Below are 113,537 nucleotides of genomic sequence, written 5' to 3' on the forward strand. Positions count from 1 at the left end.
ACACGACCGAGATGATCATCGAGAAGCACAAGATCTCGGCTGATCAGATCCTCGGTGGCACGCCGGGCCAGGGTTTCTACCAGATGATGGACGGGGTCGAGGTCGGCCGCGTGAACGTGGGCGCGCGTGCGGTGGGCATCGCGAACCGTGCCTTCGAGCTGGGTATCGCCTATGCGCAGCAGCGTGAGACGTTCGGCAAGCCGATCGCTCAGCACCAGGCGATCTTGTTCCGCCTGGCGGAGATGGCCACCAAGGTCGAGGCCGCGCACACGATGGTCGTCCGGGCGGCCCGGTTGAAGGACTCGGGCAAGCGGATGGATGTCGAGGCCGGTATGGCCAAGATGCTCGCCAGTGAGTACTGCAACGAGGTCGTCGAGGCGTCGTTCCGGATCCATGGCGGCTACGGCTACTCCAAGGAGTACGAGATCGAGCGTCTCTACCGTGAGGCCGCGTTCATGCTGATCGGTGAGGGCACGTCCGACATCCAGAAGATGATCATCGGCCGCAACCTGCTCAAGGACTACAAACTCTGACACCACGCGCCCGCGCCGTCGACGGCCCAGCATCCTCGTGATGCTGGGCCGTCGCCCGTGACGGGTCTACGCTGTGGAAATGGCCCAGATCTTCTCGTTGGAGTACCCGCAGTCGCTCGGTGTCTATGACGACTACGCGACCGCCCAGAAGGCGGTCGACCACCTCTCGGACCAGGAGTTCCCGGTCGAGAACGTCCTCATCGTCGGCACCGATCTCAAGCAGCTCGAGCGTGTGACGGGCCGGCTGACGTGGGGCCGTGTGATCCTCAGCGGCGTCGCCGGCGGTGCTTGGTTCGGCCTGCTGATCGGCCTGTTGTTGGGCATCTTCGCGGCCGAGGGACAGTGGCTCCAGGCGGTCCTGACCGGCGTGATCCTCGGCGTCGTGTGGGGCGCCGTCATCGCGATCGTCGGGTACGCGATGAGCCGCGGACAGCGCGACTTCTCGAGTGTCAAGACCATCCTGCCGAGCAAGTACGAGCTGCTGGTCGAGCACAAGTACCTCGCGCGGGGGCAGGAGCTGTTGGCCTCGATGCCCGGCACGACCGCCCTCTCGTGACGGGTGGTGCGGGCGGTACCTTGTAGTGCATGCCCCTCGCCAAGGACGTCGCCCTCAAGGTCCCTGCCGTTCGGCGCCTCAAGGAGGACCGTGACGCGCTGCGGACCGAGGTCACGCAGCTCACCCGCGAGACCGAGAAGCTGCGCCGCCAACTGATCCTGGAACGCGACGAGACGTCGTACGACTACGTCTTCATCGTGACCTACGGGCGCACCGGTTCGACACTCCTGCAGGGCCTGCTGAACTCGATCCCGGGCTACCTCATCCGCGGCGAGAACGACGGCGCGCTGGAGTGGATGTTCGAGAGCCACCGCCGCATGAACAAGCGGATCGGGACGAAGCAGGGCAGCCAGCCGGTCAATCCGTGGTTCGGGCTGGACAACTATTCGCCGCAGGAGGCCGCGGACTCGATCCGCCGCCACCTGCAGCAGGTCTTCATCAAGCCCGAGCCGGACACCCGGGTCACGGGCTTCAAGGAGATCCGGTGGTGGCGCCGTGACCTCGTCGAGACGCTCGAGTTCGCGCGTCAGGTGTTCCCCGGTGCGCGCTTCGTGCTCAACACCCGCAATCCCGAGGACGTGGCGCGCAGCAAGTGGTGGGCCAAGTACGAACGCGACGAGGCGCTGGCCAAGATCGCCGACTACGACGCACGGCTGGAGCGCGCGCATCGCGAGCTGGGCGACCTGACGTACCCGCTGCACTACGACGACTACGTCGCCGACCCGGGGGTCTTCGAGGGCCTGTTCACGTGGCTGGGGGAGTCCTTCGACCGCGAGCAGGTCGACCGGGTCATGGCGACCCGGCACTCCGTCGGCTGAGCCCGGGCCGCGGACGCCCGCGGTGCTGCTGCGATTGGCTGTGCGAGTGATGCAGGAGTAACTACAGTGGAGCAGGTGCGGCTCGGTGGAGTCGCGAGTCTGGAGCTCCCATGCGTCTGCGTCCCGCTGTCCTGGTGATGGCCTCGATCCTGGCCGTCGGTCTGCTCGCGGGACCGGGCGTCACGGCGCCGGCCGGTGCCGCCGGCTCCCGCTGTGCCGCGCACGGTGAGGTCGTCCGCGAGACCTCGGCCGGTGGCCGGCTCGCCGGCCGTACGCCGTTGCTGGTCGCGTCCTACAACATCGCGGGCTACAACGGCTCGGCCCGCACCCAGGCGACGTGGGAGGCACGGGCCGACCGGCTCGTCGGCATGATCATGCGCTGCTCGCCGGACGTCATCGGACTGCAGGAGGCCTCGGAGGCCTGGATGCAGCGCCGGGCCTTCGGCACCCGCAACTACAGCCAGTACGAGCACGTCGTCGACCTGATGAACGCGCGCACGGCCGGTGCGCCGTACCGGGTGACGAACACCCACCGCGAGGTCTGCCCGACAACGGGCCGCAACCCCGCCGTCTGGAACGGGTCGTGGCAGGGCACGAAGGCCCCGTGGAGGACCTGCACGACCTCGCCGGGCCGCAGCTCGTCGGACAACCGCACGATCTACGACTCCCGGGTCATGACGGTGGTCCGGGGCGGGGTCACCCGCCTGTCCAGCGCGACCTCGAACGTGCGCACCGTCGACTGGACCGTCTTCCGGCTGAACGCGAACGGCAAGCTGTTCGTGTTCGCGAACACCCACTTCGACGCGAAGTACCGCGGCAAGCCGATCACCTCCTCCGCGTCGAACGCGTTCCGCCGCAAGCAGGCGGCGCAGGCCGTGGCCGTCGTGCGGAAGGTGCGCGCGTACGCCGGCCGGACGCTCCCCGTCGTCGTCACGGGCGATCTCAACAGCTCGGGCCGGACCATGGCGAAGACCGGAGCGGACGTCATGACGAAGTCCGGCCTCGTCGACCTGCTCGGCACCGACCGGCGCAAGTACCGGTCCAGGAGCACGAAGTGGCGCGGTTCCTGCAAGTCGGTCGGGTCGACCAAGAGCCTGGCGGCCGTCGGCAACCCGCGCGTGCCGCTGCACCTGACCCGGCGTATCACGGCGTACTACAACACCTCCAACGCGATCGCGGGCAAGAAGGCCGGTACCGCCGTCAACCGCTGCATGTTCAAGGACAAGAGGTTCAAGCGGCCGCGTGGCGCCACCGCGAAGTCGTACTACCGCCACCAGGGCGTGCGCATCGACTACATCCTCACGTCGGGCTTCCTGGGCCGCGGCTGGGAGACCGTCGTGGACGCGAACCTGCGACGCGGGAAGTACCGCGTGACCCCGCCGTCGGACCACAACATGGTCGCCGCGACGCTCGCGTTCTGAGCATCCGCCATGATGGTGCCGCACCATCGGCGACTGTGAGGACGACATGAGCAAGACGAACCCGGGCAACTTCTTCGAGGACTTCACTCTCGGCCAGGTGATCGACCACGCGACTCCGCGCACGATCACCGAGGGGGACCGGGCGGTCTACGGCTCGATCTACCCGACCCGCTTCGCGGTGCCGTCCTCGGCCGCGTTCGCCGCGTCCGTCGGCCTGGACCCGCACCCGGTCGAGGACCTCATCGGGTTCCACGTCGCCTTCGGCAAGACGGTCCCGGACGTCTCGCTCAACGCCGTCGCGAACCTCGGGTACGCCGAGTGCCGCTTCCACCGGCCGATCGTGCCGGGCGACACGATCTCGACCTCGTCCGAGGTCATCGGGCTCAAGCAGAACTCCAACGGCAAGACCGGCGTCGTCCACGTGCGCTCGACCGCCACCAACCAGCGCGGCGAGGTCGTCATCGACTGGGCCCGCTGGGTCATGGTGCACAAGCGGAGCGTCGAGGCCCCCGCGCCCGAGACCGTCGTGCCCGAACTGGCACCGTTCGTGGCGCCCGCGGACCTGATCGTGCCCGAGGGTCTGGACTTCACCGACTACGACTTCTCCGCAGCCGGCGAGCCGCACCGCTTCGACGACTACGAGGTCGGCGAGAAGATCGACCACGTCGACGGCGTCACGCTCACCGAGTCCGAGCACCAGCAGGCCACGCGCCTGTGGCAGAACACCGCGAAGGTGCACTTCAACGTCGAGGCCCGTCCCGACGGCAACCGGCTGGTCTACGGCGGCCACGTGATCTCGATGGCCCGCGCGCTGTCGTTCAACGGGCTGGCGAACGCCCAGCTGATCGCCGCGATCAACGCCGGCGCGCACACGTCCCCGGCGTTCGCCGGCGACACCGTCTACGCCTGGAGCGAGGTGCTCGACAAGGCCGAGACCTCGGCGCCCGGCGTCGGCGCGCTGCGGCTGCGCCTGGTCGCCACGAAGGGCCGTGACGAGTCGATGACGCTCAAGGGTGAGGACGGCAAGTACGCGGCCGGAGTGCTGCTGGACCTCGACTACTGGGCCTTCGTGCCACGCTGAGTCCATGGATCAGCAGCCTGCGAGGGAGACCGAGCTGTGGCTCGTGCGTCACGGTGAGACCGAGTGGAGCCGTGCGTGGCGGCACACCTCGTTCACGGACCTGGAGCTGACGGACACAGGGCGCGCCCAGGCGCGCGCCCTGCGTCCGCTGCTCTCGGGGGTCGGGTTCGACCACGTCTGGAGCAGTCCGCGACGACGCGCGCTCGACACCGCGCACCTGGCAGGGTTCGACCCCGAGATCGTCGAGGACGTCGTCGAGTGGGACTACGGCGAGTACGAAGGTGTCACGACCGAGGAGATTCGTGAGACGGTCCCCGGCTGGACGGTCTGGAGCCATCCCTCGCCGGCGGGCGAGTCGGCCGAGCAGGTGGCCGAGCGGCTCGACCGAGTCGTGGCCCGGGCGCGGTCGCTGGGCGGCCGCACTCTCGTGTTCGCGCACGGGCACTCCCTGCGCGTCCTCGCGGCCCGGTGGCTGGGGTTGGACGTGGCGGACGGGCGGGTCTTCCTGCTGGACACCGGTACCTACTCCGTCCTGGGTGACGACCGTGGCCAGCCGGTCGTGATCCGGTGGAACGTCCGCGAAGAGGCCGATGAGGAGAGGCCTTAGTCTTCTGAGGGTGCGCATCGACCTCCACACCCACTCCACCCGGTCCGACGGCACCGACACCCCGGCCGAGCTGGTCCGCAAGGCCAAGCTCGAGGGACTGGACGTCGTCGCGCTGACCGATCACGACGCGACCGAGGGCTGGGCCGAGGCGCAGGAGGCCGCCGACGAGGTGGGCCTGCGGCTCATCCGCGGCATCGAGATCTCGACGCAGTACGAGGGTCTGAGCGTCCACCTGCTGGGGTATGAGTTCGATCCGCAGAACGAGCCGCTGGTCGAGGAGCTGCACCGCGTGCTGGGCGGCCGCAACGACCGGCTGCCGCGGTTGCTGGACAAGCTCGCCGCCCTCGGCATGCCGCTGACCGAGCAGGAGGTGCTCGCCGTCGCCGGCGACGCCGCGGCCTGGGGGCGCCCGCACGTCGCCGACGCGATGATCGCCAAGGGTTACATCAAGGACCGCGACGAGGCCTTCCGCGACTGGCTCGTCCCGGGCAAGCCGGCGTACGTCGGCCGGTACTCGGCCGATCTGTTCGAGGCCGTGCGCCTGCTGCGTGAGGCCGGCGGCAAGCCCGTCATCGCGCACGCCTGGGCCCGCGACAGCGGCACCAAGATCACGCCTGAGCTCCTGGCGAAGCTCGCCGAGACGGGTCTGGCCGGCGTCGAGGTCGACCACCCCGACCACGATGCGCGGGCGCGGGCGGGACTCGCCGCCATCGCCGACGACCTCGGCCTGGCCAAGACCGGGTCCAGCGACTACCACGGCACCGGCAAGGGCCCGGCGTTCCACCTCGGGGCCAACCTCACCGATCCGGCGGAGCTGGAGCGCCTGCTGGGCTGATCCCCGACTTTCCGTGACGGCTTGCCATTCTGGAAAGTCACGAGGTAGACTTTCCGTGTTGGCAAGTCGAGCTCAGGAGAGATCATGGACGAACGGGACCAGGCGCGCGAGGCGCTCGAGCAGATCGCGGCCACCCGCCGCACCACGGCGCACCGGGTCGCGAGCCCGAAGGGTTACTACGCCGTCGCCGGTTCCGGCGCCGCGCTCGTGATCGTGGGGCTCGGCCTGGACGGCTGGGTGCGCTGGGCCCTCTATGCGGTGGGTCTGCTGACGGTGTTCGGCGCGATGCAGTGGTACACGCGACACACCGGCGCGGTGGCGTGGGCGACGCTGCGTGAGCCCGGCGCCTGGCGCGCGTGGCTCATGGCGGGGATCTCCTTCGTCGCGATGGTTGCCGCCTTCTTCGGGCCGGTGCCGGCAGTGATCGGCGCCGTCGTGACCGCCGCCTCGTGGGCGGTCCTGGGTCCGGCGTGGGACGCCGACTGGGTGCGCAGCATCGAGGAGCAGCCGTGAGTGCGGGCGCCTTCGATCCGTTGATCCACGCACCGCACCGGCTCCAGATCTGCGCGATGTTGGACACCGTCGACAAGGTCGAGTTCGCGCTCCTGCGCGACGGGCTCGGCGTCAGCGAGTCGGTGCTCAGCAAGCAGGTCAAGGCGCTGGAGGACGCCGGATACGTCAAGGTGTCGAAGGGCGCGCGTGAGGGGCGCGTGCGCTCCTGGGCCGCGTTCACCAAGGCCGGGAAGAAGGCCTATCGCGATCACGTCGCAGCGCTGCGCGCCATCGTCGGGTAGTGCTATCTTCGTTCTTGAGCGTGTGCTCAAGAACGAAGGGCAGGCGATGACGCGAGACCAGATCACCCTCTGCGGCTTGGGGGCCGCCACGATCTCCGGGGGCGTGAGCGCCCTCGGGTGCCTCGTGATCGCCTATGCGCTTGAGGTGGCGGGAGGGTCCCCGTTCGAGTGGCACGTCCTGGGCGCGCTGGTCGTCGTCTGGGCCGTGTTCGGGCTGTGGCTCGGTGTCTTCGTGGGGATCTTCGCGGGGGTCCTGCCCACCATCCTGAGCGTGGTGCTCTGGCCCCGGCTCGTGGCCCGTGGGGGGATCCGGCGGGCGCTCGACATGGTCGTGGCACTGGTCACCGCCGTCGCGTGGGTCGAGGCGCTCGTCCTGGTGGGCCTCTTCGATGCCCGGCCTGTCGAGGCGTTCTGGTGGGCCTCGGGCGCGGCGATGGTGTCGGGGGCGAGCATGTGGATCGTCCTGCGCCTCTCGTGCCGGGCGCACCTGCGCCGCACCGCGCTGCACGCAGCGACATACTGAACCCCGTGCCGCCGAAGTCAGCCGAGGAGTCCAAGCGCCGCCTCGTCGAGGCGACGATCGAGGTCATGACCTCCGACGGGATCACCGCTGTCTCGGCCCGGTCGGTGTCGCAGCGAGCCGGACTGGCGCAGGGCCTGGTCTTCTACCACTTCGGCTCGGTCACCGACCTGGTCGCGCAGGCCTGCGTCACCGCCACGCGGGAGCGCGTCGAGCTGCACCGTGAGCGCTTCGAGCAGGCACGGTCCTACGGCGATCTCGTGCAGCTGGCCCGCGACGTCCAGGAGGCGGAGCGCGGAGCCGGGCACGTCTCGGTGCTCGGCCAGGCGCTGGTGATGGCCCAGTCCGATCCCGGCATCGGCCGCGCCGCCCGGGACGCGCTGCTGCTGTGGCGCGAGCCGCTCAGTGGAGTCGCGTCGCGGCTGCTCGTCAAGGGCTCGCCCTTCGAGGGCGTGATCGACCCCGAGGCGTTCACCGACCTGCTGATGGCCGCGTTCATCGGGTTCGAGCTGACCGATCCGGTGCGCACCGAGGCCGACTCCGACCGCTCGTTCGACGCTGTCGCCGCGATGGCGCGAGCGCTCGACGGCCTGGGGCCGGTGGCGCGCCGCGCCGTCTCCGGCACGCTGCGCCGGACCCGCACGCGCTGAGTCGCGTCAGCGCCTCAGTGGGCCAGCAGGAAGCCGCGCCAGTCGTCGACGAGCTCCTCGGGAGCCTCGACGCCGGGGGAGTGGGCCGCCGACGGCAGGATCACGATCTCGGTGCCGAGCCGGCGGGCCATCTCGGCCTGGACGTCGTGCGGCCATGCGTCGTCGGTCTCGCCCCGGGCGACCCAGCACGGGACCCCGGTGGCCGCGACCTCGTCCACGCGGTCCTCGGCGTCCAGCAGGTGCTGGGTCATCGCCTTGAGCGAGGCGGGGGCGTTGGCCGTGAAGCGCTTCGCCAGGAAGGCCGTGATCTGGGCGGGGCGCTTGATGCCCTGCTCGCGCAGCTCGTGGATCTGCAGCAGCGGCACCTTGCCGATCGCGGTGACCAGGCGCTGGAGGGGCCGGGTCGGGGTGTCGCCGAGCGCTCCGGGGCCGGTGCACAGGAGGCTGAGCGTCCGGATGCGATCGGGATGCCCGATGGTGAGCGTCTGCGCCACGAGGCCGCCGAACGAGTGGCCGAGCAGGTGGAAACGCTCGTCCTGGATCGTGACGTCGGCCAGGGCCAGCGCGTCCTCGGCCAGGCCCTCGAGCGAGTAGTCGTCCTCCACGTCGCCGGGGGACTCGTACTGGCCGCGCTGGTCGAACGTCACGACGTCGAAGCCCAGGTCGGCCAGCAACGGCAGGACGGGGGTGAAGTCCTCCTTGCTGCCGGTCCAGCCGGGTACGAGCAGGATCGAGCCCACGCGCTCGCCGGCCGCGCTGATCCGATGCACGGCGTGTTCGCTGCGGGCCGTGAGGACGCGGGTGACCTCCACGCCCTCCGGGATCTCGAGGGTCCTGGGAACGCTCACTCCTGCCTCACCGACCACGCTTCGCGACGTTCGCCACGACGCTGGTCGGGGCATGGCGGGCGATCGAGGTGAGGACCTTGTACCGCAGCGAGGGGACCGAGACGGCCTTGCCGCGCTCGAGGTCGCGCAGCGAGCCCTTGACGACCGCGTCGGCCTTGAGCCACATCCAGCGGGGGACGCTGTCGATCTCGGCGCCCATGCGCTGGTGGAACTCGGTGCGCGTGAACCCGGGGCACAGGGCCTGCACGGTGATGCCGACGTCGGCGTAGTGCCAGTTGGCCCACTGCGAGATGTTCACCAGCCACGCCTTGTGCGCCGAGTACGCGCCACGCGGCGTGAACGCCGCGACGCTGGCGACGTTGATGATCCCGCCGCGTCCGCGTCCGGACATCGACTTGATGGCGGCGTCCATGAGGTGCATCGGCGCGCGCACCAGCAGGTCGAGCTGACGGTCCTCGTCGGCGATGGCCGTGGTGCCGAACCAGCCCGCGAGGGAGGCGCCGGCGTTGTTGACCAGCAGGTCGATGGGGCGCCCGGACTCCGAGAGTCGATCGGCGACGCGGTCCATGCCCTCGGACGTCGCGAGGTCCGCGGTGACGACCTCGACGTCGACCCCGTGGGTCGTCGACAGGTCGGAGGCCAACTGTTCGAGACGCTGGGTGTCGCGGGCGACGATGACGAGGTTCGTTCCCCGTCGCGCCAGCTGCCGGGCGAACGCGTTGCCGATGCCGGCGGTGGCGCCGGTGATCAGGGCCGTGCGGGTCATGGGGCCAGCATGCCAGTTCCATGACGGCCCGCCGCTCGGGAGGCTCCCCTCGCGCGGGAGCGTGGCGGTGATCTCACCGGAGCCGCTCGTCGAGGCCTGCTGCCGCGCCCCGGTCGGTGGCACAATGTCGGCGTGACCACCACCCTCGCCCTGGCCAACCAGAAGGGCGGCGTCGCCAAGACCACCAGCGTCGCGTCGATCGGGGCCGCACTGGCCCAGGCGGGGCAGCGGGTGCTGCTGGTCGACCTGGACCCCCAGGGCAGTCTGACGTTCTCGCTCGGGATCGACCCTGAGGAGCTCGAGGTCACCGTTGCCGAGGTGCTGCTGGGCAAGGCCGTCGTGCGCGACGCGCTCGTGACCTCCGAGGAGGGGCTCGACCTGCTGCCGGCGAACGTCGCGCTGGCCGAGGCAGAGGAGAACCTGATCAGCCGCACGGGCCGTGAGCAGCGGCTGCGGGTGGCCCTGGCCAAGATCGCCGACGAGTACGACTGGATCGTGCTGGACTGCCCGCCCGCGCTCGGCGTGCTGACCGTCGGCGCGCTGTCGGCCGCCGACGAGGTGCTCATTCCGCTGCAGGCCGAGACCCTGTCGCACCGTGGCGTCGGCCAGTTGCTCGACACGATCCACGACGTGCGCCGGTTCACCAACCCCGACCTCGTCATCCGCGGGGTCCTGGCCACGATGTACGACGGCCGCACCGCCCATGCGCGCAACGTGCTGGCCGCGATCAGCGAGACCTACGACCTCGAGGTCATCGATCCGCCGATCCCGAAGACGATCCGCTTCGCCGAGGCGCCGGCGATCGGCCGCACGATCCTCAGCACGGCGCGCTCGCACAAGGGCGCCGAGGCCTATCGCGACGTCGCCCGCGTGCTGATGGCGGGACGATGACGGCTCAGGGACCGAGCGACGGTGGGTCCGCCACGCGCACGCCCCGCGAAGTCGGCCATCGCCGCCGGGTGGCGCCTACCGTGGAGGACATGGCTTCCCCGCCCCCGACCCGCCTGCGACTCGGCCGGGTGACCGCACTGGCCGGTGCGCTCGTGCTGACCGCCAGCGTCGCCGTCGTCTCGCTCGTCCTGCCCGAGACCGACGCCGCCGCGACCCAGACCCGGACGGGCGCCGCCGTCGCCGAGGCCGTGCTGCCCACGGTCGCCGCGGCCACGACGGCGCCGACCACGCCGACACCGGCGCCCCCGAAGAAGGCTGCCGCCGCGAAGGCCGATCCCGCCCCGCCGGCGAACTCCGGCACGGGCCGCCGCATCGTGTTCGACCAGTCGGACCAGCGGGTGTGGCTGATCGAGGCGGACGGGACCGTCGACCGGACGTACCTGGTCTCGGGCAGCCGGTTCGACAACCTCAAGACCGGCACGTACGCGGTGCAGTCGCGTCAGCGGCACGCCACGAGCTTCGACTACACCGGCTCGATGGAGTACTTCGTGCGCTTCGCGACGGGATTCAGCGAGCCCATCGGGTTCCACTCGATCCCGGTCTACAACAACGGCAAGCCCGAGCAGACCGTCGAGCAGCTCGGCCAGCCCTTGTCGGCCGGGTGCGTCCGGCAGAAGAAGTCCGACGCCAAGTACCTGTGGCACTGGGCCCCGGACGGCACGACCGTCGTCGTCACGGCGTGAGACGACGGTCGGCCTGAGGGTCGATCAGTCGGTCGCGGCCTGCGGAGCGCCCTCGGCGGGCTTGCCGCCACGGGTGCGACGACGGCGCCGGCGACGGGCCTGGCCCTCGCCCGAGGCCTGCTCGTCGGACGACGCCTGGGGGCGACGCTCGGTCTGCTTCTCGGTCGAGCCGGCAGCGGGGCGCGAGCCGCCGTCGCGGCTGCGGCTGCGGTCGCGGTCGCGGTCGCGGCCACCGCTGCGGCCGTCGCGCTTCTGGCCGTCGCGGCCAGCCTCGGTGCGGGGCTCCTTCGGTGCCGCGGGCTTGAGCCGTCCCTTGGCGTTGCGGTCGATGCCCATGTCTTGGAACAGGTGGTCCGAGGTCGAGTAGGTCTCGATCGGCTCGTCGTAGGGCAGGTCGAGCGCCTTGTTGATGAGCTTCCAGCGCTGCAGGTCGGCCCAGTCGACGAACGTGACGGCGATGCCCGATGCGCCGGCGCGGCCGGTGCGGCCGATCCGGTGCACGTAGGTCTTGTCGTCCTCGGGGCACGTGTAGTTGATGACGTGGCTGATGTTGGCGACGTCGATGCCGCGAGCGGCGACGTCGGTGGCGACCAGGATGCTGACCTTGCCCTCGCGGAAGCCGTCGAGCGCCTTCTCGCGGGCCTTCTGGGCCATGTCGCCGTGCAGCGGCGAGGCCGGGAAGCCGCGGTCGGCCAGGTCGTCGGCCACGCGCTGGGCCTGGCGCTTGGTGCGCGTGAAGATGACGACGCGCTCGACGTCGTCGGCCTGCAGGATGCGGGCGACGACCTCGGGCTTGTCCATGTCGTGCGCCTGCCAGACGAACTGGCTCGTGGCCGGCACCATCTGGCCGGACTCGGCCGACTCGGCACGGATGTTCATCGGGTGGTGCATGTGCTTGCGCGCCAGCGTGACGATCGAGGACGGCATCGTGGCGCTGAACAGCATCGTCTGGCGGGTCTCGGGCGTGCGGGCCAGGATCGACTCGACGTCGGGCAGGAAGCCCAGGTCGAGCATCTCGTCGGCCTCGTCCAGCACGAGCGACTTGACGTGGCTGATGTCCAGCGCGCCGCGGTTGACCAGGTCGAGGATGCGGCCGGGCGTGCCGACGACGATGTCGACGCCGGACTCGAGCGCCTCGAGCTGCGGCTCGTAGGGGACGCCGCCGTAGATCGTGAGGTTGCGCGTGCCGCGGTTCTTGGACGCGGTGGCGACGTCGCCGGCGACCTGGATGGCCAGCTCGCGGGTCGGGGCCACGATGAGTGCCTGCGGCTTGCCGGGGGCGGCCAGCTGGTCGAAGTCGGGGTCGTGCGGGGCGACGGTGCGCTGGATGACCGGGATGGCGAAGGCCAGGGTCTTGCCGGTGCCCGTGCGGGCCTGGCCGATGAGGTCGGTGCCCATCAGGGCGACCGAGAGGGTCATCTCCTGGATGGGGAAGGCCTCGATGATGCCCTTGTCGGTGAGGGCGTCGACGATCTCGGGCATGACGCCCAGTTCGGTGAAGGTAGTCAGGGGTCTGCTCTGGTTTCTGTGTGCGATCTACTGTCAGCGGATCTCGGAAATGGCTGGGATCCTGCGAGGCAGGATCGGCGAATACCCCGTCAGTCTATCGCTCCGGGCCAGGCCGCGGGGGATCGCCGCGCTACAGTCCCGGTCATGACCTCCGACCCGACGACCGGCGGCCCCCTGGACGATCCCGACTACCGAGCCGGCGTGGTCGAGCTGCTGGCCCTGCTGAGCTACGGCGAGCTCAGCGCGGTCGAGCAGCTCAACCAGGACTCCCAGGACGCGCCCGACCTGTCCACCAAGGTCTCGTTGCTGACGATGGCTGCCGCCGAGTGGAGCCACTTCGTCCAGCTGCGCGACCGCCTCATCGGGCTGGGGGAGGACCCCTACGAGGTGATGGAGTCGTTCCGCGCGACCTTCGCCCGCTTCCATGACCGGACCGAGCCGTCCGACTGGCTCGAGGGCCTGCTGAAGGCCTACGTCGGCGACGGGCTCGCCGCCGACTTCTACCGCGAGATCGCGGCCTTCCTCGACGCCGACACCCGCCAGCTCGTGCTGGAGACGATGAGCCAGACCGGCAACAGCGAGTTCGTCGTCGACCAGGTGCGCGAGGCCATCGCGGCCGATCCGCGCGTCGGCGGACGGCTCGCGCTGTGGGGCCGCCGGCTGATGGGCGAGGCGCTCAGCCAGGCCCAGATGGTCGTCGCGGAGCGCGACGTCCTGACGGCCGTCGTCGTGGGTGCCGCCGACCGCCCCGGCGGGTTCGACCTCGCCTCCATCGGGCGCATGTTCGCCCGCATCACCGACGCGCACACCGAACGCATGGCGCGCCTCGGCCTCGACGCCTGAGGCCAGCAGAGACGAGAAATGCTCCTGATCTCACCTCTGCGCACCGCGCGAAGGTGAGATCAGGAGCAGATCTCGGACGGGGCTCGGGTCAGGCGCTGGTCAGACCGAAGCCGACCTTGCGGCCGCTGTCGGCGTTGAAGTACAGGTAGGCGACCTTGTCGGCCGGGACGGCCACGGTGTGGCCCTTGCTGTCGGTGACGGTGAACAGCGAGTCGTCCTTCAGTGCCTGGTTCAGCGTCGCGAGCACGGTGTCCGGCTCGGCGTTGGTCTCGACGGACAGTTCACGGGCGGCGTTCTGGACGCCGATCTTGACCTCCACGGTCACTCATCTCCTTCGTTGGTGGGCTTGGGGAACCCGCCGATCCCACGCCAGGCGAGTGTCGAGGCGAGGGTGACGGCGTCGTCACGGGTGAGGCCGGAGGCACCGGACAGCCAGGCGCGGGCGCCCACGTGGCCCATGCCGACGAGGCCGGCGGCCAGCAGTTCGGCGGCGCCGCGCGACAGGCCGGTGTCCTCGACGATGACCTCGGCGATGGCGGCGGCGGACTCGGAGGTGACTCGGTCGACCAGGCCGCTGACCTCGGGGTCGCTGGTCAGGTCCGACTCGAAGACGAGGCGGAACGCCTTCTCCTGGTTGGCGACGCAGTCGTACCACAGGCGCATGGTGGCCTGGACGCGCTCGGAGTTGTCCTGCGTCGACGCGAGCGCCGATCGCACACCCTCGATCACCGTGTCGACCGCGCTGGAGACCAGGGCGGTGTACAGGTCGAGCTTGCCGGGGAAGTGCTGGTAGAGCACGGGCTTGGAGACTCCGGCGCGCTCGGCGATCTCGTCCATCGAGGCGGAGTGGTAGCCCTGCTCGACGAAGACGTCGAGCGCGACGTCCAGCAACTGGGCCCGACGCGCGGTACGGGGAAGACGTCCCGCGCGGGGCCGGGCCTCTGGGGTCTGGGTCACGCCCCAACCCTAGCGGGGGGTTACCCACGGGTCGCTCCCAACGCCGTGCTCCGGAGGCCGTCGGCGGGTGCGGGTCGGGCTGTCCACCCTGCGGACGGAGTGCCACATGCTGGGATGGTCGAGGAACAATGGAGGCCTGCCCCCGGTTGTGCACCGGTGAGCAAGCAACCGAAGGAGAAGCCCGTGGTCGCGCCCCTGGTCGAGCCCGCCGATGAACTGACTGTCGACGAGGTCCGTCGCTACAGCCGCCACCTGATCATCCCCGACGTGGGCATGACGGGTCAGAAGCGTCTGAAGAACGCGAAGGTCCTGGTCATCGGTGCCGGTGGCCTGGGCAGCCCTGCGCTGCTCTACCTGGCCGCGGCCGGTGTCGGCACGCTGGGCATCATCGACGACGACGTCGTCGACGAGTCGAACCTGCAGCGCCAGGTCATCCACGGCCAGTCCGACATCGACAAGCCGAAGGTCATCAGCGCCGCGGAGTCGGTCGCCGAGACCAACCCGTACGTCAACGTCATCACGCACAACGTGCGCCTCGACAACGACAACGTGCTGGAGATCTTCAGCCAGTACGACCTGATCCTCGACGGCACCGACAACTTCGCGACGCGCTACCTCGTCAACGACGCGGCCGTCATCTTGAACAAGCCGTACGTGTGGGGCTCGATCTACCGCTTCGAGGGCCAGGTGTCGGTCTTCTGGGCGCAGGAGGGCCCGCAGTACCGCGACCTCTACCCCGAGCCGCCGCCGCCGGGCATGGTCCCGTCGTGCGCCGAGGGCGGTGTGCTGGGCGTCCTGTGCGCGTCGATCGGCTCGATCATGGTCACCGAGGCGATCAAGCTGATCACCGGCATCGGCGACCCGCTCATCGGCCGTCTCATGGTCTACGACGCGCTCGAGATGCGGTACACGACGCTCAAGGTCCGTCGTGACCCCAACGGCGTGCTGCCCACCGAGCTGATGGGCGACTACGAGGCGTTCTGCGGCGCGATCAGCGACGAGGCTGCGGACGCGGCCGCCGACGCCACGATCTCGGTGTCGACGCTCGAGACCTGGCTCAAGGAGCGCGAGGAGGGCCAGCGCGACTTCGTGTTGGTCGACGTGCGCGAGCCGAACGAGTACGAGATCAACCAGATCCCCGGCTCGGTCCTGATCCCCAAGGGCGAGGTCCTGGCCGGCAAGGCGTTCGACCGGCTGCCGCAGGACAAGCAGGTCGTCCTGCACTGCAAGTCGGGCGTGCGGTCGGCCGAGGCGCTGGCGGTGCTCAAGGGCGCCGGCTACTCCGACGCGGTGCACGTCGGTGGCGGCGTCGTGGCGTGGGTCAACCAGATCGACCCCAGCCAGCCCAGCTACTGAGCGGTCCTCCTGCGCGAGGATGACCTCATGGACGAGTCGTTCACCGAGGCGGTGCTGGAGGTCGTCGAGCAGATCCCCTCGGGGTCCGTCGCGACCTTCGGCCTGATCGCCGAGCGGCTCGGCCGTGGGGGCGCCCGCCAGGTGGGGCGCGTCATGTCCCTGGAGGGGCACGGCGTCCCGTGGTGGCGGGTCGTCCGTGCCGACGGCACGTTGCCGCCGCACCTCGTCGTCGACGCCCAGGAGCACTGGCGCGACGAGGGGACGCCGGTGCGCAACGGCCGCGTCGTGGTCGTCGAGGCCCTCGCGCCGGACTTCTGACACGTCCGCCCGAAGGTGTCGGTGCTGTCTGGTTCCATGGGCACGTGCCCGTCGATTTCGTCCTGAAGCGCCCTGAAGGCGTGCGCGCCGACGCGCCCCGGCTCGACGAGGCGCAGCAGTCGGTCGTCGACCACCGCGGGGGTCCTCTGCTCGTGCTGGCCGGCCCCGGCACGGGCAAGACCACGACCCTCGTCGAGGTCGTCGTCGACCGGATCGAGTCCGGCGAGCTGACCCCCGACCAGATCCTCGTGCTGACCTTCAGCCGCAAGGCCGCCGGAGAGCTGCGCGACCGGATCGGCCGCCGGCTGCCCGGCACCTCGGGCACCGTCGCCGCGATGACCTTCCACGCGTTCTGCTACGCCCTGGTCCGCGAGTTCAGCGACCCCGAGGCGTTCGCCGCCCCGCCCGAGTTGATGACCGCACCGGCCCGCGACGCGGTGGTGGCCGACCTGCTCGGCGGGCACGACGCGTCCACGTGGCCGCAGTCGTTGCGCGAGGCGCTGGGCACCCGCGGGCTGGCGGCCGAGCTGCAGTCCTTCATGTCGGCGGCGGTCACGCGCGGCCTCGATCCCGACGACCTGCGCGCTCTCGCGGCCACGCGCGAGCGCCCCGAGTGGGAGCGGGTCGCCGATGCGATCGAGGAGTACCACCAGGTCATCGACCTGCAGAACCGCACCGACTACACCGATCTGGTCACCCGGGCAGCCGCCATCGCGAGCGACCGCGACCACCAGCGGGTGCTGCGCGACCGGTTCCGGTTGGTCGTGGTCGACGAGTATCAGGACACCGATCCGCTGCAGGTCCGGCTGCTGCACGACCTCGCCGGCGACGGCCGCGACCTCGTGGTCGTCGGCGACCACGACCAGGCGATCTACGGCTTCCGCGGCGCCGATCCCGGTGCGATCACCCGCTTCCCCGGGCAGTTCGCCACCGCCGGGAGGCCGGCGCCCACGGTGGCCCTGACCACCACCCGGCGATTCGGTCCTCGCATCCTCGAGGCGGCTCGCGTGGCCCTGGGCCACCCGCCGATCCCGCCGGGTCTCGACGCCCGTGCGGCCGAGCGACACCGCAACCTGCAGTCGGTCGCTCCCGAGCCGGGCCGGGTCGAGGTGGCCACCTACGCGTCGGCCACCGCCGAGGCCGAGCACATCGCCGCGACCCTGCGCCGGGCCCACCTCGACGACGGGCTCGCGTGGTCCGACATGGCGGTCCTGGTGCGCACGGGGGCCGACCTGACCCGGCTCCAGCGTGTCCTGGCGCCGGCCGGCGTCCCGGTCGAGGTGGCGGGCGACGAGGTGCCGCTGGTGGCCGAGCCGGCCGTCCGCACCCTGTTGCTCGCGCTCGAGGCGGCCGATCGCATCGCCCGCGAGGAGACGCTCGACCCCGAGATGGCCGAGGCCCTGCTGACCGGTCCGCTGGCCGGCCTCGACGGGCCGGCGATGCGCCGGCTCGGTCGGGCGCTGCGCCGCCGCGACCCCGAGACCCCGTCCAGCGACCTCGTCGCGGCATCGCTGCACGACCCGGCCGCGCTCGGGCTGTCCACCAGCGACCGCTCCACCGCCGACGCGGTCGAGGCGGCGCGCAGCCTGGCGGCCCTGCTCGGCCGTGCCGCCGCGATCCTGCGTCGCGGCGAGCCGCCGGAGCAGGCGCTGTGGCTGCTGTGGGACGGCACGCGGTGGCCCACCCGGCTGCGCGAGCAGTGGGGCACGGTCGAGGGCCGGGCGCACGCCGACCGTGATCTCGACGCCGTCTGCGCCCTGTTCCGTCACGCGGCCCGGGCCGAGGAGGGCGGCCGGCGCCGCGACACCGTCAACTTCGTCGCCGAGCTGCGGGCCCAGCAGATCCCGGCCGACCAGCTCGAGTCCAGTGCCGCCCGGCCCGATGCCGTGCGCCTCATGACCGCCCACCGCTCCAAGGGCCTGGAGTGGCCGCTCGTGGTCGTGGCGGGGGTCCAGGCCCAGCGGTGGCCCGACCTGCGCAGTCGCGGCAGCCTGTTGCGCTCCGAGCACCTCGACGGGCCGGTCGGTCCGGGCGCGCGCGGCGAGCAGCTGCGCGAGGAGCGTCGGCTGTTCTACGTCGCCTGCACGCGCGCCACCGGGCGCCTCATGATCACGGCCGTGCAGACGCCCACCGACGACGGCGACCAGCCCTCGCGGTTCGTGGCCGAACTGCTGGCCGCGGGCTTCGGCGAACCCGAGGCCCTGCCGCTCGGCCGCCCGGTCCGCCCGGTGTCGCTGCGCGGTGTCGTGGCCGAGCTGCGCCGCATCGGCGAGCAGACCGACGATCCCGTCGTGCGCGACGAGACCGCGTCGATGCTGGCCGAGATCGTCCGCGCCGACCTGGCACTCACCCGTCCGGCCGACCCCGACCGGTGGTGGGGCCTGGCCGAGACCACGCGGTCGGACACGCCGTGGCGACCCGAGGACCAGCCGCTGGCCCTGTCGGGCTCCGCGGTCGAGGGGATCACCGCCTGCTCCCTGCGCTGGTTCCTGGGCCGCGAGGCCCACGGCGAGTCGGCCTCCACCTCCGCGCAGGGTTTCGGCTCGATCGTGCACGCCCTGGCTGCCGACGTCGTCCAGCGCGGCGTCGAGCCGGACGAGGTGGCGATGGCCGCCCGCCTCGACGAGGTCTGGCACCGCCTCGACCACCAGGCGGCCTGGCTGGGCGAGCGCGAGCGGCAGGCCGCCCACGAGACGTTGGTGCGCTTCGCTCGCTGGCACCGTGCCAATCCGCGCACGGTGCTCGCGGCCGAGCACGCGTTCACCGCCACGGTCGTCGTCGGCGGCGAGGAGGTCCTCCTGCGCGGGTCGATGGACCGCGTCGAGATCGACGCCGAGGGTCGTGTCCACGTGATCGACTTCAAGACCAGCCGCAACGCCCCGGCGCCCCGCAAGATCGCCGAGCACGCGCAGTTGGGCATCTACCAGGTGGCCGTCGAGCACGGCGCCGTCGAGTCGCTGGGGGTGGCGGACGCCCGGTCCGGCGGGGCCGAGCTCGTCCAGCTGCGTACGCCCGCCGGTGCGAAGGACCCTGACTCACCCAAGGTGCAGCCCCAGGCCGCGCCGGGCGAGTCCGGCGACCAGCCCTTCTTCGCCCTGGACCTGCTGACCGAGTCGGCCCGTGCGGTGCGTGACGAGCAGCTGGTCGCCCGCCCGAACGACCACTGCGGCTTCTGCGACTTCCAGCCGTTGTGTCCCGTCATCACCGGACCCACCATCGGAGGCCCGCAGTGACGCCGCTCGTGCGCGACACCGACCACCTCAAGACCATCCTGGGCATCCCGTTCAGCGCCGAGCAGCTGGGTGCGATCACGGCCGACCCCGCCCTGCCACAGGCGATCATCGCCGGCGCCGGGGCGGGCAAGACTGCGGTCATGGCGGCTCGGGTGGTCTGGCTCGTCGGCCACCTCGGGTACGCGCCCGACCGTCTGCTGGGCCTGACGTTCACCTCCAAGGCGGCTGCCGAGTTGGCCGGCCGCGTCCGCGACTCGTTGGACAAGGTGGGCGACTTCTCCGAGTTCGGCGAGCCGACCGTGTCGACGTACCACGCGTTCGCCGGCACGCTGATCGCCGAGCACGGCCTGCGGATGGGCATCGAGCCCGATCTGCGGGTGCTGGCCGACGCCACGCGATTCCAGATCGCCGCCCGGGTCGCCCGCGGTCACGACGGGCCGCTGCGGCACGTGTCGGCGTGGTTGCCCACGGTGATCGGCGACCTGCTCGACCTCGACGGACAGTTGTCCGAGCACCTCGTCACCACCGAGGAGCTGCGCCGGTTCGACCAGGCCACGGTCGAGCGGGCGCAGGCGGTCGAGAAGCCGCTCAAGTGGCACGACGAGATCGTCGCCGCATGCCTCAAGCGCGACGAGCTGGCCGACCTGGTCGACGAGTACCGCGCCGCCAAGGCCGACGCGGGCGTCATGGACTTCTCCGACCAGATGGCCTGGGGCGCCCAGCTGGCCACGCTGCCCGAGGTCCAGCAGGTGCTGCGCGAGCGGTACGACGTCGTGCTCCTCGACGAGTACCAGGACACCTCGGTCGCCCAGCGCGACCTACTGCAGTCGTTGTTCGCGGGGCGGCCGATCAGCGCCGTGGGTGATCCCGCCCAGGGGATCTACGGCTGGCGCGGTGCCGCCTCGGGCAACCTCACCGCCTTCCTCGACGACTTCCCCGGCGCCGACGGCGAGAAGGGGCGACTGTTCAGCCTCGACGTCACGCGCCGCTGCGCGCCCGAGATCATCGATCTGGCCGGCTACGTGGCGCGCGAGTACTACGGCTCTCCGGGCATCTCCGACATCGTCACGCCGCTGCGGGCCGCCCCCGAGAACCCGCAGGGCGAGGTGTCGGTCGCCCTGCACACCGGCGTCGCCGAGGAGATCGAGGCGCTCGTCGAGCTGGTCGTCGACGCGGTCGAGCGGGGGGTGCCGCGGCGCGAGATCGCCGTCCTGGTCCGCACGACCAACGAGAACCCCGAGATCGTGCGCGCGCTGCGGTCGCGCGGACTGCCGGTCGAGATCGTGGGTCTCACCGGTCTGCTCCAGCAGCCCGAGGTCGTCGACGTGCTGTCGGTCCTGGCGATCCTGGACGACGTCACCGCCAACCCGGCGCTGCTGCGCCTGCTGACCGGGGTGCGTTGGCGCATCGGCGAGCGCGACCTCGCCCTGCTGGGCCAGCGGGCCGCCGAACTGGGCCGGATGTGGCGCGACGGCGACCAGGTCGACTCCAGCGACCCCGACGCCGTGCTGCAGGCCGCCCTCGACGAGGCCACCACCGGCGTCGACCCCACCGAGATCGTCTCGCTCGCCGAGGCCGTCGAGGACCCGGGCGACCGGCCGTACTCCGAGGCGGCACGGCGCCGGTTCGCCGACCTCGCCTCGATGCTGCGGCGGCTGCGCCGTCACGCCCATGAGCCGCTGCTCGACCTCGCCCGCCGGGTCGTGACCGAGCTCGATCTCGACGTCGAGCTGCCGGTCGCGGGGGTGCCCACCGACAACCTCGCGCTGCTGATGGACGCCATCGGCGACTACGCCCAGCACGACCGCTACGCCTCGCTGCCGGGCCTGCTGGCCCACCTCGACGCCGAGCGCGAGTACAACGAGGGGATGGAGCTCAGCGCTCCGTCCGACGCCGACTCGATCAAGCTGCTGACGATCCACCGTGCGAAGGGCCTGGAGTTCGAGGAGGTCTTCGTGCCGTTCGTCTCCGGCACCGTCTTCCCGTCGGGTCGCGGGCGCTCGCGATGGCCCACCGTCGCGAAGGCGCTGCCGGCCCCGTTGCGCGGCGACGTCGACTTCGTGCCGCAGATCGCCGAGTTCACCAGCCCGGCCAAGAAGGCCTTCGAGGAGGACACCCGGCGCGATGCGCTGATGGAGGAGATCCGGCTGGCCTACGTGGCGTTCACTCGGGCCAAGCGCCGCCTGCACGTCAGCGGGCACCGCTGGGGCCGCACCCAGCTGCGCCCCCGCGCCGAGTCGGCCTTCCTCGTCGATGTCCGTGACTGGCTGGCCCACGGTGGCGTCGCGCCGATCACGTGGGCCGAGCCCCCTGCCGACGACGACCAGAACCCGCACCTGGTCGACCAGACCGTGCCGTGGCCCGTCGCTCTGACCTCCTTCGACCGGCGCCGCGCACTCGCCGACGCCGTCCGTCAGCACCTCTCCGGCGAGGAGGCGCTGCCGGTCGAGGCCGACCCGCGCCTGACCGAGCTGCGCACCGACCTCGACCTGCTGCTCGAGGAGGCCCGGGCCCGGGCCGAGCACCGGGTCGTGGTCGACCTGCCCGCCTCGCTCTCGGCCACCGACGTGTTGGCGCTGGCGCAGGACGAGGAGGCGTTCGTGGCCTCGCTGGCGCGGCCGATGCCGCGGCGACCCTCGGCGGCCGCCCGCTTCGGCACGCGGTTCCATGCCTGGATCGAGGCCCGGTACGGCCAACAGACGCTGCTGGACCCCGACGAGCTGCCCGGTCGCGGCGACGCCGAGGTGGCCGACGAGTCCGACCTCGACGCCTTGAAGGAGGCGTTCGAGTCCGGGCCGTTCGCCGGGCGTGAGCCGGTCGCGGTCGAGACTCCCTTCACGCTTCGCCTCGGCGGTCAGCAGATCATCGGCCGGATCGACGCGGTGTTCGCGGTCCGCCTCGAGGACGGCAGTGAGGGCTTCGAGGTCGTCGACTGGAAGACCAATCGGGTCGCCGACGCCGACGAGCTGCAGCTCGCGCTCTACCGCCTCGCGTGGGCGGAATTGCAGGGCATCGAGCCCGAACGTGTGGTCGGCACCTTCCACTACGTCCGGCTGGGGGAGTCGCACACGTTCGCCGACCTGCCCGACCGAGAGGCCCTCGAGACCCGTCTCGGGTTACGGTGAAGCGTGGATTTCGCGTTCGACCGGGCCCGGCACGACCGGGCGGGAAACCTGCGGAGACGCGATGAGCTGTGGAGGACACCGGACCTGCGCGTCCTGGTCCTCGGCGGCGAGCACGTCGCGACCGTCGACGGCCCTGCGCTGCGCTGGGTCACGATCGACGAGGCACCCGACGGCGAGTGGATCCTGCTCGGCGACCAGAACGGCCGGCGCCACGCCGCCGTGGCGGTCCCGCGGGTCCCGGCCGAGCTGGCCCCGGTCAGCATCCGCACGCTCGCACCGCTGCTCGACCCCGACGAGCTCTCGTTGGCGATCCACGCCGTGGGCCTGGCCCGGTGGCTGCAGGCGCACACGTACTGCTCGCGCTGCGGCGAGTACCTCTACACCGACCAGGCGGGCCACCTGCGGGTCTGCCCGTCGTGCGGCACCGAGCACTACCCGCGCACCGACCCCGCCGTCATCATGCTCGTCACCGACCTCGACGATCGCGTGCTCCTGGCGCGCAACCCCCGGTGGCCCGAGGGCCGCTTCTCGACCCTGGCCGGATTCGTCGAGCCGGGTGAGACCCTCGAGGACGCCGTGCGACGTGAGGTGGCCGAGGAGGTCGGACTGGTCGTCGACGAGGCCACCTACCTCGCCAGCCAGCCGTGGCCGTTCCCGCAGAGCCTGATGCTGGGCTTCAACGCCCGGGCCACCACGACCGACCTGGTGCTCGACCCCACCGAGATCGCCGAGGCGCGCTGGTTCACCCGCGCCGAGCTGCTCGAGGCGATCGAGGCCGAGCAGCTCGTGCTGCCGCCGCCGAAGGTCTCGATCTCGCGCTGGCTGATCGAGCAGTGGTACGGCGGCGACCTGCCCGGCGCCTGGTAGGCCGGGGACGGTTGCCACGGCCCACCGTTGCGAGGAGCATGCCGTCATGAGTGCGTTCCCGCAGCTGCGCCAGACGGTCATCGACGCCACGGACGTGCGACGCACTGCCGAGTTCTACCGCGAGCTCCTTGGGCTGCAGTACCGGCCCGGGGACGAGCCCGGCGCTGACCAGGACGACCCCGACTGGCTGGTCTTGCGCCATCCGGACGGCTCGGGAGCGCTCGCGTTCCAACAGGTCGATCGTCTCGACCAGACCACCTGGCCCGACCCGGACGTGCCGATGCAGCTGCACCTGGACTGCACCGTGCCGGACCTGACCGAGCTGCGGCGCCAGCGGGCCCGCGCCGAGGCCCTCGGCGCGTCGCTGCTGATGGACCAGTCAGACGACGCCGAGGAGCCGCTGTTCGTGATGGCCGACCCGGAGGGCCACCCGTTCTGCCTGTTCGTGGGCGCCTGAGGCGCTCAGAGTCCGAGCTGCGCCTTGACCTGGGCGACGGACGGGTTCGTCAGGGCCGTGCCGTCGGCGAAGACCAGGGTGGGCACGGTCTGGTTGCCGCCGTTGGCCTGCTCCACGATCTGGGCGGCCTCGGGCTGCTGCTCGATGTCGACCTCGTCGAACTCGATGCCCTCGCGCTTGAGCTGGGACTTCAGGCGGTGGCAGTACCCGCACCACGGGGTGCTGTACATCGTGAAGGTCCCGCTGGCTGACTCGGTCATGGACTGTCGCTCCCTCGCACTACGCTGTCGTGGGGCCCTCGATCGTGCGAATCGCCGATCGTGCCGCTCCCACCCTCAACCTCCAGCCTGCCACTCGCATTCCACGAACGGAGACCATGGGCCTGCCTGACCGCCTCGACGCCGATGACCTGCTGAGCGGACTCGACCCCGAACAACGCGAGGTCGCCACGACCCTGCGCGGGCCCGTGTGCGTCATCGCCGGTGCCGGAACGGGCAAGACCCGGGCCATCACGCACCGGATCGCCTACGGGACGGCCACGGGCGTCTACAAGCCCACCGAGGTGCTGGCGGTGACGTTCACGGTCAAGGCCGCCGGCGAGATGCGCGAGCGGCTGCGCACCCTGGGGGCGCACGGCGTCCAGGCCCGCACGTTCCACTCCGCGGCGCTGCGCCAGGCGCGGTACTTCTGGCCGCGGGTCTACGGCACCGAGTTCCCCCAGATCCTGGAGTCGAAGTTCGCGTTCGTGGCCGAGGCCGCGCGCCAAGTGGGAGTCCGCACCGACCAGGCCACGCTGCGCGACCTCGCGGCCGAGGTCGAGTGGGCCAAGGTCTCGAACGTGCGGCCCGACGACTACGGCGCCGTGGCGGTCCGCCGCCAGCGCACGGTCGGCGACATCGACCCGGGCGAGGTGGGCGCGATCCTGCGTTCCTACGAGCAGGTCAAGCGCGACCGCGGCCGGATCGACATGGAGGACATCCTGCTGATCACCGCCGCGATCCTGGCCGACGAGCCGGCGATCGCCGCCGAGGTGCGCCGCCAGTACAAGTGGTTCGTCGTCGATGAGTTCCAGGACGTCAACCCGCTGCAGTCCACACTGCTCGACCTGTGGCTGGGCGGTCGCGACGAGGTCTGCGTCGTCGGCGACCCGCGCCAGACGATCTACACGTTCGCCGGCGCCTCGGCCACGATCCTGGGCGACTTCGCCAAGCGCCGCTTCCCGGACGCGCCCCAGATCGAGCTGGTGCGCAACTACCGGTCCACGCCCCAGATCGTCGCGGCGGCCAACGAGGTCTTCGCCGGGCGCGGCCCGTCGGTCACCCTGGGCGTGCGCCTGCAGTCGCAGAACTCGCCCGGCCCCGCCGTGGACTACCGACCCTTCGCCGACGAGCCGGCCGAGGCCGACGCCATCGCCGACCGGATCGTGGCCCTGCACCGCCAAGGCGTGTCGTACCGCGAGATGGCGGTGCTCTACCGCATCAACGCCCAGTCCGAGGTCTACGAGGAGGCGCTGGGCCGGCTGCAGATCCCGTACTCGATGCGCGGCGGCACCGGCTTCTTCCAGCGTCCCGAGGTGCGCCAGGCCGTGACGCTGCTGCGTGGTTCGGCGCGCGCGGGCGAGGGGTCGGGGTCGCTGGCCGACGACGTGCGCGCCGTGCTGGCCGCGATGGACTTCTCCGACACGCCGCCCGAGGGACGCGGCGCGGTCCGCGACCGCTGGGAGTCCCTCCAGGCGATCCACACCATGGCGATCGACCTGGCGCAGGCCGAGCCGCAGGCGGACCTGGCCGCCCTCGTGGCCGACCTCGATCGCCGGGCCGAGCAGGCGCACGCGCCCTCGACCGACGGCGTGACGCTCTCGACGTTCCACGCGGCCAAGGGCCTGGAGTGGGACGCGGTCTTCGTCGCCGGCGCGCAGGAGGGCACGCTGCCCTACGTCGCCACGATGGACGACCCCGCAGCGGTCGAGGAGGAGCGCCGACTGTTCTACGTCGGCATCACGCGCGCCCGACGGCACCTCATGGTGTCGTGGTCCGCGGCGCGCAAGGCCGGGGGACAGGCGCGGCGCAAGCCCAGCCGGTTCCTCGACCGGCTCCTGCCCGAGCAGGTGCAGGTGTCCCGCGCCGCCAAGCGCAAGGTGCGCCTGCCCGAGCCCGACCTCGTCTACGACGAGGCCCTGTTCGAGCGCCTGCGCGCGTGGCGCAAGGAGATCTCCCAGGAGGAGTCCAAGCCGGCGTTCACCGTGTTCAACGACGCCACGCTCAAGGCGATCGCGGCGCTGCGACCCAGCAGCGCCGAGCAGCTGCTCCAGGTCTCGGGCGTCGGTCAGTCCAAGCTCGAGAAGTACGGCGACGGCGTCCTCGCGATCATCGCCGACTCCTGAGCCCTGCCCCAGCCCCGAGATTTGCTCTGAAACTCACCTTTGAGAGCTCCTCAAAGGTGGAAATGGGAGCAAATCTCGGGAGGCGCGGGGAGTGGGTCAGGCGGGGTCGAAGCCCGGCAGGGAGTCGGCGACGATCGCGCGGAAGTGCGCCGTCGAGCCGAGCTGGCACAGCACCCCGATGCCGCCGGCCCAGACGCGGTGGATCAACAGGTAGCCGGGCGGGACGTTGAGCTTGAGCGCGGTGCCCATGCCCTCCTGGCCGGTGCTGGCCAGGCGCTGGGTCTGGCGGCGCAGCCAGTCGCGGTCGAACGTGAACGTCTCGGTCACGATCGGCTCGACGAGCGGGCCCAGATAGCCCTCCAACACGTCCGGCTCGATCTTCTGACCGTCGCGCAGGAAACCCTCCTGGCGCAGGCCGTCCGCCACCGTCGCGTAGTCGCCGTCGGCGGCCGCACGCAGCAGCGGTCCCATGGGCGCGGGCAGTCCATCGGGCAACCGGGCGACGGCGCCGTAGTCGACGACACCCAGCCGGCCGTCGGGCAGGACGCGGAAGTTCCCCGGGTGCGGATCGGCATGCAGCAGCCCGGCCCGGATGGGGCCCTCGAACAGGAACCGCACGTAGGTCTCGCCGTACAGGTCCCGTTCCTCCTGGGTGCCGTTGGCGATCACGTCGGCCAGCGACCGGTCGCCGGGCAGCCAGGCGGTCACCAGCGCCCGCTCGGTGTGGGCGAGCGGCCGTGGCACGACGATCATCGGATCGTCCTCGAACGCATCGGCGAAGGTGGACTGGGCGTCGGCCTCGAGGCCGTAGTCGAGCTCTTCGGCGACCCGCTCCTGCAACTCGCGCACGAGGGCCTTCACGTCGAGGTTGGGCATCATCGTGCCCAGCATCCGGGCCAGCCGGCCGATCTGGCGCAGGTCGGACGTGAGCGCCTCGGCGGCGCCGGGGTACTGGATCTTGACGGCCACCTCGACGGGCTCGTCGTCGGGCTCGGGCAGGAACCAGCTGTGGTGGACCTGGCCGATCGAGGCGGCGGCCGCGGGAGTCGGCTCGAAGTCGGGGAAGCGCTCGGCCCAGTCGGCGCCGAACTCGCGCTCCATGACGCGCGCGACGGTCCCCGGCCCCATGGGCGGAGCGGCGTCCTGCAGCTTGGTGAGCGCCTCACGGTAGGGGCCGATGACCTCCTCGGGCAGTGCGGCCTCGAAGACGCTCAGGGCCTGGCCGAACTTCATCGCGCCGCCCTTGAGCTGGCCCAGCACGCTGAAGATCTGGTCGGCCGTCCGACGCTGGACGTCGTTCATCACCGCCGACGCCGGAGCTCCGACCAGACGACGGCCGATGCCCCACGTCGTGCGGGCCGCGAACCCGGCCGGCAGTCCGGCGAGGCGGGCGCCACGGCGCAGGGCGCTGCCGGTGAGGGGCTTCTCCTGCGGGTCGTCCACATCGTCGTCGGCCACGTCGTCAGGATAGTGGCGGCCGCCGCATCCGCCCGGTCATGCGGCCAGCAGGCGGCACACGCACGCTGCGGCGAACGGGACGGCGCGCACCTCGACCTCGGACGGGTCCGTTCCGACCGAGAGGACGTGACCGACGGCCGGGGGTCGCTGCCCGTGACGCAGGCAGTCGACCTGGCGCATCACCTCGGCAGCCGCGCGATGGAGCAGCCACAGCGGCAGGGCCTGGGGCAGCAGCCGGACCCGCTCGAACTGCGGCAGCAGGGCGGCCCACGCGGGATCGGCGGCGATCAGATGGGCGTCGAGGCAGCCCAGGCACGGAGTGTCCCCCGGCGCGACCAGCGGGCCGATGCGCACCCGCCGCTCGTCGAGCACCACCGGGAGGTGGACGACCCCCGCGGTCACCAGATCCTCGAACGCCGACCGCGCGGGTTCGCCCCCGCTGACCAGGATCTCCAGATCCGGGTCGGCACCGGGCGGACCGAACCCGTCGAGCAGGAGACCGGCGAACGCGGACGTCGATCGGTCGTGGCGCACGGCGACCGTGGGGGAGAGCAGCGCCGGCTCCGGCGCGATGACCGCGCCCGAGGCGATCAACCGGTCGAGCGTCGCGCCCAGGTCGTCGGTGAACTCCGGGACGCTCCGCGCGACGACGGCACGGAGCCGTTCGAGGCTGAGCGACCCGTCGAGCAGCCGCAGCAGCCGGGCCATGCCGGGCCGGTCGCGGATGAGCACGCCGGGGCTGGTGCCGACCTGCAGGGTGCGGGCGTCGCGGCGCAGCAGGAGCGCCCCCGGCAGGAGTCGGGGTCCGCACGAGCCGGCGCGGTCGAAGGAGGAGGGCGGCATCGGTCCATCGTGACCGAGCCCAGATGCGGTCGGGCCGGTGATCCACAGCCCGCCGGGGGGCGATGGGGGCGGACGAACCGCCCCCATCGCCAAGTCTCAGGCCTTGCCGAGAATGCGGTTGAGCTTCGTCCCGCACTCGGGGCAGACGCCCTTGGCCATGCGGGTGCCCTTCTCGCTGACCTGGACTTCACCGCTCGTCTCGCGCTTGTCCTTGCACTTCACGCAGTAGAACTCGCCCGTCCATGTCTCCGCCATAACGGCCTCCTTGCCGATGCCGCGCCGCCGATTGTGGCGCAGGTCACGCTCAGCCTAGGCGCAAAACGGCTCCGAGCAAGGCTGAAGCCCCACCCGGCGCGCCTTCCCCTTGCGCGTCGGAGCAGGGCTTCAACACGGCTCAAGGTAGGCCTGATCCGGGCCGAGGTCAATGCTTTCCGGACAGGTCTGTCCACTGCCTGTGGACAACCTTGGGGACAACGTTGTGGGCCACGCCGGGGAAGGTGTGGGGACAGCTGTGGACAGCCCGGTGAATCGCGGCCTCCGGAGCCTGCTGACACCGCGTTGACCTGCACGGATGTGCCACGGCCCTGTGGATGAACGACGGGCAGTGACGGTCGTGCCGGCGCTCGGCCACGCCGCTGCCCGACGGGCGATCTACCGTGGTGCCATGGCCGAGATCGAGGTGCGTCGCAGCGCACGCAGGACCCGCACCGTCTCGGCCCGACGCGAGGGTGGCCGCACGATCGTCATGATCCCGGCGTCGATGAACGAACGCGAGGAGCGCCGGGCGGTCGCCGAGATGGTCGCCCGTCTCGACGCGCGCGACCAGCGTCGCTCGGTGGCGCGCTCCGACACGGCGCTCGAGGAGCGGGCCGCGCGCCTGGCCGCCCTGTACGTCCCCGAGGCGCCGGCGCCCGCGTCGGTGCGGTGGGTCACCAACCAGAACACCCGCTGGGGCTCGTGCACCCCGGTCGATCGCACCATCCGGCTCTCGCACCGCCTGCACGACATGCCCGATCACGTCGTCGACGCGGTCCTCGTGCACGAGCTGGCGCACCTGGTCGTCTCGGGCCACGGGCGTGACTTCGAGGCGATCGTCAGGCGCTTCCACCGGATGGACGAGGCGATGGGCTTCCTCGAAGGCGTGACCTGGCAGCAGCGACGAGACTCCTGACGGACGCGTCCGTAGGCTCGGGCAGGTGGTCCACGCGGAACCAGCGCACGTCGTCGGACTCCTCGGAGCACTGCGGCTCGGCGCCCTCAGGGGCGACGGCCACGAACTGCACGTCGAGGTGGTGGCCGCCCTCGTGGCACCGCACCGGGTGGCGCGAGAGCAGCAGGGGATCGGGATCGATGGTCAGCCCGGCGATCCCCGTCTCCTCCGTCGCCTCACGCAGGGCCGCTGCCGCGAGGGAGGGATCGGCCGACTCGCAGTGGCCGCCGGTCTGCAGCCACCGACCGAACTTCGGATGCAGGACCAACGCCACGGCGCTGTGGTCGGCCGAGATCACCAGGGCGCTGGCGGTCACGTGATCGGGCGCGCAGGCGCGTGCCCCCGGCTCGTCGTGCGCGGTGGCGTACGACGAGAACAGCTCACGCAGTGCCTGCTGCTCGGCGTCGGGCGGCGTCCAGGCCGCCAGCACGTGACGGATGTCGTCGGTCAGACTCACCGGGCGTCGTCGGTGCCGGGCTCATCGCCCGACTCGCCGTCACGGGGCTCGTCCGAGGACAGCAGCTGCTGCAGAGCGGCGTCGAAGTCGGCGTCGCTCAACGCGCCGGTCTGCTTGTCGCAGAAGCCGAGCGGGTCGTCGAGGTCAGCGGACGTCGGCAACAGGTCCGGGTGACTCCACACGGTGTCGCGCGCCTCGGCGCCGCGTCGATCGCGCAGCGCGGACCAGAGGTTGGCGGCATCGCGCAGGCGACGGGGGCGCAGCTCCAGGCCGACCAGCGTCGCGAACGTCTCCTCGGCCGGACCGCCGGAGGCGCGGCGGCGCCGGAACGCCTCGGCCAGCGCGCCGGCCGCGGGCATGACGTCGGCGGTGGCCTGGGCGACGACCTCGTCGACCCAGCCCTCGACGAGCGCCAGCAGCAGCTCGAGGCGCTCCTTGGCGCGCTCCTGCTCCGGCGTGGGCCGCGGGTCGAAGAGACCGCCCGAGAGCGCCTCCTGCATCGCCTGGGGGTTGCTGGGGTCGACCGATCGCATCTGCTCCTCGATCGCGGCCACGTCGATGCGGATGCCACGGGCGAAGTCCTCGATGGCGCCCAGGACTGCGGCGCGCAGCCACGTCGCGCGGGCGTAGAGGCGGTGGTGGGCGCTCTCGCGCAGCATCACGTAGAGCAGGACGTCGGCCTGCGTGGCCTCGAGGCCCTCGGCGAGCGCCGTGATGTTGTGCGGCAGCAGCGCCGCGGTGTGCTCGGGGCCGAGCGGGAGTCCGACCTCGGTCGAGGAGAGCACCTCGGTGGCCAGGGCGCCGATCGCCGAGCCGACCTGCTGTCCGAACATGGCGCCGCCGGCCTGGTTGAGCATCCCGACCAGGGGACCGGCCATGGCCTTGGCCTCGGGCGGGATCGCGTCCTCCATCGAGGCGACGACGTGCTGGGCCACGGGCTCGACCATGACCCGCCACGTGTCCATCGTGTGCTCGACCCACTCCGCGCGGCTCCAGGCCGCGGCCGAGGTCGCGCCCGCGGGCAGGTCGGTGACGCGGTCGAGCCACATCTCGGCCAGGCGCTGGGCGTCGGCGACGGCTCCGGTCTGACCGGTGTGCGGGCTGGGGTCCTCCCCGGCGGCCGCGACGGCGTGGCGGGCCACGTCGGCGGCGAGTCGGTAGTTCACGGTGCCCTCGTGCGGCTCGAACATCCGCTGCATCTGGGACATCATCTGGCCGAGGTCGAACTGACCCCCGCCCATCTGTCCGAACAGGCCCTCCAGGGGCGTGCCCTTGAAGGGGTTCTGCGGGTCCTCGCGAGGTTCCTCGGCCATGGACTCAGCCTAGGCGCTCGCGCCTGACGACATGTCCCGTGGCTCCCGCCCGCGGCATCGGCCCGGGCGACGGTTTCCACACGGCCTTAGGGTGACGGTGTGTCATCCCCGATGCGCCTCAGCCGGCGCACGCTCACCCTCTCCGTCGGTCTCGCGCTCCTGACGGTGCTGACCTGTCTCGTGGCGTTCCTCCCGGTTCCGTACGTGACCATGCGCCCCGGGCCGGTGTTCAACACCCTCGGCGACCTGGACGGCAGGCCCATGCTCACGTTCGGCAAGGGCGTCCGTACCTACCCGACGGACGGCCGCCTGGACTTCACGACGGTGTCGGTGACGCGAGCGGAGTCCCGGATGTCGCTGAGCGGCGCGATCGAGGGCTGGCTCGACCCGGACGTGGCGGTCGTCCCCCACGACTTCGTCTATCCCGACCGTCAGACGAACGAGGAGTCCCGGGCCGAGGGAGCCGCCGAGCTGGCCAGCTCGCAGGACGCCTCCCGCGCCGCGGCGCTGAAGGCCGCCGGCCTCACCGTCGTCGAGTTGCCCAAGGTCGCCCAGGTCGTCGAGGGGGGCCCCGCCGAGGGCAAGCTGCAGGCCGGCGACCTCATCTTGACCGTCGACGGCCGCAAGGTCGCCGACCAGGAGGCGGTGGGGAAGGCGATCAGCGCTCGCAAGCCCGGCGCCGAGGTCACGATCGGCTACCGCCGTGACGGCAAGGACGGCACCGCGACCATCACCACGACCGAGATGCCCGACGACCCCAAGAAGGCTCGGGTCGGCATCTCCGTCGGCACCGGGTTCGAGTTCCCGATCGAGATCGAGAACCACATCGGCGACCGCGTGGGCGGCCCGAGCGCCGGCGCGATGTTCGCCCTGGCGATCTACGACGAGTTGACCCCCGGGGCACTCACCGGCGGGCAGAACGTCGCGGGAACCGGCACGATCGATCCGGACGGCAAAGTCGGGGCGATCGGCGGGGTCCGCCAGAAGATGGCCGGCGCCGCGAAGGCGGGTGCCGACATCTTCCTGGTGCCCGCGCAGAACTGTCAGGAGGCCACGGCCGGTGGTGACTTCGACATGACGCTGGTCAAGGTCGAGAAGTTGCAGGACGCGATCGACGCGGTGAGCGCGCTCGCGAAGAACCCGAAGGCGAAGGTGTCGAGCTGTGAATGAACCCCGGTTGACCGTCAGCGGCGAGGGCATGGGCGAGGACTCGCCCGTGCGTCAGGCCGCCCTCGAGGTCGAGTCCCACGTGGACGGCGGTGGGTGGGACCAGCCGCCGCGCCTGTTCGCCCTGGTGCTGACCGCCGACCTGCTGGCCGCCCAGCCCGAGCTGGCCGACGATCTCGGCGACCCCGAGTCGTACACGCCGATCGAGCAGGAGCTCCCGCCCGGCCGCGAGGTCGAGGAGCTGTTGCCCGAGATCGGCTGGCCCGCCGAGGTGGGCGGGTGCGCCGTCGTCATGGAGCGGCTCACCCTGCCGGCCGACGCCCAGGACCAGGTTCCCGACGACCCGGCCGCAGCGATCGAGTTCGCCGCCGCGCACCCGGACCGTCAGGAGATGCGGATCGTCGCGGCGGTCCTGCGCGACGGCTCGGCCCACGTCGCGGTGCGCCCCCGGGATCCGGCCGACGCCCCGCTCATCGAGGGCCCCGGCGTTGTCCCGGGACTGGTCGAGATGCTGGCCGAGACGCTCGTCGAGGACGCCTGAGCCGTCGAGGCGATCACGCGCGCGACCCGGGTTCGTCCGCACCACGTAGGCTGGCGCCAGACCCACACTGCCGTGAGCCAGGAGAACCGTGAGCGACATCTTCGGATCGACACCCCCTCGACGCGACCCCGAATCGCGTTCTGATCGTGGACGTCGTGTCCTGATCCCGACGATCGTCACCCTGGCGGTGCTGCTCGTCGCCGGGTCGCTGTTCGTCAGTCTGTGGACCGAGCGCCTCTGGTACCGCTCGGTGGACTTCCAGGGCGTCTTCACGACCGTTCTGCTCACCCGCTCCGCCCTGTTCGTGGCGTTCGCGGTGTTCGGCGCCCTCGTGATCGGCGTGAACGTCTGGCTCGCGCACCGCAACCGCCCCAACCCGCTGGGGCTGCGCCGTGACGACCCGGCCGCCCGGTACCGCATGGCCATCACGCCGATCGCCCGCTGGGCGCTGCTCGCGGTCGCGCTCTTCGTGGGCCTGTTCTCGGGCATCATCGGCAGCAGCCGCTGGGAGACCTTCCAGCTCTGGCTCAACGGCGAGTCGTTCGGTCGCAAGGACCCGCACTTCGGCAAGGACGTGGGCTTCTACGTCTTCGACATGCCGTGGCTGCAGTTCATCGTGTCCTACCTGTTCGCGCTGCTGCTCATCACGGCCATCGCGGTGGCGTTCGTCCACTACGTGTTCGGTGGGATCCGCCTGGCGAACAAGGGCCCGAAGTTCAGCCGTGCCGCCCAGATCCAGGTGGCCGTGCTGATCGGCCTGGCGATGCTCGTGCGCGCGGCCAACTACTGGCTCGACCGCTACGCGATGGCCTACGACAACTCGGGCCTGTTCGACGGCATCACGTACACCGCGGCCAACGCCGAGATCCCGGCCAAGAACATCCTCATGGTCGTCGCGATCCTGTGCGCCCTGATGTTCTTCTCGACGATCTTCCTGGGCTCGTGGACGCTGCCCGCGCTGGGCCTGGGCCTGTGGTTCCTGACCTCGCTGCTGATCGGCGCCGCCTGGCCCGCGATCATGCAGCAGTTCCAGGTCAACCCCTCCGAGCCGGACCGCGAGGGCCCGTACCTGGAGGAGAACATCAAGGGCACCCGCGAGGCCTTCGGGGTCGCGGACGTCGGGACCAACGACTACTCCGCCAAGACCGAGCTGACCCCCAAGGAGCTGAGCGCCTCGGCCGAGTCGCGCGTCAGCACCCGTCTGCTCGACCCGACGCTGATCTCGCCGGCGTTCCAGCAGCTGCAGCAGGTGCGCGGCTACTACACGGTCCCCAAGACGCTCGACGTCGACCGCTACGCCCTGGGCGACAACCCGCAGCCGCAGGACGTCATCATCGCGGCGCGCGAGGTCGACCTCGAGGGCCTGCAGGCCACGCAGCGCACCTGGTCGAACGACCACACGGTCTACACGCACGGCTACGGCGTGATCGCCGCGTACGGCAACAAGCGCGGCTCGCAGGGCGAGCCGGTGTGGGTCGCCAAGGACATCCCGCCCACCGGCGACCTGAAGTTCGACGGCCCGCCGCGGATCTACTTCGGCGAGAGCTCGCCCTCGTACTCGATCGTGGGTCGCCCGGACGACGCGGCACCGATCGAGGTCGACACGCCGCGTGGCGGCGCCTCCGACGACGAGGAGGCCGGTGACTCCACGGCCAACACGTACGACGGCAAGGGCGGCGTCGAGATGGGCTCGCTGTTCCGTCAGGTGCTGTACGCGTTCAAGTTCGCCGAGCCGAAGATCGTGCTGTCGGACCGCGTCAACGAGAACTCCAAGATCCTCTACGACCGTCACCCCCGCGAGCGCGTCCGCAAGGTCGCCCCGTGGCTGACGCTCGACGGCGACACCTACCCGGCCGTCGTCGACGGCAAGGTCGTGTGGATCGTCGACGGCTACACGACCAGCAACACCTACCCGTACTCGGAGTCGCGCTCGCTGGCCACGGCGACCAGTGACACGCTGACCGAGGGCGCCAGCCAGATCGCGCTGCCGACCGACCAGGTCAACTACATGCGCAACTCGGTCAAGGCCGTGGTCGACGCGTACGACGGCACCGTCACGCTCTACGAGTGGGACACCGAGGACCCGATCCTGAAGACGTGGTCCAAGGTCTTCCCCGACGCGGTCGAGCCGAAGTCCAAGATCACGCCCGCGCTGCTGCAGCACCTGCGCTACCCGGTCGACATGTTCAAGGTTCAGCGCGACGTGCTCAGCCGCTACCACGTGACGAACGCCCAGACGTTCTACGAGGACGGCGAGCGCTGGAAGATCCCCGAGGACCCGTCCGCGGCCGGCAGCACCAAACAGCCGCCGTACTACCTGTCGACGAGCGGGCCCGGCGACGCGTCGCCGAAGTTCAGCCTGACCTCGGTGTACCTGCCGAACAACCGCCAGAACCTGGCCGCGTTCATGAGCGTGAACTCCGAGGCGTCCGACGTCGAGAACTACGGCAAGCTCGAGATCCTCGAGTTGCCCAGTGACACGCGCGTCGGTGGTCCCAACCAGATCGCGGCGCAGTTCGAGTCCGACGCGGGCGTTCGCGCGGCGCTGCTGCAGTACGAGCAGTCGCAGAACACGCGGATCCTCCGAGGCAACCTGCTGACGCTGCCGGTCAGCGGCGCGATGCTCTACGTCCAGCCGATCTACATCCAGCGTGTCGGCGAGGGCTCCTACCCGGTGCTCCAGCTGATCACCGCGACGTTCGGTGACGGCGTGGGTGTCGGTCAGACCCTCGACGAGGCGCTGCGCGTGGCACTGGGCCTGGAGGAGGGCACCACGCCCGAGGCCGAGCCCGCGCCGGAGGGCGGTGGCGAGGCCGGCGGTGCCCCGGCACCGGCCAAGACGGCCGAGCAGTACCTCTCGGACGCGTCGCGCTTCTACGACCAGGCCCAGGCCGCGCTCGAGGACGGCGACCTGGCCACGTACCAGGCGCGCATCGACGACATGGCCGAGGCGCTGGCCGCGGCGCAGCGCGAGCTGGAGAAGTAGGACCCGGTCCCGCCGCTAGTCGGTGGGGGAGTCGGTGACATCGGCGACGGTGGCGCCCAGGACGTCGATCACGTCCTGGGCCCGCACCGTCACCGAGACGCCGTGGGCCCCGCCGCCGAGCGAGATCGTGCCGGTCACGTGCTGGTCCGCGATCACGGGCCAGGCGTGGGTCGACCCGAACGGCGTGATCGTGCCTCGCTCGTAGCCCGTCGCCGCGAACGCGTCCTCGGGTGAGGGCATCGACAACCGCGAGACGCCCAGGACGCGGCGCAGTTTCGGCCAGTCGATCTGGCGGTCGCCGGGGACGAGCACGAACAGGTGATCGTCGTCCCCGCGCCGCACGACGAGCGTCTTGACGATCCGGTCGGGCTCGACGCCCCGCGCGGCGGCCGCCTCGGCGAGGGAGCCGACCTGCCCGTGGCGGGTCACGGTGTAGTCGATTCCCGCCGCGTCCAGGGCGGCGGTCACGCGGTCCTCGGTCATCGTCCGATCAGAACACCTGACGCAGGTTCGCGCGAGCCAGGTCGAGGATCTCGTCACCGCGCCCGGACATCACGGTGCGCATGGCGTAGAGCGAGAAGCCCTTGATCTGCGCGGCGTTCACCGAGGGCGGGATCGTGACCTCCTGGCGCTCGGTGACGACGTTCACCAGCGCGGGCCCGTGGTGGGCGAACGCCTCGGCCAGTGCCGGCGCGAGGTCCTGGGAGCGGTCGACGCGCAGGGCGCGCAGCCCGATGGCCTCGGCCACCCGGGCCAGGTCGGGGTTCTGCAGGCCCGTGCCCCAGTTGACGAAGCCGGCCGCCTTCATCTCCAGCTCGACGAAGTTCAGGGAGCTGTTGTCGAAGACCACGATCTTCACCGGAAGGTTCAGCTGCACCAGCGTGATGAGCTCGCCGAGCATCATCGTCAGGCCCCCGTCGCCGGCCATGGCGACGACCTGGCGGCCGGGGTGGGCGGCCTGGATGCCGATCGCCTGGGACACGGCATTGGCCATCGAGCCGTGGCTGAACGACCCGATCAGCCGTCGCCTGCCGTTCATCCGCACGTAGCGGGCGGCCCACATGACCGGCGATCCGACGTCCGGCACGAACACCGCGTCGTCGTTCGCGATCTCGTCGATCATGCGCGCCACGTACTGCGGGTGCTGGTCGCGGCCCTCCTTGACGGGTCCGGCCAGCTCGTCGAGCTTCTCGCGGGTCTTCTCGTAGTGCGCGACGGAGTCGTCGACGTGGGTGCGGTCGTCCTGGTGGTCGAGCAGCTCCTGCAGGGCCGGTGCCGTGTCGCGGACACTGCCGACCAGGCCGAGGTCCAGCGGCACCCGCCGGCCGAGTTGCTCGCCGCGCACGTCGATCTGGATGATCGTCTTCTCCCGCGGGAGGAAGTCGGGGTACGGGAAGTCGGTGCCCAGCATCAGCAGCGCGTCGCACGCCTCGATGGCACGGTACCCGGACGCGAAGCCCAGCAGGCCCGTCATGCCGACGTCGAAGGGGTTGTCGTACTCGAGGTACTCCTTGCCGCGCATCGCGTGGACGATGGGCGCACCCAGGTGGTCGGCCAGGGCGACGACCTCGTCATGGGCACCGGCGCAGCCGGCCCCGGCCAGGATGGTCACCCGACCGGCCCGGTCGAGCAGGTCGGCGGCACGCTGCAGGTCCGCGGGTGAAGGGGTCACGACGGGGTCGGTCGGGCGCAGGATCGTGACGGTCTCGTCGGTGGCCTCGGTGAGCGCGACGTCGCCGGGGATCACCAGGACGGCCACGCCCTGCTTCTCGATCGCCGTCTGCATGGCGATCCGCAGCAGTCGCGGCATCTGCGAAGGGCTGGAGACGTTCTCGACGAACACGCTGCACTCGCGGAACAGCTCCGTCGGATGGTTCTCCTGGAAGTAGTTGGTCCCGATCTCCGAGGTCGGGATGTGCGCGGCGATCGCCAGCACGGGCACGCGCGAGCGATGGGCGTCGTAGAGGCCGTTGATCAGGTGCGTGTTGCCCGGTCCGCAGCTGCCCGCGCACACCGCGATCCGGCCGGTGGTCGCCGCCTCGGCACCGGCGGCGAAGGCCGCGGCCTCCTCGTGGCGGACGTGCATCCACCTGATTCCCGAGTTGCGCAGGGCGTTCGTGAAGCCGTTGAGTGAGTCGCCGGGGATCCCGTAGACCCGCTCCACGCCGTTGGCCTCGAGCGTGTCGACGATGTTCCTCGCGATGGTGACCATGTCTCACGGTAGGCCGGGGCCACCCCTGACACATCTTGGAAAGTGGCCGGGGTCACAGGGGTTCCTCGGGGGCCCGATGCCTCCTCGGGACCCTGCGCGGCGCTCCTCCATACTGTGGGCATGTCCGTCCTGCAGGATCTCGCCGACGAGCTGACGATCCGGCTCGCCGCGCCCGTCGGGATCTCGGACCTCACGCTGGCCCATCTGGCCGCCGGCCCGCACCCCCTCAACGTCGACTGGATGCGGCGCGAGTCGCTGTTGAGCCGGGCCGCTCCGCGCAAGTCGCAGGAGTACTACGCGGCCCTGGGCGTCCGGCCCTCGATGACCGGGCCGTTGCACACGCCCGAGGACGTCGAGAACGGCGTCTCGGCACGCTGGGTCGTCCCGGCGCGGTGGAGCGGGCGGACGTACGGCTACATCTGGATCATCGACGAGAACGGCACGTCCGTCCCGCAGGCGGACATCGAGGACCTGACGGACTACGCCGAGCGGATCGCGGAGACGATCCACCGGCGTACGTCCCGGTTGCGCGATCGCGCGAGCAGCGTGCGCGACCTGCTGCTGAGCAACCGTCGTGGTCACCTGGACACCGCGGGCTGGCTCTACGACGTCGCGGGATACCCCCAAGGACCGGTCGCCGTGCTGGTCATGAGCCTGACCGGCGACGTCGACACGGCCAACCTGCCGATCAGCGTCCTGGACGGTCCGCTGCCGCGAGCGGTGCCGGGCGAGGTGTGGCGGTTCGTGGACCAGCGCCGCGCGGTGATGCTGCTGCCGCCCGAGACGGTCACGCGCCGGGGCGCCACCGAGCGGGTGGCCGAGCACGCGAAGCAGGTCACCGAGACCGAGCTCGATGCGCCGGGCTCGGTGGTCATCGGGATCGGCGACCCTGTCGCGAACCTCTACGAGGCCTCGACCAGCTTCCGCCAGGCGCGGCTGGCCGTGCGGGCGCTCACGGCCTTCGACACCCTGCCGCGGATCCAGTCCTGGAGCGACCTGGGGGCCCTGCGCGCGGTCGTCTCGATCCCCGATGAGCTCCTCGACGACGCGATCCCGCCGGGGGTCGCGATGCTGCAGGAGGAGTCGCCGTTCCTGGCCGAGACACTCGATGCGTACTTCGCCACCGGCTGCAGCGTGCCCGACACCTGTCGGCTGCTGTCGATCAGCCGCGGCACCGTGTACTACCGGCTGCAGCGCGCCGAGACGATCTCGGGCCTGTCCCTCAAGGACGGCGCCGACCGCATGACGCTGCAGGTCGGGCTGGCCGTCATGCGCCTGCGCGACTCAGGTCAGCAGACCCACGTCAGCTCCGAGCGAGTCGTCTCCGAGGTCGTGGGAGCCCGGGGCCTTCACCAGATACCCCGCATCGATCGGTAGCGACGCGCCGGTCACGTAGCGCGAGCGGTCGGACATCAGCCACAGGACCGCGTCGGCCACGTCCTGGGCCTCGATCCACCCGGTCGGCAGCGCGTGCGCCGAACGGTAGAGGGCCTGTTGCGCCTCGCCGCCCATGCGGGCGGTGTGTGCGGGGTTGTTGATCATCGGGGTGTCCACCGAGGTCGGCAGGACGCAGTTGACGCGAATTCGCTCGGGCCCGAGTTCCTGCGCCAGCGAACCGGCGAGTCCGACGACGCCGAACTTGCTGGCGCTGTAGGCCGACCACCCGGCAGCCGCGCGCTCGCCGTTGACCGAGCTGTTGATCACGATGGAGCCGCCCTCGCCCCCGGCACGGATGGCGGGGGCGACGGCGCGCACGGTGTTCCAGACACCCGTCAGGTTGACGGCGATGGTCTCGTGCCAGTGCTGGTCGTCGCCCGTCACGGTCTCACCCGGGTAGAGGACGCCGGCGTTCGCGAACAGGCCGTCGATCCGGCCGTAGCGCAGCATCGCGGCGTCGACGGCCCGTGCCACCGAGGCGGTGTCGGTGACGTCCGCCTCCGCCGTCCAGATCTCGCCGTCGCCGACGGGCATGACGTGACCGGGTCCGGGAGCCTCGGCCACCCGGCGGGCCAGCGCCACCACGGCGGCTCCCGCCTGCGCCAGGGTCAGGCACGTGGTCCATCCGATCCCGCCGGCGGCCCCCGTGACGACCGCGATCCGCCCGGACAGGTCCAGTCCGGTGTTGCCCACGTCGTTCGTCATTGCAGCGACGCTAGTTCGCCGTGCGGCGCCGGGGTCAGGGGCAGGTGTTCAACTATGCGACCCCTCCGACTGCACATCTGTTCAGGAGCGGGGGGTCTTTGAACGGCTGTGTCAACGGCGCGGCACCGATTCTGCACGTCTGCATGATGAGACACCCGTCTCATCATCCGTACGTTGAGCGCACTGTCCGCGACCAACGGGAGCACGACGCGTGAACGATCGACGAGCAAGCCTCGCCAGGAACACCCCGGGAGCGACCCCGCTGGTGAGTATCGAGGGCCTGACCAAGTCCTACGGCGACCACGTCGTCCTCGATGACATCGCCCTGGACGTCTACCCCGGCGAGGTCGTCGCGCTGATCGGCCCCAGTGGTGCCGGCAAGAGCACCCTGCTGCGGTGCATCAACTATCTGGAGACGCCCAGCTCGGGCACGATCTCGATCACGGGTGAGCCGGTCGCGGCCGTCCCGAACAAGCCGACCAAGGCCGAGCTGCTGGCCGTCCGCCGGCGCACCGGCATGGTCTTCCAGGGCTTCCACCTGTTCCCGCACCTGTCGGTGCTGCGCAACGTCACCCTGGCCCAGGAACTCGTCCTCGGGCGCAAGCCGCAGGAGGCCCGCGAGGTCGCCCTGAAGCTGCTGGACCGGGTCGGCCTGGCCGCCAAGGCCGACGCCAAGCCGATGCAGTGCTCCGGCGGCCAGCAGCAGCGCATCGCGATCGCGCGTGCCCTGGCCCTCGACCCGGTCGTCATGCTGTTCGACGAGCCGACCTCCGCCCTCGACCCCGAGGTCGGCCAGGAGGTGCTCGCCGTCATGCGCGAGCTGGCCGACCAGGGCACCACGATGATCGTCGTCACCCACGCCATGGGCTTCGCCCGCAAGGTCGCCGACCAGGTCGCGGTGCTCGCCCACGGGGCGATCGTCGAGCAGTCGCACCCCGACGAGCTCTTCACCCGGCCGCAGCACGCCGTGACCCGACGATTCCTCGAAGCGGTGGCCGAGCAGTGAACGCGGACTGGGGACTCATCGTCTCCACGGTGCTCGAGGGTGTCGGGGTCACGGTCCTGCTCACGGTCGTCTCGATGGCGCAAGCGCTGGTGCTGGGCTTCCCGGTCGCGCTCATGCGGGTGTCGCGCATCGCCCCGCTGCGCTGGCTCGGCACGACCTACGTCGAGGTCGTCCGCGGCGTCCCGGTCATCGCCTGGATGCTGCTGCTGTTCTACGGCCTGGCCAACCTCACCGGCTCCGAGCCGATCCCGACGGCCATCATCGCGCTGACACTCGTGGCCACCGCCTACGTCGCCGAGAACTACCGGGCCGCGCTGCTGAGCGTGCCGGTGGGGCAGTGGGAGGCCGCGCAGGCCCTGGGCCTCAAGCGCTCCCAGCTGTTCTGGCGGATCATCGCGCCCCAGGGCATCGCGGTCGCCATGGCGCCGTGCGCGACCTACGCGATCGGTCTGCTCAAGGAGTCGGCGTTCGCCTCGGTGATCGGCGTGAGCGACGTGTCCTTCCAGGCGCTCAACCTCGCCAACGGCGGGCAGCCCGCGCTGGCGGCCTTCCTGGTCGCCGGTGCCGTGTACCTCGTGCTCAGCCTGCCCATCGCCGCGTCCTCGCGATGGCTGGACGCGACCCTGCGCCGAAGGAGTGCGGCATGACCACCGACGACCTGATGATCCTGCTCGGCGGCCTGAAGCTCAGCGCCTGGTACGCCGTCCTGTCGATCGCGACGGGCCTGCCGCTCGGCCTGGTCCTGGGCCTGCTGGGCACCGCCCCGAGCCGACTCGTCCGCTGGACGACGCTGGCCGTGGTCGAGCTGCTGCGCGGCCTGCCGCTGCTCGTGGTGGTCTATCTCATCTACTTCGGCCTGCCGTCGATCGACGTCGTGCTCGACGCCGGACCGGCCCTGGTCACGGGCCTGGCGATCAGCGCCGCCGCCTACACCTCGGAGATCTTCCGGGTCGGCATCCTCGACGTCCCGAGCGGGCAGCGGGAGGCGGCGCGCAGCCTGGGGTTGACCGGGTGGCACGAGTTGCGCCACGTGGTGCTGCCGCAGGCACTGTCGATCGTGCGACTGCCCGTGATCTCGTTCGCCGTGCTGATCTTCCAGTACACCGCCATCGGGTTCGCGATCGGTCTGCCCGAGCTGTTGGCCCGCTCGTACGGCATCGGCTCGGTCACCTTCGACTACCTGACGGTCTTCCTCGTCGCCGGCGGGTTCTACGCCGCCGTCTCGATCGTCGCCTCCGCCCTGATCCACGTGCTGCGGCGCGACAAGTCCGGTCCGGCAGTCCTGCCGGCCTGATCCCCCCAAGGAGAACCATGAAGCGCATCACCCGTACGTTCGGCCTGGCGCTGGGCGCCGTCGTCAGCCTGTCGGCACTGGCCGCCTGCGGCTCGGACGACGCAGCCTCCACCGTCGCGGACGACTGCGAGCCCATCGCCAAGGTCGAGACGGTCAAGGACGGCACGCTGACCGCGGCCATCGCGAACTTCCCGCCCTACATCGGGGCGAAGGACGGCCAGCCGACCGGCATCGACGGTGAGTTGCTCAAGAAGGTCGCCGCCGACCTGTGCCTGGAGCTGAAGGCCCAGAGCACGTCGTTCCCCGGCGTCGTGAGCGCCCTGGACACGGGCAAGGCGGACCTGTCGGCCGGGTCGTGGACCGTGAACGACGAGCGTCGCGCGAAGTACGAGCTCTCCGACCCGGTCTACCTCTCGCTGATGTCGGTCGGCTCGAAGGACGGCTGGGACACGATCGAGCAGCTCGAGGGCAAGAAGGTCGGCACCACGACGGGCTACCTGTTCACCGGGGAGGCCCAGAAGGCGCTCGGCGCGGACAACGTGAAGCTCTACCAGAGCGAGCAGGCCGTCTACGACGACCTGAAGGCCGGTCGCATCGACGCGGGACTGTTCACCGAGGGTGCCCTGGCCGGCTACCTGACCGCCGACGGCAACCCGGCGAAGATCAAGAACGAGGTCATGCAGGAGACCCCCAAGATCGCCATGACGACCGGCACCGACGCGACCGTCGTGATGATCCGCAAGGGCGCCACGGACCTGCGCGACGCGGTCAACCAGGTGCTCGCCGAGTACCAGTCGTCCGGTGAGCTGGCCAAGAACCTGGAGAAGGCCGGCATCTCCGAGCAGTCCGCCATCAACGGCTGACCCACCCCCCCCAGACCGCCAGGGCGGGGTCGCGCCCCCGAGCGACCCCGTCCTGGCTTCCCCTGTCCTTTTCCTCTTCCCCGGAAGGCCCCGCATGTCCGACCCGCTGCTCGAACCCTTCACCCTCAAGGGATTGACGCTGAAGAACCGCATCTTCAGCACGGCCCACGCCCCGGCGGGCTTCGTGGGGCCGGAAGGGCCGGGCCTGCGCTACGCCCTCTACCAGGAGGAGAAGGCGCGCGGCGGGATCGGCCTGACGATGTTCGGCGGGTCGAGCTTCGTGTCGGCGGACTCGCAGACCTCGTTCGGATCGATCGACGCCAGCACCGACGCCGTCCTGCCGTTCTACGAGGACGTCGCGCAGCGGGTGCATCGCCACGGGGCGGCGACGATGGTGCAGTTGACCCACTTCGGGCGCCGCGGCTGGGACGCGTCCGGTCCGTGGCTGCCGACCGTCAGCCCTTCGGGGATCCGTGAGCGCGCCCACCGCAGCTATCCCAAGCCGATGGAGGACTTCGACTTCCCGCGGGTCATCGCCGACTACGCCGCGGCGGCCGGCCGGGCCCGGCGCGGCGGTCTCGACGGGGTCGAGCTGGCCGGTCTGGCCGGTCATCTGATCGACCAGTTCCTCGCGCCGCGCTCGAACCTGCGCGACGACCGCTACGGCGGCTCGCTGGAGAACCGCGTGCGCTTCCTGCTCGAGGTGCTCGAGGCGGTCCGCGCCGAGGTGGGAACGGACTACGTCGTGGGTGTGCGGCTGCCCGGGGACGAGGGTGCGAAGGGCGGCATCGAGCCCGACGAGGCCGTCGAGATCGCCCGGCTCGTGGCGGGCTCGGGGCACGTGGACTACCTCAACATCATCTACGGCGGCGGGTTCACCCACCGCGAGCTGTCGGACATCATGCCGCCGACGGGGCGTGAGCTCGGTGCCCACCTCCCGGTGGCCGGGCGGATCCGCGAGGCCGTGCCGGTCCCGGTGTTCCACGCGGGACGCGTGGCCGACCTGGCCACCGCGCGCCACGCGCTGCGCGAGGGGTACGTCGACCTCGTCGGCATGACGCGGGCCCACATCGCCGACCCGCACATCGTCGCCAAGATCGAGCGCGGCGAGGAGGATCGGGTTCGGCCGTGCGTCGGCGCCAGCTTCTGCCTCAACACGGAGATGTTCTGCATCCACAACCCGGCGACCGGCCGCGAGGAGACGATCCCGCAGCTGATCACCCCGGCACGTGACCGGCGCCGGGTGGTCGTCGTGGGCGGCGGTCCCGGCGGTCTGGAGGCCGCCCGCGCCAGTGCCGAGCGCGGCCACGACGTGATCTTGTTCGAGGCGTCCGACACCCTCGGCGGACAGGTCGTCCCGATGTCGAAGGTGCACCGCCAGTCCGAGAAGCGCTCGATCACCGAGTGGCTGGCCGCCGAGGCGCGGATGGCGGGCGCGACGCTCAGGACCGGCACCTACGTCGAGGCCGCCGACGTGCTGGCCCAGGATCCCGACGTCGTCATCATCGCGACCGGAGGGATGGCCGACCCGACCCTGCCCGAGGGCGGGGAGCGGTTCGTCGTGTCCAGCGCCGACGTCCTGGGGCGTGCGCCCGTCGCGGGCAAGCGGGTCGTGGTCTACGACGAGCACGGCGACGAGCACGCGCTCTCGGCGGTCGAGCACCTGCTCGGCCAGGGCAACGAGATCGAGCTGGTGACCTCCGACGCCGAGGTCGGCCTGGACATCGTGCACACGGTGCGTCCGGACTTCATGAAGATGCTCTACAACGGCGGCGTGGCGATCACGCCCGACCTGGTCCTGCAGGGTGTGCGCAAGGAGGGTGGCCGGCTGGTCGCCACGTTCGCCAACGACTACACCGGCGAGCGGATCGAGAAGGGCGCCGACGTCGTGGTGGTCGAGCAGGGAACGGTGCCGATCAGCGAGGTCTACGACGAGCTGCGCGAGCGCTCGGCCAACCGCGGGCAGCTCGACATCGACGCCTTCGTGCGGGGTGAGCGCCAGCGGGTCGTGCGCACCGACGGCGACTTCGAGCTCTACCGGATCGGCGACGCGGTCTCGAGTCGCGGCGTGCACGCGGCGATCTTCGACGCGCGTCGGCTCTGCATGAACCTGTGACCGGTCAGGACTGACCCTCGGCCACCGCCCGCGACAGCGCCTGGCGCGTCGCGGCCACGCCGGGGGAGTGGGCCGACGCGCGCCGTGCGGACGTGAAGATCGTGCGGTGCGGTCGGCCCTCGAGTCGGTGCAGGGTCACCGCGGGACGGCGGTTCTGCCACAGCAGGTCGGGCAGCAGCGCCACCGCGTGCCCGGACTCGATGAGGCTGATCTGCGCCTGCAGGTCGGCGGTCTCGTACCGGACGTCGGGCTCGAAGCCCGCGACCCGGCACGCCTGCTCGGCGAAGTGCCGCGAGGCCACGCCCGGCGGCTCCATGACCCACGGCGCGTCCGCCGCCTCGGCGATCGATGTGATGTCGCCGAACCGGTGTCCGGCCGGCGGGACCGCGAGACGCACCTCGTCGGTCGTGAGGTCGACGGCGTCCAGCTCGGGGTGCCACGGGGTGTTGTGGCCGGGGTACTTCTCGGCGATGACCAGGTCGAACTCGCGCGCCCACGTCTCGTACAGCGCCGACTCCGGTTCGCGCTGGGTCATCGTGACGCGCAGCCTCGGGTGCTCGGTCTCGAGGATCGACAGCGTCGCCGGCATCAGCGCGAGCGCGACGGACTGGAACACGGCCAACCGGAACGTGCCCGTGGCCTCGTCGAGGGATGCGGCCAGATCGGACTCCGCGCGCTCCAGTCGCTCGAGGACCGCGGAGGTGTGCTCGACCAGGATCTCGGCCTGCGGCGTCAGTTGGACGCGGCGACCGACCTTGCGCAGCAGCTCGACCCCGACCTCCTGTTCCAGCAGCGACAGCTGCTGCGAGACCGAGGACGGGCTCTGGTGCAGCGCCGCCGCGACGCTGGCGAGGGTGCCGCGGATCTGCAGCTCGCGCAGGAGGCGCAGCCGGCGGACGTCGAGCATGGGCAATCCTTCACTGGATCTGATCGATATCGGTCACAAAAGATCGCTTTACCTTAACTGGCGCGGATCTCACACTGGGCAGCAGACCTTGTTCCCCCCGAAGTCCGGAAGGCAGCACCGTGATCGACGACGTGACCCAGCACCCATCCCCGAGCGCGCCCGACCCGTTGGCGCAGGAGTCGGTCGAGCTCGTGAGGCGCTGGCTGGCGGAGTCCGCCGACGTGCCCGCGGACAAGGCCGGCGCCCAGTTGGCGGGCCTGCTCAAGGACCCGAAGGGCCTGGACTTCACGGTCGGATTCATCGACGGGGTCATCCGGCCCGAGGACCCGCGGATCGCCGCGCGGAACTTCGCCTCGCTGGCGTCGGACGTGCCGGCGTTCCTGCCCTGGTACCTGCGCAACGCCGTGCGTCTGGGCGCCCTCGCCGGCCGCTTCGTGCCGCGGCTGGTCATCCCGATCGTGCAGCGGGCGCTGCGGTCGCTCGTGGGGCACCTGATCGTCGACGCGACCGACGCGAGGCTGGGCCGCAGCATCGCGAAGATCCGCCGCGACGGTGTGGGCCTGAACATCAACCTGCTCGGCGAGGCCGTCCTGGGCGAGCGCGAGGCCGCGCGACGGCTGAAGGGCACCCACGACCTGCTGGCCCGGCCGGACGTCGACTACGTGTCGATCAAGGTCTCCGCGACGGTGCCGCCGCACTCGCCGTGGGCGTTCGACGAGGCCGTCGAGCACGTTGCCGAGAACCTCATGCCGCTGTACCGCCAGGCCGCCGACGCGCCGTCGCCGAAGTTCATCAACCTGGACATGGAGGAGTACCACGACCTCGACCTGACGATCGCGGTCTTCACCAAGATCCTCGACACGCCGGGGCTGGAGCACCTCGAGGCCGGCATCGTGCTCCAGGCGTACCTGCCCGACTCGATGCGCGCCATGATCCACCTGCAGGAGTGGTCGGCCGCGCGTCGGGCGCGCGGGGGAGCGGGCATCAAGGTGCGCGTCGTGAAGGGCGCCAACCTGCCCATGGAGCGCGTCGACGCGGCGGTGCACGGTTGGCCGCTGGCCACGTGGTCGAGCAAGCAGGAGTCGGACACCAACTACAAGCGCGTCCTGGACTACGCGATGCACCCGGAGCGCATCGCCAACGTGCGGATCGGCGTGGCCGGCCACAACCTCTTCGACCTGGCGCACGCGTGGCTGCTGGCCGGTCAGCGCGGCGTCCGCGACGGCGTCGAGATCGAGATGCTGCTGGGTATGGCCCAGAGCCAGGCCGAGGTCGTGCGTCGTGACGTCGGCGGCCTGCTGCTGTACACGCCGGTGGTGCACCCGAAGGACTTCGACGTCGCGATCGCGTACCTGATCCGTCGACTCGAGGAGGGCGCAAGCCACGACAACTTCATGTCGGCGGTCTTCGAGCTGAACGAGAACCACGAGCTGTTCGAGCGCGAGAAGAACCGCTTCCTCGCGTCGTTGGCCGCGCTGGACGACTCCGTGCCCGCGCCCAACCGGACGCAGGACCGCTCGGCGCCCGTGCAGGAGCCGCCGGCGGGTGCGCCTTTCGAGAACACCCCCGACACCGATCCGTCGCTGCCGGCCAACCGCGCGTGGGGTCGCCGGATCCTGTCGCGGGTGGAGGGCTCGACCCTCGGTGAGGACCTCGTCAAGGAGCACACCCTGACCGATGCCGACGCGCTGGAGTCGGTCGTCGCCTCGACGGTCGTCGCGGGTGACGCCTGGGGCCGTCGCCCCGCGGCCGAGCGCGCCGAGATCCTCGAGCGGGCCGCCCTGCGCCTGGAGGAGCGGCGAGCCGACCTGCTGGAGGTCATGGCGTCGGAGGCGGGGAAGACGCTCGACCAGGGCGACCCCGAGGTGTCCGAGGCGATCGACTTCGCGCGCTACTACGCCCACCTCGCCCGTGGTCTCGACGACGTCGACGGCGCCACGTTCGTGCCCTCGCGCCTCACTGTCGTGACGCCGCCGTGGAACTTCCCGGTGGCGATCCCGGCGGGCTCGACGCTGGCCGCGCTGGCCGCGGGCTCCGCGGTGGTGATCAAGCCGGCGCCGCAGGCGGCGCGCTGCGGTTCGGTCATGGTCGAGGCGCTGTGGGAGGCCGGTGTCCCGCGCGAAGCGCTGCAACTGGTCCACGTGGAGGAGTCCGACCTCGGCCGGCGGCTGGTCTCGGACCCCCGTGTCGACCGCTTGATCCTGACCGGTGCGTACGAGACGGCCGAGCTGTTCCGCAGCTTCCGTCCCGACCTGCCGCTGTTGGCCGAGACGAGCGGGAAGAACGCCATCGTCGTCACGCCCTCGGCGGACTTCGACCTGGCCGCCAAGGACATCGCGGCCTCGGGCTTCGGACACGCGGGCCAGAAGTGCTCGGCATCGTCGCTGGTGATCCTCGTCGGCTCCGTCGCCACGTCGAAGCGGTTCCGCGAGCAGCTGGTCGACGCGGTGACGTCGCTGGCGGTGGGTTGGCCGTCCGACCCGCAGACGCAGATGGGCCCGTTGATCGAGCCGGCCTCCGGCAAGCTGCTGCGTGGACTGACGACGCTCGACGCGGGGGAGTCCTGGCTCGTGGAGCCGCGGAAGCTGGACGACGCGGGGCAGCTGTGGTCCCCGGGCATCCGGACGGGCGTGAAGCGTGGCTCGACGACCCACCTGACCGAGTACTTCGGACCGGTGATGGGCATCATGACCGCCGAGACGATCGAGGAGGCGGTCGAGATCCAGAATCAGGTCGACTACGGCCTGACCGCGGGCCTGCACGCGCTCGACCCGGCGGAGATCGCCGTGTGGCTGGACGGAGTCCAGGCGGGCAACCTCTACGTGAACCGCGGCACCACCGGCGCCATCGTGCGGCGCCAGCCGTTCGGCGGCTGGAAGAAGTCGGCGATCGGCGCCGGCACGAAGGCCGGCGGCCCGCACTACCTGTTCGGTCTGGGCGAGTGGGCCCCGGCGCGATCGACCGCGGACGACAGCATCGATCCCCGTGCCGAGCGGCTGCTGCAGGCCGCGCGTGAGGCCCACGTCCCGGCCGACGAGGTGAGCTACCTCGAGCGGTCGTTCCGCAGTGACGCCGCCGCCTGGCGTGAGGAGTTCGGCACGGCGCGCGACGTCTCGGCGATTTTCGCCGAGCGCAACATCCTGCGGTACGTCCCGACGCGCGTGCACATCCGCCTGGCGGCCGATGCCACCCTCTCCGAAGGCCTGCGCGTCATTGGGGCCGGCTTGGCCGCGGGTGGACCGCTGCAGGTCTCCTCGGCCTTCGAGGTGCCCGATGCGGTCCGGACCGCACTGCGCGGCTTCGGTGTCTCCGTGATGGTCGAGGACGACGCCACGTGGGCCGCGGTGGCGTCGTGCCTGACCGATGGGCGCGTGCGCCTGGTCGGTGGCAGTCGCTCGGCCCTCGCCGAGCAGACGGGCGGCAAGCCGGACCTCGCCATCTGGGCGCACCGCCCGACCGAGGCCGGGCAGGTCGAGCTGCTGCCGTTCGTCCACGAGCAGGCCGTCAGCATCACCGCGCACCGGTTCGGCACGCCGAACCACCTCACCGACGCCCTGATCTGAGGCCGTGAGGAGGGGGTGGGGGACCCCGATTTGGGTTCCTCCCACCCCCTCCGGTAACGTTGGTCAGGCAACGCGGGGTGGAGCAGTTCGGTAGCTCGCTGGGCTCATAACCCAGAGGTCGCAGGTTCAAATCCTGCCCCCGCTACCACGAAGATCAGGCCCGGAATCCACTGGATTCCGGGCCTGACGCTTTCTGCGGCGCGTATGGTCTCGCACCCACGTCTTCGAGCGCCCGAGGATCAGGTCACGGCGCGCCGAGATGTGCTCTCAGGCCTGCCATGGCCTCGTCGAGCAAATCCGTCAGGTTGCGATCCGGGTGTTCGAGCCACTGCTCGTAGGCACTGATCGACAGGGCGAGGCTGACGTGGCCCACGGTCCGCGGGGCGAGGTCATATGGAGAGGTCCCTGTCCGCTCGGCGACGAACTCGACGATCACCGCGCGCCACTGCTGGTACTTGATCGTCGAGTGCGCTTTGAGTGCGGGCGTGTCGAGGATCAACTGCATCCGCACGCGATGCTGGGGAAGCGCTACGTCATCGAAGTCGTTGAAGCGCACCACTGATCGGTGAACGGTCTCGGCCAGCGGCAAGTCCGGGTCGAAGGAGCGCAGGATCCGCCCGAACTCCGCGAGGCTCGCGTCGAACTGGCCCCATGGGATGTCGTTCTTGGACTCGAAGTAGCGAAACAGCGTGCGGCGACTGACGCCCACCGCCTCGGCGATGTCATCGACGGTCGTGCCATCGAATCCCCTTTGGGCAAACAGCGCGAACGCCGCGTGCTCGATCTGCGCGTGGGACGTCGCTGCCGGCCGCCCTAAGGCTCGCGAACGGCCGGATGTGGACACGGCCAGACGGTATCAGGGGTACCCCGCTTCCCTTTTTGCATCGAGTGCCATTAGTGTGGGCCGCGACACATTCAGTCGAACGTCAGGAGGCGAGATGAACGAGCACGACAACGTCGGTTCCGAGGACGCCATCGCAGTGGAGTCGCTGATCGAGGAAGTTTCGATCGACGGCATGTGCGGGGTGTACTGAGATGCCCGCGACGTCAGGGCTGCTCGACGAGGCATGGGCGCTGTCACCGATGGTGGCGCTGCGCCCCGAGCCCTTCGGGGCGCTGGCCTATCACTTCGGCAACCGGAAGCTGACGTTCCTGAAGCGTCCGGAGTTGGTCGCTGTGGTGAAGGGACTCGGCGAGCACCCTGACGTCCGCTCGGCGCTGATCGCCGCCGGAGTGCCTGACGTTGCGTGGCCGACGTACGTGGGTGCGTTGTGTGGACTGGCCGACACGGACATGATCCGTCGGCGTGAGACGAAGGAGGAAGCGGCATGACGATCTTGGAGACGCGACCGGTGATCGCGCGCCCTGAAACGGGTTCGCTCGTGGAACAGTTCGAGTTCGGTCTTGATGCGCCCATCTGCCTAACGTGGGAGCTGACCTACGCATGCAACTTGGAGTGCGCGCACTGTCTGTCGTCGTCGGGTCGTCGAGATCCCCGCGAGCTGACCACCGAGCAGTGCAAGGCTGTGATCGATGAGCTGCAGCGAATGCAGGTGTTCTACGTGAACATCGGCGGCGGCGAGCCCACGATCCGGCCTGACTTCTGGGAGCTGTTGCAGTACGCCGTCGATCACCAGGTCGGGGTGAAGTTCTCCACCAACGGGGTACGCCTCAACCCCGAGCGTGCGAAGTTCCTCGCATCAACGGACTACGTCGACGTGCAGATCTCGCTGGACGGCGCCACCGCCGAGGTCAACGACTACGTCCGAGGGCCGGGTTCCTTCGACACCGCGATCCGTGCCCTGGAGAACCTGCAGGCCGCAGGCTTCAAGGACGCGAAGATCTCGGTCGTGTGCACCCGCCAGAACATCGGTCAGCTGGACGAGTTCAAGACGATCGCCGACAGGTACGGCGCCACCCTGCGGCTCACGCGACTGCGTCCGTCGGGCCGCGGCGCGGACGTGTGGGACGAGCTGCACCCGCTGCCGGAACAGCAGCGCGAGCTCTACGACTGGCTCATGGCTCATGGCGAGGACGTGCTGACGGGCGACTCGTTCTTCCACCTGGCCGCGTTCGGCGAGAGCCTCCCGGGGCTGAACTTGTGTGGGGCCGGCCGGGTGGTGTGCCTGATCGACCCGATCGGCGACGTCTACGCGTGCCCGTTCGCCATCCACGACAACTTCCTGGCCGGGAACATTCTGGCTGACGGTGGCTTTAAGCACGTCTGGCAGGCCTCGGAGCTGTTCAACGACCTGCGCTCGCCGCAGACCGGGGGAGCCTGCTCGTCGTGCGCGTTCTTCGACGCCTGCCGCGGCGGATGCATGGCGGCCAAGTTCTTCACCGGGCTGCCGCTCGACGGACCGGATCCGGAGTGCGTCCAGGGATACGGCGAGTCGGCTCTGGCCGGCGAGCGCACGATCCCCGCGCCCAGCCAGGACCACTCCAAGGCCAACCCCACCCGTAAGCAACCGGTCATGCTGACGCTGCAGCGCCGTGAGGACCTCGTCGCCCCGCCGGTCTCGGCGTGCGCCGAGAGTCCACTCGCCGACTTCGTCCCCACAGCGACGACGAGAGACTGAGGAACCGCCGTGAAGATCAATCCCTGGCGCCAGAACCCCTGGTTCGAGTCGGTCGCCGTGGCCCAGCAACGCGCGAAGAAGCGCCTGCCCGCGCCCGTCTACGGAGCGCTCGTCGCAGGCTCCGAACGCGGACAGACTATCGCCGAGAACGAGTCGGCGTTCATGGAGTTGGGCTTCGCGCCGCACGTTGCGGGTCTGTCGGCCGAGCGGTCGATGGCGACCTCCGTGATGGGGCAGGACATCAGCCTGCCGGTCATTATCAGTCCGACCGGAGTGCAGGCCGTGCACCCCGACGGCGAGGTCGCCGTCGCCCGGGCTGCTGCGTCGCGGGGCACGGTGATGGGTCTGTCGAACTTCGCCTCGAAGTCGATCGAGGAGGTCGTCGAAGCCAACCCGAACACGTTCTTCCAGATGTACTGGACCGGTGACCGTGACCAGATGATCCAGCGGATGGAGCGCGCCCGGGCGGCCGGGGCCAAGGGGCTCATCGCCACGCTGGACTGGTCGTTCTCGATGGGTCGCGACTGGGGCAGCCCGGAGATCCCGGAGAAGATCAACCTCGCGAGCGCGATCCGCCTGGCGCCCTCGGTGATCCGCAAGCCACGCTGGCTGTGGGACTTCGTCAAGAGCGGAAGCATCCCCGACCTCACCGCGCCCAACCTGGCCGCGCCGGGCGAGAAGAAGGGGCCGACGTTCTTCGGCGCCTACTACGAGTGGATGACGACGCCCCCCGCCTCCTGGGACGACGTGGCGTGGATGGTCGAGCAGTGGGGCGGCCCGTTCATGCTCAAGGGCGTCTCGCGCGTCGATGACGCCCTCCGGGCTCGCGACCTGGGCGTCACGGCCCTCTCCGTCTCGAATCACGGCGGCAACAACCTCGACGGGACTCCGGCTGCCATCCGCATGGTCCATCCGATCTCACAGGCCGTCGGCCAGGACGTCGAGGTGCTCCTCGACGGTGGCATCCGGCGTGGGTCCGACGTCGTCAAGGCGGTGGCACTGGGCGCTCGTGCCGTGATGATTGGTCGTGCCTACCTTTGGGGCCTCGCAGCCAATGGCGAGGCCGGCGTGGGCAACGTCCTGGACGTGCTGCGCTCGGGTATCGACTCCGCCATGCTTGGCATGGGCGTGTCCTCCCTCGACGAGTTGACGCCCGACCTGCTGGTGCAGCCCGACCACTTCCACCGTGCTCTCGGTGCGCGGGAGTTCCCGGCGCTGGTCGCCGACCTGAGCTGAAGGGGAGACCGTGGAATTGGGTTCGGCTGTGTGGCCCGGGATCGAGAACGGCACGTTCGTCCTCGTCCCAGTCGGCAGCACCGAGCAACACGGTCCGCACCTGCCTCTGGACACCGACGCCACTATCGCCGCCGAGGTCGCCCGCGAAGTAGCACGCTGCCTGCCGTGGGCGAAGGTCGCTCCGGCGATCGCGTTCGGGTCGTCGGGAGAGCACCAGGACTTCCCCGGCACGATCTCGATCGGGCAGGATGCCCTGCGCCTCATGTTGATCGAGCTAGTTCGTTCGGCCTCGACCTGGGCCCAAGGGATCGTGTTCGTCAACGGGCATGGCGGGAATGTCCCGGCCCTCATCAGCGCCGTGGGTCAGCTCCGGGCCGAGGGTCAGGAGGTGGCGTGGGTGCCCTGCCTCGCAGCCGGTGCCGATGCGCATGCCGGCTTCACCGAGACCTCACTGATGCTGCACCTGCGTCCACGGGACGTGCGCGTCGACGACATGGCTCCGGGCAACACGACGCCGATCTCCGCCTTGCTGCCGCACCTTATGCGCCACGGCGTGCGCCAGATGTCGCCGAACGGGGTCCTGGGCGATCCGACGGGCGCCACGGCGGAGCGCGGACGACACCTGTTCGAGCGGATGGTCGAAGACGTGCACGCGGCTGTTGTCGATGGGGGCATTGAGCCGAATGGTCGATTGCGGACGGTGACGGCGGCCCGCGCATGAGCTTCGATCCCCGGTCGAGGGCGGTCGTACGGATCGATCCCGAGGTGCGTCGTCACGGTCAGTTGCTCGTCGGAGGATCGCCCTCGACGGTGGTGCGCCTCACGCCGCGTGCGTTTCAACTCATCCGCGACGACACGATCGTCGTCGACAGCCCGGCAGCCGCACTCCTGGCGGACCGGCTCGTCGCTGCCAACCTCGCGCATCCGGTCCTCATGTCCCTGCCTGAGCTCAGCGCGGAGCAGCTCACCATCGTGATCCCGGTCAAGGACCGAGAGGCGGAACTGAGGCGGCTGCTCTCCCGCCTCGGCACCAAGGCCCGGGTCATCGTGGTCGACGACGGATCGAGCGATCGGGGGTCGATTGCGGCGGCGGGGCGCGAGCACGGCGCCCACGTGATTCGCCTGGATGTCAACCAGGGGCCGGCCGCGGCGCGCAATGCGGGCCTTGCGGAGGTCGACACCCCGTTCGTGGCGTTCGTGGACTCCGACGTCACCATCGACACGGACGGACTGTTGACCGCCTCGCGGCATTTCGCCGATCCGGGCGTCGCCGTCGTCGGTCCGAGGGTGCGAGGAGAGGTCACCACGGCTGGGTCCTGGTTCCAGCGCTACGAGCAGCACGCGTCGTCCCTCGACCTGCGGGAGCTGCCAACCACGGTCCGTCCCTTCGCGCGGGTCTCGTGGCTGCCCAGCGCCTGCCTGCTCGCGCGGGTTTCGGCGCTCGAGGAGGGTTTCGACGAGACGATGCGAGTGGGGGAGGACGTCGACCTGATCTGGCGGGTCCTCGGGGCGGGACACCGCGTGGTGTACGAGCCGGCGGTCGAGGCGACACACGATGCCCGCCCGCGGCTGCGCTCGTGGTTCACCCGGAAGGCCTTCTACGGAACCGGCGGCGCCGACCTCCACCGCCGCCACGGAGATCTCGTCGCACCAGCCGTGCTTCCGCCGCTGCCGACCCTCGCTGTCCTCGCGGTGATCGCGCATCGACGGTGGTCGCTCCCTGTGGCGGTGGGCTTCGTCGGCGCCTCCGCCGGCCTCATCGGCCGCGAGCTGCCGCAGGTCGAGAGTCGTCGCGCGCTCGCGGTGCGCCTCGCGTGTTCGGCGACGGTTTCGTCAGCGTGGCAGTTGGTGGCGATGGCCCTGCGCCACCACTGGCCAGTCACGGTCCTGCTCTGCCTGGCCTCGCCTCGCATCCGCAGGGCGGTCGCCCTCGCCGCAGTGGTCGACGGCTTGGTCGACCGACGCGCACGGGGGTCTCGCCTCGGGCCGATCGCCCACACCACCGCCCGACGGGTCGACGACGTGGCCTACGGGACGGGTCTGTGGTGGGGCGCGATCCGCCGACGCGAGGGGGGCGTCCTGCGGCCGCGGGTCAGCGGCCTGCGATCGCCTCGGCGACGAGCTCGCCGATGAGCACGGCTGTGTTCGCGGGACCGCGCAGTGGTGCACTCGGCAGAATGCTCGTGTCCGCCACGTGGAGGTCCTCCGTTCCGTACACGGAGCCATCGCCGGCGACGACCTGACCCATCGGAGCCGACGCGCACAGATGCATCGCGGTTCCGAGGCGTTCCTCGATCCACGCGTCGAGCAGCCGGTCCTCACACAGGATCCCGTCGGGGACTCCGGGGCGGCCCGCTGTGCTGAGCGGGCTTGATCCGAGGAGGCTCGCCGCCAGCCGCACCCCGTGCCTCAGGGCGCCTCGGTCGGCCTCGTCACGCAGGTAGCCGAGGTCGACCAGCACGTCGTCATCCGGATCGCTCGATCGCAGGCGGACGCTGCCGCGGTTCTGCGGCGTCGTGTCGGCCACGACGAGCGACAGTCCCGGGTCCTCGGCCGAGCCCGCGACCAGCGATTCCATCGGCAGCAGTGACTGCAGCAGCTCGACATTGCCCTCGCGGGTCGAGCCGGGACTCGTGGCGTGGATGACGGCACCCAACCAGGAGGACGGTCGTGGCAGCGGCGAGGAAGCCGGCCAGTCGACGACGACCTGCGGGTGGTCGGAGACGGCGACGCCGACGGGCAGGTCGGCTGCGACAGTCACGCCGGCTCGGCGGAGGTCGTCGGCCGGGCCCACCCCGGACAGCATGAGCAGTTGCGCCGAGCCGAGGGCTCCCGCGCAGAGCACGACTCGGCCTGCGGGCACGAATCCGGCGGTCGTCTCGACCCCCATGGCGCGTCCGGCGACGAGTCTCACCCGGAGCACCCGGGTGTCGCCCCGAATGGTCAGGCCCGATGGGAGGCCGTCGGTCAGATAGCCACGGGCCGTACTCACCCGGTGCCCGTCCGCGACGTTGGTCGGCACCGCCCCCACGCCGGTGTCACGAGAGTCGTTCTTGTCCGGGTCCCAGGCGATCCCGAGCGCGTCGGCCGCGGTGAGCAGCGCCTGACAGGCGGGATGCTCCAGCGGGGCACGGTCGACGGGCATCGGTCCGGAGTCACCGTGGACCGGCGTTGATCCGTGGGCGACGTCGGACTCCAGGCGGCGCAGCAACGGCAGCACGGCATCGGATCGCCAGCGCTCGCCACCGGCGCGCGCCCACGCATCGAAGTCGGAGGTGCGGGCCCGGACGAAGTAACCGCCGTTGACCGCGGTCGAGCCACCGAGGACCTTGCCGCGAGTGACGCCCCAAGGTCGCGCCCCTGTCAGGTCCACGGGATGCGCCCGGGTGGCAGGGTGGCCCATCTGGGCGCCCAGGACCTGCCACGGTCCATGGGCCAGAGCCGCGAGGCTCTCGGGCGTGCTCTGGCCCTCCTCGAGCAACAGGACGCTGGCGCCGGACCCGGCGAGGCGGACGGCGAGCGGTATGCCGCTGCCCCCTCCGCCCACGACCACGACATCAGGCACCCGGTCACCGTAGGGCATCGGCACGCTCCCGCTCACAGGGATGCACGGTTGATCGCCTGCATGAGTGAGTGCTCAAGCGTAGGGGTCGGCTCGGGTCGTCGTGAGATCCCACACGACGGCCTTGGACTGGGTGTAGAGGCGAATCGCCTCGAACCCGTTCTCCCGCCCGTACCCGCTTTGCTTCACCCCGCCGAATGGGACGGTGAAGTGGATCGCTCGGTACGCGTTCACCCAGACCGTTCCCACCTCGAGGTTGGCGGCAAGGTGCTGGATGCTTGCCGCGTCGTTGCCCCACACCTGGGCGGACAGGCCGAAATCGGAGTCGTTCGCGCGTCCGAGGACCTCGTCGACGTCCGTGTAGGAGAGAACGCTGGCCATCGGTCCGAACGCCTCGGTGCGTGCCGCCGGGTTGTCGTCCTGGACATCACCGAGGACCGTGGGCGCGTAGAACGCGCCGTCGGTGAGTCCGCCCGGCTCGACAGGCGCGCCGCCCGCGAGAAGGGTGGCGCCAGCGTCGACGGCCGAGTGGACGAGTGAGTCGACGGTTGTCCGGTGGCGCTGGCTGATCAGGCTTCCCATCTGGGAGTCGGGGGAGAGCGGGTCGCCGACGCGCACGGCGGTTGCGATCTCAGCCAGGCGCGATGCGATCTCTTCGTAGCGGGAGGCGGGCGCGAACACACGCGAACCCGCGACGCAGCTCTGGCCGCTCTTGACGAAGTTGGAGTGCGCGATGAGCGGGAGCGCCAGCTCGAGGTCGGCGTCGTCGAGGATGATGACAGGACTCTTGCCGCCGAGCTCGAGCGAGACGGGCACAATGTTGGTCGCGGACTGGCGGATCACCGAGCGTCCTGCCTCGAGGCCACCGGTGAAGGCGACCATGCCGATGCCGGGGTGTTCGGTGAGCAGCGGGCCGACGACCGCGCCACGGCCGGTGACGACGTTGACCAGGCCCGGGGGCAGCCCCGCCTCCAGGCCGAGCTCGACGAGCCGGAACGTCGACAGTGGGGCGAGCTCGGGCGCCTTCAACACGATGGCGTTGCCCGCGACGAGCGCCGGGGCGGCCTTGAACACGGCGAAGATGGTATTCGCGTTGTAAGGGCTGACACCCGCGACGACGCCGAACGGCTCGTCGATGCCGTAGGCGATGCGGCCGGGGAACTGCGCGTAGGAGCGGGACTCGAGCTTGTCCGCCATGCCCGCGTAGTAGGTCAGGATCTTCACGGTGACGTCGACGTCGCCGAGGGTCTCGGCGCGCAGGTGACCGACGTCCTGGGAGTCGAGGTCGGCGAGCTCTTCGCGGTGAGCCGCGACCTTGTCAGCCCACGCACGCAGGATCCGACCGCGGGCGTCCGGGGCCGTGGCGCGCCAGACGTTGCGCTGGGTGGCGTGGGCGTCCTCGATGATCCGATCGAGGTCAGCGCTGTCCACCTCGTATGCTTCACCGAGAGCGGCGCCCGTTGCCGGGTTTAGGATGGGCAGGTATTCGCCCGACTCGGGAACCACCGGTCCCCGCGCTCCGATGTACCCGACGCGTCGCGGTTCGGCTGCTGATGTCATCTGCGGCTCACTCCTCATTTTCCGGCGACCGGTGTTTACCGTGTGCAATGCATAATATATGTTTGCGGGAAGGAAATGTGACCCGGGGCACTCTCGGGGTGTGGATGACAACACAAGGAGGGTCGAACCGTGCAGGTTCGTGCATCTGTTCTGACCAAGGCGAACGCCGACTGGACTCCGGTGACGCTCGAGCTCGACCCGCCGAAGGCCGGTGAGGTACTCGTTCGCGTGGAGTACGCGGGCATGTGCCGCTCCGACGAGCACCGCCGCCACGGCAACCACGGCGGCCGCTATCCGCTGATCGGCGGTCACGAGGGCTCGGGTGTCGTCGTCGGTGTCGGTGCTGGTGTCACGCGTCTGAAGGAGGGTGACCATGTCATCCTCGGCGTCGTCCCGCAGTGCGGCGTGTGCAAGTTCTGCGCCAGCGGACGCAGCCGCATGTGCGACCTCACCGCCAACACCCTGACCGGCATGATGCAGGACGGCACCTACCGTTACACGCTCGACGGAGACCCGATCGGCGGCTTCTGCATCGTGGGCTCCTTCGCCGACCACGTCGTGGTGGGTGAGAACTCGTGCATCAAGATCCCCGAGTGGTTCCCCCTGGAGCCCGCGTCGCTGCTCAGCTGCGGCATCCCTACCGGGTGGGGCTCGGCGGAGTACCTGGGCGAAGTTCGACCCGGCGACACCGTCATGGTCGTCGGCATCGGGGGCATCGGCATCAACGCCGTCCAGGGTGCCGCGTTCTCCGGTGCCAGCCACGTGATCGCCGTGGACCCGGTCGAGTGGAAGACCGACCTGGCGCTCAAGCTCGGCGCGACCCACAAGGCGACGTCGATCGACGAGGCGTCCGAGCTCGCTCGAAGCCTCTCGATGGGCACGGGTGCGGACGTCGTCATCGAGACCGTCGGCGTGCTCACGACCGAGATCGTCTCGGCGTCCTTCGCTGCGCTGGGCAAGAGTGGCCGGTACGTCCTGACCGGCACCGCCGACGACGCGACTGACATCAACGTGCAGGTCCCGGGCAACGCCGTGTCCTTCAACGACATCACGATCCGCGGGTCGTTGCTCGGCGGCTGCAGTTCGCACTACGACATCCCGCGCCTCGCCCGGCTGTACGACGAGGGTCACCTCAAGATCGACGAGCTCATCACGAAGCAGTACTCGGTCGACGAGGTGGCGCAGGGCTACGACGACGTTCGGGAGGGTCGGATCCTGCGTGGCGTCGTGAAGCACGACCACACCTGAGATCACGCACGACGGCCGGTCGGCGGTGCAGCTCCCCTCAGGGAGCCGCATCACCGGCCGGCCGTTGTCGCGTCGTCTCAGGGCTGGCGCACGGCACAGGAAGGGGGCGCCCCGATGGGACGCCCCCTTCCTCATGTGTCACCTCAGAGTGGCCATTGCACGTGCTGGGTCTCGAAGAACTCCAGGAAGCCCTCCTCGCCGCAGTCGCGGCCGACCCCGCTGTGGCCCGGTCCGCCCCACGGCGCGTCCTGGCGCCGGCCGCCACCACCGTTGACCGTGACCGTGCCCGACCGCAGTCGGCGCGCGACGCCGAGTGCCTCCGCGGTCGGCCCCCAGATGTTGGCGTTCAGGGCGAAGCGCGACGCGTTCGCCAGTCGAACGACCTCGTCCACGCTCTCGTAGGGCATGACGGTGACCACCGGCGCGAAGAGCTCCTCCTGGGCGATCTCGGCGTCGTTGCCCAAGCCGGTCACGAGGGTCGGCTGCAGGAAGTAGCCATCGTCGAGCGCCTGGGGCCTGCGGCCGCCGGTGACGATGGTCCCGCCGCCCTGTACCGCGCGCTCCAGGTATCCCTCGACGCCCACGAGGTGCTCCTGGGTGATCAACGGCCCCACCCCCGTCGCCGGGTCGAGGGCGTCGCCCACGACCATCGAATCGAGATAGGCCACGGAGCGCTCGACGTACTCGTCGAACACCGACGTGGGCACGAACGCGCGCGTCGTCGCGCCACACGCCTGGCCGTTGTTCATCGTGAAGCGCTGGCAGGAACTGGCGATGGTGAGGCCCACGTCCGCCCCCGGCAGGACGATGTTCGGCGACTTGCCGCCGAGTTCGAGGACGACCTTTTTCAGGTCCGGCGCAGCCAGTTGCATAATCCTGCTCCCCACCTGCGGAGAGCCGGTGAACGTGATCATGTCGACCTCGGGGGCTGTGCAGACCGCCTCGGCCACGGTCGGGCCGCCGAAGACGAGGTTCACAGCACCTGGTGGGAAGCCCGCCTCCTCCGCGAGTCGAACGAATGCCACGGTGCTCAGGATCGCCTTGGGAGAGGGCGCCAGAACCACCGAGCATCCCGACGCGAGAGCCGGTCCGAGCTTCCACGCGCACAACTGGATGGGGAAGTTGTAGGAGGTCAATGCCGCCACCACGCCCGCCGGATGACGCACGAGGATGCTCGACGAGGTGATCGGGTCGTGATGCAGGGGCAGGCTGCGCTCGTAGCCGCCCCACTCAGGGCCGCGGGCCGCCGCTTCTGCGAACCAGCGGAAGTAGGCGATGGGGCCGTCGACCTGGATCTGTGCCGCGGAGCTGATCGGTGTGCCGACCTCCGACGCCACGAGTCGGACCAGGCGGTCCCGGTCGCGTTCGAGCAGATCTGCGAGGCGGAAGAGCAGGGCCGAGCGTTCGGCCGGTCCGAGGCGCGACCACTCGCCTTTGTCGAAGGCGTGGCGCGCTGCGCGAGCCGCTTCCTCCACCTGCCGCTCATCGGAGGCTGCCGGTGCGGCCAGGACGAGTCCGTTGGAGGGGTTGAACGTCGGGGACGCCGGGCCATGGCCGTGGACCCAGCTGCCGGCAATGAAGCACGCGCCGTCGTGAACCAGGTCGGCCCACTCGTCGGGGCCTGCGGCAGGTGAGTGTGGGCTGCTCGAGGTCGCTGTCGTGCTCGACATGCGCGTCTCCTTCGCGTCGGGGCTGGGATCGGGTGAAAACGTGGATGCTTGCTCGTGCCTTCAGCGAAGGATCACGATGGGGCGCCAATCGAGGACGTCGCGCTCTTCGGGGCCTCGCGTGCGGACCCGGACGCGCAGGTCGGCCAGGCGGAGCCCGCCGTCGAGGTTCGTGATCTGCTCGACCTCGATCCGCGAGACGAGCGTGTCGCCCTCGCGCACGGGTCCGGTGTGGTCGCACCCGTGCCACCCGGCGACGGTGGCCAGTTGGGGGAGCGTTCGGCTCACCTGCGCGGAGGCGATACCGATCGCGTGTCCTCCGTAGACGAGCCGTCCGTTCGGCTGGCTGAACCGGTCGTGGTGGACGTGAGCCAGGTTGAGCGTCAGCCGGGCGAGCTCCGGAGCGCTCGTCACGACGTCACCTGCCGTGAGATCCCACACCGCACCTGGAACGACGTCGGGCCCGGTCGGCGCCGGCCAAGCATCTAGGTTCCACCTCGACACCTGGGCGAGCAGTCCGTTCGGGTCCGGACTCGAACCGATGGCGGACAGATCGTCCTGGTGGCAGGTGGCGACGTCGGGCGAGCTCAGTGGGAGCATCGCGCACCGCCAGAAGTCCAGGACGAGGCGATCGAGATGGTCGCGCGTGGTGATGCGGAGCGCCGCGAGGCCTGTCGGCCTGCTGGCGTTCTGGCGCAGTCCGACCACCGTCGTCGTCGTGTGCAAGGTGTCGCCGATGGCGGGCAGACGGTGGAACGCCAGTCCCCGGTAGAAGAGATTGGCCACCACGCGGCGGGTGACGGCCGTGGACTGGCCGATGGCCACGTCGGTGACGAGCCCCGGGTCCGCGAGGACTCGTCCGGCCACGTCAGTGCTCAGTCGCTCATCGAGCGACAGCTGCAGCCGACCTCCGAGGATCGCCTGGTGGGTGGCGGCACGCCCGCTCGTAAGGGTCAGTGACGGGGCGTCGAACGTCTGGCCGACGCCGAGGTCGTCGAAGTAGGGTCCCTCGGGTCTGTCACTCATGCGGTACCTCCGGCTTGGTCTCCTCGGCCCAGGATGCGGCGCGCGCGGACGGCCACCGCCTCGTCGAGCATCCTGCCGCGCCATTGGACCGCGCCACGTCCTTCGTCAGTCGCAGCCTGCATCGCGGTGAGGATCTCGGTCGCCTCCTCGCGCTCCTGCGTGGTCGGCGTGAAGCCGTGCTGCACGGTCGAGACCTGCGCGGGATGGATCACCCACTTGCCATCGAAGCCGAGGCCCTCGGCTAGCAGGACGGCCTCCTCGAGGGCGGCGTCCGCGGCGATCGTGAGCGCCGGGCCGTCGATGGCCTGAACGCCGGCGATCCCGGCCGCGAGCAGGAGTGCGTCCTGGGCGAACTGCCAGGACGACTCCACCCGGCGGCCCATCGAGGCCGAGAGGTCGGCGTAGCCGAGGATGAGCGCGCACACGCGTTCCGTCGCGACCGCGAGGTCGACCGCCCGATGCACGCCGGCCGGTGACTCGAGCAGTTCCTGGATCAGCAGGGGCTCGCCGCGTCCGTGGCGTTCCTCGAGGTCACCCAGCGACCGGGCCAGGGCGCGGATCGCCTCGGGGTCCTCGGCCTTCGGGACCACGATTGAGCCGATGGCCGGGTTGGTCACACAGGACTCGACGTCGGCCTCGTGCCAGGGGGTCCCGACGGCGTTCACCCGCACGGCGAGCAAGCCGTGCTCCCGGATGCCGAGCCGGGCGATCTCGGCCCTGGCGGCGCCCTTCTGGTCGACGGACACCGCGTCCTCGAGGTCGACCACGACCTCGTCGGCCGGCGCCGCGTAGGCCTTTGCGATCTTGCGCGGCTCGGTCGCGGGTACGCAGAGCACGGCGCGGCGCGGACCGCGCCCGGCGCTCATGCCACCCCCGCCACGACGCCGCGAGCGTGGAGTGAGCCGATCTCGGCGGTGGTCAGTCCCAACAACTCCGCGAGGACGACATCCGTGTCCTGCCCGAGGGTCGGTGCGGGCCGGGGGTCGATCCACTCGCCGTCCAGCTTGACCGGTGAGCGGGCCGTGGTCATCGTGCCGATCCCAGGCTGTTCGAACTCGGTCACCACGCTGCGGTCCGGGTCCTGGAGGAGCTCGGCGACCTTCTCGGACATGGTCCGGTAGCGACTCCACAGCACTTGGGCGTCGTCGAGCTCTCGGGTGACCTCGTCCACCGATCGGGCTGCGAACCAGGGCCTCATCACGGCGGCGATCGTCTCACGCATCCGGAATCGGTCGGTCTCGAGGGAGAGGTCGACCTCGGCTGCTTCCTCCAGGGCGCTGAAGACTCGGCCGGTGCCCGTCACCTCGACCAGATTGCGCCATTGCCTGACCGTCAGGGCCACGACCATGACGCGGTGGTGGTCCTGGGTCTGGAAATCCACCCCGAAACTGCCGTAGAGATGGTTGCCGTACCGGGGGCGGTCTCCCTGCTCCACGGCTTCGGCGGCCCAGCCCATCGAGGCGACCGCCGACAGCGCCACGTCGGCCAGGGCGATCGACAGGTGGGCGCCCTCCCCGGTGCGGTCGCGCTTGCGCAGTGCCGCCAGCAGTCCGGTCACCGCCGTCATTCCCGTCAGCATGTCCCACGCGGGCACGACGTGGTTGACGGGATCGGCCGAGCCGACGGGTCCCGTCATGCCGGGAACGCCGATCTCCGGGTTCACCGTGTAGTCGACTGCGGGCCGGCCATCGTTGTAGCCCTGGATGTGCACCTGGATCATGTCCGAACGGCGGTTGGCCAGCTCGGCGTACGTCAGCCAGGGGCGTCCCACCGCGTTGTCCACGACGACGCCGGAATCGGGTCCGGGTCGCGTCGCGAGCGCGAGGACCAGTTCGCGCCCCTCGGGCGATCGAAGGTCGACGGTGACCGACCGCTTGCCCCGGTTGAGGGAGTTCCAGAAGAGGCTGCGGCCGGTGCGCTTGGACACGGGCCACCGGTTGATGTCCGCAGGACCTTCGATCGGATCGACCTTCACGATGTCGGCGCCCAGCATGGCCAGCGTCATGCAGCCTGACGGACCGGCCACGAAGCTCGAGCACTCCACGACGCGCACGCCGGCGAGTGGGCGATCAGCGAGATACGGGGTGGCGGGAGGGATCATATTGGGGATATCATACACAATATTTGAAGTACGGGTTTGCGCCGCCGCGTGGACTCGGGTCGTCCGCCGGAGCCAGGGCCCGGCGCGTGAAAGGAAGCTCACGTGATCGAGAAGTACCAGCAGCAGTTCAAGCGGCTGAAGTTCGAGAACAACCAGCCCGGTGTGCTCGAGGTGATCTTCGACGGGCCGAACCTCAACTCGGTGGACACGGAGACCCACTCCGAGATCCCCGCCATCTGGCCGATCATCGACCGTGATCCTGACGTTCGCGCCGTCATCGTCCGAGGTGAGGGCAAGGCCTTCTCGGCAGGGGGCGACTTCGACCTGATCGATCGTCAGATCGAGGACTACGGGTTCCGCATGAGGATCATGCGTGAGTCGCGTGACCTCTTCTACAACATCGTGAACTGCTCGAAGCCGATCATCTCCGCAATCCACGGTCCCGCCGTCGGCGCCGGCCTCGTCGTCGCGCTGATGGCCGACATCTCGATCGCGGCGCATGACGCCCGAATCATCGACGGCCACACGCGGCTTGGCGTCGCCGCTGGTGACCACGCCGTCGTGTGGGCGCTCTTCTGTGGCATCCCGAAGGCGAAGTACCTCCTGCTGACGTGCAAGGAGATCTCGGGCCAGGCCGCTGAGCAGGCCGGCCTGGTGTCGTTGTCGGTGCCCAAGGAGGAGTTGCTGGAGACCGCGCGAGAGATCGCTCAGGGCCTAAGCGAGGGCGCGCAGGAGTCGATCCGCTGGACGAAGTACTCGCTCAATCAGTGGTACCGCCAGGCCGGACCCATCTTCGACACGTCTCTGGGCCTGGAGTTCCTCGGCTTCGGCGGCAGCGACGTCGTCGAGGGCGTCGCGTCGCACCGTGAGCGGCGGGCGCCGAAGTTCTCAGGTGAGGTCCACTCGTGAGCCGAGCGCTCGGTGACCTCGTCTTCGAACCGCGAAGCATCGTGGTCTACGGGGCGTCGTCCGATCCGGACAAGCTCTCGGGGCGGCCGCTGGACTACCTGAACAAACTCGGCTTCGGTGGGGACGTCTTCGCCGTTAATCCGCGCCGGGACGTGGTCCAGGGCGTCAAGGCGTATGCCACGGTCGCCGATGTCCCCGGCCCGGTCGACCTGGCCGTCATCGTCGTCCCGGCCGACAAGGTGCCGGGTGCGGTGGAGGAGTGCGCCGCGGCCGGCGTGGGCGCGGCGATCATCTTCGCCTCGGGCTTCTCCGAGGCCCCCGGTGGCGTCGGCGTGAGGGACCAGGAGCGCATCGCGGAGGCGGCGCGCACGTCAGGCATGCGGGTGTTGGGGCCGAACGGCCTGGGCTCGTTCGCGCTGCCATCCAAGGCGTTCGCCACCTTCTCCACGGCCTTCGACGCGCCGGGGGCCCTTCCGGACTCGCCGATCGCGCTGGTGGCGCAGAGCGGGGCCGTCGGCACGTTCACCTACACGACGATGACCGCACTCGGTCTGGGCGTCCGGTACTTCGCCAACACGGGGAACCAGGTCGACATCTCTGTCGTGGAGCTGCTCGACGCGTTGGTGGATCGCGAGGACGTCGACGTCCTGCTGGGGCACCTCGAGGGCTTCACGGACCCCGATGGTCTCGACCGATTGGCGTCCCGGGCCAAGGCGGCAGGCAAGCCGCTGGTGTTGTTGAAGGCAGGCCGTACCGCGTCCGGCGAGCGGGCGATCGGAGCCCACACTGGCAGCCGTGGAGGCGACGACGCCCTGTTCAACGAGGTCCTCGAGCGGCACGGTGCCATCCGAGCCGAGAGCATGGAGCAGATGGCCGACCTGGCGCTGGTCTTCGCCGGCGGTCGTCGCGCCCCGGGGCGTCGGGTCAGCATCGTCACCCAGAGCGGCGGCGCCGGAGCTCTCTCGACCGACGCGGCGGTCGACCTCGGCCTGCGCATCGACCCGTGGGTCGACGAGACGCGCACGGAGGTCGGCTCGTTCCTGCCCTTCTTCGCGTCGACTGCCAACCCGATCGACCTGACCGGGGCGCTCATCAACGATCCGAGCATCCTGGACCGGAGCCTACAGATCGCCTGCGACACCGATGAGACCGACGTCGTGCTCGTGGTCCTGGGCAACTCCGACAAGGCCGGCAAGGCGCTCGTGGACATCTGCGTGAAGCACCACGCCGCAACGAGCAAGCCGTTTGTCATGGTCTGGACCGGAGGTTCGGGACAGCCGCGCCTCGACCTGCTCGAGGCCGGCGTGCCCACGTTCGCGGAACCCCTTCGCGCGGTGCGCGCGATCGCTCACCTGGTGAACGCAGGTGAAGTTCCCCGCTGAGGTCTCGGCGAAGCGAGGAAGGGCCCGGGCCGATGGCCCGGGCCCTTCCTCGTTGTTCTCAGGTGTCTCAGTGCGCCGCCACGTGCTCGGCGGTCAGCATGCCGAACGCCATCGCGTGGGCGATGGAGGCGCCGGCACCGGGGTAGCCGGCGCCGAAGACCGGCGCGGCGGCGTTGCCGGCGGCGTACAGGCCCTCGATGATCGAACCGTCCTCGCGGAGTGCGCGACCGTACTCATCGGTGACGATGCCGCCGCAGGTGCCCACGTCGCCGGGGTAGATCGGAACTGCATAGAACGGGCCTTCCTCGACCGTTCCGAGCGACGGGTTCGGGGTATGACGGGGGTCGCCGTAGTAGTCGGAGTACGCCGTGCTGCCGCGGCCGAAGTCATCATCGTGTCCGGCGCGCGCAAAGCCGTTGAAGCGCTCGGCCGTGGCCGTCAGGTTCGTCGGGTCGATGCCGCACTTGGCGGCCAGCGTCGTGAGGTCTGCGGCCTTGGTGACCACTCCCTCGCGGTACCACGAGCGGGGGAAGTAGCGGGGTGGCATCGTCAGGAAGACGTACCGATTGCGGTAGCGCGAGTCGAAGACGAGCCAGCTCGGGACGGCCGGGCTGTCCTGATCGCGTCGCAACATGGCCTGTCCGGCCTCGACGTAGGGCGCAGCCTCGTTCATGTAGCGCTGACCCGTCCCATCGACCATGAAGGAATGGGGCAGGAAGCGCTCGGCGACCGCGATGACCGGGGTGCCGTTGGGTAGGACCACCGACGGCTCCCACCAGGCCTCGTCCATCTCGGCAAGGGCGGCTCCATGCTTCTGAGCCAGCAGGATGCCGCCGCCGGTGTCGCCGTCCTGCGCGGCGCTCCATTGACTCGCGACGGGTGCGGGGGAGTACTTGCGGCGCATCTCGTCGTTCTTGCCGAAGCCACCGGTGGCCAGCAGCACCGCTCGCGCGGCGAGCTCGAACGGCTGGCCCGCACGCGTGCCCACGACTCCGCTGACGACTCCGTTGGTATGGACGAGGTCCTCGACCTCCGTCTCCGTCCAGATCTCGACGCCGTGTCGCTCCAGTGCGACCAGCAGCTGTCCGACGAGGCTACGCCCCATCGTGACCGTACCCTGCCCCGGAATCTTCGACCGAATGGTTCGCAGCACCGTGCGGAGCAGGGTGAACCGGCCCTTCCAAGTGCGGAAGCCGAGCTTGAGGAACGGCATCTCGCTGCCGTAGGCGACGACGGGGTAGAGGTACGGGGGAAGGCGATCCAACCAGGCGCTCAGGCTGGAGCTCGGGACGCCCTGGGGCTCGATCGAGCGCCCTCCCACGAGGCCACCCGGACGCTGGCTGTAGTAGTCCGGGTACCCATCGGTGCGAAAGCGCATCCCGATGCCCTGCTCCTCCAGTAGGTCGTACACCCGGGGAGACGCGTCCAAGAAGGCACCCTGACGAGCTCGCGACGTCCACGGAACACTGTCGTCGACGAGGGAGTCGAAATAGGTGCGGGCGAGCTCGGGGGAGTCGTGCACCCCCGCCTTCGCCAGCAAGGCGTTGTTCGGGAGCCACACGACGCCACTGCTTACCGCGGTGGACCCTCCGAGGATGCTTCGCTTCTCGATGACGAGAGGCTTGAGCCCGCTCCTGGCGGCGGCCAGCGCGGCGACCAGCCCGCCAGCTCCGCTGCCGAGTATCACCAAGTCGTAGTCAGCCATGATGTCGCCCTCCTGTGGCGCCGCTCACGCCGGCCCGAGGGCGGGTGCCGTGACCTGCAACACACAATTTCGCGGATAATGTTTACTCATAATATATCGTGCGTTATTCTCGTCACACGGACTGGTCGTTCTGACCCGCCGAAAGCAGATCTTCTAGGAGGAGAATCGTGATCAAGACTCACACACCGGCGGGGGCCACGACGCAGCGCCGCACGCTCGCTCGGCGCGTTGCCCTGGGTGCGGCGGCGACACTTGCGCTTTCCACGCTCGCCGCATGTGGGGGTAGCGGTTCCGATGACGATTCCTCCGAGGAGATCATCATCGGCAACCCGATGCCACTGACCGGTGCGGCAGCCGGATACGGCGTTCCGCAGTCGAAGGGCGCCCAGATCGTCGTGGACGCGATCAACGAGGCTGGCGGCATCAAGGAGCTGGGCGGTCGCAAGCTCAAGCTCGTCACCAAAGACACGAAGAGCGACCCGGCCACCACAGGCAAGATCATCCGCGAGCTCGAGCGCGAAGGCGCGGTCGCACTGGCCGGTCCGTCGCCGAGCGCTGAGGTCATCGCCAACAAGGCACTGATCACCAAGATCAAGATCCCGACGATCATCTCCTCGATCGACCCCAGCATCACCGCCGACACCCAGGGCAAGAACATCTTCCGCGCCGTGTCCGTCTCGGCGACGGCCACCGAGGCCGCCGTCGACATGATCAAGGCGAAGGTGGCGGACGGAAGCCTGAAGGACCTCGACAAGGTCGGCATCCTCACGATCTCGACCGTTCCCGGCCCTCAGGTCGCCTCGGTCTTCAAGAAGGGCCTCGAGGGCCTCGGCATCGAGACCACCGAGATCGACTACGACCCGGCTCAGGTGAAGGATTTCGCACCGACGGTCGCGAAGCTCAAGTCGCAGGACGTCGACATGGTCGTCGGCTACCAGTACCTGAACGACCAGGCGCTCTTCGCCCAGGCCATCGACGCGCAGTCGTGGCGTCCGAAGGACGGGTTCCTGTTCACCCAGGCCCCCGTCGCGACGGACTCCTTCCGTCGGGCGTCGGGCGACGTCGCTGAAGGCTGGATGGCCAGCGCCTACACCGCGGCGATGAACAGTGACGTCTTCACGCCGGAGGTCAACAAGCTCGCCGCGGACTTCCAAGCCGAGTACAAGGACTCGGCTGAGGGCAACGCCGTGATCGGGATGACCGTGGTGACGCAGATCGCCAACGCCCTCGCTGAGGCGAAGAGCACCGATCCTGACAAGCTGACGAAGGCCCTGCGCGCGGTCAAGTTCGACGCTCCGAAGGACTCGCCGTACCCGTTCTACGGCTTCCTCGGTGGCATGGACTACGACGAGTCCGGTGAGAACCAGGGTCTGGTCGTGCCGATCGCCCGAATCAACAAGGAGCTCGGCCTGGATGTCGTCTGGCCGCAGGAGTATGAGTCCGAGGGTCAGATCAAGATGGTGCGCTGACCGTCCTCGAGACACACGACAAGGGCTCGGACCACGGTGGTCCGGGCCCTTGTCAGTGAGTGGGTCGCTGAACGACGAAGGCCCGACAGCTGATGCTGTCGGGCCTTTGGCGTGGGTGCCGGCGTGAGCGCGCTCAGACCAGGGAGACCGTCATTCCGCCATCGAGTTGGATGAGCTCGCCGGTGATGTAGCCGGCCTGCTGCGATGCGAGGAAGGCCACGGTCCCGCCGAGCTCCTCGGGAAGCCCATGGCGCTTGAGCGCGGTCCCTTGGATGCGCCGCTCGAGGTTGTGGAACTTCTCGAACGTCGGCGTCATGACCGTGGCCGGGGCGATGGTGTTGACCGTCACGCCGTGCGGGCCGACCTCGGCGACGAGGTGCTTGAGTGCCGTCTGCACCCCGGCGCGGAAGATCGAGGAGAGCGCGTGGCGCGGCATCGGCTGCTTCACCGATGCGGAGGTGATGCCGATGATGCGACCCCAGCCTCGATCGAGCATCAGTGGCGTGATCGTCCGCAACACGGAAAGGGCAGCCTGCAGCTGGTCCCGGTATGCCGCGTCCCAACGCTCGTCCTCGTTCTCGTCGAGGAAGTCGCGCATGGGGCTGGGGGGACGTGGTGTGTTCAGGACCAGGATGTCCACGCCTCCCGTTCGGGCGATCTCGTCCCGGAGCCTGCGGACGTCGTCCGGATCGGTGATGTCTCCGGCGACCGTGTATACGTCGGTGCCGTGCTCGGTCACCAGCGAGGCCTTCGCCTCGTCCAGGTTCTCCGGGTTGCGTGCAAAGAGCACCAGGTCGACCCCCTCGGCGGCCAGTGAGCGACTCGCCGCGAGGCCCAGTCCGGAACTGCCGCCGATCACCACCGCTCGTTTGCCCTTAATGCCGAGATCCACGTGATGCTCCTTGTTCGCGTGATGGTTCGAACATAATATATCTCATCTATGGCCTCGGCAATGCCGCGTTCTCTCGTGGTGTGCCCGGGAAAGGAGTGCAACATGACCGATCCGACATTCGAGACGTGGGCGGCTGAACGGGAGATCGAACGAGTCCTGCGCGTCTATGCCCGCGGCGTGGATCGACTAGACTTGGATGCGGTTCGTGAGTGTTACTGGCCCGATGCCCAGGACTGGCATGGCACGTTTCGGGGGAGTCGCGACGATTTCATGGTCTGGGTCGAGGGCAGACTCGGCGAGTTCGAACGGACCGTCCACTACCTGGCCAACACTCTGATTGAGGTGCAGGCGGACGGGGACCTGGCACGGGTGGAGACCTACGCGATGGCCTACCACCGGATCGCAGGCACCGTCGAGCGCGGGCCGGCCGACCTCTGGATCGGACTGCGGTACCTCGACCGGTTCGAGCGCCGCAATGGGGCGTGGCGCATCGGCGCACGCGTCGTGACGTACGACTGGAAGCGCGAGGTGGAGGGCCAAGAGCTGGCGCTGTCACCCACCCACGTGTGGAGTGAGCGTGGGCCCGGTGATCCGCTGCACTGGATCCTCGAGGTCGATCTCGTCGGTCGTGAGTGATGCCCGACCCGCGAGGCGCATCAGCGAACTCGTCCGTCTCCCGGGCGATCGGGAGCGTGTCGTTCACGCCAGGGGGTCAGGACCAGACGCCGCGCTCGTTGAGCGTGTGGATCAAGCGCTCGCCGCCGCGCTGGATGTGGCTCTCCATGATCTCGCGTGCGTGGTCGCCGTCGCGGTCGCGCAGCGCCGCCAGGATGGCGGGGTGGTCGTCCTGGGTGTCCCCGACGCGTCCCTCGATGTTGGCGTAGAAGCGGTTCGGGAGGTGGCGCACGACGGAGCCGAGCAGCAGCGCCAGCCTGTGCGAATCTGAGGCCAGGTTGATCTCGCGGTGGAACTGGTGGCCAAGGTCGGCGACGGCCCGCTCGTCATGGGAGTCCACAGCCGCGGTGTAGCGCTCGAGGTTCTCCTCCAGGCGCTTGATCGTGTCGGGGGAGATCTTCTCGGCGGCTCGGCTGGCCAGCTCGCCGGCCAGCTGGGACTGTGCCCAGAACAAGTCCTTGACGTCCTGCTCGCTGAACGGCGCCACCATGAATCCGCGCCGGGGTGCCAGGCGCACGAATCCTTGGCTGCGCAGCGAGAGAAGTCCTTCGCGCACCGGGGTGTTGCTCACGCCGACGGCCTCTGCGATCGGCTCGATCCGGAGGAATTCGCCCGGCTTCACCTCACCGGAGATGATGAGTTCGCGCACGTAGGCGGCGACCTCCTCGGGTAACTGCTGACGCCGGGGGGCGCGCACGGGGGGCCCCGATGCTGCGGTTTCAGCCATGGTGCTGCCTCCATTAAAACTTTGTGTTGAATGGATTTTATCAGCGACTAGCCCTGGGAGGTGGCTTAGCGCAGCGGGTGTAGTTGCCTGGGCGTCGTGGCGCGACGTCAGGATGCGTAGAGCACGCCGGACGCAAGCAGCTGCTCGACCCGCTCGCCAGCGAGGACCTCTGAGGCGATCTCGCGGGAGTGCTCGCCAACGAGGGGCGCTGTTCCGGGCCGGGTGGGCCGCTGTCCCTCGAACCGCCACGGGGCTCGGGTCAGCGCCAGCCCATCGCGCTCGGGCTCGAAGACGCCCAGCCACTGCACCTGCGGGTGGTCGCGGTAGGCCTCGACGCTCAAGACAGGGGCAAACGGGACATCGTGAGCGATGAGCAGCTTCTCCCACTCGTCGGCGGTGCGCATCATGAACTCGCCCTCGAGTATCGTTTCGAGGTCGAAATAGTGGCGCTCGCGATCGGGGTACGTGGTGAAACGAGAGTCCGAGAGCAGTTCCGGGCGGTCCATCGCCGTCACGAGGGACTCCCAGAACTTCTGCGATGAGCTGAGGTGCAGCACCACGAACTCGTCGCTCGCAGTCTTGAGGCAGAAGTTCTGGGCCTGGGGGTGACGGCTCTGCCGGGTGGGGGCCGTTCCCGTGTCGAAGAACTGAGTGACCGCATCCGCGGTGAGCGTCGACACGGCCTCCGCGATGGAGGTCTCCACATGCACCGGCTGGCCGGTCGCCCCTCGCCCGACGAGCGCCGCGAGGATACCGGTGGCCGCGGTCAGGCCGGTGATGAGGTCCGCCATGCACGTGCCCGTCAGCCGCGCGTTCTCGCGGTCGCTCAAGGTGTGGACGAGACCGCCGAACGCCTGTCCGATCATGTCGTACGCGGGCCGGCCAGCCAGATCGCCGCCCGGACCGAAGCCGGTGACAGACATGTAGACCAAGTCGCGTCGCAACGACACGAGGTCGTCGCGGCCGAGACCGAGCGCGTCCATCTTGCCCGGGCGCAGGTTCTCGAGCACGACGTCAGATCGCGTCACCAGGGCCTTGACCAGTTCGATGGCCTCAGGCTGCTTCAGGTCCACGGCGAGGCTTCGCTTGCCGGTGTTGTACTGGCGGAAATAAGGACTCTCGGCATTCATGCCCCGACGAAAGTCATCTCCGACGACAGGACGCTCCACCTTGATGACATCCGCCCCGAGGGACGAGAGGAAGGACGTGGCGTAGGGGCCGGAGATGTAGCCGCCGAACTCGAGGACTCGCACTCCTGCCAAGGGCTTGTGCTGCATGACGACCTTTCTGCCACGGGTAAGTCAGTGCATGATATATCACGTATCGCGCCTCGTCCAGGTGGACCGCAGGGGCAGCCATGCGTGATATATCAAATATGTGACTGACGACGCGGCCTTCGTCGCGGAAGTGAGCGGAGTCCGCAGCGTGCCTTCGCTGGCCCGCTTCGAGAAACGACCGAGAAACGCGGCACGTCTCCTGGTCGACCCCGATTTCGCCAGTGTCTTCTGGGGCAAGCTGTTCGGATTCGCCGGAGTGACGATCCAGACCCTGGTGACCAGCCTGATGGCCTTCGAGGCGACAGGCTCCGCGTTCGCTGTCGGCCTCGTCAACGCCGCCCTGTTTGCTCCGCAGGTCCTGGTGGGGCCCTGGAGCGGGGCCGCCGCGGACCGTGGTTGGGCCACGCACCAGATCATCGCCGGACGGTTGGTCAGTGCTGCGTCGGTTGGGGCCCTGGCCGTGTGGACCGCGACGTCCGACCTTGCCGGATGGAAGGCGATCGCGGTGATGTGCGCTGCCTGCTGGGTGGCGGGAACGGGGCTCGCCATCGGTGGTGCGGCGATGAACTCGCTCGTCCCGCAACTCGTCGCGCGCTCCGAGCTGCCGGTGGCGATGTCCCTCAACACGGTGCCGGTCTCCGTCGCGCGAGTCGCCGGGCCTGCCCTGGGTGCCTATGTGTTCGCGTCGTCGGGTGCGGTCGTTGCGCTGTGGTGGGCCGCGGCCGGCCATGCGGTCTTCGCGATCTTCGTGCTGGCAGTTCGACCGCCTGGCGGACCGCGCCTGCCGCGATCATCGGCGGGTCAGGTGCGTGCCGCGTGGGCGTACGTCCTGCACGACGACCGACTCTTGCTGCGGCTGCTCCTCGCGGTGACTTTCATCGGGTTCGGTTCCGAGCCGGTCTTCATCCTCGCCCCGACCTACGCCGACGGGTTCGGCGGGGGAGCGGCCCTGGTGGGTTCGATGAGCGCGAGCTTCGGCGTCGGGGCGGCCTTGGGTCTGGTCCTGTCCTTCGTGGGGGAGTCGCGGCTGCCACACGCGCGCACTGCGTGCGTCGGGTTCTGGCTGCTCACCGCCGCTGCCGCTGGGTGTGCGGTGGTTCAGTCCTCCGCCCTGGCGCACGTCGCCTTCGCCGTCGCGGGCGCTGGCTTCACGCTTGCCATGGCCGGTGTGAACACGCTCCTGCAACTGCGCATCCCCAACGAGCTAAGGGGCAGGGTCATGGCGATGTGGATGATCGGCCTGGTCGGAGCCCGGCCCATCACCGCACTGTTCGTCGGCTCGCTCGCAGACCTGTGGTCCGACCGGATCGCTTTCGGCGCGACGGCAGTCCTCATGGCAGGAGCCACGTGGGCCTTCCGCCCCGCCCGCATCGCTGGGACTTGAGCGGCGTGGCGGGATGAAAGATTGTGCTTGCAAATATCTGAACAAAATATATGATGTTCGAAACAGGAGGTTCGTGTGAAACCAGTTCGCTCATTGCTCTTCGTGCCCGGACATCGTGGGACGTGGGTGGAGAAGGCCATCGCCAAGGGGGCTGACGGCCTCATCCTCGATCTCGAGGACTCCGTCCCCAACGACCTGAAGGCCGAGGGGCGCGCCGAGGTTGCTCGGTCCATCAAGCGCCTGCACGAGAACGGCTCGGACGTCTCGGTCTACGTGCGGCTCAACCCGCTCGATACCGGGCTCACCGGTGACGACATCGAGGCCGTCGCCAAGCCCGGTCTCACGGGCTTCGCGCTGCCCAAGCTGATGGGGCGCGACGACATCATCACGTACGACGCCCTCGTCACGCATTTCGAGGCCAAGAACGGCGTCGAGCCCGGCACCATCGAGTTCATCGCGAACCTCGAGACTGCGGAGTCGTATGCCGCCTGCGAGGAGATCGCGAAGGCCTCGCCGCGGATGGCGACCCTTTTTGCCGGCACCGCACGGGACGCGGACGTCTCGCGCTCGATCGGCTTCACGTTCACCCCCGGTGGCGAGGAGACGCTGTACCTGCGCAGCCGCGCCGTCCTGGCGTGCCGCGCGGCCGGCCTGGACTTCCCGCTCGTGGGGATCTGGCAGGACCTCGCCGACCCCGAGGGCGCCCGCAACTTCGCGATCAAGAATCGCGAGCTCGGCTTCCGCGGTCAGGTGCTCATCCATCCGTCGCACATCGAGATCGCCAACGAGGTCTTCAGTCCCTCCGACTTCGAGATCGAGTTCTTCAAGGGCATGATCGCGACCTTCGAGGAGGCCGAGGCTCGCGGTGTCGCCGCGGTCCTCTACGAGGGCATGCACATCGACTACGCGCACGTCAAGACCGCACGCGAGGTCCTCGCGTACGCCAACACGCTCCGAAAGAACTGAGGAGAACGCCCATGCCCGGCCTCTACTTCGAGGAGCTCGAGCCCGGTCTGGTCATCGAGCACCAGACCCGACGCACGGTCACCGAAGCCGACAACATGACGTTCTGCGCCATGACGCTCAACCTGGCCCCGCTGCACATCGACGCGGAGTACGCGAAGGAGAGCATCTACGGACAGCAAATCGTCAACAGCCTTTACACGCTGGGACTGGTCACCGGCATCTCGATGCAGGACACCACGCAGGGCACGACGATGGGCAACCTGGGCTTCTCCGATGTCCAGTTCCCCAAGCCGCTCTTCCACGGGGACACCGTTCGTGTGCGCACCGAGATCGTGGATCGCCGCGAGTCCAAGAGCCGCCCCAACGTCGGCATCGTCACCTTCCGTCACTTCGGGATCAAGCAGAACGGCGACGTCGTGTGCGACTGCACCCGCGCCGGTCTGATGTTCAAGAAGACGGCACTCGCCGAGTCCTGAGTCCATTCCCAGCACCGAGAGAGGAGAAGTCGATGAGAGGACCCGGCCTGTTCGCCGATCCGGCCACGCCCGTGTGGGTGCCGAGCGCACAGCAGCGTGAACGCAGTCGACTGCTGACCGCGATGCAGCGGTGGGGCCACGACAGCGTTGAGTCACTGCACGCCGCGTCCATCGACGACCCTGAGTGGTTCTGGCGTGCCGTCGTCGAGGATCTGAGGATCGACTTCAGTGCGCCCTTCTCCCGGGTCAAGGACGAGTCGGCCGGAGTGCCGTTCCCGCGCTGGTTCGTCGGTGGCCGGCTGAACGCCGCCGACCTGTGCTCTCACCGCCACGCGACCGGGCCACTGGCCGACAAGGCCGCGGTGGTCTTCGAGGGCGACGGCGGACAGTGCCGCTCGCTGACCTATCGCGAGCTGGACGTCGAGGTGCGCCGGTTCGCCGCGAACCTCGCGTCTCGCGGGGTGCACCGCGGCGATCGGGTCGTCCTCTTCCTCCCGGTCCTGCCGGAGGCCGTCGTGGCGTACCTCGGCGCAGCCGCGATCGGCGCAATCGTGGTGCCGGCGTTCACGGGTTATGGGCCGGAGGCGCTGGCCACGCGGCTGCGCGACTCGGAGGCGAAGGTCCTGGTCACCGTCGACGGCACCACCCGCCGGGGCAAGCCGGTCGCGATGAAGAGCGTGGCCGACGAGGCCCTCGCGTCGGCGCCCTCAGTCGAGCTGTCGATCGTCGTCGCCCACTCGGGCGAGGACGTGCCGATGCAGTCGGGGCGCGACGTCTACTGGCACGACCTCGACCAGGAGCCGAGCCCCGTCGAGACCGTCGCGATGGACAGCAACGACCCGCTGACGATCATCTACACCTCGGGCACCACCGGGGCCCCCAAGGGCATCGTCCACTCGCACGCGGGGTTCTCGGTGAAGGCTGCCGTCGACTTCGCCTACGGCTTCGACATCCACGAGGACGACGTCATCGCCTGGATTGCCGACATGGGCTGGATGCTCGGACCGCTGCTGATCATGGGTGGTCTGCAGTTCGGTGCCACGATCGTGCTCGTCGAGGGCCTGCCCCACCACCCCGATCCCCAGCGCCTGTGGGAGATCGCCGAGCGCAATGAGGTGACGTTCCAAGGCATCGCGCCGACAGCCGCACGGCTGCTCATGAACGAGGGCGCGCTGCCGAAGCACGAGATCTCCTCCATCCGGTCCTTCGCCTCCACCGGAGAGGGCTGGGACGCCCCGACGTGGCATTGGCTGTTCACCGAGGTCGGCGACGGCACCCGGCCCATCGTCAACTACAGCGGCGGAACCGAGACAGGCGGCGGCATTCTCGTCGGCTACCCCTTCCTGCCCATGGCCGCGGCGGGCTTCAACGGGCCGCTGCCGGGCATGGACGTCGCAGTGCTCGACCAGGACGGCCGTCCGGTCGTCGGCCAGGTCGGTGAGCTGTCGGTCCTCAACACCTGGCCGGGCATGACCCACGCCTTCTGGCAGGACCGCGAGCGCTACCTCAAGACGTACTGGGACCGCTGGCCCGAGGTGTGGGTCCATGGCGATCTCGCAGAGGTCCACCCCGACGGCAGCTGGCAGTTGCACGGACGGTCGGACGACACGATCAAGGTCTCGGGTCGACGGGTCGGTCCGGCCGAGATCGAGGCTGCCCTGCTGAGCGACAGTCGCATTCTCGAGGCCGCCGTGGTCGGCGTGCCCGACGAGATGCGCGGACAGCGCGTCGTGGCCTTCGCCGTCGTGCGAGAAGGCGCCGACCTCGAGGACGTGCGGGCCACCGCGCTGCACCATGTCGGACGCTCGTTCGCCCCGACGCTGCACGTCGTCCGGTCACTACCCAAGACCAAGAACGGCAAGATCATGCGCCGCGCCATCCGGGCCCGGCACCTCGGCGACCCCCCAGGCGACATGTCGGCACTCGAGCCGACCACGCCTCTTGAACACATCCCCACCATCCAGGAAGCAGGAGACCGATGACCAGCGACGCAGGCGACCTCGAACTGATCCGCAAGGCGACTCGTGACATCGCCGGGAAGTTCGATCTCGAGTACTGGCGTGACAAGGACAAGAACCACGAGTACCCGTGGGAGTTCGTCAAGGCCTTCGCGGACGGCGGCTGGCTCGGCGCGATGATCCCGCAGGAGTACGGCGGCCTGGGGCTTGGCCTGACGGAGTCCGCGGTCATGCTGCACGAGATCGGGTACTCCGGTGGAACCGGCGGCGCCTCCGCGATCCACTTCTACATCTTCCCGCCGGGCCCGGTCATCCGTCACGGCTCGGAGGAGATGAAGAAGAAGTACCTCCCAAAGGTCGCCGCCGGCGAGCTGCTGATGGCGTTCGGCGTCACCGAGCCCGATGCGGGCGTCGACACGTCGCGCACGTCCACCCGAGCCGAGCGTGTGGGCGACAAGTGGGTCGTCAACGGCAAGAAGGTCTGGATTACCAATGCCCAGAACGCCCAGCGCATCCTGTTGCTGGCCCGGACGTCTCCACGTGACCCCGAGAAGCCCTTTGCCGGCATGACGCTGTTCTTCACCGACCTCGACCGCGAGCGCATCACCGTGCGCGAGATCGACAAGCTCGGGCGGTCGTGCATCGATTCAAACGAACTGTTCATCGACAACCTCGAGATCCCGGACGAGGACGTCGTGGGCGAGGTCGGCAAGGGCTTCTACTACCTGCTCGACGGACTGAACCCTGAGCGCATCTGTGTCGCGCTCGAGCAGATCGGTCTTGGCCGTCGGGCGCTCGACATCGCGACCCAGTACGCCAAGGACCGGGTGATCTTCGACCGTCCGATCGGCAAGAACCAGTCCATCGCGCATCCGCTGGCTGACTCCTGGATCCGCTTGCTGGCGGCCGAGGAGCTCTCGATGAAAGCGGCGCAGATGTTCGACAATCACGAGCCCTGCGGGCCGGAGGCGAACGCCGCCAAGTTCCTCGGTGCCGAGGCCGGTTTCGAGGCCTGCGACCGCGCCATGCAGACCCTCGGTGGCTACTCGTACGCGAAGGAGTACCACGTCGAACGTCTGTGGCGTGAGTCGCGACTGCTCAAGATCGCGCCGATCTCCCAGGCGATGATCCTGAACTACGTAAGCGACAAGGTTCTCGGCCTCCCGAAGTCGTACTGAGGACGCGATGATGACGTACCAGAATCAGCAGCGACTGCTTGAGGGCCAGGTCGCGATCGTGACCGGGGCCGCGCAAGGCATCGGCCTGGCCATCGCGGACACCTTTCTCGTCCACGGCGCCCGGGTCGTGCTCGTCGATGTCGACGCAGACAAGATCGACGCCGTGGTGGCCGAGCGCAAGGCTGCGGGCCACGAGGTCCTCGGGATCAGGTGCGACGTGACGAGCGAGGAGGAGCAGAACGCCCTCGTGCAGTCGACGCTCGACACGTTTGGTCGGATCGACGTCCTCGTCAACAACGCCGGCATCACGCGCGACCGGTACATGGCCAAAATGAGCGTCGCCGACTTCGACGCGGTACTCGACGTCAGCCTCAAGGGGGCCTGGCTCGGCACCCGCGCGGTCAGTTCGCTGTTCCGCGAGCAGAAGAGTGGCGCGATCATCAACATGTCCTCGCTGTCAGGCAAGATCGGCAATCCCGGTCAGACCAACTACAGCGCTGCCAAGGCCGGTCTGATCGGCCTGACCAAGGCCGCGGCGAAGGAGTTGGGACCGTCCAACGTACGGGTCAACGCGGTGCAGCCGGGACTGGTCAGCACGGAGATGACGCTCTCGATGAAGCCGGAGATCTTCGCCGCCAAGGAGGCCGAGGTCCCGATGGGCCGCGCGGGAGATCCCGTCGAGGTGGCGAACGCGGTGCTGTTCTTGGCGTCCCCGCTGGCGTCCTACGTCAATGGCGTGGTCCTCGAGGTCGCCGGCGGCCGCGGCATCTGATCGAAGCATCCAGAACAACGATGGAGAGAACGACATGCGTGAGGCAGTGATCTGCGAGCCCTTGCGGACCCCGGTCGGCAAGTACGGCGGCGTCTTCAAGGATGTGCCGGCTGCCGATCTGGCGGCCACGGTCCTGAACGGGCTGGTGGACCGGTCCGGCATCGACCCGGCCCAGGTGGACGACGTGATCTTCGGTCAGTGCTACCCCAATGGGGAGGCGCCCGCGATCGGACGGATCGCGGCGCTGGACGCCGGCTTCCCGGTCTCGGTACCCGGCCAGCAGCTGGACCGGCGGTGCGGTTCGGGCCTGCAGGCGGTTCTCGATGCGGCGATGCGCGTGCAGACGGGAGCCTGCGACCTCGTCATCGCCGGCGGCGCAGAGAGCATGAGCCAGGCCGAGCACTACGCGCTCGGCGGCAGGTTCGGCTATCGCGGTGACTCGACGCCGATGTGGGACCGCATCGCGCGGGGCCGCATAACGTCGGGCGGCAAGAACTACCCGATCGCGGGGGGCATGCTCGAGACGGCCGAGAATCTGCGTCGCGAGTACTCCATCAGTCGTGAGGACCAGGACCGATTCGCCGAGCGCTCGCATGCTCGAGCGATCGCGGCCCAGCGCGACGGCCGCTTCGCCGAGGAGATCGTCCCTGTCACCGTGCGCACCCGTCGCGGAGAGGTGGTCGTCGACACCGACGAGCATCCGCGTGACGATGTCACGCTCGAGTCGCTCGCAGCCCTGAGGCCCGTCCGGCTCAAGTTGGACGCCGAGGCGACCGTCACCGCGGGCAACGCCAGCGGCCAGAACGACGGAGCAGCAGCGTGCATCGTGACCACGCCCGAGCAGGCGGAGCGCCTAGGGCTTCGGCCGCTGGGTCGCATCGTTTCCTGGGCGGCAGCCGGCGTCGAGCCGCACCGCATGGGCATCGGTCCGGTGCCGTCGACCGAGAAGGCACTCGCTCGCTGCGGCCTGAGTCTGGCGGACATGGACCTCATCGAGCTGAACGAGGCCTTCGCCGCCCAGGCGCTTGCGTGCACGACCGCCTGGGGCCTGCAGGAGTCGGACTTCGATCGCGTCAACGTCAACGGCTCGGGCATCTCGCTGGGCCATCCCGTCGGTGCGACGGGCGTCCGAATCCTGACCACGATGCTGCGCGAGCTCGAGCGGCGGGAGGGTCGCTATGGGCTCGAGACGATGTGCATCGGCGGCGGTCAGGGCCTGACAGCCGTCTTCGAGCGCATCGGCTGAGTCGGCCACATGGGTCCGTTGGGTGACGTCCGCGTCCTGGCCCTTGCCGGGATGGGGCCGCTGCCCTTCGCGAGCATGCTGTTGGCCGACCCGGACGATGGCCCAGGCCGAGGCGCTCCGCCCGGAGCATGATCTCGTCAACCGCGGGATCAGCACGGTGTCGGTCGACCTGAAGGAGCGCGCTGGCGCCGAGGCCGTTCGAGCGCTCGCGGCGCGCGCCGACATCTTTCTCGAGGGATTTCGTCCCGGCGTGGTCGAGCGACTGGGGCTGGGCCCCGATGTCCTTCTCGAGCGCCGGCCCGCGCTGGTGTACGGCCGCCTGACCGGCTATGGCCAGTCCGGGCCGCTGAGCACTGCCGCCGGACACGACATCAACTACCTCGCCCAGAGCGGTGCTCTCCACGCCTTGGGCACTCCGGACGGTGACCCACGACCCCCGATCAACCTGCTCGGCGACTATGCCGGTGGGGGACTGGTCGGGGCCCTGGGACTCGTCGCCGCCGTGCTGGAGGCACGATCAAGCGGTCGCGGTCAGGTCGTTGACGCGGCCATGGTCGACGGTGTCGCCTTGCTGACCGCCAAGCTCCAGGGCCTGCGGACGGCCGGGCTGGTGAGTGATCCACCCGGCACCAGCTACCTCGATGGCGGATCGCCGGCCTACGGCACGTACCGCTGCTCCGACGGGCGCCACATCGCCGTCGGTGCGCTCGAGGCCGACTTCTACGCCCAGTTCGTCTCCCGCCTCGGGGTGGACGTGTCGCACTGGCCGGACCAGAACGACGAGTCGCAGTGGCCGCGACTGCGGCGGCTGATCGCCGCCGCGGTCGGACGTCGCTCGATGCGTGAATGGGAACGGATCTTCGAGGGCACTGACGCCTGCGTCACCCCGGTGCTCACCTTCGAGGAGGCGGCCGAGCATCCGCACGGGCGCGAGCGTGTCCTCTTCCGCGAGGTCGACGGCGTGCTGCATCCCAGCCCGGCGCCGCGCTACTCACGGACTCCTTCGCCACCTCCGCGCACACCGGCTGCTGGAGACACCGACACGATCGAGGACCTGCTCACGCGGTGGAAGCCACGCGACCTGGGAGAGACGGAGGAGAGATGAAGCTGCGCACGCTCGGAAAGAATGGTCCCGAGGTCTCAGCCATCGGCCTGGGCTGCATGGGCATGAGCTGGGGCTACGGACCCGCGAGCAACGAGAGCGACATGATCGCCCTCATCAAGCATGCGGTCGATCAAGGAGTCACGCTTTTCGACACGGCAGAGGTCTACGGGCCCTGGATCAACGAGGAGCTGGTCGGCAGGGCCCTGGCGCCCGTCCGTGATCGTGTGGTGATCGCCACCAAGTTCGGGTACGACTTCGGCAGCGATGGCGTGATCACCGGCCGGGCGAGCCACCCCGACCGCATCCGCAGGGCGGCCGACGCGAGCCTCAAGCGGCTGGGCGTCGACACGATAGACCTGTTCTACCAACATCGCGTCGATCCCGATGTCCCCATCGAAGATGTTGCCGGCGCGGTCAGTGAACTGGTCGAGGCCGGCAAGGTCCGGCACTTCGGGCTGTCGGAGGCGGGCGAGGACACCATCCGACGTGCGCATCGTGTCCTCCCTGTTGCCGCCCTCCAGAGCGAGTACTCCCTGTGGACGCGCGAACCCGAGCAGTCGGTCTTTCCCGTCCTGCAAGAGCTCGAGATCGGGTTCGTCCCCTACAGCCCGCTCGGCCGCGGATTCCTCACTGGGAAGATGGCGGTGGACGAGCAGTTCGATGAGAGCGACGTGCGTGGGCGCATCCCACGCTTCACCGTGGAGGCTCGCCGAGCCAACGCCGGCCTGCTCGAGGCCACCACGACGGTGGCGCAGCAACGGGGGGTCACGCCCGCGCAGATCGCGCTGGCGTGGATCTTGGCCCGCCACGAGTGGATCGTCCCGATCCCCGGCACGCGCAGCCGACATCGGTTGGAGGAGAACATGGCCGCCGTGACGGTGGATCTCACCGCGCAGGAGCTCGATCTGATCACGACGTCGTCGACCGAGTTCGAGGTTCACGGCGCGCGATACGGCGCAGCCATGTCCCGGCACATCGGGGTCTCGTCCGCTGCGCCCGGCGCGAGCGAGGAGACCGCATGAACGACCTTGATCGTCTGTGCATCGAGCACGAGTGCACCAAGCTTATGACGCTGTACTGCCTGCACCTGGACCACCCGGATGCCGACGGATTCGCCGGCATCTTCACCCAGGATGCGCTGTACAAGCCCGCGGCACGTCCCGAGCCCGTGCGTGGCCGGTACGCCATCCGTGCCTGGCTCGAGGCATATCCCCGCGACCGGCTCGGGCGGCACGTGTCGACCAATCAGGTCGTCGATGTCCTGGACGAGGACCACGCACGAGGCCGTTCCTACGGCGTGGTGTGGCGAGAGCCCGAGCCCCGGGCCGGCGTGGTGTCGTCGAACGTCTCTCCGCGGAGCCTCGTCGAGTACTTCGACGAGTTCGTCCGTACGGACGAGGGTTGGCGGATCTCCTTTCGGTACTACCAGCTGAACTTCATGCACGCGGACGAAGTGGTCCGGCCGGCGCCGTGGTCACCGGACGCGTCCGATCGAACCAAGGACTGAGGCACGGCGTATGGAACTGGGCACGATCGGCATCTGGACCAACCAGCTGAACTCACAGAAGGCGGGCCCGTACCGCGACATCGTCCAAGAGCTTGAAGGACTCGGGTTCGGAACGTTGTGGAGTGGCGAGTCACCGTCGGGGCGTGAAGCATTCGTCAACTCGGCGGTCACGCTGGCGGCGACATCCTCGCTGGTGGTGGCCACGGGGGTGGCCTCGATCTGGGCGCGCGACGCGCTCGCCGCCGCTTCCGCGCACCGCGTGCTCTCCGAGACCTATCCGGGGCGATTCCTGCTGGGACTCGGAGTCAGCCACGAAGGGCTCACGACCATGCGGGGCCACACGTACGACAAGCCGCTGACCGCGATGCGGAACTATCTGCGCGCCATGGACGAGCACCCGATCAAGGACGTGCCGCAGCCGAGTGAGCCGGCCGTCCGCGTCCTCGCGGCGCTCGGGCCGGCGATGCTGGAGCTCGCCCGTGACAGCGCCGACGGCGCTCACCCCTTCCTGGTGCCACCGGAGCACACGGCTCTCGCACGTGAGGCGCTGAGCATCGGCAAGCTGCTGGCGCCGGAGCAGGCCGTAGTCCTCGAGGCCGATCCGGAGGTCGCCCGCGACCTGTGCCGGGACGACATGGGGATGAGGCTCGGCCTGCCGAACTATCGCAAGAGCCTGGAACGACTCGGCTTCAGCGAGCGTGACTTCGCGGACGGTGGGAGCGACACGCTCATCGACCGCTTGTACGCGTGGGGCTCGGTCGACGACGTGAACCGGAGGGTGCAGGAGCACCTGGATGCCGGTGCCGACCACGTGTCGTTGTACGTCATGCACCGGCGCACCGATGGGCCACCGCTGCAGGAGTGGCGCCGGCTCGCTGAGTTGAACCGCTAGGCCCGCGCCGTCGTCCGCGCGGTCTGAGACGGGCGCCGGGCCCCCGATTGGTGACCCCAGTCACGTCGTTTTGTATATTATGCACGACAACTGACCGTGCATTGATCTGTGAGGACATCCATGACTGAATCGACCAGCCTGTTCGACGTCAGCGGCAAGGTAGTCGTCGTCACCGGCGGCAGCCGTGGCATCGGCTATGGCATCGCAGAGGGCTTCGTCCGTGCGCGCGCCAAGGTGTACATCTGCTCGCGCAAGGCCCAGGACTGCGAGCAGGCTGCTGCTGCTCTCTCCGAGCTGGGCGAGTGCCACGGCATCGCCGCGAACCTGGGCAGTATCGAGGGTGTGCGCGCCTTTGCAGCCGAGTTGAGCCAGCGCGAGCCCCGCGTCGACGTGCTGGTGAACAACGCCGGGAACATCTGGGTGGAGAAGCTGGCCGACTATCCCGAGAACGGCTGGGACAAGGTCTTCGACCTCAACGTCAAGGGTGTGTTCTTCCTGGTCCAGGCGCTGATGCCCCTGTTGGAGGCGTCCGCCCAGCACGAGGATCCCGCACGCATCATCAACATCGGCTCGATCGACGCCTTCCATGTGCCGTCCCACGAGACGTACGCCTACTCCGCTTCGAAGGCCGCGGTTCACATGCTCACACGCCATCTCGCGCGTCAGCTCGCGGGCTCACACATGACCGTCAATGTCATCGCGCCCGGGCGCTATCGCAGCCAGATGCTCGAGAATGCCATCGACCTAGAGGGCGCGGACGAGATGCTCGGGCCTATTCCGCTCAAGCGCTTCGCCGAGGGCTCCGACCTGGCCGGCGCCGCCATCTACCTCGCCTCGCGGGCCGGCTCGTTCGTCACCGGTGCTGTGCTGCCAGTTGACGGCGGCCATGCCACGACCCTCTGACGTCGGCGCGACGCGCCATTTGAAAGGGGATCTTGATCACATGAACGAAATCAAATATTATGGATCGTATATTCACCGGGCCCCGGTGTGCCGTCTGAAGCAGGAGGTCGATCGATGACTCAAGCCATCCTTTCCGGGGTGGGCATCGGTGCGCTGTACGTGTTGATGTCGATCGGGTTCGCCCTCGAACTCAAGATCGCCGACATCGTCAACGCCGCGCACGGCGTTTTCGTCGTCCTCGGCATGTACGTCACGCTCGTGGCCGTCCAGAACGATGTGCCGGTGGTCATGGCCATCGTCCTCGCGACGCTCGCCGTCGGCCTGTTGTCCTATCCGATCTACACGATCTTGATCAGGTCGGCGAAGGCGACGTCCGGCCACCGGGTCCAGCTCGTCTTCACCCTCCTGCTGATCAGCTCCTTCACCGTGCTCTACCAGCTCTTCTTCGGTGCGGACATCCAGACCCTGGGCGTGAAGTTCCGCAGCATCGAGGTTCCGGGCGGATACATGACCACGGCCCAGGTCGCGGCCGTCGTGATCGCCATCGTCGTCGCCTTCTCTCTGTGGGCGATCTCCAAGTACTCGATGATCGGCAAGCTCGCCCACGTCGCCAGCCAGTACCCCCTGGGTGCTCGCTCGGTGGGCGTGCCGGTGGACAAGATCTACCTGGGCGTCTTCGTCATCGCCGGCCTGCTCGCCGGCCTCGCCGGCGGCGTCATCATGACGTTCCAGCCGGTCGAGCCGACGCTGGGCCTGCAGTACATCACCATCGTCTTCCTCGTCGCCCTCGTCGCACGTACCCACCTGCTGGGCTGTCTGGCGCTGGGTATCGCCTACGGCGTGACCCAGTCGGTCCTGTCGTACCTCCTCGACGCCTCGATCGCCTCGACGCTGACGTTGGTCGTGTTCCTCGCGGCCCTGGTCGGTGGACATGCGATCCGTCAGGTGTCGGCGGTGGCTCGCCGGGTCTTCGGCCAGCGCAACGCGGAAGTGGGGTTGGCCCAGTGAATCAACAGAAGCTAGAGGTGAAAACGGTGAGCGTCATCGACAAGCCGGTCGGCGGGCGATCCGCGACCCCCGCGCAGAGCCCCGAGTCGTGGAGGACGGGTCTGTTCGACCTCGAGCGGGGGTGGCTGATCACCGCGGTGGCCTTCGCCTTCCTGGCCCTGGTGCCCGTGATCAGCGCGGACAGCCTCTTCGTCGTCACAGAAGGGCTCTTCCTGCTGACGATGTGTTACGCGTGGAACCTCGTGGGCGGATTCCTCGGTGAGCTCTCCTTCGCGCACATGCTCTTCTGGGCGATCGGCGGATACGGGGTCCTGTACTGGATCAACGACGGGAACTCGGTCGTCACCGGCTTCCTGATCTACGCGGCGGTCGCCATGGTCGCGGGCGTGATCGTGGCGCTGCTGATCAAGGCCTCGGGCCTCAAGGGGCTGCTGCCGATCTCGATCTTCACGCTCGTGCTCGGCCAGATCGCCTACACGTACGCGATCGGCAGCGAGGACCTCGGCGGCGTCGAGGGCGTCAGCGCCCTGTCCCTGCCGGCCTGGAGTGACGAGGCCATGTACCTCGTGCTGGTGGCCATCGCAGCCTTCACTGCCATCGTCAATCTGACGGTCTCCAACACGCGCTTGGGCAGCAGCTGGCTCGCAATCCGCGACGACCAGGTTGCGGCGCACGTCGCCGGAATCAACGTGACCCGGCATCGTCTCCTGGCCTACGCCATCAGTGCCGCGCTGTTCGCCGTCGGCGGTGCCTTCCAGGCGTACTACGCCGGCTACGCGCTCCCGGCGGTTACGCTGAACATCCACCCGCTGCTGTTGGTGACGCTCGCTGTGTTCATCGGCGGAACGGGCTCGGCGATGGGCCCCCTGATCGGCACGCTGATCATCTTCGGCCTGCAGGCCGTCGCCCAGCAGTTCTCCACGAGTGCCGAGGTCTCGCTGTATGCCCAGCTGGCGGAGTTCGCCATCGCGCTGGTGCTGCTTCGCGTGGTCCTGCCGAAGCTCGGTGGCCTCGACCTCATGACGGCGCTCATCCGACGCCTGCGCAAGGTCGGTCGTCGCCGCGGGGACGATGACGATGTACGCGTCACGGGCTCGGACGTCTCGCTCGCCACGGCGCTGCTGGACCGCTCGGCCGACGACGCGGGCGCCCCGGGCGAGCTGGTGCTGCGCAACGTCAAGAAGTCGTTCGGACGGCTCGAGGTCCTCAAAGACGTCAACTTCGTCGTCCGTCCCGGGGAGGTGCTGGGCATCGTCGGTCCGAACGGTGCGGGCAAGTCCACCCTGTGCAACCTCATCTCCGGCGTCGAGCCCGTGACCGCGGGTGAGATCTCGCTCGGTGAGACCGACCTGACGACCATCCCTGCGCGCAAGCGCACGGACTTCGGCATCGGGCGCAGCTTCCAGACGCCGCGACTGTTCGAGTCGCTCTCGTTGACGAAAAACCTGGCGCTGGCGGCGCGGGGTGTCGGCGAGAGCACGGCGAAGAACGCTCTCGCGGCGCTCGGTGTGACGGACGCCCACTTGCGTCGCGGTGACGACTCGCAGTTCTTCGCCCGCCGATTGACCGAGGTCGTGAAGGCCTCCTCGCAGGGAACGGCGGTGTTGCTGTTGGACGAGCCGCTCGCCGGTCTCACCAGTGACGAGCACGAGAGTGTGCTGGCACTGGCGCGCGATGCGGCCAATGCCGGCGCCTGCGTCATCATCGTCGAGCACCTCATTCCCGTCCTCGCCCCGGCGGTTGATCGCATCGTCGCCCTGGCTGACGGGCGGGTGATCGCGGACGGACCGCCGATGGAGGTCCTGCAGGACGAAGCCGTGGTCGAGGCCTACCTCGGCACGCCCCACGTGGAGGAAGCAGAATGACGAACAACACCAGCACCGCCCCCGCCGCGGCGTCCAGCCCGACATCCACGACGAGCGTGCTCGACGTTCGAGGTCTCAATTCCGGTTACGGGCCGCTCCAAGTCCTGTGGGACGTCTCGCTGGACGTCTCGCACGGCACCGTCGCAGTCGTCCTTGGTGTGAACGGTGCAGGCAAGTCGACGCTGTTGCGCACGATCGCAGGGGATCTGCGTGCCATTGCCGGCACGGTGACCGTCGACGGCGTCGACATGACCCGGCAGGACTCGGCGACCCGATTGTCGTCCGGTCTGGCGTGGGTGCCCGAAGGGCGCAACGTGTTCCAGGACCTGACCGTCCGCGACAACCTCCGGATCAGTGCCAAGTTGGCGAAGGTCGCGGATCGCTACGCCGAGCGCGAGCAGATGATCTTCGATCTGTTCCCTGCGATGGCGGAGAAGATCGACGCTCCCGCGGGCACGCTGTCGGGAGGTCAGCAGCAGATCCTTGCGATCTCGCGGGCGCTGATCCGTGACCCGAAGGTGGCCATGCTCGACGAGCCGACCGTTGGGCTGGCGCCGTCGATCGTCGACCGCTTGGGCGAGGCCATCGCCGAGACCACCAAGGTGGGCGTCTCGTGGCTCATCGCGGAGCAGAACCTCGCGTGGCTGGCTCCCATCACGACGTCGACCTTCGTGCTTCAGGGCGGACGGATCACGCGTCGTGGCGGTCCCGAGGTGATCGGCTCGCGGGAGGCCATCCGCAAGGCGTTCTTCGAGAGCACCGACACGATCTGAGGTCACGCAGGAGGGCCGGCACCAGTCACGGACTGGCGCCGGCCCTCTTCGTCGTTTCGAGCTCAGGCGCGAGTGGAGCCCCGCATGATCAGGTGGGGCTGGTGAGCCCACCCCGACCGGTCTCCCGCGTTGATCTGCGCATCCAACTCCGCTGCGATGTCCGAGGGGAACGCAGTCGGTCGTCGCGTGCGCTGGTCCACGTGTACCACCACGCCCTCGACGATGTTCGCCACGGCCGCCGCGGCCTCGCTGACCAGGCAGGAGACGACGTGAACAGCCTTCTCCGTCCGCTCCAGGAAGCGGACTCGCACGCTGTAGGCATCTCCGTGCCTGAGCTCCTTGAGGTACCGGATGTGGTGCTCGACGACGAACGTGCCCATCGCGCGCGTGTTGACGTAGTTCTCCGTCACTCCCGCGCGCGAGAACGCCTCCCGGATTCCCTCGACCTGACGTGCGAAGACGATGGCCGCGTTCATGTGGTGGTTGAGATCGATGTCCTCGTCGCCGACCTGGCGCGTCAGAACCGCAGGAACGCGATGGATCTGCTCGAGGGTGGGCGACGTCATCGGCCACCGCCTTGCTCGGTCGAGCGGAAGGCATACCAAGGGTCGCGATCCGGCGAGCGATGACCGGTGTTCCGGCCGACGGCCGGACGGCCCACCACCTCGGTCATCTCGGCCCAGTCGTCCACGACCTGGCGCTTCGCGACGGCCCAGCGACCTGCGCGCTTCTCGAAGCGGTCGAGGTAGCGGCCGCCGCGGGCCGAGTTGTAGGTCTTGGCGTCGATCTCTCGGCTCTCGTGGGCGACGAAGTAGGTCTCAACCCACGCGGCGTCCCCGTCGAGCTCGATGCTCATGTTGCCGATGTGATGCATCATGGCGGTGCTGTCGTTCTTGGACACCTTCGTCACGACGGCCTCGCGGTCGCCCTCGAAGTTGCCGTGGTCGTCGAAGGCATCCTCGTGGTACGCCTGCCGGATGAGGTCGAAGTCCGAGCGATCGACCCCACGGCAGTAGAGATGCATCACGTCGCGGATCGCCTCGCGGTCGAGCAACCATTGCACCTGCTCCTCGAGGGAGCGTTCAGAGATCTGGTGGGCGTCGGTCATCGTGCTGCCTTTCGTTCAGCGTCCACGCTCAGGCGCGTGGAGGACGGGTGGTGAGTGCATTCCAGGCCTCGACGCGGTCGGGGCTGGACGGCCAGAGGTCTCTCATAGCTGGGGTCGGTCCGGTCTCGACGTGCCGCCGGCCCCTTCCTCATGAAGTCCAGGAGCGCGGGCGGCGGCGGGCTCCCGCCGGTCAGCGTCAGCAGGCCGTCCGCATCGATGACCTCGTCGGTCGGCTTCCAGCCGCGTACGCACACGCGGTGGGCAATCGCCCACCGGCCATCGCGACGCTCGAAGCGATCCAGGTAGCGACCCGCGGTCGTGGACCACGGTTGGCCGTCGCGGTGCATCGCGAGAAAGACGAAGTACGTCTCGGTGTGCGCGACGTCGCCGTCGAGAGCACAGGTGTGCTGGAACAGGCAGTGCTGGTGACTGACGTGAGTGGCCGCGCATCCCGAACGCCCAGTCGACGAACTCGGTTGGGCTCCCGAAGAACTGACCGTGGTCGTCCGTGGCGTCGGGGTGGTACACCGACAACACCAGGTCGCGGTCGAATCGGTCGACGCCGCGCGAATAACGAGCGAGGCAGTCCGCGATGTCCTGGCGATCCTGGAGCTCGCGGATCTGGTGCCGGAGCGCTTCGAGCTCATCCATCACGCGTCCTCCGTCAGGTCCAGGACGACGCGTCCGCGCAGTCCGCCCCGTTCGACCAGCCGGTAGGCCTCTTGCGCGGCGCCGGCCGGCAGCACGCGGTTGACCTTCGGGCGAAGGACACCTTGCTCAGCCCAGGAGACGACGGCGCGCAAGGCATCGGTGTCGCCGATCCGCTGCATCACCGACACCGTGGCCGAGCGGCGGTCGTCATCGACCGGCTCCGTCGGCCGCACGTTCACGATGAGTCCGCCCCGTCGCGCCGCGCTGCGGGCCTCGCCCATCAGCAGGGCGGCATCGACGACCACGTCGACGCCGTCCGGCGCAACCTCATGGACCCGGTCGAGCAGGCTGTCGTCGCTCGAGAGCACGTGTGCCGCCCCGGACTGCGCGATGAGCTCGGCGTCACCGGGGCGCCCGAGCCCGATGACCGTGAGATCGTGCGCTGCGGCGAGCTGGACCACGTAGGCGCCGAGCGCCCCGGCGGCTCCCGTGACGAGCACTGTCGACGCCTTCTCGTCCAGCAGGTGCTCGAGCACCATGATCGCCGTCACGCCGTTCATCGCGAGGGTGGCGGCCTCTGGTGCCGCCACGGAGGCGGGCGCCTTCGCGAACCAACTCGAAGGGGCGCAGATCCAGCCGGACTGCGCGCCACCATCCGTGCGGCGCGAATTGATGATCCCGATCACGTTGTCCCCCACGGCGAGCGGTCCTGCGTAGTCCTGACCGAGCCGCTCCACGGTCCCGGACAACTCCATGCCGGGGATCCATGGTCCGTCCGGCGACTCTACGAGCGCTGCCTGGGCGCCACTGCGCAACAACACGTCAGTGGGGTTCACGGTGGCGAACATGGCACGAACGAGCACGTCGTCCGGTCCGGGATCGCATGGCTCAGCGGGCCGCGTCCGCAAGACTTCCGGTCCGCCGAAGTGCTCGAGATAGACGGTGTGCATGGTGAGCCTCCTCAGGCTTTGCCGCGGTGTCTCCGTGGTCGTCCACGGCCGCGTTCGGGTCACGGGTCTGAGTCGAGACGCACGTCACCCCACATCAGTATCATGCATCGTATATCTAACTTTGCCGCACCGAAGGGGATCATCCAGGCCTTGACGCGAACGCATCTCGGACTAGGATGTATGAGATATATAATGTCGGATACGCGAGGAGATCTGCCCAGATGAGCACCATTCTCGTCGGCGTGGACGGAAACGAACCTTCGATCCACGCTGCGACCCGCGCTGCGGATCTCGCCAAGGCCCTCGGTGCCGAACTCGTCGTGGTGTGCGCCTTCTCCAACACCGAGGAGGTGCGATACGGGGACGAGTCGCACCCGCACAAGCTCTCGGCCAGCGATGCCGCCCGCGCGCTCGCGACCCAGGCCGTCGAGAAGATCTCCGCGAGCGCGCCGGATGTCACGATCACACCTCGCGCGGAGTACGGGAAGCCCGGCGCGGTGCTCGTCCAGCTCGCCGATGACCTTGATGCCACGCTGATCGTCGTCGGGAACAAGCGCGTCCAGGGTGTGGCGCGCGTGCTGGGGAGCATTGCCACGGATGTGGCCCGCCACGCCCCGTGCGACGTCTATGTCGCCCACACCTACTGACCAGATGAAGGGCCAGACGGCCTCCGACGGAAGGATCACGATGGGTCTCCTCGAGGGAAAGGTGGCGATCGTCACCGGAGCCGCGGCCGGCATTGGTCTCGCGACCGTCGAGCTGTTCGTCCGTCACGGCGCCCGGGTGGTCATGGGTGACATCGACGACGAGAACGGCAAAGCGGCTGCGGACCGCATCGGCGGCGCCGTGCGCTTCGTCCATGCCGACGTGTGCGCCGAGCAGGACATGCGGAATCTCGTCAGCACCGCGGTCGACGAGTTCGGCCGACTGGACGTCATGTTCAACAACGCCGCGGCGGTGGGCGCGCGGGACCGAATCGCGAACATCTCTGTGAACGACTTCAGCCGCGTGCACGAACTCGTCACGGTGTCGGTGCTGCTCGGCCACCAGGTTGCCATGGAACAGTTTCGGTCCCAAGGGAGCGGCGGGACGATCGTGTCGACCGCGAGCATCGCGAGCCTGCAGGGCGGATGGGGCGCCCCGGCCTACACGGTGGCCAAGCACGCGGTCGTGGGCCTGGTGCGTCAGGCGGCGGCCGAGTTCGGTGCTGAGGATGTCCGGTGCAACGCGATCGCCCCCGGCCCGGTCCTGACCAAGATCCAGTCGCGCTCGTACGGCGTGCCGCTGGAGCGCGCGGAGGAGTTCAACGGCTACCTCGATCGCGAGGTCGGCGTGGGCCAGCCGCTCGGACGGCTCGGGCGGGCGGACGACGTGGCCGGTGTTGCACTCTTCCTGGCCAGCGACCTGTCAGCTTTCGTGAACGGCGTCGTCATCCCGGTGGATGGTGGTCTGACTGCGGTGGGGCAAGGCGCCTACGTATCAAGTGTCGAAGCAGCGACTAAACGTTTCCTCGGGGGGATCTGAATGCGGTCAGTGGGTGTCGACCGCCCGGGGGCAGGCGAGTGTGACTCACGCGCAGCCCGTTCGTGGGCTCGATTGCGGGAGTTCCTCACGGAGTGTGGAGGTCAGACATTGGATCCGGCTGCAGTCAACGTCGAATTGCCTTGGCCCAGTCGATCGGTCTGACGTCGACAGCGGCTGGGCGCGGATCGGGACGGTGCCGACTCGCGTCGGGGTCACGGGGCAGGCACCGTTTGTCGGCGTTCATCGCTCTTTCAACTTGGAGGGTGGTTCAGGCCCGGAATCCGATGGAGTCCGGGCCTGATGGGTGTCGGGTGCAGTTGTCCTAGCGCCAGGCGACCACGAGGGCGAGCACCAGGCTCGTCACGGCGAAGACGCAGCCCAGCGACAGGGCCAGGATGACCACGTTCCGCATCCCTCGGTCGTGGTCCACCTCGCCGGACCGGTAGGCCAGCGTCCGGATCACGCCCATCGGCAGCATCCACGCGGTGCCGATCAGGGTCGCGGCCAGCGCGGCAAGAAGAGTGGATGTGCTCATGCCGAGTTCGTACCCGCTCGGGCGAAGACGACGCGGGCGTGTATCCGTGCGGGCCGCGCCGCCTCCCTGAGAGCGCCGGCCAACCCGGCCGCCTCGTACTCCAGGAGGATCTCCCATGGCCACTGCATCCGACCTCGTCCGGGCCCTTGCCCGCGGTCGCGTCACCCTGTCGGACTTCGACAGGCTCGAGTTCATCGCCACTCTCGACGAGCGCGTGTTCGAGCTCGTCGGGGGCGGACCCCAAGGTCTGCGCACGGGACGTCTCAGCCGCGTCGCTCTCAACCCCCAGCCCCTCCCGCCCGCCGAGTCCGGCCGGCTCCTGCTGGCGCTGATGGCGCGCGGCATCATCATCGTCAGCGGCCGTGACGAGGGAGCCCAGCGTGCTTTCCTCGAGGACATCGAGGACTGGTGCGGCACCGGCTGGCCCCGTCGGTGGCCGCGTCCCAAGCCCGGGACGTTCCCGGACCCGCGCCAGGAGCTCGATCCGTCGGTGCTGCTCGGTGGGGCGCTGGCAGCGGCCGAGCTGGCCGCGAGCTACCCCGCCGGGGAGATGCAGGATCTCTTCGAGAAGGCGGCCGACCAACTGACCGAGGCGGCGCTGCGCTGACTCTCAGACCGAGGCAAGCACCGTGTCGACGTCCGTCGACGTCAGCCCGACGGCTGCGGCCACGGCGGCGTTGGTCAGCTCGCCGGCGTACGTGTTGAGTCCTTGGGCCAGGCCGGCATCGGCGCGCATCGCGTCGACCCAGCCGTGCCCGGCCAGCGCGATCGTGTAGGGCAGGGTCGCGTTGGTCAGGGCGTAGGTCGAGGTGTTCGGGACGGCTCCGGGCATGTTCGCGACGCAGTAGAACGTCGAGTCGTGGACCGGGAAGGTCGGGTGCGCGTGGGTGGTCGGGCGTGAGTCCTCGAAGCACCCGCCCTGGTCGATCGCGATGTCGACGAGGACCGATCCGGGCTTCATCCGCGACACCAGCTCGTTGCCGACCAGCTTCGGGGCGGCGGCGCCGGGCACCAGCACCGCGCCGATCACGAGGTCGGCCTCGAGCACCTGTTGCTCGATCGCCAGCTCGGACGAGGCGAGGCCGTGCACGCGGTTGTCATAGCGCCAGAAGCTCATCCGCAGCTTGTCCAGATCGGTGTCGAGGATGGTCACGTCGGCGCCCATTCCGAGGGCGATGTTGGCGGCGTTCTGGCCCGAGACCCCGGCTCCGATGATGACGACCTTCGCATTGGCCACTCCGCCGACCCCGCCGAGCAGGACTCCCCGGCCGCCCTGGGCCTTCATCAGGGAGTGGGCCCCGACCTGCGGCGCGAGGCAGCCCGCCACCTCGCTCATGGGATAGAGCAACGGCAGGCGGCCGGCGGCGTCCGTGACCGTCTCGTAGGCCACGGCGGTGACCCGCCGTGCGAGCAGCTCCTCGGTCAACAGCCGGTCGGCAGCCAGATGCAGGTAGGTGAAGAGCGCCTGGCCCTCGCGGATGCGGTGGTACTCCTCGGGCACGGGCTCCTTGACCTTCAGCACCAGGTCGACGCCGCCATCGGTGCCCCACGCCGACTCCGCGTCGGGGACGGTCGTGGCGCCGGCCGCGACGAAGTCGTCGTCGCTGATCGTCGATCCGGCGCCGGCACCGGCCTGGACGACCACCTCGTGCCCTCGGCTCGTGAGCTCGCGCACGCCCAGCGGGGTGATCGCCACCCGGTACTCGTGGTTCTTGATCTCTTGAGGAACACCGATCTTCACGGCCGCGGCCTTTCGTCGTCATGTGACTCAAACCACACGCTACGCCGAAGGTCGCCGAGGGGCCGCGTCAACGCTCGCCGACCTCGACACACGCCGGCCGATCGACGCTACACTGCCCGGAACGAGGGCCGACTGCTCCACCTGATGGAGGGAGACGACACTGATCGACCTCCTGAGCAGACGCGCCGAATGTGAGGCGATCGAGCAGCTGTTGTCCGAGGCACGAGCCGGGCGGAGCCGCACGCTCGTGCTGCGGGGAGAGGCCGGGATCGGCAAGACGACGATCCTGAAACGGGCCCGAGACACCGCGGAGCCCGACGTCCGCGTGGTGTTCGCGGCCGCGGCCGAGTCCGAGGCCCAGTTCGCGTTCGCCGGGCTGCACCAGCTCTGCGCGCCGCTGCTGGAGTTCGCGGGTGTCCTGTCGCCGCCCCAGCAGGAAGCGCTCCACGTCGCGCTCGGCGTGCGAGGCGGTGCCGCTCCCGACCGGTTCCTCGTCGGACTGGCCGCCCTGAACCTGCTGTCCGAGGTCGCCGATGCGGGGCCACTGTTGTGCATCGTCGACGACACCCAGTGGCTGGACCAGGCGTCGGCGCAGGTCCTGGCCTTCGTGGCGCGAAGGCTGGCCGCCGAGCGGGTGGCATTGCTCTTCGCGCGCAGGGAGCCCCACGACGGTGACGACCCGTTCACCGGCTTGCCGGAGCGGCGTCTCGAGGGGCTCGACGAGGAGGAAGCCCGGATTCTCCTGGCCAGGTCCGGCCATGCGGCGCTGGACACCCGCGTCCGCGACCAGATCATCGCCGAGGCGCGGGGCAATCCTCTCGCGCTGATGGAGCTTCCCCGCAGTGCGCGACCCGAGGGGCTGGCCGGAGGGTTCGGGCTGCCGCACGCGCTGAGCGTCCCGCGGCGGATCGAGGACAGCTTCCGGCGACGCTCGAGCGACCTTCCTGCGGCGACGCAGGAGCTCCTGCTGATCGCGGCGGCCGAGCCGACGGGCGACGTCGCACTGCTGGAGCGCGCCGCCGCGCAGCTGGACATCGACTGCGGAGCGGCCGACGCCGCGGAGGCCGCCGGGCTGCTGGAGATCGACACGCGGGTGCGGTTCTCCCATCCGCTGGTGCGATCGGCGGTTTACCAGGCTGCTGCGCCGCCGGACCACCGTCGGGTGCATCGTGCGCTGGCCACCGCCACCGATCGCTCCGACCCCGATCGCCGCGCCTGGCACCGTGCGCAGTCGGTGATGGGTGTCGACGAGAGCGTCGCGGCCGAGCTCGAGGCCTCGGCCGGCCGGGCGCGCGCCCGTGGCGGGCTCGCCGCTGCCGCGGCGTTCCTGCAGCGGGCGGTCGAGCTGACGCCGGACCCCGCATTCCGCGCGAGACGCGCACTGGACGCCGCCTTGGCCATGCACGAGGCGGGGATGTCCTCCGCCGCTCTGCAGCTGTTGGACATCGCCGAGGCCGGACTCCTCGACACGCTGCAGTGCGCCCGGGCCCAGTTGATGCGTGCCCAGATCGGCTTCCACCTGAAGCGTGGCAGCGACATGGCCGCGATGCTCCTGGACGCCGCCAGGACGCTCGCTCCACTCGACACTGCCATGTCCCGCGAGACCTACCTGGACGCGATGGATGCGGCCATCGTCGCGGGGGTCCACCGGCTCCGGCGGGGGAGTGCGGGAGGTGGCCGAGGCGGCCCTGGCCGCGCCGCCCTCGCCGGCGCCGCCTCGCCCGGCCGACCTGCTGCTCGACGGGTTGGTGACGCGGTTCACGACGGGATACGACGCCAGTGTGCCGATGCTGCGTCGGGCGCTGGAGGCGTTCCGGGAGCACGAGCCACATGCGGAGTACGTGGCGGACGACCACCGGTGGCTCTGGCTCGCGGGTCGGACCGCGGTGTCGCTCTTCGACGACGAGATGCTCCACGAGCTGGCGGAACGTCACGTGCGATTCGCCCGTGAGTCCGGGGCGCTGGCCGCCCTCCCCGGTGCCCTGTTCGTCCAGTTGATCGGCCTGGTGCTCTCGGGCGAGCTCGCCCGCGCCGAGCTCGCGACCCAGCAGACCGCGATCACGACGTCCATCACCGCTGCGCCCCTGCGCCACGCCCAGCTCGTGCTGGCGGCCTGGCGCGGCCGTCCCGACGAGACCCTGGAGATCGCCGCGACCCTCGAACGAGAGTCCGCCGGGACCGGGAAGCGCACCGAGACCGTCCTTTCCCAGTACGCCATGGCGGTCCTGCACAACGGTCTCGGCAACTACGCCCGGGCGCAGGAGGCGGGCACGCGGGCGATCGGATCCGCTGCGTGGGCGTACAACAACCTCGCTCACTCCGAGCTCATCGAGGCCGCCTGCCGGGCCGGTCAGCCAGAGCGCGTGGCCGATGTGCTGGAGGAGCTCTGCTCGCGCGCTGCCGCGAGCGGCGCCCCCTGGGGACTCGGGCTGGCGGCGCGCTCCCGTGCGTTGGTGACCGACGGCGCGGCGGCCGAGAAGCACTACCTCGAGGCGATCGCGCATCTCGGGGGTGGCCGGCTGGCCAGTCACCTGGCGCGGGCTCACCTCGTCTACGGTGAGTGGCTCCGCCGCGAGGGCCGACGACAGGACGCACGCCAGCAGCTGCGGATCGCCCACGAGATGCTCACCGACATCGGTGCCGAGGCGTTCGCCGAACGCGCGGCCCGCGAACTGCGGACCACCGGTGAGCACCCCCGCAGCCGGACCGCCCAGCCGACCGATGCGCTCACGGCCCAGGAGCTGCACGTCGCGCGGCTCGTGGCGACCGGCGCGACGTCCCGCGAGGTCGGTGCGCAGCTGTTCCTGAGCCCGCGCACGATCGAGGCCCATCTGCGCAGCATCTACCGCAAGTTCGGCATCACCTCGCGCCGCCAGCTGCGCGAGATGCGACTGTCCTGACCACCTACGTAGGTCGGGACGCGGTGACGACCGTGACCCCATCAGGGACTTCTACCGACGCGACCGCGCACCCGACGGTGTGAGCCTGAGGGCACGCCCGCTGTCGGGACCCTCCACACGAAGAGATGCGCCATGGCCATCAGCCCAGTAGTCGTCGTCGACGACCTGTCCGTCACCTACGACGACTTCCCCGCCGTCAAGAGCCTCTCGTTGCAGGTCGAGCGGGGCGAGTTCTACGCCCTTCTCGGCACCAACGGGGCAGGGAAGACCTCGACCCTCGAGGTCATGGAAGGCCACCGCCAGCCGTCGTCCGGCAGCGTGCGGATCTTCGGTGAGAGCCCGACGAACCGGCGAGAGGTGCGCCCGCGAACCGGGATCATGCTCCAGGAGAGCGGCTTCTCGCCCGACCTGTCCGTGCGGGAGTCGGTGGGGCTGATCGGCTCGCTGAGTGGTCGGCGTGACGACGTCGCACGGGTCCTGGACATCTCCGGTCTCGCGCACCGGGCCACCACCCGGGTGTCCCAGCTCTCGGGCGGCGAGAAGCGCCGGCTGGACTTCGCCACCGCCGTGTACGGCGGACCCGAGCTGGTCATCCTGGACGAGCCGACGACGGGTCTGGACATCCAGTCGCGTGACGCACTCTGGGACGCGGTGGATCGATTGCGCGACCGGGGATCCACGATCGTGCTCACCACCCATTACCTGGAGGAGGCACAGCAACGCGCCGACCGCATCGGCATCATGCACCAAGGCACGTTGCGCCAGGAGGGAACGGTCGCCGAGCTGACCCAGGCCCTGCCGTCGGTGATCAGCTTCTCGCTCCCACCCGGCGTACCCGAGCCACCGGTCGACACCGTGCGGGTCGGCGGTGGGTTCCACGTCGAGACCTTCGCCCTGCAGAAGGACCTGTACCTCCTGCTCGCCTGGGCCGACGACGCCGGTGTGGAGCTGCAGGACCTGCAGGCCGCGCCGACGCGCCTCGACGACGTGTTCCGGGTGATCAGCCATGACTGACACGACCCGGCACGGTGCCATGAACCGGACCACGGGCGTGGTGGGGATCGCCCGCAGTGAGTTGGTCCAGGTCTTCCGGAACCGGCTGGTCCTGGTCTCGGGCCTGGTCATCCCGGTGGCGGTGAGCGCCACGTTCGTCTACCAGCACGAGACCCTCGCCGACCAGGCCAGCCTCGGGTACATCGCCGCGATCATGCTGTTCATCGTGATGGCCTTCGGGCTCTACACGACCGCGGTGACGACGTTGGCGTCGCGGCGACAGAACCTGTTCCTCAAGCGGCTGCGCTCCACCGCCGTCGGTGACGTCGACATCCTCATCGGGTTGCTCCTGCCGCTCACCGCCATCGCACTGGTCCAGACGGTCGTGATCCTGGCGGTGCTCGCCGCAGTGGCCGGTCCGCCGGCCGACGTCGCGGTCCTCGCCGTGGCGATCCTGGTCCTGACCGCCATGATGATCGCCCTCGCGCTGGCCACCACCGGACTGACGAACTCGCCGGAGCACGCGCAGGTGACCACCCTGCCGATCAGCCTGCTGCTGATCGGGGTCGCCAGTTGGGTCGGCCTGACGGGCACGAGCGAATTGACCACGATCAAGCAACTGCTCCCGGGCGGCGCGGTCACCGAGTTGGTCATGGGCGCCTGGAACGGTGGTCTCCCGCTGACCGACGCACTGCAGCTGTTGCTCCGGAGCGTGGGCTGGGTGGTCGTGGCCGTCGTCGCGGCGGGCCGGTTCTTCCGCTGGGAGCCGCGGCGATGAGTCCCACCCGCGTCCTTGACGGCCGCTACGAGATGGGGGGCGTCATCGGTCACGGTGGCATGGCAGCCGTCCACTGCGGTCGTGACATCCCCTCGGGCGACTGCGTCGCCATCAAGGTGCTCCGTCCGGACCTCGCCGAGGATCCGCGCTTCCGTTCCCGGTTCCGCAGCGAGGCCGAGACCATGGCCGGGCTGGACCATCCTGCGATCGTCTCGATCGTGGGCACCGGCTACGACGGAGGTGAGGACGCGGCGGACGCGGCACGAGTGCCGTTCATCGTCATGGAGCACGTCGCCGGCCGGTCCCTGCGCGAACTGATGCGGGCCGGCGGTGTGACCGTCGAGCAGGCGATCGAGTACCTGGTCGGGGTCCTCACGGCCTTGGAGTTCAGCCATCGGGCCGGTGTCGTCCACTGCGACATCAAGCCGGCCAACGTGATGGTCACGCCCGAAGGCGCCGTCAAGCTCGTGGACTTCGGGATCGCGCGGGCCAGTGGGGAACGGGCCGATGCGATCACCCAGACCTTGCAGTTCCTCGGAACGCCCGGCTACCTGTCGCCGGAGCAGGTCCGGGGCGAGCCCTTGGACGCCGCCAGCGACCTGTACTCGGCGGGATGCCTGCTCCACGAGCTGCTGACCGGTCGGCCGCCCTTCACCGGTGATCCGATCTCGGTCGCCTACCAACACGTCCACGAGGAGCCACCGGCGGCCGGCACGTCCGTCCCCGGCCTCGATGCCGTGCTCGCGAGGGCACTGGCCAAGACCCGCGGGGATCGATTCCCGAGCGCGCGAGCGTTCCGCGACGCCCTGCTGGCCACCACCGCACCGCAGTTCACCGAATGAAGGAACAGATCATGGGATTCATCACCGTCGGCACCGAGAACAGCACGCCGATCGAGCTCTACTACGAGGACCAGGGGACGGGGCAGCCCGTCGTGCTCATCCACGGCTACCCGCTGAACGGGCACAGCTGGGAGCGCCAGACCCGGGTGCTGCTCGAGGCGGGGTACCGGGTCATCACCTACGACCGCCGCGGCTTCGGGCAGTCGTCCAAGGTCGGGTCGGGCTACGACTACGACACCTTCGCCGCCGACCTGCACGTCGTGCTGCGAGCACTCGACCTGCGCGACGTCGTCCTGGTCGGCTTCTCGATGGGTACGGGCGAACTGGCCCGCTACGTGTCGACGTACGGGCCCGACCGGGTCGCGAAGCTCGCCTTCCTCGCCTCCTTGGAGCCCTACCTGGTCGAGGCCGACGACAACGCCGGGGGCGTGCCCCGCAAGGTCTTCGACGAGATCGAGCTGGCCGCGAAGAGCGACCGCTACGCCTGGTACACGGAGTTCTTCTCCGACTTCTACAACCTCGCCGAGACCTTCGGCAGCCGGATCAGCCAGGAGGCCGTGACCGCCAGCTGGAACGTCGCCGTCTCGAGCGCCCCGGTGGCCTCGTACGCGGTCGTGTCGTCGTGGATCGAGGACTTCCGGGAGGACGTCGACGTGGTCAGGCGCAGCGGCCTGCCGGCGCTGATCCTGCACGGCACCGCGGACAACATCCTGCCCATCGACGCGACGGCGCGCCGGTTCCGCCAGCTGCTCCCGGACGCCGAGTACCTCGAGATCGAGGGCGCGCCCCACGGGCTGCTCTGGACCCACGCCGACGAGGTCAACGCCGCGCTGGTCTCCTTCCTGGGCTGATCGGGCCGGCGAGGGCGTCCGTCACCGTCACACGGCCGCCCTCGCCCGGGTCGGGGTCCGGCAGGATCGAGTCGGGGTCGACGAGGTGGACGTCGTGACCGTCCAGCGTGAGGCGCCGCGCGACCTCCAGGATCATGCGCCGTGCCACGTCGTCGATCGAATGGACCAGCGTGAGGTCCAGTGCGACGGTGGTCTCGGGGAACACCTGGTCCGCCACTTCGCGCACGATCCGCTCGCCACCGGCGAAGCGGATCCCGCCCTGCAGCTGGATCACGCGAACGGCATCGGCGCCGGTGCCCATGGCGCGATGGGAGCGCACGACCGACGGAGCGGACGGCGGCGCCGCCATCACGTGCATGCCGGCGTCGGACGAGAAGCGCTCGAACAGCGACACCCCGCGCACGCTGTTGCCATGGACGTCCAGCCGGGGGGAGAAGGTCGCGATCCCGAGCTGGCCGGGCAGGGCGCCGATCAGGCCTCCGGCCACACCGCTCTTGGCCGGGATGCCGACCTGGGTGGCCCAGTCGCCCGCCGCGTCGTACATCCCGCAGGTGGCCATGACGCTCAGCACCTGACGCACGACGGGCTCGGCGACCACCTGCTCGCCCGACAGCGGGTTCACACCGCGGTTGGCCAACGTGGCGGCCATGATGCCCAGGTCCCGCGCGGTGACGAGCACGGAGCACTGGCGGACGTACCCGTCGACCACGGCTCGGGGATCCTCGGTGAGGATGCGGTGACTGCGCAGCATGTTCGCGATCGCCAGATTGCGCCAGGCCTCCTCCATCTCCGACGCGCACACCGCCTCGTCGACCGACAGAGGCCGACCGGCGAAGGCGGACAGGCCCTCGACCACCCGCGTCACCCGCCGTGCCGGGTCCAGGTCGGGTGAGCCGACCAGCGAGTGCGTCGTTATCGCGCCGGCGTTGATCATCGGATTGCGCGGGCGCCCGGTCTCGTCCTCGAGGGAGATCTCGTTGAACGCCTCGCCGGACGGCTCCACGCCGACCTTGGCCAGCACCGCGTCGAAGCCGCGGTCGGCCAGGGCCAGCGCGTAGGCGAACGGCTTGGAGATCGACTGGATCGTGAACTCGGTGTCGATGTCGCCGGCACCGTAGATCGTGCCGTCGAGCGTGGCGAAGACCGCGCCGAGGCGGTCGGGATCGGCTGCCGCGAGCTCGGGGATGTACCCCGCGGGCTCTCCTGAGACGTCGGCCTCGACGTCGGCGAGCGCCTCGGCCAGGTAGTCGGGGATCACCGAGCGCATGCCGCCGGTCCTCACGCGTCGCCGCGGACGGCGTGGGTGACGAGCGCGATGTCGTCGGGACGCGGCGAGCGGAAGACCCCACCGCGGGCGCTGTACTCGCTGCCGTGGTTCTGCAGGTGCCCGGCGAAGACCGGGCACACGGGCACGACCGTGATGCTCTTGCGGATGCTGTCGTCCAGCGCCTCGCGCACGAGCAGCCCGGCCAGCCCGCGCCCGCCGAACCTCTCGTCGACCTCGGTGTGGAAGAAGATCCGGGGGTGGCCCGCGCCGGGGGGATCGACGAAGTCGGCTCGGCCGACGGCCGAGCCGTCCTCGAGGCGCACCGTGTACGAGCCGATGGGGTCGCCGTTCTCGAGCGTGATCTGCACGGGTGTGCCCGTCGTGTCCGTCCGTGTCGTGGTCATGGGGTCGTCCTTCCGGGCGTGGGAGAGTCCTGGATGCGCAAGGCCCCGGACGGGCACCGCCCGACGACGCGACGCAGGGTCTCGGCGCGGTCCTCGGTGTCGGCGCGCCCGGGATCGATCCAGGGCCGGCTCGCCACGTCGAAGACCTCCGGCATGCCGCGGACGCACTCGGCGGCGTGGCGGCACAGGTCCCCGTCGAACGAGACCTCGACGATCGGACCGTCGTACGTCTTGCGGGTCATGTCAGTCCCCCGCCGTCGGCTCGGGGACGCCGTACACCATCGGCACGTACTCGCGATGACGTCCGATCCACCCCTTGAAGAACGGGCACAGCGGCATCACCTTGCGCTGTCCGTCGGCGCAGACGTCGTCCATCGCGAACCGGGCCAGCGCCGACCCGACGCCCAGGCCCTCGAACCGCGGGTCGACCTCGGTGTGGGTGAGGACGATCAGATCGTCGGTGCGGATGTACTCGGCGAAGCCGGCGGCCTCGCCACCGGCGCTCGCCTCGTAGCGCAGTCTGGCGGGGTCATGGACCACGTGGATCTCGGTCATGGGCTCGTCCTTCTCGGTGGGGTGCTCATGGGGTGTCGATGACCACGTACAGGGCGGCCACGTCGTGATCGCGGATGAACAGGACGTCTCGGCCGCTGGCCACGACAGGACCGTCGGGTGTGCCGAGCGACCAGGCGTAGGTGACCAGGTCCTGCGCCACCTGGATCGGTCCGGACCGGCGGAGCTCCGTGCCGGGCAACTGGGACTGCAGGGCGGCGATCGCCTGCTCCATGCCCTCGTGTCCGGTCAGGGTGCCCTGAGGCTCGCCGATGACCACGTCGGGGGCGTACACCGAGGCGATCGCCGTGAGCCGTTCCGGGCCCGCGGGGGAGTTCCAGGTGTCGAGGTGGGTCGTGACGATGGCTTCGATGCCGTTCATGCGGTGTCCTTCCTTTCCGGTTGCTTTGTCAAGCAAGTACCGGCTAGCGTCGTCATTCATGGTCGAACCACATGGGTCCGGTGAAGTCGTTCCTCTCTCGGCACGGGAGGAGGCGGCGTGGCGCGCGCTGACGCGGGCCGTCCTGGTGATCCCGCGGGTGATCGATGCTGACCTCATGCAGGACCAGGGCATCGGCGGCACGGAGTACGTGGTCCTGATGACGCTCTCGGAGGCCCCGGAGGGCTCGATGCGCATGAGCCAGCTGGCGAGTCACGTCGCGATCTCGGTGAGCGGCCTCAGTCGGGTCGTGGGTCGCCTCGAGCGCGAACGCCTCGTGGAGCGGTCGCGCTCCGCCGATGACGGTCGGGGTCAGGTCGCCCGCATCACGCCGGCCGGACTGCGATGCCTGGAGGCGGCGTGGCCCGTCCATCTCGCCAGCGTCCGCCGGCGGGTGATGGACCATCTGCAGGGCGTGGACCTGGAGGCGTTCGCCACCGCGATGGAGCAGATCGCCGAGCCCGCGGTCGACTCGACGGGCCGGCGCCGAGCGCGGGGGCCGGTCGCTCGGCCGTGACTCGCGGTGGTCCATCGTCGCCCCCGTCCCCGCAATGTGCTTGCACAAGCAAGTATTCGGGGTGAGAGAGTGAGAGTCAAGAGCACCACCGCATCGGGAGGAGCTGGCCGCATGAAGGTCTTCATCATCGGAGTGACCGGAGCCGTCGGGGGACTCGTGGCGGAACGGTTGGTGGCGCGCGGAGTCACCGTCGCCGGTCTCGTGCGTCGAGAGGAACAGCGCGAGCGACTGGCTTCCCGATCGGTGGACACGCAGGTCGGCGACCTCGCCGATCTGTCGGAGGACCAACTGGCGACGATGCTCGCGGAGTCGGACGTCGTGGTCTACACCGCCGGGTCCAACGCCGGGGCCACCGAGGTCACCGATGCCATCGACGGTGCCGGGGTGGTGAAGGCGCTGGCTGCTGCCGGCGCGGTGGATGCGCGGTTCGTGCTGGTGTCGGTGCTTCCCGAGTCGTGGCGCGAGCGCGACCTCGACGCGGAGGTCGAGCACTACTTCGCGGTGAAGAAGGAGACGGACGTCGCCGTGAGCCGCGCCAGTAGCGACTGGGTCATCATCCGGCCCTCGCTCCTGCTGGACGAGCCGGGACGCGGCACCGTCTCGCTCGGACCGGCCGAGCTCCACGACGAGATCCCGCGCGAGGACGTCGCGGACACCCTCGTCGAAGTGATCCTCGAGCCCCGGATCAACCGGCAGATCCTCGAGCTGAACACCGGTCCGACGCCGATTCCGGAAGCGGTGCGGGGGAACGTCCACGAACTCAGCTGACGACGCACTCCGCGCGCCGCAGGTTGGCGATCAGCTCATCGCGGCTGCCCGTCGGCGCTGCGGGTCTTCGACACCAACGCCGTCGGCATCGTGCGGGTGACGGAGGCCGCCCTGCCGCTGTTGCGCAGGTCCACCCACGCGGTGGTCGTGACGGTGGCGACCATCGGCGCCGACGGCCCCATCGGGACCCTGCGAGACGAGTCCGGAGTACTGCCCTGGTGATCGCGAATGCCGGTGATGCCCACCATGCCCCACCGCTGTCCGCTATGTTCACCACCACCACCACGGCGGAGCGCGCCACCTGGTCGATGGGCACCGAGAACTGAGGTGACGACACTGACTGATCTCCTGGGGAGACGAGGAGAGCGCGACGCGGTCGAGCAGCTCCTGGCCGCGGCGCGGGCCGGACGCAGCGGCAGCCTCGTGGTGTGCGGGGAGGCCGGCATCGGCAAGACCGCGATCCTCGAGCTGGCCCGCGACCTCGGCGCTGCGCAGTTCCAGGTGGTGTCCGCGAGCGGTGTGGAGTCCGAGACCGAGTTCGCGTTCGCGGGGCTGCACCAGATGTGTGCTCCACTGCTGCACCACGCGGACATCCTCTCCGACCCGCAGCGCGAGGCGCTCCTCGTGGCCCTCGGGCGGCAGACCGGCTCCGCCCCCGACCTGTTCCTGGTCGGTCTCGCCGTCCTCAACCTCTGGTCCGATGCCGCGGACGAGCAGCCGCTGCTGTGCGTCGTCGACGACGTGCAGTGGTTCGACCAGGCCTCGGCCCAGGTCCTGGCCTTCGTGGCGCGTCGGTTGTCCGCCGAGCGAGTGGCGTTGCTGTTCGGCCGCCGCGAGACCGAAGGGGACCATCACGATCCCTTCCGGGGTCTGGCGGAGATCCACGTGGGACGGCTCTCCGATCCGGAGTCGCGCCAGCTCCTGGAGACGGTCACCAACGTGACGATGGACAAGAGCGTGCGCGATCAGATCATCGCGGAGTCGCGCGGCAATCCGCTGGCCTTGCTGGAGCTGCCCCGCAGCGCGCGACCCGAGCGGCTGGCCGGAGGCTATGCCTTGCCGTACGTCGCGGGTGTCCCGCGGCGCATCGAGGACAGCTTCCGGAGACGCTCCCGGGACCTTCCTCCCGACACGCAGGAGCTGCTGCTGATCGCGGCGGCCGAGCCCACCGGCGATCCGGCGCTGCTGGAGCGCGCCGCGGCCCGGTTGGATCTCGACGTCCAGGCAGCGGTGGCAGCCGAATCGGCCGGACTGTTGGAGATCGGCCCGGCCCGGGTGCGATTCGCCCATCCGCTCGTTCGATCGGCGGTGTACCAGGCGGCGAACCCCCAGGACCATCGACGGGTGCATCGAGCGTTGGCCGAGGCCACCGTGGCGTCCGATCCCGATCGCCGCGCCTGGCACCGTGCGCAGGCGGTGCAGGGGGTCGACGAGCAGGTCGCGGCCGAGCTCGAGGTGTCGGCCGTTCGCGCTCGATCCCGGGGTGGCTTGGCGGCGGCCGCGGCGTTCTTGCAGGGCGCGGCCGAGCTGACGCCGGATCCTGTGCTGCGCGCGAAGCGTTCGCTCGCCGCGGCACTCGCCAAGTACGAGGCCGGATCGTTCGACGAGGCCCGGCGACTGATCGAGGTTGCCGTCGGCGTCAACCTGGAACCTCTCGACGGCGCTCGCGCCGTTCTTCTGCGCACCCGGATGGACTACCAGGAGGCCCGGCACAGCAGCCCGCCCAAGGCGTTGTTGGCGGTCGCCGCAGGGCTGGCTCCTCTCGACCCGGTGCTCTCCCGCGAGACGTACCTCGACGCGTTGGACGGAGCGATCGTCACCGGTGGTGTGGAACCTGGATGGGGCCCGCGGGTCGCGGCCGAGGCGGCGTTGAATGCTCCACCTGCGCCGACGCCACCGCAGCCGGCGGACCTGCTGCTCGACGGGCTGACGACCATGTACACGCAAGGCTACGAAGCCAGCGTCCCCGAGCTCCGCAGGGCACTGGATGCGATGGTCGCGCTCGAGCCGTGTGCCGATCTGGACGGCAGCCGCCGCTGGCTGGGGTTGGCCAGCCGGACGGCCATAGCGTTGTTCGACGACGACCTCGTCAACGCGCTGGCCGACCGGCACGTGGCGCTCGCCCGCGAGGCGGGCGCGCTGGCGACGTTGCCGACTGCCCTGCTCATCCAGTCGCTCATGGCGGTGCTCTCCGGTGATCTGGCCCGCGCCGAACTGGTGGCGGGCCAGACCTCGATCCTGGCGCCGTCGCGAGCTCTGCCGCAGCTGCACGCCCATCTGATCCTCGCCGCGTGGCGCGGGGCCACCGAGGAGGCGTCCGAGCTCCGAGCGAGCGTGGAGCGAGGGTCCGAAGGCCCAGCCCAGCGCACCGAGCGCCTCATGACCACGTACGCCATGTCGGTACTGCACAACGGCCACGGAGACTATGCGGCGGCACTCGAGGTGGCATTGCAGTCCTTCCAGGCCTCCGAGCTGTCCCACGGCAGTCTGCCCCACACCGAGCTCGTCGAGGCCGCGTGCCGCCAGGGCCGGCCAGAGCTCGCCGCCGAGGCGCTGGCTGAGCTCACCGCGCGCGCTCAGGCCAGCGGCACCTCGTGGGGCCTGGGGTTGGCGGCTCGCTCGCGGGCGCTCGTCAGCAGCGGGTCGGAGGCCGAGGCGCTCTATCGAGAGGCGATCGAGCACCTGGCCAAGCCGCGGACGGCCGGCCACCTCGCTCGCGCCCATCTGCTCTACGGGGAGTGGCTGCGTCGGGAGGGTCGCCGTCAGGACGCGCGCGAGCAGCTGCGCACGGCTCACAGGATGCTCGCGGAGATGGGTGCCGCGGGGTTCGCCGAGCGGGCCGCGCGCGAGTTGCGGGCCACGGGCGAGCACCCGCGCCGGCGCGACGCCCAGGCGGCGGATGCGCTCACCGAGCAGGAGCTTCAGGTCGCCCGACTCGTGGCCACGGGAGCGACCTCGAAGGAGGTCGGTGCTGCGCTGTTCCTCAGCCCGCGCACGATCGAGGCTCATCTGCGCAACATCTTCCGCAAGCTCGGCATCACCTCCCGCCGTCAGCTCAAGCAGATGTGGCTTCTCTGACCCGACGCCGGGCCGACAGGCCCGCCCGCTGCGACGGTCTACGTAGGGCATCGTGGCCGCGCGAGGACGTCATGACGAGCCTGCGCCTGCGCGAGGACAACGTCAGCGAGCCATGAGTCACCGGCCTCAGTCCGCCTCCTGCGCGGCCTGCTGGTCGAGCAGGGCGCGCGCGTGCGCGGCGTCCTCCTCCTGGTCCAGGGCGCGGTGGAAGCTCTCGAGCTTCTCCTCGCCGCCGGGGAACGGTGGCAGCAGCGGCACGTCGGGGTCGACGATCGCCTCGATCACGACCGGCCGGTCCGCCGAGAGGGCCCGGTCCCACGCCGCGTCGACGTCCTCGGGGCGCTCGACCCGGATCCCGGTGAGGCCCAGCAGGTCGGCGTAGCCCGCGTAGGGGAAGTCCGGCAGCGACTGGCTGACGTCGTAGCGGGGGTCGCCCTCGGTCTCGCGCTGCTCCCACGTCACCTCGGCGAGGTCGCCGTTGTTGAGCACCAGGACGACGAAGCGGGGGTCGGTCCAGTCCCGCCAGCGCGAGGCGACGGTGACGAGCTCGGCGATGCCGTTCATCTGCATCGCGCCGTCGCCGACGAGCGCGACGACGGGCCGGTCGGGAGCGGACAGCTTGGCGGCCAGGCCGTAGGGCAGGCCTGAGCCCATCGAGGCCAGGGTGGACGACAGGTGCGCCGGGACTCCCGGGGGCAGGGTCAGGTGCCGGGCGTACCAGTAGACGACCGAACCCACGTCGACGCTGACCTGCGCGTCGGACGGCAGCCGGGGCGTGAGGGCGCGGACCACGAGCTCGGGGCTGAGCGGTACGGCGTCAGCGTGTGCTCGTTCCTCGGCGATGCGGTGCCAGCGTTCGACCTGCTCGACCACCTCGGTCCGCCACGTGGTGTCCGGCTTCTCCTTCAGCAGCGGCAACAGCGCGGTGAGCGTCTCGGTGGTGTCTCCGACCAGGCCCACCTCCACCGGGTAGCGGTTGCCCAGGTGTCGCCCGTCGATGTCGATCTGCACCGCCCGGGCCTGACCGGGCGCGGGATAGAACTCGGTCCACGGGTCGTTGGTGCCGATCATCAGCAGCGTGTCGCACTGGTCCATCAGCCATCCGGAGGCGGTGGTGCCGAGATGACCCATGACGCCGCAACTGATCGGCAGGGTCTCGTCCCACCACGGCTTGCCCAGCAGGCTCGTCGTGACGCCGGCGCCGAGCCGCTCGGCCACGGTGCGCACGAGGTCACCCGCGTCGCGGGCGCCCTGACCCACGAGGAGGGCGACCCGCTCGCCGGAGTTCAGCACCTCGGCGGCCTCGGCCAGATCGCTGTCGGCGGGGATCACGCGAGGCGGCCGCCATTGCGGCGTGGTGGGCACGACCCCGTGCTCGTGCGGGGGGACCTCGGGGGCCGGTGCGACCTGCACGTCGTGCGGCAGGATGACCACGCACGGCGAGCGGGTCGCCAAGGCCGTCCTGAAGGCCCGGTCCAGGACCATCCCCGCCTGCTCGGGCGCGAGCACGGCCTGGACGTACTGCGCCGCGACGTCCTTGAACAGGGCGCTCAGGTCGATCTCCTGCTGGTACTCCGCACCGAGCGCTGTGGTGGGCTGCTGGCCGACGATGGCGACGACGGGCTGGTGGTCGAGCTTGGCGTCGTACAACCCGTTGAGCAGGTGCACGGCGCCCGGACCCTGGGTGCTGATCATGACGCCCACGCCGCCGGTGTACTTCGCGTGGCCGACCGCCATGAGCGCGGCGTTCTCCTCGTGCCGCGCCTGGACGAACGCCGGATCGCCCCCGGCGCGGCGCAGGGCGCCCATGAGGCCGTTGATCCCGTCGCCGGAGTACCCGAAGGTGCGGTGCACGCCCCAGGCGCGCAGTCGCTCGACCACCAGATCTGCGACCAGTCGCTCCATGGTTCTCCCTCTCCGTCGGACGTGGTTCCCGTCCTGTACCCGCTATCCCCGCTGACAAACGAGCCGCGGTCCTAGGGTGGTGGCGTGAGCGAGCCCGAGCAGTCCGCCGCGGCGCGGGGATTGCGCCGCAGGGAGCGCACGCGCGCCCTGTTGCTCGACGCGGCCGAGTTCCTGGTCTCGCAGCGCGCACCCGAGGAGATCCGGATCGAGGACGTCGCCGCGCAGGCGGGGGTCTCGCCGGCCTCGGTGTACGTGCACTTCGGGACGAAGGACGGGCTGCTGGCCGCAGTGACGGAGCGGGTCCTGGGCGTCGCGACGGATGCCCTGCGTGCGGCCTACGCGGCCGACACGTCCCCGCTCGAGCGGTTCGCCGGTGTCGGCGTGGCCTACCTGCGGCTGCTGCTCGACCACCCGGTGGTCGTGAAGTACCTGACTGCCACGGGGGAGCGCGGTCCGACGACGGCCGTCGAGACCCAGGTCGTCGAGCGGTTCGGCGAGCTCCGGCGTGAGTTCGAGCAGAGCATCCGCGAAGCCGTCGAGAGCGGAGCGATCCGCCGCGTCGATCCCGAGTTGATGTCGTTCTTCCTGTTCGGTTCATGGAACGGTGTCGCCGCGCTGGCGCTGCGCCGCGACGCGTTGGTGTTGGCGCCCGAGCGCGTGGAGACCGCCGTGATCGAGGCCGGACTCGTCCTGCTCGAGGGCCTCATCGTGCAGCCGTCGGACGCGTGAGACGTGGTTAACTGGAGTCCGACTCCAGATCACCCCTCGAAAGCGATTCACCCATGACGCAGACCGCCACGCCCTCGACCGAGGCTCCCGAGTCCGGTCCCGAGACCTGGGACGCGATCGTCGTGGGCGCGGGGCCCGGCGGCCTGACGACCGCGGCGTACCTCGCGGCGAACGGCACGAAGGTGCTGGTGCTGGAGGCGAACCAGGTCGTCGGAGGCAGCACGCAGGTCTTCCGTCGCGCCGGCAACAAGTTCGAGTTCGACGTCGGTACCCACTACGTGGGGGAGTGCGGTCCCGGCGGTCGGATGCAGACGGCGTTGTCCGGTCTGGCGCTGACCGAGCGCATCAAGTGGCTGCGCCAGAACCCCGAGGGCCACTGCCGGATCATGGTTCCGGGCACGACGTTCCACACGCCGACGGGGTGGGACACGTACCTCGAGCGGCTGATCGCGGCGTTCCCCGAGGAGGAGAAGGGGCTGCGCCGGTGCGTGCGGATCCTGCGGATCATCTCGGCGGGGGAGGAGCCGCGGCTGAAGCCGTGGATGCTGCTGCGCTGGGGACTGCGCCCGATCACCAAGCTGATGGACGCCTGCGGGCTCAGCGCCGACGCCCAGGCCGTGATCCTCGCGGAGAACGGCGACTACACGTGGCCGCCGTACCGCACGCCCGCGGTCATGCACGGCGGCCTGCTGCACCACTACCTGCAGGACGGCGCCTACTACCCGCGCGGGGGCGGCCAGGTGATCGGCGCGCACCTGACCGACGTGA

General features: G+C 69.8%; 110 protein-coding genes, 1 tRNA gene and 2 pseudogenes (2 of these 113 only partly in view). 73 read left to right on the top strand and 40 right to left on the bottom strand.

Annotation, left to right across the window (positions count from 1 at the left end; translation table 11 throughout):
* The 11 genes from GL325_RS08815 to GL325_RS08865 all read left to right on the top strand — a co-directional run.
* Window positions 1-533, top strand: the 3' portion of a protein-coding gene (locus tag GL325_RS08815) for an acyl-CoA dehydrogenase family protein (protein ID WP_154596725.1). It extends 661 nt beyond the left edge of the window; only the last 533 of its 1,194 coding nucleotides appear in the window; its start codon lies off the left edge, out of view; the stop codon is at window positions 531-533.
* Between the two features lie 79 nt (window positions 534-612).
* Window positions 613-1,089, top strand: a complete 477-nt coding sequence (locus GL325_RS08820) for a general stress protein (protein ID WP_154596751.1) — start codon at window positions 613-615, stop codon at window positions 1,087-1,089.
* Between the two features lie 29 nt (window positions 1,090-1,118).
* Complete coding sequence (locus GL325_RS08825; protein WP_187769276.1) at window positions 1,119-1,907, top strand: sulfotransferase; 789 nt, start codon at window positions 1,119-1,121, stop codon at window positions 1,905-1,907.
* 110 nt (window positions 1,908-2,017) lie between these two features.
* Window positions 2,018-3,328 carry an endonuclease/exonuclease/phosphatase family protein gene (locus tag GL325_RS08830; protein WP_187769277.1) on the top strand — a complete coding sequence of 437 codons (1,311 nt, stop codon included), beginning with the start codon at window positions 2,018-2,020 and terminating at the stop codon, window positions 3,326-3,328.
* A 46-nt stretch (window positions 3,329-3,374) separates the two neighbouring features.
* Window positions 3,375-4,409 (top strand): MaoC family dehydratase, encoded by a 1,035-nt coding sequence (locus GL325_RS08835; RefSeq protein ID WP_187769278.1) that lies wholly within the window; start codon window positions 3,375-3,377, stop codon window positions 4,407-4,409.
* 4 nt (window positions 4,410-4,413) lie between these two features.
* Window positions 4,414-5,016, top strand: a complete 603-nt coding sequence (locus tag GL325_RS08840; RefSeq protein ID WP_154596755.1) for a histidine phosphatase family protein — start codon at window positions 4,414-4,416, stop codon at window positions 5,014-5,016.
* 10 nt (window positions 5,017-5,026) lie between these two features.
* Window positions 5,027-5,851 (top strand): PHP domain-containing protein, encoded by an 825-nt coding sequence (locus tag GL325_RS08845; RefSeq protein ID WP_187769279.1) that lies wholly within the window; start codon window positions 5,027-5,029, stop codon window positions 5,849-5,851.
* Window positions 5,852-5,935: 84 nt separating this feature from the next.
* Window positions 5,936-6,364, top strand: coding sequence for a hypothetical protein (locus GL325_RS08850; protein WP_187769280.1), 429 nt, complete (start codon window positions 5,936-5,938; stop codon window positions 6,362-6,364).
* On the top strand, window positions 6,361-6,645 hold the full coding sequence (locus GL325_RS08855) for a transcriptional regulator (protein ID WP_255955889.1): 285 nt from the start codon (window positions 6,361-6,363) through the stop codon (window positions 6,643-6,645). Before GL325_RS08850 ends, GL325_RS08855 begins: the two co-directional genes overlap by 4 nt.
* A 46-nt stretch (window positions 6,646-6,691) precedes the next feature.
* Window positions 6,692-7,168: a hypothetical protein gene (locus tag GL325_RS08860; RefSeq protein WP_187769281.1), complete on the top strand. Its 477-nt coding sequence runs from the start codon at window positions 6,692-6,694 to the stop codon at window positions 7,166-7,168.
* 5 nt (window positions 7,169-7,173) lie between these two features.
* Window positions 7,174-7,815: a TetR/AcrR family transcriptional regulator gene (locus tag GL325_RS08865; RefSeq protein ID WP_187769282.1), complete on the top strand. Its 642-nt coding sequence runs from the start codon at window positions 7,174-7,176 to the stop codon at window positions 7,813-7,815.
* 14 nt (window positions 7,816-7,829) lie between these two features.
* Here the strand turns inward: GL325_RS08865 and GL325_RS08870 are convergent, their stop codons facing one another.
* Window positions 7,830-8,663 (bottom strand): alpha/beta fold hydrolase, encoded by an 834-nt coding sequence (locus tag GL325_RS08870; protein ID WP_187769283.1) that lies wholly within the window; start codon window positions 8,661-8,663, stop codon window positions 7,830-7,832.
* A gap of 7 nt (window positions 8,664-8,670) precedes the next feature.
* Window positions 8,671-9,429 (bottom strand): SDR family oxidoreductase, encoded by a 759-nt coding sequence (locus GL325_RS08875; protein ID WP_187769284.1) that lies wholly within the window; start codon window positions 9,427-9,429, stop codon window positions 8,671-8,673.
* 132 nt (window positions 9,430-9,561) lie between these two features.
* Here GL325_RS08875 and GL325_RS08880 point away from each other — a divergent pair, with 132 nt between their 5' ends.
* Window positions 9,562-10,320, top strand: coding sequence for a ParA family protein (locus GL325_RS08880; protein WP_187411484.1), 759 nt, complete (start codon window positions 9,562-9,564; stop codon window positions 10,318-10,320).
* A gap of 89 nt (window positions 10,321-10,409) precedes the next feature.
* On the top strand, window positions 10,410-11,063 hold the full coding sequence (locus GL325_RS08885; RefSeq protein WP_187769285.1) for a L,D-transpeptidase: 654 nt from the start codon (window positions 10,410-10,412) through the stop codon (window positions 11,061-11,063).
* A gap of 24 nt (window positions 11,064-11,087) precedes the next feature.
* On the opposite strand, the gene GL325_RS08890 is transcribed toward GL325_RS08885, so the two are convergent.
* Window positions 11,088-12,545 carry a DEAD/DEAH box helicase gene (locus GL325_RS08890; RefSeq protein WP_187769286.1) on the bottom strand — a complete coding sequence of 486 codons (1,458 nt, stop codon included), beginning with the start codon at window positions 12,543-12,545 and terminating at the stop codon, window positions 11,088-11,090.
* A gap of 171 nt (window positions 12,546-12,716) precedes the next feature.
* Here GL325_RS08890 and GL325_RS08895 point away from each other — a divergent pair, with 171 nt between their 5' ends.
* Entirely contained in the window at window positions 12,717-13,415 is a 699-nt protein-coding gene (locus tag GL325_RS08895; protein ID WP_187769287.1) for a ferritin-like fold-containing protein, read from the top strand.
* Window positions 13,416-13,503: 88 nt separating this feature from the next.
* On the opposite strand, the gene GL325_RS08900 is transcribed toward GL325_RS08895, so the two are convergent.
* Window positions 13,504-13,740: a DUF3107 domain-containing protein gene (locus GL325_RS08900; protein WP_232418724.1), complete on the bottom strand. Its 237-nt coding sequence runs from the start codon at window positions 13,738-13,740 to the stop codon at window positions 13,504-13,506.
* Window positions 13,737-14,372, bottom strand: a complete 636-nt coding sequence (locus tag GL325_RS08905; RefSeq protein WP_187411482.1) for a TetR/AcrR family transcriptional regulator — start codon at window positions 14,370-14,372, stop codon at window positions 13,737-13,739. The genes GL325_RS08900 and GL325_RS08905 overlap by 4 nt, the downstream gene beginning before the upstream one ends.
* 156 nt (window positions 14,373-14,528) lie before the next feature.
* Here GL325_RS08905 and moeZ point away from each other — a divergent pair, with 156 nt between their 5' ends.
* Genes moeZ through GL325_RS08935 form a run of 6 tightly spaced genes read left to right on the top strand, consistent with a single transcriptional unit; the run spans window position 14,529 to window position 23,728 of the window.
* Entirely contained in the window at window positions 14,529-15,728 is a 1,200-nt protein-coding gene (gene moeZ / locus GL325_RS08910; protein ID WP_255467041.1) for an adenylyltransferase/sulfurtransferase MoeZ, read from the top strand.
* A gap of 27 nt (window positions 15,729-15,755) precedes the next feature.
* A complete protein-coding gene (locus GL325_RS08915) occupies window positions 15,756-16,046 on the top strand; it encodes an MGMT family protein (RefSeq protein WP_154596766.1) in 291 nt (96 codons plus the stop codon).
* Between the two features lie 44 nt (window positions 16,047-16,090).
* A complete protein-coding gene (locus tag GL325_RS08920; protein WP_187769288.1) occupies window positions 16,091-19,279 on the top strand; it encodes an ATP-dependent DNA helicase in 3,189 nt (1,062 codons plus the stop codon).
* Window positions 19,276-22,404 carry an ATP-dependent DNA helicase gene (locus GL325_RS08925; RefSeq protein ID WP_187769289.1) on the top strand — a complete coding sequence of 1,043 codons (3,129 nt, stop codon included), beginning with the start codon at window positions 19,276-19,278 and terminating at the stop codon, window positions 22,402-22,404. The genes GL325_RS08920 and GL325_RS08925 overlap by 4 nt, the downstream gene beginning before the upstream one ends.
* Window positions 22,405-22,407: 3 nt before the next feature.
* Window positions 22,408-23,271, top strand: coding sequence for an NAD(+) diphosphatase (gene nudC / locus GL325_RS08930; protein WP_187411479.1), 864 nt, complete (start codon window positions 22,408-22,410; stop codon window positions 23,269-23,271).
* Between the two features lie 46 nt (window positions 23,272-23,317).
* Window positions 23,318-23,728, top strand: coding sequence for a VOC family protein (locus GL325_RS08935; protein ID WP_187769290.1), 411 nt, complete (start codon window positions 23,318-23,320; stop codon window positions 23,726-23,728).
* 5 nt (window positions 23,729-23,733) lie between these two features.
* Here the strand turns inward: GL325_RS08935 and GL325_RS08940 are convergent, their stop codons facing one another.
* Complete coding sequence (locus GL325_RS08940; RefSeq protein WP_187769291.1) at window positions 23,734-23,988, bottom strand: mycoredoxin; 255 nt, start codon at window positions 23,986-23,988, stop codon at window positions 23,734-23,736.
* Between the two features lie 116 nt (window positions 23,989-24,104).
* Here GL325_RS08940 and GL325_RS08945 point away from each other — a divergent pair, with 116 nt between their 5' ends.
* Complete coding sequence (locus tag GL325_RS08945; RefSeq protein WP_187769292.1) at window positions 24,105-26,111, top strand: ATP-dependent helicase; 2,007 nt, start codon at window positions 24,105-24,107, stop codon at window positions 26,109-26,111.
* A 96-nt stretch (window positions 26,112-26,207) separates the two neighbouring features.
* On the opposite strand, the gene GL325_RS08950 is transcribed toward GL325_RS08945, so the two are convergent.
* From GL325_RS08950 to GL325_RS08960, 3 genes are all read right to left on the bottom strand, one after another.
* Window positions 26,208-27,569: an AarF/ABC1/UbiB kinase family protein gene (locus GL325_RS08950; protein WP_187769293.1), complete on the bottom strand. Its 1,362-nt coding sequence runs from the start codon at window positions 27,567-27,569 to the stop codon at window positions 26,208-26,210.
* Between the two features lie 36 nt (window positions 27,570-27,605).
* Window positions 27,606-28,412 carry a hypothetical protein gene (locus tag GL325_RS08955; protein WP_187769294.1) on the bottom strand — a complete coding sequence of 269 codons (807 nt, stop codon included), beginning with the start codon at window positions 28,410-28,412 and terminating at the stop codon, window positions 27,606-27,608.
* Between the two features lie 96 nt (window positions 28,413-28,508).
* Window positions 28,509-28,667 carry a DUF5679 domain-containing protein gene (locus tag GL325_RS08960; RefSeq protein ID WP_146827129.1) on the bottom strand — a complete coding sequence of 53 codons (159 nt, stop codon included), beginning with the start codon at window positions 28,665-28,667 and terminating at the stop codon, window positions 28,509-28,511.
* A gap of 409 nt (window positions 28,668-29,076) precedes the next feature.
* On the opposite strand from GL325_RS08960, the gene GL325_RS08965 reads away from it, so the two are divergent.
* Window positions 29,077-29,583 (top strand): M48 family metallopeptidase, encoded by a 507-nt coding sequence (locus tag GL325_RS08965; RefSeq protein WP_223111082.1) that lies wholly within the window; start codon window positions 29,077-29,079, stop codon window positions 29,581-29,583.
* On the opposite strand, the gene GL325_RS08970 is transcribed toward GL325_RS08965, so the two are convergent.
* On the bottom strand, window positions 29,507-30,079 hold the full coding sequence (locus tag GL325_RS08970; RefSeq protein WP_187769296.1) for an NUDIX hydrolase: 573 nt from the start codon (window positions 30,077-30,079) through the stop codon (window positions 29,507-29,509). The two genes, GL325_RS08965 and GL325_RS08970, sit on opposite strands and share 77 nt — an antisense overlap.
* Complete coding sequence (locus tag GL325_RS08975; RefSeq protein WP_187769297.1) at window positions 30,076-31,392, bottom strand: zinc-dependent metalloprotease; 1,317 nt, start codon at window positions 31,390-31,392, stop codon at window positions 30,076-30,078. Before GL325_RS08975 ends, GL325_RS08970 begins: the two co-directional genes overlap by 4 nt.
* A gap of 99 nt (window positions 31,393-31,491) precedes the next feature.
* Between GL325_RS08975 and GL325_RS08980 the strand changes: the two genes are divergently transcribed.
* The 3 genes from GL325_RS08980 (at window position 31,492) to GL325_RS08990 (ending at window position 36,086) form a co-directional block, all read left to right on the top strand.
* Entirely contained in the window at window positions 31,492-32,562 is a 1,071-nt protein-coding gene (locus tag GL325_RS08980; protein ID WP_187769298.1) for a PDZ domain-containing protein, read from the top strand.
* Window positions 32,555-33,100: a PPA1309 family protein gene (locus GL325_RS08985; protein ID WP_222865775.1), complete on the top strand. Its 546-nt coding sequence runs from the start codon at window positions 32,555-32,557 to the stop codon at window positions 33,098-33,100. Before GL325_RS08980 ends, GL325_RS08985 begins: the two co-directional genes overlap by 8 nt.
* Window positions 33,101-33,188: 88 nt before the next feature.
* Window positions 33,189-36,086, top strand: coding sequence for a UPF0182 family protein (locus tag GL325_RS08990; RefSeq protein ID WP_187769299.1), 2,898 nt, complete (start codon window positions 33,189-33,191; stop codon window positions 36,084-36,086).
* A gap of 15 nt (window positions 36,087-36,101) precedes the next feature.
* Here the strand turns inward: GL325_RS08990 and GL325_RS08995 are convergent, their stop codons facing one another.
* Window positions 36,102-36,569, bottom strand: a complete 468-nt coding sequence (locus GL325_RS08995; RefSeq protein ID WP_187769300.1) for an aminoacyl-tRNA deacylase — start codon at window positions 36,567-36,569, stop codon at window positions 36,102-36,104.
* Between the two features lie 7 nt (window positions 36,570-36,576).
* Window positions 36,577-38,298 (bottom strand): ubiquinone-dependent pyruvate dehydrogenase, encoded by a 1,722-nt coding sequence (poxB, locus tag GL325_RS09000; RefSeq protein WP_187769301.1) that lies wholly within the window; start codon window positions 38,296-38,298, stop codon window positions 36,577-36,579.
* Window positions 38,299-38,418: 120 nt separating this feature from the next.
* Here poxB and GL325_RS09005 point away from each other — a divergent pair, with 120 nt between their 5' ends.
* Complete coding sequence (locus GL325_RS09005) at window positions 38,419-39,675, top strand: CdaR family transcriptional regulator (RefSeq protein WP_187769302.1); 1,257 nt, start codon at window positions 38,419-38,421, stop codon at window positions 39,673-39,675.
* Here the strand turns inward: GL325_RS09005 and GL325_RS09010 are convergent.
* Entirely contained in the window at window positions 39,583-40,440 is an 858-nt protein-coding gene (locus GL325_RS09010) for an SDR family oxidoreductase (protein ID WP_187769303.1), read from the bottom strand. The two genes, GL325_RS09005 and GL325_RS09010, sit on opposite strands and share 93 nt — an antisense overlap.
* Before the next feature lie 262 nt (window positions 40,441-40,702).
* Between GL325_RS09010 and GL325_RS09015 the strand changes: the two genes are divergently transcribed.
* The 5 genes from GL325_RS09015 (at window position 40,703) to GL325_RS09035 (ending at window position 45,719) form a co-directional block, all read left to right on the top strand.
* Window positions 40,703-41,446 carry an amino acid ABC transporter ATP-binding protein gene (locus tag GL325_RS09015; protein WP_187769552.1) on the top strand — a complete coding sequence of 248 codons (744 nt, stop codon included), beginning with the start codon at window positions 40,703-40,705 and terminating at the stop codon, window positions 41,444-41,446.
* A complete protein-coding gene (locus GL325_RS09020; protein WP_187769304.1) occupies window positions 41,443-42,093 on the top strand; it encodes an amino acid ABC transporter permease in 651 nt (216 codons plus the stop codon). Before GL325_RS09015 ends, GL325_RS09020 begins: the two co-directional genes overlap by 4 nt.
* Complete coding sequence (locus tag GL325_RS09025; protein ID WP_187769305.1) at window positions 42,090-42,740, top strand: amino acid ABC transporter permease; 651 nt, start codon at window positions 42,090-42,092, stop codon at window positions 42,738-42,740. The genes GL325_RS09020 and GL325_RS09025 overlap by 4 nt, the downstream gene beginning before the upstream one ends.
* A 17-nt stretch (window positions 42,741-42,757) precedes the next feature.
* Window positions 42,758-43,603, top strand: a complete 846-nt coding sequence (locus GL325_RS09030) for an ABC transporter substrate-binding protein (protein WP_154596782.1) — start codon at window positions 42,758-42,760, stop codon at window positions 43,601-43,603.
* Between the two features lie 94 nt (window positions 43,604-43,697).
* The gene (locus tag GL325_RS09035; protein ID WP_187769306.1) at window positions 43,698-45,719 is read left to right on the top strand and encodes an NADH:flavin oxidoreductase; all 2,022 of its coding nucleotides are present in this window, start codon (window positions 43,698-43,700) and stop codon (window positions 45,717-45,719) included.
* Between the two features lie 4 nt (window positions 45,720-45,723).
* Here the strand turns inward: GL325_RS09035 and GL325_RS09040 are convergent, their stop codons facing one another.
* Entirely contained in the window at window positions 45,724-46,626 is a 903-nt protein-coding gene (locus GL325_RS09040; RefSeq protein ID WP_187769307.1) for a LysR substrate-binding domain-containing protein, read from the bottom strand.
* Between the two features lie 119 nt (window positions 46,627-46,745).
* Between GL325_RS09040 and GL325_RS09045 the strand changes: the two genes are divergently transcribed.
* Both GL325_RS09045 and GL325_RS09050 read left to right on the top strand, forming a co-directional pair.
* Window positions 46,746-50,189: a bifunctional proline dehydrogenase/L-glutamate gamma-semialdehyde dehydrogenase gene (locus GL325_RS09045; protein ID WP_187769308.1), complete on the top strand. Its 3,444-nt coding sequence runs from the start codon at window positions 46,746-46,748 to the stop codon at window positions 50,187-50,189.
* 71 nt (window positions 50,190-50,260) lie between these two features.
* Window positions 50,261-50,337, top strand: a tRNA-Met gene (locus GL325_RS09050).
* Window positions 50,338-50,433: 96 nt separating this feature from the next.
* Here the strand turns inward: GL325_RS09050 and mftR are convergent.
* Window positions 50,434-51,033: a mycofactocin system transcriptional regulator gene (gene mftR / locus GL325_RS09055; protein ID WP_255955901.1), complete on the bottom strand. Its 600-nt coding sequence runs from the start codon at window positions 51,031-51,033 to the stop codon at window positions 50,434-50,436.
* Between the two features lie 94 nt (window positions 51,034-51,127).
* Between mftR and mftA the strand changes: the two genes are divergently transcribed.
* From mftA to mftF, 6 genes are read left to right on the top strand one after another with little or no spacing between them, the layout of a single operon-like run.
* Window positions 51,128-51,223: a mycofactocin precursor MftA gene (mftA, locus tag GL325_RS09060; RefSeq protein WP_187769309.1), complete on the top strand. Its 96-nt coding sequence runs from the start codon at window positions 51,128-51,130 to the stop codon at window positions 51,221-51,223.
* Between the two features lies 1 nt (window position 51,224).
* The gene (mftB, locus tag GL325_RS09065; protein ID WP_187769310.1) at window positions 51,225-51,521 is read left to right on the top strand and encodes a mycofactocin biosynthesis chaperone MftB; all 297 of its coding nucleotides are present in this window, start codon (window positions 51,225-51,227) and stop codon (window positions 51,519-51,521) included.
* Window positions 51,518-52,768, top strand: coding sequence for a mycofactocin radical SAM maturase (gene mftC / locus GL325_RS09070; protein WP_187769311.1), 1,251 nt, complete (start codon window positions 51,518-51,520; stop codon window positions 52,766-52,768). Before mftB ends, mftC begins: the two co-directional genes overlap by 4 nt.
* A gap of 9 nt (window positions 52,769-52,777) precedes the next feature.
* Window positions 52,778-54,004, top strand: coding sequence for a pre-mycofactocin synthase MftD (gene mftD, locus GL325_RS09075; RefSeq protein ID WP_255955905.1), 1,227 nt, complete (start codon window positions 52,778-52,780; stop codon window positions 54,002-54,004).
* 28 nt (window positions 54,005-54,032) lie between these two features.
* The gene (gene mftE / locus GL325_RS09080; RefSeq protein ID WP_255955907.1) at window positions 54,033-54,725 is read left to right on the top strand and encodes a mycofactocin biosynthesis peptidyl-dipeptidase MftE; all 693 of its coding nucleotides are present in this window, start codon (window positions 54,033-54,035) and stop codon (window positions 54,723-54,725) included.
* On the top strand, window positions 54,722-56,137 hold the full coding sequence (gene mftF / locus GL325_RS09085; protein WP_187769313.1) for a mycofactocin biosynthesis glycosyltransferase MftF: 1,416 nt from the start codon (window positions 54,722-54,724) through the stop codon (window positions 56,135-56,137). The genes mftE and mftF overlap by 4 nt, the downstream gene beginning before the upstream one ends.
* Here the strand turns inward: mftF and GL325_RS09090 are convergent.
* Together GL325_RS09090 and GL325_RS09095 are read right to left on the bottom strand one after the other, a co-directional pair.
* A complete protein-coding gene (locus GL325_RS09090; protein WP_223111085.1) occupies window positions 56,097-57,569 on the bottom strand; it encodes a GMC family oxidoreductase N-terminal domain-containing protein in 1,473 nt (490 codons plus the stop codon). The genes mftF and GL325_RS09090 overlap by 41 nt on opposite strands.
* Window positions 57,570-57,641: 72 nt before the next feature.
* Window positions 57,642-59,144, bottom strand: coding sequence for an aldehyde dehydrogenase family protein (locus GL325_RS09095; protein WP_308209238.1), 1,503 nt, complete (start codon window positions 59,142-59,144; stop codon window positions 57,642-57,644).
* A 111-nt stretch (window positions 59,145-59,255) separates the two neighbouring features.
* Here GL325_RS09095 and GL325_RS09100 point away from each other — a divergent pair, with 111 nt between their 5' ends.
* Window positions 59,256-60,374, top strand: a complete 1,119-nt coding sequence (locus tag GL325_RS09100) for an NDMA-dependent alcohol dehydrogenase (RefSeq protein ID WP_187769316.1) — start codon at window positions 59,256-59,258, stop codon at window positions 60,372-60,374.
* A gap of 143 nt (window positions 60,375-60,517) precedes the next feature.
* On the opposite strand, the gene GL325_RS09105 is transcribed toward GL325_RS09100, so the two are convergent.
* Genes GL325_RS09105 through GL325_RS09120 form a run of 4 tightly spaced genes read right to left on the bottom strand, consistent with a single transcriptional unit; the run spans window position 60,518 to window position 65,168 of the window.
* Window positions 60,518-62,044 (bottom strand): aldehyde dehydrogenase, encoded by a 1,527-nt coding sequence (locus GL325_RS09105; RefSeq protein WP_187769317.1) that lies wholly within the window; start codon window positions 62,042-62,044, stop codon window positions 60,518-60,520.
* A gap of 60 nt (window positions 62,045-62,104) precedes the next feature.
* Complete coding sequence (locus tag GL325_RS09110) at window positions 62,105-63,067, bottom strand: MaoC family dehydratase (RefSeq protein ID WP_187769318.1); 963 nt, start codon at window positions 63,065-63,067, stop codon at window positions 62,105-62,107.
* Window positions 63,064-63,933 carry a CoA ester lyase gene (locus tag GL325_RS09115; protein WP_187769319.1) on the bottom strand — a complete coding sequence of 290 codons (870 nt, stop codon included), beginning with the start codon at window positions 63,931-63,933 and terminating at the stop codon, window positions 63,064-63,066. The genes GL325_RS09110 and GL325_RS09115 overlap by 4 nt, the downstream gene beginning before the upstream one ends.
* Window positions 63,930-65,168 (bottom strand): CoA transferase, encoded by a 1,239-nt coding sequence (locus GL325_RS09120; protein WP_187769320.1) that lies wholly within the window; start codon window positions 65,166-65,168, stop codon window positions 63,930-63,932. The genes GL325_RS09115 and GL325_RS09120 overlap by 4 nt, the downstream gene beginning before the upstream one ends.
* Window positions 65,169-65,270: 102 nt before the next feature.
* On the opposite strand from GL325_RS09120, the gene GL325_RS09125 reads away from it, so the two are divergent.
* Entirely contained in the window at window positions 65,271-66,077 is an 807-nt protein-coding gene (locus GL325_RS09125; RefSeq protein ID WP_223111086.1) for an enoyl-CoA hydratase/isomerase family protein, read from the top strand.
* Window positions 66,074-67,459: an acetate--CoA ligase family protein gene (locus GL325_RS15975; protein WP_187769321.1), complete on the top strand. Its 1,386-nt coding sequence runs from the start codon at window positions 66,074-66,076 to the stop codon at window positions 67,457-67,459. Before GL325_RS09125 ends, GL325_RS15975 begins: the two co-directional genes overlap by 4 nt.
* A 67-nt stretch (window positions 67,460-67,526) precedes the next feature.
* Here the strand turns inward: GL325_RS15975 and GL325_RS09135 are convergent, their stop codons facing one another.
* Entirely contained in the window at window positions 67,527-69,164 is a 1,638-nt protein-coding gene (locus GL325_RS09135) for an FAD-dependent oxidoreductase (protein WP_187769322.1), read from the bottom strand.
* A 167-nt stretch (window positions 69,165-69,331) separates the two neighbouring features.
* Between GL325_RS09135 and GL325_RS09140 the strand changes: the two genes are divergently transcribed.
* Complete coding sequence (locus GL325_RS09140; protein WP_187769323.1) at window positions 69,332-70,633, top strand: ABC transporter substrate-binding protein; 1,302 nt, start codon at window positions 69,332-69,334, stop codon at window positions 70,631-70,633.
* Between the two features lie 133 nt (window positions 70,634-70,766).
* On the opposite strand, the gene GL325_RS09145 is transcribed toward GL325_RS09140, so the two are convergent.
* Window positions 70,767-71,525 carry an SDR family oxidoreductase gene (locus GL325_RS09145; protein ID WP_187769324.1) on the bottom strand — a complete coding sequence of 253 codons (759 nt, stop codon included), beginning with the start codon at window positions 71,523-71,525 and terminating at the stop codon, window positions 70,767-70,769.
* A gap of 102 nt (window positions 71,526-71,627) precedes the next feature.
* Here GL325_RS09145 and GL325_RS09150 point away from each other — a divergent pair, with 102 nt between their 5' ends.
* Window positions 71,628-72,161 (top strand): nuclear transport factor 2 family protein, encoded by a 534-nt coding sequence (locus tag GL325_RS09150; protein ID WP_187769325.1) that lies wholly within the window; start codon window positions 71,628-71,630, stop codon window positions 72,159-72,161.
* Window positions 72,162-72,237: 76 nt separating this feature from the next.
* Here the strand turns inward: GL325_RS09150 and GL325_RS09155 are convergent, their stop codons facing one another.
* A complete protein-coding gene (locus GL325_RS09155) occupies window positions 72,238-72,927 on the bottom strand; it encodes a GntR family transcriptional regulator (protein ID WP_187769326.1) in 690 nt (229 codons plus the stop codon).
* 107 nt (window positions 72,928-73,034) lie between these two features.
* A complete protein-coding gene (locus GL325_RS09160) occupies window positions 73,035-74,204 on the bottom strand; it encodes a CaiB/BaiF CoA-transferase family protein (RefSeq protein ID WP_187769327.1) in 1,170 nt (389 codons plus the stop codon).
* Between the two features lie 100 nt (window positions 74,205-74,304).
* On the opposite strand from GL325_RS09160, the gene GL325_RS09165 reads away from it, so the two are divergent.
* From GL325_RS09165 to GL325_RS09235, 15 genes are all read left to right on the top strand, one after another.
* On the top strand, window positions 74,305-75,588 hold the full coding sequence (locus GL325_RS09165) for an MFS transporter (RefSeq protein WP_187769328.1): 1,284 nt from the start codon (window positions 74,305-74,307) through the stop codon (window positions 75,586-75,588).
* Window positions 75,589-75,663: 75 nt separating this feature from the next.
* Window positions 75,664-76,554, top strand: coding sequence for a CoA ester lyase (locus GL325_RS09170; protein WP_187769329.1), 891 nt, complete (start codon window positions 75,664-75,666; stop codon window positions 76,552-76,554).
* Between the two features lie 11 nt (window positions 76,555-76,565).
* The gene (locus tag GL325_RS09175) at window positions 76,566-77,030 is read left to right on the top strand and encodes a MaoC family dehydratase (protein ID WP_187769330.1); all 465 of its coding nucleotides are present in this window, start codon (window positions 76,566-76,568) and stop codon (window positions 77,028-77,030) included.
* A gap of 32 nt (window positions 77,031-77,062) precedes the next feature.
* Complete coding sequence (locus GL325_RS09180; RefSeq protein WP_187769331.1) at window positions 77,063-79,012, top strand: AMP-binding protein; 1,950 nt, start codon at window positions 77,063-77,065, stop codon at window positions 79,010-79,012.
* A complete protein-coding gene (locus GL325_RS09185) occupies window positions 79,009-80,166 on the top strand; it encodes an acyl-CoA dehydrogenase family protein (RefSeq protein ID WP_187769332.1) in 1,158 nt (385 codons plus the stop codon). Before GL325_RS09180 ends, GL325_RS09185 begins: the two co-directional genes overlap by 4 nt.
* Window positions 80,167-80,176: 10 nt before the next feature.
* Window positions 80,177-80,938, top strand: a complete 762-nt coding sequence (fabG, locus tag GL325_RS09190; protein ID WP_187769333.1) for a 3-oxoacyl-ACP reductase FabG — start codon at window positions 80,177-80,179, stop codon at window positions 80,936-80,938.
* A gap of 34 nt (window positions 80,939-80,972) precedes the next feature.
* Window positions 80,973-82,184 (top strand): acetyl-CoA C-acetyltransferase, encoded by a 1,212-nt coding sequence (locus tag GL325_RS09195; RefSeq protein WP_187769334.1) that lies wholly within the window; start codon window positions 80,973-80,975, stop codon window positions 82,182-82,184.
* A 97-nt stretch (window positions 82,185-82,281) separates the two neighbouring features.
* The gene (locus GL325_RS09200) at window positions 82,282-83,289 is read left to right on the top strand and encodes a CaiB/BaiF CoA-transferase family protein (RefSeq protein WP_223111090.1); all 1,008 of its coding nucleotides are present in this window, start codon (window positions 82,282-82,284) and stop codon (window positions 83,287-83,289) included.
* Window positions 83,286-84,311, top strand: a complete 1,026-nt coding sequence (locus GL325_RS09205; protein WP_187769335.1) for an aldo/keto reductase — start codon at window positions 83,286-83,288, stop codon at window positions 84,309-84,311. The genes GL325_RS09200 and GL325_RS09205 overlap by 4 nt, the downstream gene beginning before the upstream one ends.
* On the top strand, window positions 84,308-84,796 hold the full coding sequence (locus GL325_RS09210; protein WP_187769336.1) for a nuclear transport factor 2 family protein: 489 nt from the start codon (window positions 84,308-84,310) through the stop codon (window positions 84,794-84,796). The genes GL325_RS09205 and GL325_RS09210 overlap by 4 nt, the downstream gene beginning before the upstream one ends.
* A gap of 10 nt (window positions 84,797-84,806) precedes the next feature.
* Window positions 84,807-85,688, top strand: a complete 882-nt coding sequence (locus GL325_RS09215) for a TIGR03620 family F420-dependent LLM class oxidoreductase (RefSeq protein WP_187769337.1) — start codon at window positions 84,807-84,809, stop codon at window positions 85,686-85,688.
* A 120-nt stretch (window positions 85,689-85,808) separates the two neighbouring features.
* Window positions 85,809-86,591, top strand: a complete 783-nt coding sequence (locus GL325_RS09220) for an SDR family NAD(P)-dependent oxidoreductase (protein ID WP_187769338.1) — start codon at window positions 85,809-85,811, stop codon at window positions 86,589-86,591.
* A 114-nt stretch (window positions 86,592-86,705) separates the two neighbouring features.
* On the top strand, window positions 86,706-87,599 hold the full coding sequence (locus GL325_RS09225; RefSeq protein ID WP_187769339.1) for a branched-chain amino acid ABC transporter permease: 894 nt from the start codon (window positions 86,706-86,708) through the stop codon (window positions 87,597-87,599).
* A gap of 26 nt (window positions 87,600-87,625) precedes the next feature.
* On the top strand, window positions 87,626-89,464 hold the full coding sequence (locus tag GL325_RS09230) for an ATP-binding cassette domain-containing protein (RefSeq protein WP_187769340.1): 1,839 nt from the start codon (window positions 87,626-87,628) through the stop codon (window positions 89,462-89,464).
* Window positions 89,461-90,237: an ABC transporter ATP-binding protein gene (locus GL325_RS09235; protein ID WP_187769341.1), complete on the top strand. Its 777-nt coding sequence runs from the start codon at window positions 89,461-89,463 to the stop codon at window positions 90,235-90,237. The genes GL325_RS09230 and GL325_RS09235 overlap by 4 nt, the downstream gene beginning before the upstream one ends.
* A 62-nt stretch (window positions 90,238-90,299) precedes the next feature.
* Here the strand turns inward: GL325_RS09235 and GL325_RS09240 are convergent, their stop codons facing one another.
* The 5 genes and pseudogenes from GL325_RS09240 to GL325_RS09250 all read right to left on the bottom strand — a co-directional run bounded on the left by GL325_RS09240 (window position 90,300) and on the right by GL325_RS09250 (window position 92,946).
* Complete coding sequence (locus GL325_RS09240; RefSeq protein ID WP_187769342.1) at window positions 90,300-90,803, bottom strand: thioesterase family protein; 504 nt, start codon at window positions 90,801-90,803, stop codon at window positions 90,300-90,302.
* The gene (locus GL325_RS09245; RefSeq protein WP_187769343.1) at window positions 90,800-91,345 is read right to left on the bottom strand and encodes a nuclear transport factor 2 family protein; all 546 of its coding nucleotides are present in this window, start codon (window positions 91,343-91,345) and stop codon (window positions 90,800-90,802) included. The genes GL325_RS09240 and GL325_RS09245 overlap by 4 nt, the downstream gene beginning before the upstream one ends.
* Window positions 91,342-91,764 (bottom strand): annotated as a pseudogene (locus GL325_RS16100) (nuclear transport factor 2 family protein); the annotation flags it as partial. The gene GL325_RS09245 and the pseudogene GL325_RS16100, both read right to left, overlap by 4 nt.
* Before the next feature lie 34 nt (window positions 91,765-91,798).
* Window positions 91,799-91,996: pseudogene (locus tag GL325_RS16105) on the bottom strand (nuclear transport factor 2 family protein); the annotation flags it as partial.
* Window positions 91,996-92,946, bottom strand: a complete 951-nt coding sequence (locus GL325_RS09250) for an NADP-dependent oxidoreductase (RefSeq protein ID WP_255499449.1) — start codon at window positions 92,944-92,946, stop codon at window positions 91,996-91,998. The pseudogene GL325_RS16105 and the gene GL325_RS09250, both read right to left, overlap by 1 nt.
* A 221-nt stretch (window positions 92,947-93,167) precedes the next feature.
* Between GL325_RS09250 and GL325_RS09255 the strand changes: the two genes are divergently transcribed.
* Together GL325_RS09255 and GL325_RS09260 are read left to right on the top strand one after the other, a co-directional pair.
* The gene (locus tag GL325_RS09255; protein WP_187769345.1) at window positions 93,168-93,593 is read left to right on the top strand and encodes a universal stress protein; all 426 of its coding nucleotides are present in this window, start codon (window positions 93,168-93,170) and stop codon (window positions 93,591-93,593) included.
* 61 nt (window positions 93,594-93,654) lie between these two features.
* Entirely contained in the window at window positions 93,655-94,470 is an 816-nt protein-coding gene (locus tag GL325_RS09260) for an SDR family oxidoreductase (RefSeq protein WP_223111094.1), read from the top strand.
* A gap of 322 nt (window positions 94,471-94,792) precedes the next feature.
* Here the strand turns inward: GL325_RS09260 and GL325_RS09265 are convergent, their stop codons facing one another.
* On the bottom strand, window positions 94,793-95,005 hold the full coding sequence (locus GL325_RS09265; RefSeq protein WP_187769346.1) for a hypothetical protein: 213 nt from the start codon (window positions 95,003-95,005) through the stop codon (window positions 94,793-94,795).
* 115 nt (window positions 95,006-95,120) lie between these two features.
* On the opposite strand from GL325_RS09265, the gene GL325_RS09270 reads away from it, so the two are divergent.
* Window positions 95,121-95,612 (top strand): hypothetical protein, encoded by a 492-nt coding sequence (locus GL325_RS09270; protein ID WP_187769347.1) that lies wholly within the window; start codon window positions 95,121-95,123, stop codon window positions 95,610-95,612.
* A 3-nt stretch (window positions 95,613-95,615) separates the two neighbouring features.
* Here GL325_RS09270 and ald read toward each other — a convergent pair whose 3' ends face one another.
* A complete protein-coding gene (ald, locus tag GL325_RS09275) occupies window positions 95,616-96,746 on the bottom strand; it encodes an alanine dehydrogenase (protein ID WP_187769348.1) in 1,131 nt (376 codons plus the stop codon).
* A 172-nt stretch (window positions 96,747-96,918) separates the two neighbouring features.
* Here ald and GL325_RS09280 point away from each other — a divergent pair, with 172 nt between their 5' ends.
* From GL325_RS09280 to GL325_RS09305, 6 genes are all read left to right on the top strand, one after another.
* Window positions 96,919-98,697 (top strand): AAA family ATPase, encoded by a 1,779-nt coding sequence (locus GL325_RS09280; RefSeq protein ID WP_255499505.1) that lies wholly within the window; start codon window positions 96,919-96,921, stop codon window positions 98,695-98,697.
* Window positions 98,633-99,646: a LuxR C-terminal-related transcriptional regulator gene (locus GL325_RS15980; protein WP_223111096.1), complete on the top strand. Its 1,014-nt coding sequence runs from the start codon at window positions 98,633-98,635 to the stop codon at window positions 99,644-99,646. Before GL325_RS09280 ends, GL325_RS15980 begins: the two co-directional genes overlap by 65 nt.
* Before the next feature lie 132 nt (window positions 99,647-99,778).
* The gene (locus tag GL325_RS09290) at window positions 99,779-100,660 is read left to right on the top strand and encodes an ABC transporter ATP-binding protein (RefSeq protein ID WP_187769349.1); all 882 of its coding nucleotides are present in this window, start codon (window positions 99,779-99,781) and stop codon (window positions 100,658-100,660) included.
* The gene (locus GL325_RS09295) at window positions 100,653-101,417 is read left to right on the top strand and encodes an ABC transporter permease (protein ID WP_255499452.1); all 765 of its coding nucleotides are present in this window, start codon (window positions 100,653-100,655) and stop codon (window positions 101,415-101,417) included. Before GL325_RS09290 ends, GL325_RS09295 begins: the two co-directional genes overlap by 8 nt.
* Entirely contained in the window at window positions 101,414-102,259 is an 846-nt protein-coding gene (locus tag GL325_RS09300; protein WP_154596789.1) for a protein kinase, read from the top strand. Before GL325_RS09295 ends, GL325_RS09300 begins: the two co-directional genes overlap by 4 nt.
* Before the next feature lie 11 nt (window positions 102,260-102,270).
* Window positions 102,271-103,110 carry an alpha/beta fold hydrolase gene (locus GL325_RS09305; protein WP_187769350.1) on the top strand — a complete coding sequence of 280 codons (840 nt, stop codon included), beginning with the start codon at window positions 102,271-102,273 and terminating at the stop codon, window positions 103,108-103,110.
* On the opposite strand, the gene GL325_RS09310 is transcribed toward GL325_RS09305, so the two are convergent.
* Genes GL325_RS09310 through GL325_RS09330 form a run of 5 tightly spaced genes read right to left on the bottom strand, consistent with a single transcriptional unit; the run spans window position 103,079 to window position 105,715 of the window.
* The gene (locus tag GL325_RS09310; RefSeq protein WP_187769351.1) at window positions 103,079-104,377 is read right to left on the bottom strand and encodes a glutaminase; all 1,299 of its coding nucleotides are present in this window, start codon (window positions 104,375-104,377) and stop codon (window positions 103,079-103,081) included. The two genes, GL325_RS09305 and GL325_RS09310, sit on opposite strands and share 32 nt — an antisense overlap.
* A gap of 11 nt (window positions 104,378-104,388) precedes the next feature.
* A complete protein-coding gene (locus tag GL325_RS09315; protein ID WP_187769352.1) occupies window positions 104,389-104,781 on the bottom strand; it encodes a GNAT family N-acetyltransferase in 393 nt (130 codons plus the stop codon).
* Entirely contained in the window at window positions 104,778-105,023 is a 246-nt protein-coding gene (locus GL325_RS09320; RefSeq protein WP_154596793.1) for a (4Fe-4S)-binding protein, read from the bottom strand. The genes GL325_RS09315 and GL325_RS09320 overlap by 4 nt, the downstream gene beginning before the upstream one ends.
* A 1-nt stretch (window position 105,024) precedes the next feature.
* Window positions 105,025-105,336: a GNAT family N-acetyltransferase gene (locus GL325_RS09325; RefSeq protein ID WP_187769353.1), complete on the bottom strand. Its 312-nt coding sequence runs from the start codon at window positions 105,334-105,336 to the stop codon at window positions 105,025-105,027.
* 25 nt (window positions 105,337-105,361) lie between these two features.
* The gene (locus GL325_RS09330) at window positions 105,362-105,715 is read right to left on the bottom strand and encodes a nuclear transport factor 2 family protein (protein ID WP_187769354.1); all 354 of its coding nucleotides are present in this window, start codon (window positions 105,713-105,715) and stop codon (window positions 105,362-105,364) included.
* A 58-nt stretch (window positions 105,716-105,773) separates the two neighbouring features.
* Between GL325_RS09330 and GL325_RS09335 the strand changes: the two genes are divergently transcribed.
* Together GL325_RS09335 and GL325_RS09340 are read left to right on the top strand one after the other, a co-directional pair.
* Window positions 105,774-106,289 carry a MarR family winged helix-turn-helix transcriptional regulator gene (locus GL325_RS09335; RefSeq protein ID WP_187769355.1) on the top strand — a complete coding sequence of 172 codons (516 nt, stop codon included), beginning with the start codon at window positions 105,774-105,776 and terminating at the stop codon, window positions 106,287-106,289.
* Between the two features lie 111 nt (window positions 106,290-106,400).
* The gene (locus tag GL325_RS09340; RefSeq protein ID WP_187769356.1) at window positions 106,401-107,057 is read left to right on the top strand and encodes an NAD(P)H-binding protein; all 657 of its coding nucleotides are present in this window, start codon (window positions 106,401-106,403) and stop codon (window positions 107,055-107,057) included.
* A gap of 35 nt (window positions 107,058-107,092) precedes the next feature.
* Here GL325_RS09340 and GL325_RS09345 read toward each other — a convergent pair whose 3' ends face one another.
* The gene (locus GL325_RS09345) at window positions 107,093-107,239 is read right to left on the bottom strand and encodes a hypothetical protein (RefSeq protein ID WP_187769357.1); all 147 of its coding nucleotides are present in this window, start codon (window positions 107,237-107,239) and stop codon (window positions 107,093-107,095) included.
* 145 nt (window positions 107,240-107,384) lie between these two features.
* On the opposite strand from GL325_RS09345, the gene GL325_RS09350 reads away from it, so the two are divergent.
* Window positions 107,385-110,135 carry a LuxR family transcriptional regulator gene (locus tag GL325_RS09350; protein WP_223111098.1) on the top strand — a complete coding sequence of 917 codons (2,751 nt, stop codon included), beginning with the start codon at window positions 107,385-107,387 and terminating at the stop codon, window positions 110,133-110,135.
* Window positions 110,136-110,261: 126 nt separating this feature from the next.
* Here the strand turns inward: GL325_RS09350 and GL325_RS09355 are convergent, their stop codons facing one another.
* Window positions 110,262-112,040, bottom strand: a complete 1,779-nt coding sequence (locus GL325_RS09355; protein WP_187769359.1) for a thiamine pyrophosphate-requiring protein — start codon at window positions 112,038-112,040, stop codon at window positions 110,262-110,264.
* An 84-nt stretch (window positions 112,041-112,124) separates the two neighbouring features.
* Between GL325_RS09355 and GL325_RS09360 the strand changes: the two genes are divergently transcribed.
* Window positions 112,125-112,769, top strand: coding sequence for a TetR/AcrR family transcriptional regulator (locus GL325_RS09360; protein WP_187769360.1), 645 nt, complete (start codon window positions 112,125-112,127; stop codon window positions 112,767-112,769).
* 53 nt (window positions 112,770-112,822) lie between these two features.
* A protein-coding gene (locus tag GL325_RS09365; RefSeq protein ID WP_187769361.1) for an NAD(P)/FAD-dependent oxidoreductase crosses the window boundary here: on the top strand, window positions 112,823-113,537 show its 5' end (the start). Its footprint extends 983 nt past the window's final position; only the first 715 of its 1,698 coding nucleotides appear in the window; the start codon lies at window positions 112,823-112,825; its stop codon lies off the right edge, out of view.

The organism is Aeromicrobium sp. 636 (genome assembly GCF_024433585.1).
In the GTDB taxonomy this organism is placed as follows: domain Bacteria; phylum Actinomycetota; class Actinomycetes; order Propionibacteriales; family Nocardioidaceae; genus Aeromicrobium; species Aeromicrobium senzhongii.

Coding starts and splice junctions, on each gene's coding strand:
- GL325_RS08820 (WP_154596751.1), top strand. CDS start 613: ATGGCCCAGATCTTCTCGTTGGAGTACCCGCAGTCGCTCGGTGTCTAT.
- GL325_RS08825 (WP_187769276.1), top strand. CDS start 1,119: ATGCCCCTCGCCAAGGACGTCGCCCTCAAGGTCCCTGCCGTTCGGCGC.
- GL325_RS08830 (WP_187769277.1), top strand. CDS start 2,018: ATGCGTCTGCGTCCCGCTGTCCTGGTGATGGCCTCGATCCTGGCCGTC.
- GL325_RS08835 (WP_187769278.1), top strand. CDS start 3,375: ATGAGCAAGACGAACCCGGGCAACTTCTTCGAGGACTTCACTCTCGGC.
- GL325_RS08840 (WP_154596755.1), top strand. CDS start 4,414: ATGGATCAGCAGCCTGCGAGGGAGACCGAGCTGTGGCTCGTGCGTCAC.
- GL325_RS08850 (WP_187769280.1), top strand. CDS start 5,936: ATGGACGAACGGGACCAGGCGCGCGAGGCGCTCGAGCAGATCGCGGCC.
- GL325_RS08860 (WP_187769281.1), top strand. CDS start 6,692: ATGACGCGAGACCAGATCACCCTCTGCGGCTTGGGGGCCGCCACGATC.
- GL325_RS08875 (WP_187769284.1), bottom strand. CDS start 9,429: ATGACCCGCACGGCCCTGATCACCGGCGCCACCGCCGGCATCGGCAAC.
- GL325_RS08885 (WP_187769285.1), top strand. CDS start 10,410: ATGGCTTCCCCGCCCCCGACCCGCCTGCGACTCGGCCGGGTGACCGCA.
- GL325_RS08890 (WP_187769286.1), bottom strand. CDS start 12,545: ATGCCCGAGATCGTCGACGCCCTCACCGACAAGGGCATCATCGAGGCC.
- GL325_RS08895 (WP_187769287.1), top strand. CDS start 12,717: ATGACCTCCGACCCGACGACCGGCGGCCCCCTGGACGATCCCGACTAC.
- GL325_RS08915 (WP_154596766.1), top strand. CDS start 15,756: ATGGACGAGTCGTTCACCGAGGCGGTGCTGGAGGTCGTCGAGCAGATC.
- GL325_RS08935 (WP_187769290.1), top strand. CDS start 23,318: ATGAGTGCGTTCCCGCAGCTGCGCCAGACGGTCATCGACGCCACGGAC.
- GL325_RS08940 (WP_187769291.1), bottom strand. CDS start 23,988: ATGACCGAGTCAGCCAGCGGGACCTTCACGATGTACAGCACCCCGTGG.
- GL325_RS08945 (WP_187769292.1), top strand. CDS start 24,105: ATGGGCCTGCCTGACCGCCTCGACGCCGATGACCTGCTGAGCGGACTC.
- GL325_RS08955 (WP_187769294.1), bottom strand. CDS start 28,412: ATGCCGCCCTCCTCCTTCGACCGCGCCGGCTCGTGCGGACCCCGACTC.
- GL325_RS08960 (WP_146827129.1), bottom strand. CDS start 28,667: ATGGCGGAGACATGGACGGGCGAGTTCTACTGCGTGAAGTGCAAGGAC.
- GL325_RS08965 (WP_223111082.1), top strand. CDS start 29,077: ATGGCCGAGATCGAGGTGCGTCGCAGCGCACGCAGGACCCGCACCGTC.
- GL325_RS08975 (WP_187769297.1), bottom strand. CDS start 31,392: ATGGCCGAGGAACCTCGCGAGGACCCGCAGAACCCCTTCAAGGGCACG.
- GL325_RS08995 (WP_187769300.1), bottom strand. CDS start 36,569: ATGACCGAGGACCGCGTGACCGCCGCCCTGGACGCGGCGGGAATCGAC.
- poxB (WP_187769301.1), bottom strand. CDS start 38,298: ATGGTCACCATCGCGAGGAACATCGTCGACACGCTCGAGGCCAACGGC.
- GL325_RS09005 (WP_187769302.1), top strand. CDS start 38,419: ATGTCCGTCCTGCAGGATCTCGCCGACGAGCTGACGATCCGGCTCGCC.
- GL325_RS09010 (WP_187769303.1), bottom strand. CDS start 40,440: ATGACGAACGACGTGGGCAACACCGGACTGGACCTGTCCGGGCGGATC.
- GL325_RS09025 (WP_187769305.1), top strand. CDS start 42,090: ATGACCACCGACGACCTGATGATCCTGCTCGGCGGCCTGAAGCTCAGC.
- GL325_RS09030 (WP_154596782.1), top strand. CDS start 42,758: ATGAAGCGCATCACCCGTACGTTCGGCCTGGCGCTGGGCGCCGTCGTC.
- GL325_RS09035 (WP_187769306.1), top strand. CDS start 43,698: ATGTCCGACCCGCTGCTCGAACCCTTCACCCTCAAGGGATTGACGCTG.
- GL325_RS09040 (WP_187769307.1), bottom strand. CDS start 46,626: ATGCTCGACGTCCGCCGGCTGCGCCTCCTGCGCGAGCTGCAGATCCGC.
- mftA (WP_187769309.1), top strand. CDS start 51,128: ATGAACGAGCACGACAACGTCGGTTCCGAGGACGCCATCGCAGTGGAG.
- mftB (WP_187769310.1), top strand. CDS start 51,225: ATGCCCGCGACGTCAGGGCTGCTCGACGAGGCATGGGCGCTGTCACCG.
- mftC (WP_187769311.1), top strand. CDS start 51,518: ATGACGATCTTGGAGACGCGACCGGTGATCGCGCGCCCTGAAACGGGT.
- mftF (WP_187769313.1), top strand. CDS start 54,722: ATGAGCTTCGATCCCCGGTCGAGGGCGGTCGTACGGATCGATCCCGAG.
- GL325_RS09095 (WP_308209238.1), bottom strand. CDS start 59,144: ATGAGGAGTGAGCCGCAGATGACATCAGCAGCCGAACCGCGACGCGTC.
- GL325_RS09105 (WP_187769317.1), bottom strand. CDS start 62,044: ATGTCGAGCACGACAGCGACCTCGAGCAGCCCACACTCACCTGCCGCA.
- GL325_RS09110 (WP_187769318.1), bottom strand. CDS start 63,067: ATGAGTGACAGACCCGAGGGACCCTACTTCGACGACCTCGGCGTCGGC.
- GL325_RS09115 (WP_187769319.1), bottom strand. CDS start 63,933: ATGAGCGCCGGGCGCGGTCCGCGCCGCGCCGTGCTCTGCGTACCCGCG.
- GL325_RS09120 (WP_187769320.1), bottom strand. CDS start 65,168: ATGATCCCTCCCGCCACCCCGTATCTCGCTGATCGCCCACTCGCCGGC.
- GL325_RS09135 (WP_187769322.1), bottom strand. CDS start 69,164: ATGGCTGACTACGACTTGGTGATACTCGGCAGCGGAGCTGGCGGGCTG.
- GL325_RS09150 (WP_187769325.1), top strand. CDS start 71,628: ATGACCGATCCGACATTCGAGACGTGGGCGGCTGAACGGGAGATCGAA.
- GL325_RS09155 (WP_187769326.1), bottom strand. CDS start 72,927: ATGGCTGAAACCGCAGCATCGGGGCCCCCCGTGCGCGCCCCCCGGCGT.
- GL325_RS09160 (WP_187769327.1), bottom strand. CDS start 74,204: ATGCAGCACAAGCCCTTGGCAGGAGTGCGAGTCCTCGAGTTCGGCGGC.
- GL325_RS09175 (WP_187769330.1), top strand. CDS start 76,566: ATGCCCGGCCTCTACTTCGAGGAGCTCGAGCCCGGTCTGGTCATCGAG.
- GL325_RS09180 (WP_187769331.1), top strand. CDS start 77,063: ATGAGAGGACCCGGCCTGTTCGCCGATCCGGCCACGCCCGTGTGGGTG.
- GL325_RS09185 (WP_187769332.1), top strand. CDS start 79,009: ATGACCAGCGACGCAGGCGACCTCGAACTGATCCGCAAGGCGACTCGT.
- fabG (WP_187769333.1), top strand. CDS start 80,177: ATGACGTACCAGAATCAGCAGCGACTGCTTGAGGGCCAGGTCGCGATC.
- GL325_RS09195 (WP_187769334.1), top strand. CDS start 80,973: ATGCGTGAGGCAGTGATCTGCGAGCCCTTGCGGACCCCGGTCGGCAAG.
- GL325_RS09200 (WP_223111090.1), top strand. CDS start 82,282: ATGGCCCAGGCCGAGGCGCTCCGCCCGGAGCATGATCTCGTCAACCGC.
- GL325_RS09205 (WP_187769335.1), top strand. CDS start 83,286: ATGAAGCTGCGCACGCTCGGAAAGAATGGTCCCGAGGTCTCAGCCATC.
- GL325_RS09210 (WP_187769336.1), top strand. CDS start 84,308: ATGAACGACCTTGATCGTCTGTGCATCGAGCACGAGTGCACCAAGCTT.
- GL325_RS09215 (WP_187769337.1), top strand. CDS start 84,807: ATGGAACTGGGCACGATCGGCATCTGGACCAACCAGCTGAACTCACAG.
- GL325_RS09220 (WP_187769338.1), top strand. CDS start 85,809: ATGACTGAATCGACCAGCCTGTTCGACGTCAGCGGCAAGGTAGTCGTC.
- GL325_RS09225 (WP_187769339.1), top strand. CDS start 86,706: ATGACTCAAGCCATCCTTTCCGGGGTGGGCATCGGTGCGCTGTACGTG.
- GL325_RS09235 (WP_187769341.1), top strand. CDS start 89,461: ATGACGAACAACACCAGCACCGCCCCCGCCGCGGCGTCCAGCCCGACA.
- GL325_RS09240 (WP_187769342.1), bottom strand. CDS start 90,803: ATGACGTCGCCCACCCTCGAGCAGATCCATCGCGTTCCTGCGGTTCTG.
- GL325_RS09245 (WP_187769343.1), bottom strand. CDS start 91,345: ATGACCGACGCCCACCAGATCTCTGAACGCTCCCTCGAGGAGCAGGTG.
- GL325_RS09250 (WP_255499449.1), bottom strand. CDS start 92,946: ATGCACACCGTCTATCTCGAGCACTTCGGCGGACCGGAAGTCTTGCGG.
- GL325_RS09255 (WP_187769345.1), top strand. CDS start 93,168: ATGAGCACCATTCTCGTCGGCGTGGACGGAAACGAACCTTCGATCCAC.
- GL325_RS09265 (WP_187769346.1), bottom strand. CDS start 95,005: ATGAGCACATCCACTCTTCTTGCCGCGCTGGCCGCGACCCTGATCGGC.
- GL325_RS09270 (WP_187769347.1), top strand. CDS start 95,121: ATGGCCACTGCATCCGACCTCGTCCGGGCCCTTGCCCGCGGTCGCGTC.
- GL325_RS09290 (WP_187769349.1), top strand. CDS start 99,779: ATGGCCATCAGCCCAGTAGTCGTCGTCGACGACCTGTCCGTCACCTAC.
- GL325_RS09295 (WP_255499452.1), top strand. CDS start 100,653: ATGACTGACACGACCCGGCACGGTGCCATGAACCGGACCACGGGCGTG.
- GL325_RS09300 (WP_154596789.1), top strand. CDS start 101,414: ATGAGTCCCACCCGCGTCCTTGACGGCCGCTACGAGATGGGGGGCGTC.
- GL325_RS09305 (WP_187769350.1), top strand. CDS start 102,271: ATGGGATTCATCACCGTCGGCACCGAGAACAGCACGCCGATCGAGCTC.
- GL325_RS09310 (WP_187769351.1), bottom strand. CDS start 104,377: ATGCGCTCGGTGATCCCCGACTACCTGGCCGAGGCGCTCGCCGACGTC.
- GL325_RS09315 (WP_187769352.1), bottom strand. CDS start 104,781: ATGACCACGACACGGACGGACACGACGGGCACACCCGTGCAGATCACG.
- GL325_RS09320 (WP_154596793.1), bottom strand. CDS start 105,023: ATGACCCGCAAGACGTACGACGGTCCGATCGTCGAGGTCTCGTTCGAC.
- GL325_RS09325 (WP_187769353.1), bottom strand. CDS start 105,336: ATGACCGAGATCCACGTGGTCCATGACCCCGCCAGACTGCGCTACGAG.
- GL325_RS09330 (WP_187769354.1), bottom strand. CDS start 105,715: ATGAACGGCATCGAAGCCATCGTCACGACCCACCTCGACACCTGGAAC.
- GL325_RS09335 (WP_187769355.1), top strand. CDS start 105,774: ATGGTCGAACCACATGGGTCCGGTGAAGTCGTTCCTCTCTCGGCACGG.
- GL325_RS09340 (WP_187769356.1), top strand. CDS start 106,401: ATGAAGGTCTTCATCATCGGAGTGACCGGAGCCGTCGGGGGACTCGTG.
- GL325_RS09345 (WP_187769357.1), bottom strand. CDS start 107,239: ATGGGGCCGTCGGCGCCGATGGTCGCCACCGTCACGACCACCGCGTGG.
- GL325_RS09355 (WP_187769359.1), bottom strand. CDS start 112,040: ATGGAGCGACTGGTCGCAGATCTGGTGGTCGAGCGACTGCGCGCCTGG.